Source organism: Vibrio sp. A1-b2, assembly GCF_021726015.1.
GTDB lineage: Bacteria > Pseudomonadota > Gammaproteobacteria > Enterobacterales > Vibrionaceae > Vibrio > Vibrio diazotrophicus.
Map to the genome: position 1 here is coordinate 1 of NZ_JAKKCI010000002.1, position 115,343 is coordinate 115,343.

At 41.9% G+C, this 115,343-nt stretch carries 111 protein-coding genes, 4 tRNA genes and 2 pseudogenes (1 of these 117 running past the window's edge); 42 read left to right on the plus strand and 75 right to left on the minus strand.

The window, feature by feature from the left end; translation table 11 throughout:
- The 3 genes from L3V23_RS04805 to L3V23_RS04815 all read right to left on the minus strand — a co-directional run.
- On the minus strand, window positions 1-280 hold a 280-nt coding region (locus L3V23_RS04805), incomplete at its 3' end, for a DUF1293 family protein (protein WP_237291962.1).
- Entirely contained in the window at window positions 277-1,344 is a 1,068-nt protein-coding gene (locus tag L3V23_RS04810; protein WP_237291963.1) for a replication initiation factor domain-containing protein, read from the minus strand. The genes L3V23_RS04805 and L3V23_RS04810, both read right to left, overlap by 4 nt.
- 58 nt (window positions 1,345-1,402) lie before the next feature.
- Window positions 1,403-1,621 carry a hypothetical protein gene (locus tag L3V23_RS04815; protein ID WP_237291964.1) on the minus strand — a complete coding sequence of 73 codons (219 nt, stop codon included), beginning with the start codon at window positions 1,619-1,621 and terminating at the stop codon, window positions 1,403-1,405.
- 127 nt (window positions 1,622-1,748) lie between these two features.
- Between L3V23_RS04815 and L3V23_RS04820 the strand changes: the two genes are divergently transcribed.
- On the plus strand, window positions 1,749-2,117 hold the full coding sequence (locus tag L3V23_RS04820) for a DUF3693 domain-containing protein (RefSeq protein ID WP_237292144.1): 369 nt from the start codon (window positions 1,749-1,751) through the stop codon (window positions 2,115-2,117).
- A 231-nt stretch (window positions 2,118-2,348) separates the two neighbouring features.
- Here the strand turns inward: L3V23_RS04820 and L3V23_RS04825 are convergent, their stop codons facing one another.
- Window positions 2,349-3,242: a LysR family transcriptional regulator gene (locus tag L3V23_RS04825; RefSeq protein WP_237291965.1), complete on the minus strand. Its 894-nt coding sequence runs from the start codon at window positions 3,240-3,242 to the stop codon at window positions 2,349-2,351.
- 203 nt (window positions 3,243-3,445) lie between these two features.
- Here L3V23_RS04825 and L3V23_RS04830 point away from each other — a divergent pair, with 203 nt between their 5' ends.
- Window positions 3,446-3,979: a DsbA family protein gene (locus tag L3V23_RS04830; protein ID WP_237291966.1), complete on the plus strand. Its 534-nt coding sequence runs from the start codon at window positions 3,446-3,448 to the stop codon at window positions 3,977-3,979.
- A gap of 187 nt (window positions 3,980-4,166) precedes the next feature.
- Here L3V23_RS04830 and yciH read toward each other — a convergent pair whose 3' ends face one another.
- Both yciH and L3V23_RS04840 read right to left on the minus strand, forming a co-directional pair.
- The gene (gene yciH, locus L3V23_RS04835) at window positions 4,167-4,478 is read right to left on the minus strand and encodes a stress response translation initiation inhibitor YciH (RefSeq protein ID WP_042487096.1); all 312 of its coding nucleotides are present in this window, start codon (window positions 4,476-4,478) and stop codon (window positions 4,167-4,169) included.
- 1 nt (window position 4,479) lies between these two features.
- Window positions 4,480-4,854: a DUF3319 domain-containing protein gene (locus L3V23_RS04840; RefSeq protein WP_042487098.1), complete on the minus strand. Its 375-nt coding sequence runs from the start codon at window positions 4,852-4,854 to the stop codon at window positions 4,480-4,482.
- A gap of 101 nt (window positions 4,855-4,955) precedes the next feature.
- On the opposite strand from L3V23_RS04840, the gene L3V23_RS04845 reads away from it, so the two are divergent.
- Entirely contained in the window at window positions 4,956-5,915 is a 960-nt protein-coding gene (locus L3V23_RS04845) for a tyrosine-type recombinase/integrase (protein ID WP_237291967.1), read from the plus strand.
- Here the strand turns inward: L3V23_RS04845 and L3V23_RS04850 are convergent.
- Window positions 5,899-6,903 carry a D-alanine--D-alanine ligase gene (locus L3V23_RS04850; RefSeq protein WP_237291968.1) on the minus strand — a complete coding sequence of 335 codons (1,005 nt, stop codon included), beginning with the start codon at window positions 6,901-6,903 and terminating at the stop codon, window positions 5,899-5,901. The genes L3V23_RS04845 and L3V23_RS04850 overlap by 17 nt on opposite strands.
- A gap of 150 nt (window positions 6,904-7,053) precedes the next feature.
- Window positions 7,054-7,629, minus strand: a complete 576-nt coding sequence (locus L3V23_RS04855) for an SPOR domain-containing protein (protein ID WP_102966830.1) — start codon at window positions 7,627-7,629, stop codon at window positions 7,054-7,056.
- A 216-nt stretch (window positions 7,630-7,845) separates the two neighbouring features.
- Between L3V23_RS04855 and L3V23_RS04860 the strand changes: the two genes are divergently transcribed.
- Complete coding sequence (locus tag L3V23_RS04860; protein WP_237291969.1) at window positions 7,846-10,536, plus strand: bifunctional acetate--CoA ligase family protein/GNAT family N-acetyltransferase; 2,691 nt, start codon at window positions 7,846-7,848, stop codon at window positions 10,534-10,536.
- Window positions 10,537-10,583: 47 nt separating this feature from the next.
- Here the strand turns inward: L3V23_RS04860 and L3V23_RS04865 are convergent, their stop codons facing one another.
- The 5 genes and pseudogenes from L3V23_RS04865 to L3V23_RS04885 all read right to left on the minus strand — a co-directional run bounded on the left by L3V23_RS04865 (window position 10,584) and on the right by L3V23_RS04885 (window position 14,720).
- Window positions 10,584-11,471: a LysR family transcriptional regulator gene (locus L3V23_RS04865; protein WP_042487111.1), complete on the minus strand. Its 888-nt coding sequence runs from the start codon at window positions 11,469-11,471 to the stop codon at window positions 10,584-10,586.
- 515 nt (window positions 11,472-11,986) lie between these two features.
- Window positions 11,987-12,237: pseudogene (locus L3V23_RS04870) on the minus strand (hypothetical protein).
- An 8-nt stretch (window positions 12,238-12,245) separates the two neighbouring features.
- Window positions 12,246-13,952 (minus strand): SgrR family transcriptional regulator, encoded by a 1,707-nt coding sequence (locus L3V23_RS04875; protein WP_042487117.1) that lies wholly within the window; start codon window positions 13,950-13,952, stop codon window positions 12,246-12,248.
- Between the two features lie 81 nt (window positions 13,953-14,033).
- Complete coding sequence (locus L3V23_RS04880; RefSeq protein WP_237291970.1) at window positions 14,034-14,267, minus strand: DUF3389 domain-containing protein; 234 nt, start codon at window positions 14,265-14,267, stop codon at window positions 14,034-14,036.
- Window positions 14,268-14,720: a hotdog fold thioesterase gene (locus L3V23_RS04885; RefSeq protein WP_102966834.1), complete on the minus strand. Its 453-nt coding sequence runs from the start codon at window positions 14,718-14,720 to the stop codon at window positions 14,268-14,270.
- A 94-nt stretch (window positions 14,721-14,814) separates the two neighbouring features.
- On the opposite strand from L3V23_RS04885, the gene L3V23_RS04890 reads away from it, so the two are divergent.
- Window positions 14,815-15,606 carry a M48 family metallopeptidase gene (locus L3V23_RS04890; RefSeq protein WP_102955246.1) on the plus strand — a complete coding sequence of 264 codons (792 nt, stop codon included), beginning with the start codon at window positions 14,815-14,817 and terminating at the stop codon, window positions 15,604-15,606.
- A 56-nt stretch (window positions 15,607-15,662) separates the two neighbouring features.
- Here L3V23_RS04890 and L3V23_RS04895 read toward each other — a convergent pair whose 3' ends face one another.
- Window positions 15,663-16,745: a site-2 protease family protein gene (locus tag L3V23_RS04895; RefSeq protein ID WP_102966835.1), complete on the minus strand. Its 1,083-nt coding sequence runs from the start codon at window positions 16,743-16,745 to the stop codon at window positions 15,663-15,665.
- 170 nt (window positions 16,746-16,915) lie between these two features.
- Here L3V23_RS04895 and L3V23_RS04900 point away from each other — a divergent pair, with 170 nt between their 5' ends.
- The gene (locus L3V23_RS04900) at window positions 16,916-17,482 is read left to right on the plus strand and encodes a PhnA domain-containing protein (protein WP_180980212.1); all 567 of its coding nucleotides are present in this window, start codon (window positions 16,916-16,918) and stop codon (window positions 17,480-17,482) included.
- Between the two features lie 127 nt (window positions 17,483-17,609).
- Here the strand turns inward: L3V23_RS04900 and L3V23_RS04905 are convergent, their stop codons facing one another.
- From L3V23_RS04905 to L3V23_RS04915, 3 genes and pseudogenes are all read right to left on the minus strand, one after another.
- Window positions 17,610-17,801 carry a hypothetical protein gene (locus tag L3V23_RS04905; RefSeq protein ID WP_102966836.1) on the minus strand — a complete coding sequence of 64 codons (192 nt, stop codon included), beginning with the start codon at window positions 17,799-17,801 and terminating at the stop codon, window positions 17,610-17,612.
- Between the two features lie 314 nt (window positions 17,802-18,115).
- Window positions 18,116-18,379: pseudogene (locus L3V23_RS04910) on the minus strand (hypothetical protein); the annotation flags it as partial.
- A 260-nt stretch (window positions 18,380-18,639) separates the two neighbouring features.
- Complete coding sequence (locus L3V23_RS04915) at window positions 18,640-20,385, minus strand: bifunctional UDP-sugar hydrolase/5'-nucleotidase (protein WP_102966837.1); 1,746 nt, start codon at window positions 20,383-20,385, stop codon at window positions 18,640-18,642.
- Between the two features lie 248 nt (window positions 20,386-20,633).
- On the opposite strand from L3V23_RS04915, the gene L3V23_RS04920 reads away from it, so the two are divergent.
- The gene (locus L3V23_RS04920; RefSeq protein WP_102955250.1) at window positions 20,634-22,265 is read left to right on the plus strand and encodes an ATP-dependent endonuclease; all 1,632 of its coding nucleotides are present in this window, start codon (window positions 20,634-20,636) and stop codon (window positions 22,263-22,265) included.
- Window positions 22,266-22,394: 129 nt separating this feature from the next.
- Here the strand turns inward: L3V23_RS04920 and L3V23_RS04925 are convergent, their stop codons facing one another.
- Window positions 22,395-22,889, minus strand: coding sequence for a DUF1097 domain-containing protein (locus L3V23_RS04925; protein WP_102966838.1), 495 nt, complete (start codon window positions 22,887-22,889; stop codon window positions 22,395-22,397).
- Window positions 22,890-23,123: 234 nt separating this feature from the next.
- Window positions 23,124-24,029 (minus strand): LysR substrate-binding domain-containing protein, encoded by a 906-nt coding sequence (locus L3V23_RS04930; RefSeq protein WP_042487146.1) that lies wholly within the window; start codon window positions 24,027-24,029, stop codon window positions 23,124-23,126.
- 219 nt (window positions 24,030-24,248) lie between these two features.
- Between L3V23_RS04930 and focA the strand changes: the two genes are divergently transcribed.
- Window positions 24,249-25,700, plus strand: coding sequence for a formate transporter FocA (gene focA / locus L3V23_RS04935; protein ID WP_102963935.1), 1,452 nt, complete (start codon window positions 24,249-24,251; stop codon window positions 25,698-25,700).
- Window positions 25,701-25,781: 81 nt separating this feature from the next.
- Here focA and L3V23_RS04940 read toward each other — a convergent pair whose 3' ends face one another.
- From L3V23_RS04940 to L3V23_RS04950, 3 genes are all read right to left on the minus strand, one after another.
- A complete protein-coding gene (locus L3V23_RS04940; protein ID WP_042487152.1) occupies window positions 25,782-26,351 on the minus strand; it encodes a YceI family protein in 570 nt (189 codons plus the stop codon).
- Complete coding sequence (locus tag L3V23_RS04945) at window positions 26,351-26,887, minus strand: cytochrome b (RefSeq protein ID WP_102966901.1); 537 nt, start codon at window positions 26,885-26,887, stop codon at window positions 26,351-26,353. Before L3V23_RS04945 ends, L3V23_RS04940 begins: the two co-directional genes overlap by 1 nt.
- A gap of 190 nt (window positions 26,888-27,077) precedes the next feature.
- On the minus strand, window positions 27,078-27,326 hold the full coding sequence (locus tag L3V23_RS04950) for a DUF2164 domain-containing protein (RefSeq protein ID WP_102966839.1): 249 nt from the start codon (window positions 27,324-27,326) through the stop codon (window positions 27,078-27,080).
- 201 nt (window positions 27,327-27,527) lie between these two features.
- Here L3V23_RS04950 and L3V23_RS04955 point away from each other — a divergent pair, with 201 nt between their 5' ends.
- The 3 genes from L3V23_RS04955 (at window position 27,528) to L3V23_RS04965 (ending at window position 30,201) form a co-directional block, all read left to right on the plus strand.
- Window positions 27,528-28,163: a hypothetical protein gene (locus tag L3V23_RS04955; RefSeq protein ID WP_042487157.1), complete on the plus strand. Its 636-nt coding sequence runs from the start codon at window positions 27,528-27,530 to the stop codon at window positions 28,161-28,163.
- 107 nt (window positions 28,164-28,270) lie between these two features.
- Entirely contained in the window at window positions 28,271-29,059 is a 789-nt protein-coding gene (locus tag L3V23_RS04960) for a lipase (protein ID WP_102966840.1), read from the plus strand.
- Window positions 29,060-29,469: 410 nt separating this feature from the next.
- Window positions 29,470-30,201, plus strand: coding sequence for an EAL domain-containing protein (locus tag L3V23_RS04965; RefSeq protein ID WP_237291971.1), 732 nt, complete (start codon window positions 29,470-29,472; stop codon window positions 30,199-30,201).
- Window positions 30,202-30,250: 49 nt separating this feature from the next.
- Here L3V23_RS04965 and L3V23_RS04970 read toward each other — a convergent pair whose 3' ends face one another.
- From L3V23_RS04970 to L3V23_RS04990, 5 genes are all read right to left on the minus strand, one after another.
- A complete protein-coding gene (locus tag L3V23_RS04970) occupies window positions 30,251-30,829 on the minus strand; it encodes a DJ-1/PfpI family protein (protein WP_042487167.1) in 579 nt (192 codons plus the stop codon).
- A 47-nt stretch (window positions 30,830-30,876) separates the two neighbouring features.
- Window positions 30,877-31,344: an OsmC family protein gene (locus L3V23_RS04975; RefSeq protein ID WP_042487169.1), complete on the minus strand. Its 468-nt coding sequence runs from the start codon at window positions 31,342-31,344 to the stop codon at window positions 30,877-30,879.
- Window positions 31,345-31,416: 72 nt separating this feature from the next.
- On the minus strand, window positions 31,417-31,848 hold the full coding sequence (locus L3V23_RS04980; RefSeq protein ID WP_102966841.1) for a MazG nucleotide pyrophosphohydrolase domain-containing protein: 432 nt from the start codon (window positions 31,846-31,848) through the stop codon (window positions 31,417-31,419).
- A gap of 68 nt (window positions 31,849-31,916) precedes the next feature.
- Window positions 31,917-32,297, minus strand: a complete 381-nt coding sequence (locus tag L3V23_RS04985; RefSeq protein ID WP_102966842.1) for an STAS/SEC14 domain-containing protein — start codon at window positions 32,295-32,297, stop codon at window positions 31,917-31,919.
- 235 nt (window positions 32,298-32,532) lie between these two features.
- Window positions 32,533-33,195 (minus strand): SH3 domain-containing protein, encoded by a 663-nt coding sequence (locus L3V23_RS04990; protein ID WP_102963939.1) that lies wholly within the window; start codon window positions 33,193-33,195, stop codon window positions 32,533-32,535.
- Between the two features lie 138 nt (window positions 33,196-33,333).
- On the opposite strand from L3V23_RS04990, the gene L3V23_RS04995 reads away from it, so the two are divergent.
- The 3 genes from L3V23_RS04995 (at window position 33,334) to L3V23_RS05005 (ending at window position 36,132) form a co-directional block, all read left to right on the plus strand.
- Window positions 33,334-33,903, plus strand: coding sequence for a hypothetical protein (locus tag L3V23_RS04995; protein ID WP_102966843.1), 570 nt, complete (start codon window positions 33,334-33,336; stop codon window positions 33,901-33,903).
- A 239-nt stretch (window positions 33,904-34,142) separates the two neighbouring features.
- On the plus strand, window positions 34,143-35,387 hold the full coding sequence (gene glgC / locus L3V23_RS05000; RefSeq protein ID WP_258006768.1) for a glucose-1-phosphate adenylyltransferase: 1,245 nt from the start codon (window positions 34,143-34,145) through the stop codon (window positions 35,385-35,387).
- Between the two features lie 289 nt (window positions 35,388-35,676).
- Window positions 35,677-36,132, plus strand: a complete 456-nt coding sequence (locus L3V23_RS05005) for a methylglyoxal synthase (protein ID WP_102955263.1) — start codon at window positions 35,677-35,679, stop codon at window positions 36,130-36,132.
- A gap of 79 nt (window positions 36,133-36,211) precedes the next feature.
- On the opposite strand, the gene pncA is transcribed toward L3V23_RS05005, so the two are convergent.
- Both pncA and helD read right to left on the minus strand, forming a co-directional pair.
- The gene (gene pncA / locus L3V23_RS05010; protein WP_102966844.1) at window positions 36,212-36,829 is read right to left on the minus strand and encodes a bifunctional nicotinamidase/pyrazinamidase; all 618 of its coding nucleotides are present in this window, start codon (window positions 36,827-36,829) and stop codon (window positions 36,212-36,214) included.
- 11 nt (window positions 36,830-36,840) lie between these two features.
- Window positions 36,841-38,904, minus strand: coding sequence for a DNA helicase IV (gene helD, locus L3V23_RS05015; RefSeq protein WP_102966902.1), 2,064 nt, complete (start codon window positions 38,902-38,904; stop codon window positions 36,841-36,843).
- A gap of 186 nt (window positions 38,905-39,090) precedes the next feature.
- On the opposite strand from helD, the gene yccS reads away from it, so the two are divergent.
- The 3 genes from yccS (at window position 39,091) to L3V23_RS05030 (ending at window position 41,997) form a co-directional block, all read left to right on the plus strand.
- A complete protein-coding gene (yccS, locus tag L3V23_RS05020; RefSeq protein WP_102966845.1) occupies window positions 39,091-41,265 on the plus strand; it encodes a YccS family putative transporter in 2,175 nt (724 codons plus the stop codon).
- A 205-nt stretch (window positions 41,266-41,470) separates the two neighbouring features.
- A complete protein-coding gene (locus L3V23_RS05025) occupies window positions 41,471-41,632 on the plus strand; it encodes a hypothetical protein (protein WP_167828610.1) in 162 nt (53 codons plus the stop codon).
- A 74-nt stretch (window positions 41,633-41,706) separates the two neighbouring features.
- Entirely contained in the window at window positions 41,707-41,997 is a 291-nt protein-coding gene (locus L3V23_RS05030; protein WP_102966846.1) for a hypothetical protein, read from the plus strand.
- A gap of 16 nt (window positions 41,998-42,013) precedes the next feature.
- On the opposite strand, the gene modC is transcribed toward L3V23_RS05030, so the two are convergent.
- Genes modC through L3V23_RS05050 form a run of 4 tightly spaced genes read right to left on the minus strand, consistent with a single transcriptional unit; the run spans window position 42,014 to window position 46,076 of the window.
- Window positions 42,014-43,126: a molybdenum ABC transporter ATP-binding protein ModC gene (gene modC, locus L3V23_RS05035; RefSeq protein ID WP_237291972.1), complete on the minus strand. Its 1,113-nt coding sequence runs from the start codon at window positions 43,124-43,126 to the stop codon at window positions 42,014-42,016.
- Window positions 43,123-43,815 carry a molybdate ABC transporter permease subunit gene (modB, locus tag L3V23_RS05040; RefSeq protein ID WP_102955268.1) on the minus strand — a complete coding sequence of 231 codons (693 nt, stop codon included), beginning with the start codon at window positions 43,813-43,815 and terminating at the stop codon, window positions 43,123-43,125. The genes modC and modB overlap by 4 nt, the downstream gene beginning before the upstream one ends.
- A gap of 4 nt (window positions 43,816-43,819) precedes the next feature.
- Window positions 43,820-44,593, minus strand: coding sequence for a molybdate ABC transporter substrate-binding protein (gene modA / locus L3V23_RS05045; RefSeq protein ID WP_102966848.1), 774 nt, complete (start codon window positions 44,591-44,593; stop codon window positions 43,820-43,822).
- Between the two features lies 1 nt (window position 44,594).
- Window positions 44,595-46,076, minus strand: coding sequence for a cobyric acid synthase (locus tag L3V23_RS05050; protein ID WP_181460973.1), 1,482 nt, complete (start codon window positions 46,074-46,076; stop codon window positions 44,595-44,597).
- Between the two features lie 221 nt (window positions 46,077-46,297).
- Here L3V23_RS05050 and L3V23_RS05055 point away from each other — a divergent pair, with 221 nt between their 5' ends.
- The gene (locus tag L3V23_RS05055; protein ID WP_042487203.1) at window positions 46,298-46,822 is read left to right on the plus strand and encodes a hypothetical protein; all 525 of its coding nucleotides are present in this window, start codon (window positions 46,298-46,300) and stop codon (window positions 46,820-46,822) included.
- 137 nt (window positions 46,823-46,959) lie between these two features.
- On the plus strand, window positions 46,960-47,628 hold the full coding sequence (locus L3V23_RS05060) for a PilZ domain-containing protein (protein ID WP_237291973.1): 669 nt from the start codon (window positions 46,960-46,962) through the stop codon (window positions 47,626-47,628).
- A 33-nt stretch (window positions 47,629-47,661) separates the two neighbouring features.
- On the opposite strand, the gene luxQ is transcribed toward L3V23_RS05060, so the two are convergent.
- The 6 genes from luxQ to L3V23_RS05090 all read right to left on the minus strand — a co-directional run bounded on the left by luxQ (window position 47,662) and on the right by L3V23_RS05090 (window position 54,106).
- On the minus strand, window positions 47,662-50,214 hold the full coding sequence (gene luxQ, locus L3V23_RS05065; protein WP_346656169.1) for a quorum-sensing autoinducer 2 sensor kinase/phosphatase LuxQ: 2,553 nt from the start codon (window positions 50,212-50,214) through the stop codon (window positions 47,662-47,664).
- Window positions 50,215-50,228: 14 nt separating this feature from the next.
- Window positions 50,229-51,317 carry an autoinducer 2-binding periplasmic protein LuxP gene (locus tag L3V23_RS05070; RefSeq protein WP_237292146.1) on the minus strand — a complete coding sequence of 363 codons (1,089 nt, stop codon included), beginning with the start codon at window positions 51,315-51,317 and terminating at the stop codon, window positions 50,229-50,231.
- A 296-nt stretch (window positions 51,318-51,613) separates the two neighbouring features.
- Complete coding sequence (locus L3V23_RS05075) at window positions 51,614-52,765, minus strand: conjugal transfer protein TraF (RefSeq protein WP_102969063.1); 1,152 nt, start codon at window positions 52,763-52,765, stop codon at window positions 51,614-51,616.
- A 147-nt stretch (window positions 52,766-52,912) separates the two neighbouring features.
- Window positions 52,913-53,212, minus strand: a complete 300-nt coding sequence (locus L3V23_RS05080) for a GIY-YIG nuclease family protein (RefSeq protein WP_102969062.1) — start codon at window positions 53,210-53,212, stop codon at window positions 52,913-52,915.
- Window positions 53,212-53,862 (minus strand): YceH family protein, encoded by a 651-nt coding sequence (locus L3V23_RS05085; protein WP_102963950.1) that lies wholly within the window; start codon window positions 53,860-53,862, stop codon window positions 53,212-53,214. The genes L3V23_RS05080 and L3V23_RS05085 overlap by 1 nt, the downstream gene beginning before the upstream one ends.
- Before the next feature lie 46 nt (window positions 53,863-53,908).
- Window positions 53,909-54,106 (minus strand): hypothetical protein, encoded by a 198-nt coding sequence (locus tag L3V23_RS05090; RefSeq protein WP_146029464.1) that lies wholly within the window; start codon window positions 54,104-54,106, stop codon window positions 53,909-53,911.
- A 188-nt stretch (window positions 54,107-54,294) separates the two neighbouring features.
- Between L3V23_RS05090 and L3V23_RS05095 the strand changes: the two genes are divergently transcribed.
- The gene (locus tag L3V23_RS05095) at window positions 54,295-54,612 is read left to right on the plus strand and encodes a DUF496 family protein (protein WP_042487222.1); all 318 of its coding nucleotides are present in this window, start codon (window positions 54,295-54,297) and stop codon (window positions 54,610-54,612) included.
- A gap of 280 nt (window positions 54,613-54,892) precedes the next feature.
- Here L3V23_RS05095 and L3V23_RS05100 read toward each other — a convergent pair whose 3' ends face one another.
- Window positions 54,893-55,423, minus strand: a complete 531-nt coding sequence (locus L3V23_RS05100) for a hypothetical protein (protein ID WP_237291974.1) — start codon at window positions 55,421-55,423, stop codon at window positions 54,893-54,895.
- Window positions 55,424-55,764: 341 nt separating this feature from the next.
- Here L3V23_RS05100 and L3V23_RS05105 point away from each other — a divergent pair, with 341 nt between their 5' ends.
- The 4 genes from L3V23_RS05105 to L3V23_RS05120 all read left to right on the plus strand — a co-directional run bounded on the left by L3V23_RS05105 (window position 55,765) and on the right by L3V23_RS05120 (window position 58,323).
- Window positions 55,765-56,187 (plus strand): hypothetical protein, encoded by a 423-nt coding sequence (locus L3V23_RS05105; RefSeq protein WP_102986083.1) that lies wholly within the window; start codon window positions 55,765-55,767, stop codon window positions 56,185-56,187.
- A gap of 347 nt (window positions 56,188-56,534) precedes the next feature.
- Window positions 56,535-57,323 (plus strand): pentapeptide repeat-containing protein, encoded by a 789-nt coding sequence (locus tag L3V23_RS05110; RefSeq protein WP_237291975.1) that lies wholly within the window; start codon window positions 56,535-56,537, stop codon window positions 57,321-57,323.
- A gap of 8 nt (window positions 57,324-57,331) precedes the next feature.
- The gene (locus L3V23_RS05115) at window positions 57,332-57,748 is read left to right on the plus strand and encodes a VOC family protein (protein WP_102969057.1); all 417 of its coding nucleotides are present in this window, start codon (window positions 57,332-57,334) and stop codon (window positions 57,746-57,748) included.
- Between the two features lie 314 nt (window positions 57,749-58,062).
- Window positions 58,063-58,323, plus strand: coding sequence for a YgjV family protein (locus L3V23_RS05120; RefSeq protein WP_042487232.1), 261 nt, complete (start codon window positions 58,063-58,065; stop codon window positions 58,321-58,323).
- Window positions 58,324-58,431: 108 nt separating this feature from the next.
- Here the strand turns inward: L3V23_RS05120 and L3V23_RS05125 are convergent, their stop codons facing one another.
- The 12 genes from L3V23_RS05125 to L3V23_RS05180 form a co-directional block, all read right to left on the minus strand.
- On the minus strand, window positions 58,432-59,940 hold the full coding sequence (locus tag L3V23_RS05125) for a DUF4832 domain-containing protein (RefSeq protein ID WP_237291976.1): 1,509 nt from the start codon (window positions 59,938-59,940) through the stop codon (window positions 58,432-58,434).
- An 18-nt stretch (window positions 59,941-59,958) separates the two neighbouring features.
- Window positions 59,959-60,363: a hypothetical protein gene (locus L3V23_RS05130; protein ID WP_042487238.1), complete on the minus strand. Its 405-nt coding sequence runs from the start codon at window positions 60,361-60,363 to the stop codon at window positions 59,959-59,961.
- A gap of 17 nt (window positions 60,364-60,380) precedes the next feature.
- Window positions 60,381-61,490, minus strand: a complete 1,110-nt coding sequence (locus L3V23_RS05135; protein WP_237291977.1) for a glycosyltransferase family 4 protein — start codon at window positions 61,488-61,490, stop codon at window positions 60,381-60,383.
- Between the two features lies 1 nt (window position 61,491).
- Window positions 61,492-62,703 (minus strand): glycosyltransferase family 4 protein, encoded by a 1,212-nt coding sequence (locus L3V23_RS05140; protein WP_112403694.1) that lies wholly within the window; start codon window positions 62,701-62,703, stop codon window positions 61,492-61,494.
- Window positions 62,700-63,698: a glycosyltransferase gene (locus L3V23_RS05145; RefSeq protein WP_112403693.1), complete on the minus strand. Its 999-nt coding sequence runs from the start codon at window positions 63,696-63,698 to the stop codon at window positions 62,700-62,702. Before L3V23_RS05145 ends, L3V23_RS05140 begins: the two co-directional genes overlap by 4 nt.
- Window positions 63,691-65,082: a capsular biosynthesis protein gene (locus L3V23_RS05150; RefSeq protein ID WP_237291978.1), complete on the minus strand. Its 1,392-nt coding sequence runs from the start codon at window positions 65,080-65,082 to the stop codon at window positions 63,691-63,693. Before L3V23_RS05150 ends, L3V23_RS05145 begins: the two co-directional genes overlap by 8 nt.
- Entirely contained in the window at window positions 65,079-66,305 is a 1,227-nt protein-coding gene (locus tag L3V23_RS05155) for a capsular biosynthesis protein (RefSeq protein ID WP_237291979.1), read from the minus strand. Before L3V23_RS05155 ends, L3V23_RS05150 begins: the two co-directional genes overlap by 4 nt.
- Window positions 66,306-66,309: 4 nt before the next feature.
- Window positions 66,310-68,481: a polysaccharide biosynthesis tyrosine autokinase gene (locus L3V23_RS05160; protein WP_237291980.1), complete on the minus strand. Its 2,172-nt coding sequence runs from the start codon at window positions 68,479-68,481 to the stop codon at window positions 66,310-66,312.
- A gap of 1 nt (window position 68,482) precedes the next feature.
- Window positions 68,483-69,082, minus strand: coding sequence for a polysaccharide biosynthesis/export family protein (locus L3V23_RS05165; RefSeq protein WP_102955285.1), 600 nt, complete (start codon window positions 69,080-69,082; stop codon window positions 68,483-68,485).
- Window positions 69,083-70,381: an outer membrane beta-barrel protein gene (locus L3V23_RS05170; protein WP_102966865.1), complete on the minus strand. Its 1,299-nt coding sequence runs from the start codon at window positions 70,379-70,381 to the stop codon at window positions 69,083-69,085.
- Window positions 70,365-71,780, minus strand: a complete 1,416-nt coding sequence (locus L3V23_RS05175; protein WP_102955287.1) for an undecaprenyl-phosphate glucose phosphotransferase — start codon at window positions 71,778-71,780, stop codon at window positions 70,365-70,367. Before L3V23_RS05175 ends, L3V23_RS05170 begins: the two co-directional genes overlap by 17 nt.
- Window positions 71,781-72,175: 395 nt before the next feature.
- Complete coding sequence (locus L3V23_RS05180; protein ID WP_102966866.1) at window positions 72,176-73,264, minus strand: ketoacyl-ACP synthase III; 1,089 nt, start codon at window positions 73,262-73,264, stop codon at window positions 72,176-72,178.
- A 212-nt stretch (window positions 73,265-73,476) separates the two neighbouring features.
- Between L3V23_RS05180 and trxC the strand changes: the two genes are divergently transcribed.
- Window positions 73,477-73,911: a thioredoxin TrxC gene (gene trxC, locus L3V23_RS05185; protein ID WP_237291981.1), complete on the plus strand. Its 435-nt coding sequence runs from the start codon at window positions 73,477-73,479 to the stop codon at window positions 73,909-73,911.
- 196 nt (window positions 73,912-74,107) lie between these two features.
- Window positions 74,108-75,268, plus strand: a complete 1,161-nt coding sequence (locus L3V23_RS05190; RefSeq protein ID WP_237291982.1) for an MFS transporter — start codon at window positions 74,108-74,110, stop codon at window positions 75,266-75,268.
- 48 nt (window positions 75,269-75,316) lie between these two features.
- Here L3V23_RS05190 and L3V23_RS05195 read toward each other — a convergent pair whose 3' ends face one another.
- Window positions 75,317-75,709, minus strand: coding sequence for a nitrous oxide-stimulated promoter family protein (locus L3V23_RS05195; RefSeq protein ID WP_237291983.1), 393 nt, complete (start codon window positions 75,707-75,709; stop codon window positions 75,317-75,319).
- Between the two features lie 107 nt (window positions 75,710-75,816).
- Here L3V23_RS05195 and L3V23_RS05200 point away from each other — a divergent pair, with 107 nt between their 5' ends.
- Complete coding sequence (locus L3V23_RS05200; RefSeq protein WP_081878729.1) at window positions 75,817-75,990, plus strand: DUF2986 domain-containing protein; 174 nt, start codon at window positions 75,817-75,819, stop codon at window positions 75,988-75,990.
- Here L3V23_RS05200 and L3V23_RS05205 read toward each other — a convergent pair.
- The 5 genes from L3V23_RS05205 to L3V23_RS05225 all read right to left on the minus strand — a co-directional run bounded on the left by L3V23_RS05205 (window position 75,979) and on the right by L3V23_RS05225 (window position 77,504).
- A complete protein-coding gene (locus L3V23_RS05205; RefSeq protein WP_042487275.1) occupies window positions 75,979-76,455 on the minus strand; it encodes an NYN domain-containing protein in 477 nt (158 codons plus the stop codon). The genes L3V23_RS05200 and L3V23_RS05205 overlap by 12 nt on opposite strands.
- Before the next feature lie 218 nt (window positions 76,456-76,673).
- A tRNA-Cys gene (locus L3V23_RS05210) sits at window positions 76,674-76,747 on the minus strand.
- 9 nt (window positions 76,748-76,756) lie between these two features.
- Window positions 76,757-76,843 (minus strand) — tRNA-Leu (locus L3V23_RS05215).
- Between the two features lie 491 nt (window positions 76,844-77,334).
- Window positions 77,335-77,408: transfer RNA gene (locus L3V23_RS05220), tRNA-Cys, on the minus strand.
- A 9-nt stretch (window positions 77,409-77,417) separates the two neighbouring features.
- Window positions 77,418-77,504, minus strand: a tRNA-Leu gene (locus tag L3V23_RS05225).
- 310 nt (window positions 77,505-77,814) lie between these two features.
- Here L3V23_RS05225 and L3V23_RS05230 point away from each other — a divergent pair.
- The gene (locus tag L3V23_RS05230; protein ID WP_102966869.1) at window positions 77,815-78,801 is read left to right on the plus strand and encodes an LLM class flavin-dependent oxidoreductase; all 987 of its coding nucleotides are present in this window, start codon (window positions 77,815-77,817) and stop codon (window positions 78,799-78,801) included.
- 116 nt (window positions 78,802-78,917) lie between these two features.
- Here L3V23_RS05230 and viaA read toward each other — a convergent pair whose 3' ends face one another.
- Window positions 78,918-80,363: an ATPase RavA stimulator ViaA gene (viaA, locus tag L3V23_RS05235; RefSeq protein WP_237291984.1), complete on the minus strand. Its 1,446-nt coding sequence runs from the start codon at window positions 80,361-80,363 to the stop codon at window positions 78,918-78,920.
- Between the two features lie 8 nt (window positions 80,364-80,371).
- Window positions 80,372-82,030, minus strand: coding sequence for an ATPase RavA domain-containing protein (locus L3V23_RS05240; protein ID WP_102953490.1), 1,659 nt, complete (start codon window positions 82,028-82,030; stop codon window positions 80,372-80,374).
- Between the two features lie 287 nt (window positions 82,031-82,317).
- Here L3V23_RS05240 and L3V23_RS05245 point away from each other — a divergent pair, with 287 nt between their 5' ends.
- From L3V23_RS05245 to L3V23_RS05255, 3 genes are all read left to right on the plus strand, one after another.
- Window positions 82,318-82,833 carry an NUDIX hydrolase gene (locus L3V23_RS05245; protein WP_112403685.1) on the plus strand — a complete coding sequence of 172 codons (516 nt, stop codon included), beginning with the start codon at window positions 82,318-82,320 and terminating at the stop codon, window positions 82,831-82,833.
- Window positions 82,834-82,861: 28 nt separating this feature from the next.
- Window positions 82,862-83,866, plus strand: coding sequence for a low-specificity L-threonine aldolase (gene ltaE, locus L3V23_RS05250; RefSeq protein WP_102953492.1), 1,005 nt, complete (start codon window positions 82,862-82,864; stop codon window positions 83,864-83,866).
- Window positions 83,867-84,188: 322 nt separating this feature from the next.
- Window positions 84,189-84,932, plus strand: a complete 744-nt coding sequence (locus L3V23_RS05255; RefSeq protein ID WP_237291985.1) for a TetR/AcrR family transcriptional regulator — start codon at window positions 84,189-84,191, stop codon at window positions 84,930-84,932.
- A 63-nt stretch (window positions 84,933-84,995) separates the two neighbouring features.
- Here L3V23_RS05255 and L3V23_RS05260 read toward each other — a convergent pair whose 3' ends face one another.
- Both L3V23_RS05260 and L3V23_RS05265 read right to left on the minus strand, forming a co-directional pair.
- Window positions 84,996-86,264 (minus strand): DEAD/DEAH box helicase, encoded by a 1,269-nt coding sequence (locus L3V23_RS05260; RefSeq protein ID WP_237291986.1) that lies wholly within the window; start codon window positions 86,262-86,264, stop codon window positions 84,996-84,998.
- Window positions 86,265-86,371: 107 nt separating this feature from the next.
- Window positions 86,372-86,953, minus strand: a complete 582-nt coding sequence (locus L3V23_RS05265) for an ACP phosphodiesterase (RefSeq protein ID WP_237291987.1) — start codon at window positions 86,951-86,953, stop codon at window positions 86,372-86,374.
- Window positions 86,954-87,234: 281 nt separating this feature from the next.
- Here L3V23_RS05265 and L3V23_RS05270 point away from each other — a divergent pair, with 281 nt between their 5' ends.
- Both L3V23_RS05270 and L3V23_RS05275 read left to right on the plus strand, forming a co-directional pair.
- Window positions 87,235-88,437, plus strand: a complete 1,203-nt coding sequence (locus tag L3V23_RS05270) for an aromatic amino acid transport family protein (protein ID WP_237291988.1) — start codon at window positions 87,235-87,237, stop codon at window positions 88,435-88,437.
- Window positions 88,438-88,630: 193 nt separating this feature from the next.
- On the plus strand, window positions 88,631-90,055 hold the full coding sequence (locus L3V23_RS05275; protein ID WP_237291989.1) for a methyl-accepting chemotaxis protein: 1,425 nt from the start codon (window positions 88,631-88,633) through the stop codon (window positions 90,053-90,055).
- Between the two features lie 100 nt (window positions 90,056-90,155).
- Here L3V23_RS05275 and galE read toward each other — a convergent pair whose 3' ends face one another.
- From galE to L3V23_RS05295, 4 genes are all read right to left on the minus strand, one after another.
- The gene (gene galE, locus L3V23_RS05280) at window positions 90,156-91,172 is read right to left on the minus strand and encodes a UDP-glucose 4-epimerase GalE (protein ID WP_237291990.1); all 1,017 of its coding nucleotides are present in this window, start codon (window positions 91,170-91,172) and stop codon (window positions 90,156-90,158) included.
- Between the two features lie 71 nt (window positions 91,173-91,243).
- On the minus strand, window positions 91,244-93,220 hold the full coding sequence (locus L3V23_RS05285) for a diguanylate cyclase (protein ID WP_102966878.1): 1,977 nt from the start codon (window positions 93,218-93,220) through the stop codon (window positions 91,244-91,246).
- Complete coding sequence (locus L3V23_RS05290) at window positions 93,217-93,714, minus strand: YfiR family protein (RefSeq protein ID WP_102953500.1); 498 nt, start codon at window positions 93,712-93,714, stop codon at window positions 93,217-93,219. The genes L3V23_RS05285 and L3V23_RS05290 overlap by 4 nt, the downstream gene beginning before the upstream one ends.
- Window positions 93,704-95,722 (minus strand): TonB-dependent receptor, encoded by a 2,019-nt coding sequence (locus tag L3V23_RS05295; protein ID WP_102966879.1) that lies wholly within the window; start codon window positions 95,720-95,722, stop codon window positions 93,704-93,706. The genes L3V23_RS05290 and L3V23_RS05295 overlap by 11 nt, the downstream gene beginning before the upstream one ends.
- A gap of 181 nt (window positions 95,723-95,903) precedes the next feature.
- On the opposite strand from L3V23_RS05295, the gene L3V23_RS05300 reads away from it, so the two are divergent.
- Complete coding sequence (locus tag L3V23_RS05300) at window positions 95,904-96,644, plus strand: 5-oxoprolinase subunit PxpA (protein ID WP_102953700.1); 741 nt, start codon at window positions 95,904-95,906, stop codon at window positions 96,642-96,644.
- 61 nt (window positions 96,645-96,705) lie between these two features.
- Here L3V23_RS05300 and L3V23_RS05305 read toward each other — a convergent pair whose 3' ends face one another.
- The 3 genes from L3V23_RS05305 to L3V23_RS05315 form a co-directional block, all read right to left on the minus strand.
- The gene (locus L3V23_RS05305; RefSeq protein WP_237291991.1) at window positions 96,706-98,169 is read right to left on the minus strand and encodes an FAD-dependent oxidoreductase; all 1,464 of its coding nucleotides are present in this window, start codon (window positions 98,167-98,169) and stop codon (window positions 96,706-96,708) included.
- 280 nt (window positions 98,170-98,449) lie between these two features.
- Entirely contained in the window at window positions 98,450-100,885 is a 2,436-nt protein-coding gene (locus L3V23_RS05310) for an ABC transporter permease (RefSeq protein ID WP_042487327.1), read from the minus strand.
- Window positions 100,882-101,559, minus strand: coding sequence for an ABC transporter ATP-binding protein (locus L3V23_RS05315; protein WP_112403674.1), 678 nt, complete (start codon window positions 101,557-101,559; stop codon window positions 100,882-100,884). Before L3V23_RS05315 ends, L3V23_RS05310 begins: the two co-directional genes overlap by 4 nt.
- Here L3V23_RS05315 and tesA point away from each other — a divergent pair.
- From tesA to L3V23_RS05330, 3 genes are all read left to right on the plus strand, one after another.
- Window positions 101,558-102,157 carry a multifunctional acyl-CoA thioesterase I/protease I/lysophospholipase L1 gene (tesA, locus tag L3V23_RS05320; RefSeq protein ID WP_112403673.1) on the plus strand — a complete coding sequence of 200 codons (600 nt, stop codon included), beginning with the start codon at window positions 101,558-101,560 and terminating at the stop codon, window positions 102,155-102,157. The two genes, L3V23_RS05315 and tesA, sit on opposite strands and share 2 nt — an antisense overlap.
- 112 nt (window positions 102,158-102,269) lie before the next feature.
- On the plus strand, window positions 102,270-103,475 hold the full coding sequence (gene fabV / locus L3V23_RS05325) for an enoyl-ACP reductase FabV (protein WP_237291992.1): 1,206 nt from the start codon (window positions 102,270-102,272) through the stop codon (window positions 103,473-103,475).
- A gap of 202 nt (window positions 103,476-103,677) precedes the next feature.
- Entirely contained in the window at window positions 103,678-105,327 is a 1,650-nt protein-coding gene (locus tag L3V23_RS05330) for an ABC-ATPase domain-containing protein (RefSeq protein ID WP_102966885.1), read from the plus strand.
- A gap of 63 nt (window positions 105,328-105,390) precedes the next feature.
- On the opposite strand, the gene L3V23_RS05335 is transcribed toward L3V23_RS05330, so the two are convergent.
- Window positions 105,391-106,011, minus strand: a complete 621-nt coding sequence (locus L3V23_RS05335; RefSeq protein WP_042487342.1) for a DNA-J related domain-containing protein — start codon at window positions 106,009-106,011, stop codon at window positions 105,391-105,393.
- 236 nt (window positions 106,012-106,247) lie between these two features.
- Between L3V23_RS05335 and L3V23_RS05340 the strand changes: the two genes are divergently transcribed.
- Window positions 106,248-106,853 (plus strand): DUF2238 domain-containing protein, encoded by a 606-nt coding sequence (locus L3V23_RS05340; RefSeq protein ID WP_102966886.1) that lies wholly within the window; start codon window positions 106,248-106,250, stop codon window positions 106,851-106,853.
- Here L3V23_RS05340 and cutA read toward each other — a convergent pair.
- Window positions 106,850-107,167: a divalent-cation tolerance protein CutA gene (cutA, locus tag L3V23_RS05345; protein ID WP_042487347.1), complete on the minus strand. Its 318-nt coding sequence runs from the start codon at window positions 107,165-107,167 to the stop codon at window positions 106,850-106,852. The two genes, L3V23_RS05340 and cutA, sit on opposite strands and share 4 nt — an antisense overlap.
- 239 nt (window positions 107,168-107,406) lie before the next feature.
- Here cutA and L3V23_RS21410 point away from each other — a divergent pair, with 239 nt between their 5' ends.
- Window positions 107,407-107,595, plus strand: coding sequence for a transcription initiation factor TFIIIB (locus L3V23_RS21410; RefSeq protein ID WP_102966887.1), 189 nt, complete (start codon window positions 107,407-107,409; stop codon window positions 107,593-107,595).
- A 20-nt stretch (window positions 107,596-107,615) separates the two neighbouring features.
- On the opposite strand, the gene L3V23_RS05350 is transcribed toward L3V23_RS21410, so the two are convergent.
- Both L3V23_RS05350 and L3V23_RS05355 read right to left on the minus strand, forming a co-directional pair.
- The gene (locus L3V23_RS05350) at window positions 107,616-108,272 is read right to left on the minus strand and encodes an HAD family hydrolase (protein ID WP_237291993.1); all 657 of its coding nucleotides are present in this window, start codon (window positions 108,270-108,272) and stop codon (window positions 107,616-107,618) included.
- 157 nt (window positions 108,273-108,429) lie between these two features.
- Entirely contained in the window at window positions 108,430-108,936 is a 507-nt protein-coding gene (locus L3V23_RS05355; protein ID WP_042487352.1) for a hypothetical protein, read from the minus strand.
- 208 nt (window positions 108,937-109,144) lie between these two features.
- Here L3V23_RS05355 and L3V23_RS05360 point away from each other — a divergent pair, with 208 nt between their 5' ends.
- The 3 genes from L3V23_RS05360 to L3V23_RS05370 all read left to right on the plus strand — a co-directional run bounded on the left by L3V23_RS05360 (window position 109,145) and on the right by L3V23_RS05370 (window position 113,085).
- The gene (locus L3V23_RS05360) at window positions 109,145-109,627 is read left to right on the plus strand and encodes a CreA family protein (protein WP_237291994.1); all 483 of its coding nucleotides are present in this window, start codon (window positions 109,145-109,147) and stop codon (window positions 109,625-109,627) included.
- 114 nt (window positions 109,628-109,741) lie between these two features.
- On the plus strand, window positions 109,742-111,046 hold the full coding sequence (locus L3V23_RS05365) for an inosine/guanosine kinase (protein WP_042487356.1): 1,305 nt from the start codon (window positions 109,742-109,744) through the stop codon (window positions 111,044-111,046).
- 299 nt (window positions 111,047-111,345) lie between these two features.
- Window positions 111,346-113,085, plus strand: coding sequence for an EAL domain-containing protein (locus tag L3V23_RS05370; RefSeq protein WP_102963987.1), 1,740 nt, complete (start codon window positions 111,346-111,348; stop codon window positions 113,083-113,085).
- A gap of 11 nt (window positions 113,086-113,096) precedes the next feature.
- Here the strand turns inward: L3V23_RS05370 and L3V23_RS05375 are convergent, their stop codons facing one another.
- Together L3V23_RS05375 and L3V23_RS05380 are read right to left on the minus strand one after the other, a co-directional pair.
- A complete protein-coding gene (locus L3V23_RS05375; RefSeq protein ID WP_237291995.1) occupies window positions 113,097-115,061 on the minus strand; it encodes an LTA synthase family protein in 1,965 nt (654 codons plus the stop codon).
- Between the two features lie 232 nt (window positions 115,062-115,293).
- A protein-coding gene (locus L3V23_RS05380) for a serine protease (RefSeq protein ID WP_102966891.1) crosses the window boundary here: on the minus strand, window positions 115,294-115,343 show its 3' portion. The gene runs 961 nt beyond the window's last position; 50 of the gene's 1,011 nt are visible here — the last part of the coding sequence; the start codon falls outside the window, past its right edge; its stop codon occupies window positions 115,294-115,296.

The window sequence follows — 115,343 nt, forward strand, 5'->3', positions numbered from 1 at the left end:
CGCCCGACAACGGATCGTTCGGGTTGATTTCCATTTTCAATTCGTACTCACGGCGAGGCACTAACGCGCCGGTTTTCTCCAGCTTGAGCGCGTACTGGTAATCAAGCTGAATAGGGTGGTCAAACTGAGGATTCACATCGCCCGATTCGCCCAATGTGCGGCGTTTGAACTTCTCCACGTTGATTTCACGCAGTGGACGCGAGATATTGAGCTGTGCACCATCACCACGGAAACTGTTCCAAATGATGTCCACGCCTAACACAAATACACCTTTACTCATGATTTACACTCCAATGGGTCGACTGACCGGTTTGTAATGGACTGGATTAATGCCGTATAGGTATCGGGGAAGCTGAACTTGCGCCCGTCCCGTTGCAGTAATCCAATGACCTTGGGAATATCGCCGTCGAACTCTTCAATCAGCGAATTAAGAATTTTTCCGTACTGGCGGCGCATCCAATACGCCGCCGTTAACACATCACACGCCACACGCTTTTCAGGACGAGGCTTGGTATTAAAGGCAGGTGCGCTACTTATAGACGCACTAAAGGCATTCAGCGCCGCGAACGCGCCATCAGGATTTAATAGGGCATCGATGTCCCATTTTTTCAGTTCACACTCAGTGCGATACCAGACCATGCCGTTTTGCGCCAGATTCTGCTCAAGCGCCTTGTTGTAGATACGCCAGTAAATGCGCGAGGTTCGAGAGCCAACGGTGACCATTTCTTGGCTGTAATGCTTCGCACCATGCTCACCAAAGCGGTATTTATGGTTCTCGTTAACGGTCGGTGAAATGCCACGTGAAGCGGTTCTAAACGCATCCTCATAAGCGGCTTTTAAGGCATAGTCACAATCAAACAAGCCGTGATAATCGTCATACGCTAAGTCGAGACGCGCCAATTGTTGAACACCTAACACATTGGACAACCAGCCGTGCAGTTCCCACGCTTGCAACTTGGCAAACACGTGCTTGCAACCCGTACCATTGATTTGAAAATGCACCGTGTCTTGGTTGCCGCCAATCCCGACAAAGCCGCAAAAATCTTCACCGTCTGCGGTCGTGAGTTTCATCGACTCGGTGTAGAACTGAAAACCAAATCCACGTGGCGAGTTCATGGTTAAACCAAGAACATGCGTAACAAACAAACTCAGACAGCGGTCTAAATACTCTTGATACTGAATGCGGAAAAAATTGCGGTAAGCCTCGATGTCTTCGGCACTGCGCGCACGGAAATCGGTATTGAAGACAGGCTCTTGTGGGAAAAAGCGCGCTATGGGATTTATCATCAAAGTGTTACGGCGTGACTTTTTCTTCACGTCTGGGTCATGCTGATGTGTGTCCATGTAAGTGGCACGCGCACAGTGGCGCAAATCTTTGACCTTCATGGTGAAACAGAGGTAATCAATACTGACAGCCATCGAAAACCCCTAAGTTCATGCGCTGCTGCGCGGTGGTGTTGGTGATGTCGACCAACTCGTAATGCGGGATTTCGGCGTCAGCCCAAGCGCACAGATGATTCATACTGCGAAAAACGTCCCATTCGGTCGAACCGTACACAAGTACGGATACCGAATAATCGGGCATTAAATCGTAGTAGATCTTAGTCGTATGCTTGAGCATTTATCGAATCGCTGCCTATAATCAGAGTGGTCAAGAATTGGCTAGAGATTAGTAACCAAAATTGGTGAATGCAAGACTCACAAAACGCTGATTTTTAGGCTGAAATGACGAAAATGGAGAATGTGTGATGTACCAAAACTTACTAATTGAAGCCTATAAAAAGGCCCAAAACTACGAACAAGACCAACAGATTGCAGTTGATTTGGACATTCCTAAGCAGCGAATCAGTGATTTTCGCAAAGGAAAGCGCTATATGTCTGATGAACAAGCAATTTTTCTGGCTGAAAAAACAAAAATAGCACCAGAACTGGCACTCATTGGTTGTCACGTTGACCGCAGCAAAAGTGTGATCTCAAAAGAGGTCTGGGAGCGTATGGCAAAAAAGTTCAGTAAGTACGGATTACAAATGTTTTCAATGGGTTACGGAGCAATTGTTATGGGATATGGTATGATTCAACAATCTATTAATAACTACGCATTATGTATGTTATGTTAAATACAATCTTGTAGGTTCGAATAAAACACCTGTATTGCACGGATAACAGCTCTATTCCTTGTGCGTTTTAACATAATTGGTATTTACCATAAAATACCTAATAACTACATTTATCATCTGTGATTAAAAATGTAGTTATTAGGCTGTAAACCTTTCTATAACTGATGAGATTTCATTGATACGCATCGGTTTAAGCATAGCCAGCTTTTAGTATCGCCTCCATTGTTTGCGCTACCATCGATGCTTTGAAAAGTACTCAGAGATAAAATCGATATAAGCCCTGACAGCTTGAGATAAATATTTTCTCGATGAATACAAAGCGTAAATCTTGAGCTTGCTTGGTTGCCAATCAGGTAAAACATGAACCAGTGAACCCGATTCGATCTCTGAAGAAACTAGATACGTAGGTTGAAGTGTCACTCCCATCCCACACTTTGCAGCATGTAATAGTACTGTAGCCTCATTTGCAGATAAGCAAGGTTCAATTTCAATAGACTCATGCTGTTCACCATAGCTTAAATGCCATACATATTGTTCGAAATGTTTATAACCAAGACATTTGTGATTCAACAAATCTCTTGGGTTAATAATTGTCGTATGCTCAGCGATATACTCTGGTGAAGCGACTAAAACCGATTGGCAATCAGCAATTGGTTTACCAATCAAGGAAGGATCAGGATTTGAAGAGATTCTTATCGCTAAGTCTATCTGCTGCTCAACCAGATCAGTGACAGTATCTTCGACATTAATATCTACAATTATATCTGGATAATTGTCCATAAAGAGCTTTGTGGCTGGTACTAACTGGGAAAATCCAAAAGACATACTGGTTGAAACTTTTATTCTGCCTTTCAGTGAATCCTTTGACCCAGAATGACTGAGATCGGCAAGAGCTTCACCGGCAAGCAGCCAGCTTTCCACCTGCATTAAACAGTTTTTGCCTGCTGATGTTAAAGCCACCTTTCTCGTTGTGCGATGTAGCAACCGAACGTTTAGCCACTCTTCCATCGACTCTATATAACGGGTAACCATGGGTCGTGACATACTCAGTCTGTCCGCTGTCATAGTAAAGCTACCTGATTGTGCGACATCAATGAACACTCTTGCGGCTTTTAATCTATCCATGTGATTAGTACGTTTTATGAAACACTGATGTCTATAATTAGATATTTTTCTGAACTTATCAATTTAATATATTAGTAAGCATATTAATGAAAACATCATTTGGAAGCGACAATATGACTAATATTCACTATTTCTATGACCCTATGTGCGGTTGGTGTTATGGAGCTACAGCTTTAATTCAAGCAATAGAAGAAAATCCATCGATGAAATTAATTTTTCATCCAGGTGGAATGATTGAAAAAAGAAGTATTTCTGAACAATTTAAGCAACACATCATGAATGCAGACCCTAGAATTGCGGCTTTGACTGGTGTTGAGTTTGGTGAAAGCTACATTTCGCGCCTAAGGGACAGTGAACATTTTATTGTTGACTCATACTTACCTATCAAGGCTATTCTGATTGCGGAATCTCTTGGTGTAAGCAGCTTTAGAGCACTAAAAGCGATTCAACACGCTCATTATGTTCAAGGAGTGGAAGTCTATAAGCTAGAAGAACTACAAAATATAATGAGTCAGTTCGATATTGATATTACCGTATGGCTTGAATTAATGGTCGCGGATTCTAGCCATACATTACTTGAAGATAACATCAGTCATTGTCACTCATTGATGCAAACATTGTCGGTGTCTGGATATCCAACACTGATTGCAGAACACGAAGGTTCTCTTGTTAAATTGCCACATGAGCAGTATTACGGACGCCTAAACGAATGGAAAAGCTTATTGACGACAATTTAAGCAGTAAGAATATGGTCTATTCCGCTATTTTCTTAGAAATGGAAAGTTAGTGAATATTGCTAATTTAGCAACTGAATAACTTTTGATGCCCCCAGATTATTAGGCTAAAACGACTTACATATTAACGGAAATCTAGTAAAGAATTCTAATCCTGAAGTTTTCTTTACTAGATTTAAATGGGTATGAATTAACTACCAGCAAGTTTTACTTTCATACCTTTTTTCTCAAGGTGTGCTTTAATTTTATCGCGCATATCACCCTGAATTTCAATTTCACCATCTTTGACTGAACCGCCACATCCACATATTTTTTTAAGCTCTGCTGCCAACAATTTTAGTGGCGCATCATCTAGATCTAGCCCTTTAACAATGCTTACGCCTTTTCCTTTCCGGCCTTTTGTTTCACGGTGAATTCGAACAATGCCATCTCCTTTAGGTCGTTCAACTTTTTCAGGTTCCTGCTTAATACGACCAGTCTCGGTCGAATATACTAGAGTCATACTACTTTCTCTGCTGAGCTGCTGCTCTTTGTTTTGCCAATAAGTGTGCTTCAATATGTTTTTGTAACGCCAATTTAGAGCCTTTAATTAAACGCCCATTAAAAAAGCAGTACCAACCGTTAGCTTGCCCAGTATCGTTCTTCAAGGTGAACCCATTAAAGTTCTCTTCTTTTGAGCCCTGGACTTCTCTTGCTTTACCTACAGACTCAAATTCACTAGGGTCAATTAATGATGCAGTATCACACCACCAGTCGATGCTTTTTTTTACAGCGGCTAAATTACCAGACAGGACATGGTTCTTGATTCGAACCTGCCATATATCTGCGGACTGTTTAGCTGTTTGAAGAGTGAAACCTCTATAACTCGCATTAGCCATACTTTAATCTGCTCATATTGATGTATTAACTAAATAATAATTGCATATGCCTGGTTATCAAGTATATTATTTAACAAATGCTTAAGTTATAGTGCCTTAAGATGAAAAAAAAGCTAACTTGCGTCACAGATCAAAACATTCTAAAACATAAGCTTACCGAGTTTAATAAGACGGTAAGTCTAGAACAAATGAACGACCTAACACAACATTCTTATGCACATAACTCTCTGTTAGCCCTTAAAAATGACTGGAATCTGTTTGTTAGCTTCTGCCAAAGTAAGTCTGTTATGGCACTCCCCGCTTCAGTCACAGCTACTCGCTTATTTCTCGAATCTGAAGCTAAAGTGCGTAAATATAGCTCGATAAGACGCTACAGTGTCACTATTGGCCTAATTCATCGCTTGTTAGCGCTAAAAGACCCTACAAATAATCCACAGGTAAGACAATCACTTATGGCTCTTCGGCTTAAGAAAAAGGGAGACGAAGAGCAAGCAACGAGTTTTACCAGCGTTCACTTAGAAGCGTTATATTCAAGCTATTCAACTTCTAAGTCGGTAAAAGAGATCAGAGATTTAGCGATTTACCATGTGATGTTTGAATGCGCCTTGAAGCGCTCCGAACTGAAACGCCTAACGTTCAGCCAGATCGAAACTAATAATGAATATTTGGTTTTATCATTTGGACAATCTCAGTACCAACTCTCCCGAAACGCAACAAATTGTTTGAACAAATGGCTAAAAATAGTCACTCGTGATAGCAATTATGTTTTTCGGTCGATAGATAAACACGGTAACGTTGCAAACAATATTCTCAATGATTCTTCGATATTTCGAATTCTAAGAAATGCTGGTACTTTACTCGGTAAACCAGAACTTAAATTCTCTGGCCAATCAGCGAGAGTTGGTGCTGTTCAGGAATTGTCTGAACAAGGCTATAAAATCAAAGAAATTCAAGAATTTGGAAGATGGCTTAGTCCAGCTATGCCATACCAATATGTCGGTAATAAAGGCACAGCTGAACAAGAGAAGCTTAAATTTTTCTCATTTAAGCCTTGGGAATAAGAGAACTCTTTACACACTGAGCCAAAAAGTCGGAAAACTTATGACCGTTGTGCTCTAGCATTTTAGGAAACATTGAAATTGGCGTCATTCCTGGGAATGTATTGACTTCATTTAAATACACATCCCCTTCTGAAGTAAGGAAAAAATCGATGCGTGAAAGGTGTCTTAACTTCATATGTTTAAACACTTTTACAGCACTTTGATGGATAACTTGGCGCTGTTCATCTGTAAGATTTTTCGCTTCTACTTCTGTAGTTGAGTGGCTGTCCGCACTGTATTTTTCTTCATAGGTATAGAAAGCATCCTCTGGCGCAATGATTTCACCTGGTTGAGAAATGTGCAATTCACCATTAATCTCGTACGCCGCCACTTCAAGCTCACGAGGTTTCACTGCTTTTTCGACTAGAACCTGCTCAGAATAACCAAATGCAGCATCTATGGCGCCTGCTATATCTTCAATCTTTGTGACCTTGTAACAGCCGACTGATGATCCCTGCCGGGCTGCTTTGATAAACACTTTACCCCATTTGTTAAAAGCTTGATTTGCAAGCTCATAGGATTCTTCAGTGTTTTCAGTTAAGAACAGATAAGGCGTATTGGGAATACCTAAAGCGTCATACCACAGCTTAGAAGTAATTTTGTTAAAACTATTGCTGCTGGATTCAGGAGCACAACCCAGATAAGGGATTCCTGCCAATTCTAGCATTGACTGAATATCACCAGTCTCGCCCGGATATCCATGAATACATGGGACGACAAAATCTACCTTCTTCACAAAGCTGTCGCTATTTAGTGTCGCGGTATTGGTATCTAAATAAACGAGTTCGTTGTTTTCAGTGAACCAACCATCTTGATTCATTTCGACACGAATGACTTCGAATTCTGGAGTTAATGCTAATTGCTGCTGCAGATAATTAGCAGAAACAAGAGATACAGCATGCTCTGAAGATCCGCCGCCGCATAAAAGAAGGATTGTTGTCTTTGTCATTGATATATCCGTGACATCTTTGAGTAAATTGCTCGTCTATCATAGTAAATTCAAGTGAAACTTACACCGTTATTAGCAACTGTTTGAATTAACTGCTTAGATAACAGTCAAAAGGGGCAAAAATGCCCCTTCACATTTAATAAGCAACGCTTAATTCAACTTGTTAAGCGTTGGAAATTCTGAGTTCTTGATAGAGTCGATACTTTTTGCAAACGGCTTTAATGACTGAAAATCTGCAGGTAGTTCAGAGATAGCCTTTACTGCTTCTTGACGCGTTGCATAATCACCAAAAAGAATCGTGTACCACTTAGTACCATTGACTACTTTGTAGTTTTCCCAAATTGGCTGACCATCTTTTGGCAACTTGCTGGCAAACTGGTCAACTTTGTTTTGGCTACCAACAGCAACAACTTGAATCGTATATCCATAGCGAGGATTCATCGCAACTTGTTTTGCCGTAGGTGGAGTGATAGAAACCGTAGCGGTTTTAGGACTCATCTTAACCACTTTCTTTTCCACCGGTTGTGGAGCTGTTTGAATGGCCTGAGGTGCTACGTTTGATTCTGTAATACCTGTCGCCATGCCTGAATCAGAGACAACAGGCTGTTGAACTGTAGCGACATTGTAATCTTCGCGGTGACTTTCTGAAGTGACATCAGTGGTATATGAACCTGATGAACATGCAGCTAAAATTGCTGACAAGCCTACTATTGAAATTTTTTTCATGGAATTATTAACGCTCTGATTGTAATTAATTAAATCATGCCGATTGAGGCGCCTAGAATCAAGCTTAGGCCACTAATATATAACGGTAACGTGTGATTTAGAACACAAAGTAGCCTTTGAACTGTGCTGTTATGATCACAGTGATACTAAATACGCAAACAGATATATCATTAATTGGTTAGGATATAAGCACAGTCAATTTATGGCGAGATTATCATGAACAATTTAAGTCAGTTGCTTAAACCTCAATCAGTCGCTGTAATTGGTGCATCTATTCGCCCTTTTCGCTCTGGCAACATCGTTATGAAGAACCTTCTTCAGGGCGGATTTGACGGAGCCATTATGCCAGTTACTCCCTACTATCCTTCGGTGTGTGGTGTTCTGGCCTACAAAACTATTGCTTCACTTCCCTTGGTGCCAGACATCGCCATTCTATGCACTCATGCCAGCCGTAATGTGTCCATAATAAGGCAATTAGCTGACCTCGGAGTCGCAAATGTCATTGTATTATCGTCTGATATGTACACTTTGGACGCACAAGGTTTTGAGATACAAGCTCAATGTAATGAAATAGCAAAACAGTCGGGTATGCGTATATTAGGCCCTAATAGCCTAGGCTTAATTTTACCTTGGGCAAATTTCAACGGATCTTTTTCACCTGTCACAGCAACTAAGGGCAATATCGCCTTTATTTCTCAATCCGCAGCTGTCTGTACAACGATCCTTGACTGGGCTAACGACAAACAAATTGGCTTCTCTGCATTTGTATCTTTGGGGAATGCAACAGACATAGATTTCGCAGATTTACTCGATTGCCTCAGTACTGACAAACATACCGACGCGATTTTGTTGTACGTCGATACGATAAGAGACGCCAGACGGTTTATGTCTGCTGCTAGAGCAGCATCGCGTAATAGAAGAATACTTGTTTTAAAAGGCGGGCGAACGAAAGCTGGCAAGAAAGCGGCGCAAATGCACACAGGTGGAGATGATACGCTGGATATCATCTATGACTCAGCAATTCGCCGTACAGGTATGCTGAGAGTAAACAATACTCATGAACTATTTGCCGCAGTAGAGACCTTAACCCACTCAGTACCATTACGCGGCGAAAGACTTGCTATTATCACCAACGGTGGTGGTCCAGCAATCATGGCAACCGATACATTGTTAGATCACGGTGGACGTTTAGCAGAACTAGAAGATTCAGTTTTTGAAGCATTGAACCAGTGCCTGCCGCAAAGCTGGTCACACGGAAACCCCATCGATATCGTAGGCGACGCGGATCATAACCGCTATATCAATGCGTTAAAAGCAGTGTTGGATAGTGATAACGCTGATGCCATTTTGATCATGCACAGCCCTTCAGCCATTGCACAATCAGAACAAACCGCTCAAGCGATCATAGACATAGTTAAATCTCATCCAAGAGCAAGACGGTTTAACATTCTGACGAACTGGTCCGGTGAACTCACTGCGAGACCAGCAAGGCAATTATTTAACCAAGCTGGTATTCCAACATACAGAACTCCTGAAAGTGCTGTAGTGGCTTTCATGCATTTGGTCGAATACCGAAGAAACCAAAAACAGCTGATGGAGACACCAACAACCTCTGAGGCTGTGCACGTGTCCGAGGTCAATGCGGCCAAATTGTGGATTGATGAACATTTAGACAATAACGATAAGCTACATCTAGATACCCATCAAATCGGTAACTTTCTGAAATGTTTCAACTTCAACCTACTACCAACATGGATCGCAAGTGATGCGAGTGAAGCTGTCCATATTGCAGAAACGATCGGCTATCCCGTAGCCGTAAAATTGCGATCTCCGGATATCGCACATAAATCAGATGTTCAAGGCGTGATGCTGAACCTAAGAACATCACACGAAGTATCCAGTGCAGCTGAAGCTATATTTGACCGAGCGCAGCTTCACTACCCCTCAGCCAATATCCATGGCCTACTTGTTCAAGGCATGGCGAAACTTGCTGGCGGTGAAGAGTTAAGAATCAAAGTTAAGCACGATAGTACTTTTGGCCCTGTCATTTTGCTTGGCCAGGGTGGTTCAGAATGGAATGAAGCTACGGATGCTGCGGCAGCGCTTCCTCCACTAAACATGACTCTTGCGCGTTACCTTATCGTGCGTGCTATTCGCAGTGGGAAGATTCGTCTACAAAAGCTTCCTGTTCCAATCGATATTAACGGGCTTTCTGAGTTTCTTGTGCGTATCTCACAGATGGTGGTTGAATGCCCTCAAGTCTTTGAATTGGATATTCATCCTGTACTGGTAAACGGTAACCAATTCACCATACTTGATGCCGACTTAACCTTGAAGAAATTTAAAGGTGATGCACAAAGCCGACTAGCTATACGCCCTTACCCCACAGAATTAGTTGAAGAATGCAGGGCTAAAGATGGAGAGCTCATCACTGTAAGGCCAATTCTTCCGGAAGATGAACCGCATCACGCGGAATTCATCAAAAAAGTCAGCAAAGAAGATTTGTATAAACGTTTCTTCTCAGATGTTGGCGAGTTTAACCATGAAGCTTTAGCGAATTTAACCCAGATTGATTACGACAGAGAGATGGCTTTTGTCGCCGTAATCAAAGACGGAACCAAGGAAGAAATCATTGGCGTATCTAGAGCGTTGATCAACCCAGAAAACACCGATGCGGAATTTGCAATACTCATTCGTACCGATGTAAAAGGAAAAGGCCTTGGGAAAATATTGATGAGTAGAATCATTGATTACTGTAAGGCTAAAGGTACGAAGCAAATGTCTGGCATGACAATGCCAACCAATCGAGGAATGTTAACGCTGGCTCAAAGATTAGGCTTTGAGGTTGATGTGCACTTTGAAGATGGTACGGCTGATATGGTGTTGCATCTCAACCCTGAATCATAATAAAACGGGCAATAGGATCCTTAAGATCCTATTGCCTAGTGTCGATCTTAAACGAGCTTCCAATTTTTCTTGAGGTATTTAATACACCAAGATTTCGCTTCGCCAATCTTATTTCTTCGCCACGCCATGATCAGTTCCATATCCCATGCCTGAGTACCGCTGATGATTTTTAGCTTACCTTCTTTAATCAAAGGCTCAGCGACATGTTTTGGCAAAGACCCAATGCCTAGACCTTCCACCAGCGCCTGACATTTAGCATTAAAATTCGTTACCGTTAAACGAGGCTGCTTCTGAAGAATGTTCACACTCATCGCAGGCTGATCTCTTGCCGTGTCGGCAATAGCAATGACGCGATACTTTTGCCTTGCTTCTTCATTAAATTCACCACTTCTTTTATGAACATAGTGGTGAGTTGCAGCGACCCATACCATTGACATAGTGCCCAACGTTTCAGATTTAACATCTTGAGGTAGCGTATCCACTTTTGGACAAACAAGTATATCCGAGCGATCTGTTGCTAGAGATTCCCAGCAACCAGCTAGAATTTCTTCTTGTAGCCTGATGCGCGTCTTACTCACATTGCCTAATTCTTCAACCATAGGGAAAAAGCAAGCGACAGGAATAATGCCATCGAAAGCAACGGTAATATCGAGCTCCCATCCGTTGGCCAACAAAGTCGCATCATTAACTAGTTTTTCGGTCGCAGAAAGAATTGCCCTACCTCGCTCTAAAAGCAGCTTGCCTGCTTCAGTGAAGTTGGCTTTATGTCCAGAACGGTCAAAGATCATGATATCTAGGTCTTGCTCTAACTTTTGAATCTGATAACTCAAAGAGCTAGGCGCTCTATTCAGTTCATTAGCAGCAGATGCGAAACTGCCTCTTCTATCAATTGCATCGAGAATATGCAGGGCTTCAAGAGTAATAGGGCTGTGCAAAACGATATCCTTATTCTAAAAGTAAAACTCTAAGTCAATCCGCAGATGAGTTTGCAAATCTCTTATAGATTACATAAATGAATGACGGATCGATATTAGCGATATTTGCTAAGAAATTATACTTAAGAAGTTGTTTTACTGAGGCTAGAACGAATGAAGCCAGCTAAAGCTGGCTTCATGATAGTGATTTATTGCATTCAAAAAGGTATAGAAAAGTGATGTAAATGCGATAAATTATTTGTTTTCTGCCATCTCTTTTTTCACCATGACTAAAGCCGCGACGATAAAAGTGATGATTAGCGCTAATTCCATGACAACTCCAAGAAATTGAAAATGATTTGGCCTAATAAATTTAACGGCGCAATTCTAACACTTATATGAACTTAATCTACTCATAAGAACAAAAATTAACGATTTTATCGACCTTGATCAATTTCCGTACATTTCTGTTAAAAAATTTAAATTTTCATTCGCTTTCTTAACCTTTTTAGCGAAATAAAAATCATGCGAAAGGATTACTTTGTTGTGACTTTCCCTCCGATAATTTTATAGGCTGGAGCGCCCCTTATCATACATTCCCGAGCAAATTCACTGGCACAATTTGGACATTTACACGCTTCCGTTACGTAGGTTTGTACAATCCGCTCTTTAAAACATTTTACCAGCGTCCCTTTCCCACCTTTCTTGTACCTAAATAGTTGGGTGCGGCATTTGCTGCAATAGATATCGACACTTTTTCTGGTTGTTTTTTGTTAGGTTTTGCCATTTCGAACTCTACTCAGCAAAGCCAGACTCAAATTCCGGCTTAACCCATACCTGACTAAAATCAAACCAGCCTAAAGCGTTACATTTGGCGTTTTGTAATGAACCACACTGGTCTTTGCTGACACCCAACCAACAGTGAAACATCGGAATAACCTGTCGTGATTCTACAAGAGACTTACCAATCTCTTTGCCCGGAAAGTTTGCTTGCGATTCAGCACGCCATTGGTCAATTAAACCCGACCACCTACGGAAATCGTCTGGTCGGCTCAAATGTTCAATATCAGAATCATTAAGAAGCCATCCGGCTAAGGCATCATCTCTATGACTAGCAATCCCCATCGGCTTAATCCAAATATCCACTTCTCTGGCATTTTCAACCGTGAGTTCATATTTAATAAAATCAACGCCGATACCATCTTCCTTAAGAAGTTGTTCAATGGCTTTAGCAATCATAGGAAACGTTGGGTGCTGAGCATGATAAGCAACGGTAAGTCGCTTAGGTTCAGTAGGTGTGACACTGTGACTTACAGGGACTTGATGATACCAGCCGGGTTTCAGACCGTGAGCAGGCAATACTCCTAGCTCCACAATGTTTTGTTCAGGCATCAACTTAAACAAGTTCATTGCGCTTAATTTGTGACACAAGTATTCAGCCCATGTTTCATCTGCGGCAATACCATCGCGACGGTTGAGCAGTAAATAAGTGCAGCCTGGGTCTAAATCTACATCTTCAGTCGATGAGCCCCTTTTATTTTTAACGGGATTAGAAAGGCTGGGAAAGACCATCGACGAATGTGTTTCATCAATGACCCATACCTCAACGCGGTCAAGCAAGGGGCGAAATCCGAAATAGTTGTCAAAAGCTTGCAGGACAAGTCGTTTTTCGTCGTTCAACACAACCTTATACGGTCCAGTACCAATAGGCAGCAAATCAAAGTTTTCTCCACGCTCCGATTCAGGTATAAGCACCTTTGCACAACATTCTGCTAACAGTAACGGTAAGCGAGTATCAGGTTTCTGTAACCAGATATCGACAATGCAGTCCGCCGGCGATTCAACTTTATCGATGTGTGAAAATAGATTAACGAAGCGAAGATTCCATAAGCTTTCAACAACCATTTCTGTTGTCAAAAGGTTCCCATTGTGGAAACGGACTCCCGGACGCAAGTAAAACCGCCAATGCTGAGGTGTAATAGGTTGCCAGGCATGGGCCAAATCGGGTTTTAGCTGTTCTGCTTCGTCAAAGCGGGTTAAGCCACTATAAATTTGACGAGCAATATGTTGCTCCGAGCGACGCATCGGTTTTAATGGATTAAGCACCGAAAGCGGACGATAGTAAGGAAGTCGAACAACTTGAAGCCCTTCTTGGTGCTGAACGCCAAGATAGCTTTGAATCACTTGAGTTAACTTGCTGGCATCATGGTCAAGTACAGAAAAAGCCTGAGCAATTTTACCTTCATCAAGATATCGCCGAGCAAGATTTTCACTGACGTCAGCCCTACTTCGCTTAAATATGAGTTTGGATAGTTTTCCTCGTCCTGCCGCTGGGTGCCATTCTATCCAACCTTCTTCTTCCATTTTATTAAGTACTATTCGCGCATTTCGGCGTGTACAAAACAGAATATCAACGACATCTTCAAGCTGAGCATTGGCATCTTGACCATTGAAGTGCTCAAACAATGTTTCGAACTGAACTCTTAAGCGGGGGCTACTCATAAAGAGGAAATCTCACATAACTCAAACTTTCAGTGAGTTTCCCTATTTTCAATTATTGATGCAAGTGAGTTGATAATAATTTTAGTGAATAGAACAACCTAAACATTCAGCCAGTTGCTCCAACTGTGTTTGATTATCCAGTTTCATTGACCATTTAGCTTCACTGCAATTAACCACAATGACATTTGCGCCATTGCCCATCAGTTGAACCGCATCCGCGTTCGCTTGTAGAGTGACACGATGTTCACCGTCGAGACGAATCACAATTTCGTGCTGAGTGGCGATAATTTTACCGAATTTGAATTCAATAACCATTTATTCCTCAGTACGCAATTGCTGGCGTTCATTGCGCTTTTTCTTTACCGCAATAGTCAGACGGCTTGTACAAACTAAACGTTCGCGATCATCTGTAATATTGATTTGCCAGACTTGGGTTGAAACACCAATATGTACTGGATGAGCAGTACCGATAACATGCCCTGAACGCATCGAACGAATGTGGTTTGCGTTAATGTCTAAACCGACACAATAACTCTCATTATCCACAGCGAAGTTTGCCGCTACTGAACCCAAAGTCTCTGCTAAGACGACTGAGGCGCCACCGTGCAACATGCCTAAAGGCTGATGAGTAAAATGACAAACGGGCATGGTTGCTGTAACGGTATTCTCAGTAAAAGCGGTATACACAATATTGAGATGTTCCATTAGTGTATTTTTGTTGCTTGCATTGAGAATGTCTAAGCTTATCGGTTTCTTCCATATTTCCATCGTAACGCCCTGAATCGATTTAAAGATTTAGTATTGTAGTGGTAAAGATTTGGATTGATACTATAACCCTATTATTTATGACTGGGAACGAACGATGAATAAGATAATAAAAGCTTCCTTGCTCTTTACTTCACTCGGTTTAGCCGCCTGTAGCTCGTCTCCTACTGGGCGAAATCAATTGATCCTTTTTTCTGATCAAGATATGAGCAGTTTAGGAGCAAAGTCATTTGAACAGATGAAAATCGATACACCTATTAGTAAAGATGCTAAAACCAATGCTTATGTGCAGTGCGTAGCAAATACCATTACCGCTTATGTACCGAAACAACCAAACTTTTCTCAATGGGAAGTGGTGGTTTTTGACAGTGACCAAGTCAATGCTTTTGCGCTGCCTGGGGGTAAAATAGGTGTCTACACAGGGTTATTGAAGGTAGCGGTTAATCAGGATCAGTTGGCTACCGTTATAGGCCATGAAGTTGCCCACGTCCTAGCGGATCATAGTAATGAGCGTCTGTCACAATCACAGCTCGCCAATGCGGGACTACAGATAACAGATATTGCACTTGGTGCTTCTGAGTATTCTCAATACCGTGGATTAACCATGGCTGCGCTTGGTGTCGGTGTTCAATATGGTGTTCTGCTTCCTTATGGAAGAACGCAAGAATCCGAAGCTGACATTGTTGGTTTAGAACTGATGTCTAAAGCTGGTTTTGACCCAAAACAGAGTATTGATTTGTGGAAAAACATGGCAAAAGCTTCGGGTGGAAGTGCACCACCAGAACTACTGTCTACTCACCCATCGCACAGCACTCGAATTCAAGAGTTGGCGAATAAAATACAAACATTACCCGCAAGCAGCGCTAAGCGTCCAAATTGCCAAATATAGAAAAGGGAGCAGATGCTCCCTTTCTGATATAAGTTCTAGGTTCTCTTCCTCAAGCTTTATGTTCCAAGTATTAATAGCGGTAAGCTGAGCAAGGTGTCACCGGTAGTCGCAAAGCCCACAATAATACTGATTAAGCCTATCAATAATCCTATATACCAGACAGAGGAAACAATCTGCCCATATCTATCTAAAGGTAATAGATGGCTGTGATGCCTGTGTTTCCATTCGAATGCCAAATCCAGGGACCCCATGATAAGCAGGAATCCCAGCAAGGTTAGTCCCAATGCATAGCTAAGCGCAATACCGCCAATAATAGCCACAATACAGATCAGCATCCCCACTCGGCTGTTCATCGAAAAGCTAATGCTCTTTAATACGTGCCCGCCATCTAAAGGCAATATAGGCAACAGATTAAACAGGTTTAAGAACGCGTTGAACACAGCCAGAGCAGCCCATAACTGACTTCCTGTTATCCAATAGACGACTAACAAAATCAGCGACAGTATGAAACCAAAGCAAGGCCCCATAATCGAGATAACCACATCTTGCCAACGCGTGTTTATCTTTTCGTCACTCAGTGCAAGCCCGCCCAAAAACGGAACTAAGTAAATACCTTTGGTACGCATACCAAAATACTTCATTGCCTTTACATGACCGTATTCATGAAACACTAAGCATAGTATTAAAGCCAACGCAAACTGATAAGAGAACAACCAAGAATATGCAGCGAGGCTTGCTGAAGCGAGCACCACTTTAATCAACTTGGCACTTTTCAGGGCTTTCATACCAAGCGATACGATACCAATCAGACTAAAGCGTTTTTCAGCAGGTGGCGGCGTAAACGGAACCTGTCGCTCGATGTCCTTTTCCGTTCTGACGCTCTCTTCAACAAGCTGATCATCAACCAATACGCGATAGTTGAGACTAAAAGGTTGCCATGTTAAATCCACCTCGATCCGACATTCAATGACCTGTTCTCCGCTTTGTAGCTTGAAGTGATGATTGATTATGCTCGAATCATCAACTTGGGCTTCCCGTTGTGAGACCAAGGTATTGTTCCAAAACAATTGCTGCCATCCAGCCATGGAGCCTTCAAGACGAAGCGGGTGACCGAGTAATTCCGTGTTTAATAGTTCCACAAATCTGTTCTACTCTTAGTTTAACTTGGAGCGCGATTATGCCATTTGTAAGATAAACGTAAAACTATAGGTTATATGTATATGATATTTGTAGATTGTATCAATAACCCTTTAAATCCTGTGCATAAAGTGGATAATACGCCCTCACGAAATTTACAAAGGTGGGTAATATGTCTACTGAAGCAACTTTGCTTGAACGCTGCGAATCTAAATGTGAGCTATGCTCTGCTGAAACTTCTTTAACTCCGTTTGTGGTTGCGCCACATACACAAGTTACCGTAGATCACTCTGCGATGCTTTGCGAGACTTGTAAGAGTCAAATCGAAGAACCAGAGACGGCAGATGCGAATCACTGGCGTTGTCTGAATGACAGTATGTGGAGCCAAGTACCACCTGTACAAGTGCTTGCATGGCGTCAGCTTAAACGTCTGACGGCGACTGAAGGCTGGGCACAAGATCTTCTAGACATGATGTACATGGAAGAAGAAATCGCAAACTGGGCTGCAATCGGCATGGACGATGACGCAGAGAAACCACGCGATGTTAACGGTGTAGAACTTAAGAAAGGTGACGACGTCACAATCATTAAAGACCTACCTATTAAAGGTTCCTCTCAAGTGATTAAGCAAGGTACAGTGGTACGTGGTATTAGCTTAGCTGATGATCCTAAACTTATTTCTGGTAAAGCTAACGGTCAGTCAATGTACATTATTGCTGAGTATTGCCGTAAAAAATAATGCCTGATGTTGCTTGTGAAATCGCTGATATTGACGCAGCCATTTCACAAGCCACGCACTGCATTGCAGAGATCAAAAAAGCCGAAGACTCTTAGAGTTTTCGGCTTTTTAATTCGTACGCATTTGATTAACGCTGCAGACCAATATCACGTTGGATATGGCTAGACAAATCAGCACTGTAGTAATGAGTCGCTTGTTTGTTATCTACAAACAAAATATCAATCAAATGAGCTATCAATCCTTTGAAGTTAACCGCATAGGTTTTTTTATCCATAGAGGTGGTCGTTGCTACACTACCCATATACATTGCTTGTGCCATGATAGCCTCTCTTAATAAATCCGGTAACTTTCTGTATTTGCAGCAATGATAGGTAATAATTTGCCCGTTAAAAAATGACAAAATTTGGGCATTCGAATTAGATATTCTAATGAAACAAGCTGTTTACATACTACAAAATATAAAATCAAATTACATGACTAAAAAACCAGCAAACCGACTTAGAACTGACTAATTATTCCACAAACAATCATGGACCAATAAATTTATACAGCTTGTTAACAAATGAAAATTTAACTATTTTGCCAACACTATCCCATTACTTCTCTGCGACTGACACACTGTAAGATAAAGCCCTATTCCTCTGATTTTACGTGAATTAATTCATTTCTCTCTAACGACTTCTGTTTTATGACTAAACACAGCACTGCCACAGTCATTGTGAATAGAAGAACAAGCAAAGATATTTAGGTCGGAATTTCCCATGAGGAGCCCACCAACAACATTTTCAAACCAATAAACAGCATAATGAGGGTCAGTGCTGGCTTAAGATAGATAAAATTATGCATCATTCCCTGTAAAACAAAGAAAAATGATCGCAATCCAGGTAATGCGAAAACTTAACTCCTCACTGCTTTTAGCGTCTAGTATGAGGATCAAAAAAGGAGCCTTTGATAGCTCCTTCCTTCTTATGCCTTAAACAGCTTGGCAAATTTTAAAAACCAGCAATGGGTAATAAGTACACTAACGCGGACCACGCACCTATCCACCCTACGACAACTGCTGTATCAAACCAGTCTTGAAACCACATGTTTCCCCCTTTCCTTCTCGTATTTTGAGAAATAAAGACTGAAACTTAACCAGCAAACATTATGCCATGTTATTCGTTGTGGCTATGTAATTGCTCTATTGGTCTGTTATTTAACAGCTCTGGCTGAGCTGACAGTAAGCCAATAAAGGCATCTGCCATGGAAACGTTACTTACGTAACCCTCACCTTTCATTGCAGTTATTGCATCATAGCCTTCTTTACCTTTCATCGTATAGGCAGATGATGTACCACAATAAACTGTATCAGTTTCAACAAGTTGCCATTCATCATCAATACAGATCTTTAAGTCTTTGATGCGCTGACCAACAGGTTTATCTGCGTGATATCGGTAGCTTAAGTTGTGAGTATAGGGATAGCTTCCCGAACCTGTACCATCAACACCATTGTTTATTGCGTTATTAATAGCACCTTCAAGTGTGAGTGCGATTGTTTTCCCTTTCACAGAATAAACGCCTATTGGCACGGCAAACGGCAATAACTTTCCAGCTATATCGGCAACCGAGAGTTTTCCCGGTTGGATGGAGGTTCGTACACCGCCAGCATTGTGAATGGCAAACTGTACCTTATGTCCACGCTCACGCATAGCATGTACAAATGATTGAGCGACTAAGGGCGCTAGTTCACTTGGGCCATTTTCATCGGGCACACGCACATGTCTTAAAGAGTTATGCGCTTCTGCGATCATTTGCGTCTGAAGCTCTCTGACTCTAGGAATATATTTGTTGATCAAAATACCCTGCACATCAGGATCTTTTTTACAGACCACCACATTTGGATGATTGTTTACATATTCGCAAGCTTCTAGGTGCGTACCATCACTGCCCGCTTCACTCATACTTGCATCGATAAACAGACGACGCCCTAACAACAATTCATTTCTGCCTTCGAAGCTAATGACATTACCTTGATCATCAAAATCAATTTGGCAATGTCCCAGAGCTAACGCATACAAACCAGACTGGACAACATATGTATTGTTAATTCGCTGGCCGTACTCTTCTTGAGTTTCTAAACCCAAAGCGCTGAAATCGCCCTGCAGCACATGGCTATGGCCACCAACGATGACGCTAATACCATTCACTTGTCGCGCAAGTTCTTTGTCTGCGTCATAACCCAAGTGGCTCAATAGGATAATTTTGTTGATACCAGCCTTGTGTATTTGTTCAACTGTAGCCTTCGCTGTTTCTAGTGCATTCATAAACGGCGTATCACTATCAGGGTTTGCGATATCGACCATTTTGTCTAATGAAAGACCGAAGATAGCGATGTTGCTACCATCTACATTTTTGGTAATCCAATTGGCACAACCCAATGTTGGGTTAAACGATTTAACCGATTCGTTATCTGATAAGCGATGTTGTTTATTTGAACGCTCATTAGAAAGATCCCAGTTTCCGCACAGAAGAGGAAAGTTGGTACGCTTGGCAAAGATCGCGACCGGTTCATTCCCCATATCAAGTTCATGGTTACCCAATGCCATCGCGTCTAAGCCAATTGCGTTTAGCATGTCTGCGTTTGCCTTTCCTTTAAATAAGGAGAAATACAATGTGCCTTGAAAGCAGTCTCCTGCATGCAAAAAGATAAACCCTTTTTCCATACGGCGTGCATCTTCGCGCAATTGCTGCACTCGTGTTGCAATACGAGCAAATCCACCAGCACTAACGAAAGGCGTGAGTGTCTTACCATTGATATCTAAGGTTAACTGTAATGACGTAGGTTCAAAATAAGAATGGGTATCGTTGATATGTGCCAGAGTGATTGACGTTACTTTTTTCGTGTATTTTCTATTTTTCATATTGTGTGTTCTCTTTTCTTTCACTCTAATCCTAGCGCACAGATCATGACAGATTCGTGATAGTAATGAAACGATAATGCAAAGAAACTTGGGAAGTTTGACATAAACGCATCGCTTGATTTATCAACACTTAAACCACTTATAAGGTTTATGTGAGGTAACCGTCTGCTTATATTGCAGTTTTACATTATGCTTAAATAAAAATCATAACTAGCCTCCTTGGTATCCGAGGCATGAGGAGTTGGCCGATGCTATTAGAACGTATCGAAATTTCTGGTTTTCGAGGTATTCGTCGCTTATCTCTTTCATTTGATGAATTAACAACCTTGATTGGTGAAAACACATGGGGCAAATCATCTTTGCTCGATGCTCTTTCGGTTATGTTACCCACTTCTTCTGAGCTTTATCAGTTTGAATTACAAGACTTTCATGTAGATTACGCCGTATCCCATCCACAGACTCAAAATTTGCAAATCGTGCTGAGCTTTGTCACTACAGACAAAAACGAATACCGGGCGGGTCGATACAGAAAGTTAAAGCCTATATGGTGTGAAGACGAAGAAGGTATGCATCGCATTATTTATCGCGTTAGCGCTTCTCGAGTTAAATACGATATAGCCACTACCTATACTTTTCTCGATTTAAAAGGCAACCCAATTGCTGTCCATCATAGTGAGAAACTGGCTCGCGAGTTGATGAGCTTGCATCCTGTCATTCGTCTGCGCGACTCACGCCGTTTCATTCGACCATTTGGTAAAACCAACAGTGAAAATGAACGGGTTGAAAAACGCATTGATAATACCTGCCGTCGCCTAATGGCCATTCCCGGTCACGTTAACAAGGGCGAAATGAGAAGCAGCCTAAATGCGATGAATGCTTTGGTTGACCACTATTTTTCGTTTAAAAGTCAGAGCCGAAAAAATCCTCGCCTAGAGCGAGACAGTTTGGTTTATTCAACACCGACCAACGGAAAAAGTTTGAAGCAGATTGTCGGTGAGACGAAAGACAGACAAACACGGCTTTTATTCTTAGGACTTCTCAATGCTTACTTGCAAGCAAAAGGACCACAAGATATTCGCCGCTGCGCTAGACCTATATTGATCGTCGAAGATCCAGAAGGCCGTTTGCACCCTACTCATCTGGCTAGAGCATGGAGCTTGCTCGAACTGTTACCAATGCAAAAAATATTAACCACCAATAGTGGTGAGTTATTAGGTTCTGTTCCCATTCATTCAATTCGCCGATTAGTGCGTAAATCTGACAAAACCATTGCCACTTCAATGCCAATAAAAGGATTCGGGCAAGACGAACTTAGACGAATTGGTTTCCACATCCGCTTCCATCGTACAGGCGCTCTTTTTGCTCGTTGCTGGTTATTAGTCGAAGGTGAAACAGAAGTTTGGTTGTTCAGCGAACTGGCAAGACAATGCGGTTATAACCTAGCTGCTGAAGGTGTGCAGATCATCGAATTCGCGCAATCTGGACTCAAGTCTTTGATTAAGGTGGCCAAATCATTTGGTATCGATTGGCATGTGGTCACTGATGGCGACTCAGCTGGGAAAAAGTACTCAGCAACGGTTATCAATATGCTTGAGCATGATCAACAAAGACATCGTTTAACTGAATTACCAGACAAAGACATCGAACACTTCCTTTACTCACACGGCTTTGAATTTTTCTTTAAAGACATGGTGAAGATCCCGCATGACCAACCTATTCCTGCAAAAAAAGTGGTCACAAGAGTGCTCAAAAAACACGCTAAACCGGATCTAGCATTAGCCATTGTTTCTCATTGTGAAGCTGGTGGCGTGGAATGCATCCCTGTGCTTCTTCGCTGGACGCTAAAACGCGTAATCACTATGGCCAATGGTAATACATAACGCTCTATTTATTTGCTCAAGTGAGCATTAGCAAAAAAGGCATACTGTGTGGTATGCCTTTTTGCTATTAATAACTTATTCAAATAACAATTGAAGAGAAATATAAGAAATATTGATACTAGCTATTACTCACTGAGCTTGTTCATTTATCACTGAATGGTGAGGTGATTCTTCTGTTGATGCACGTTTATGCAGCCATAACCCGCTCGCTTTCATTGAAAAACCAAACGCACCACCTAGCAATAATGATGGAATCACAATTTGCCATTCGCCACTTGCAGCAAACGTGGCACAGCAGCCAATAAATGTTCCTGGGATATAACTAAGCCATTGCTTTTTCGCTTGAATACACATCAAGAATGATACGATGCCGGTCAATACGTAGCCAAGAATGTCGATAGACATATGCTGAGCACCACTGATAATGACCATCGCCCAGAAAACACCCGTCAGGTTAGTCGCATAACTTTCCAGTAAGCCGCGAACACCGTCTTTGGGTGCAGCGAAGTAGCTAGTGCAGCCCAGAAATCCTGCCCAAGAGAGTAAACCAAATGAAACGGCTACCCATCCCCATATGCCAGAAAGGATACCAGTCGTGATTGCGATTGCTAAAAGTGTGCTCATCATACCCTCTAGGAAGCGGCTTTTGCTTGTTAACCGCATCAGTGAATTGAGCATAGATACTAAAGGTAGTGATGTCACTATAAAGTGACATAAATCACATATAAAATGTACACTACAATCTTGTTACACATTTTTAGTGACGCAACCGATAAATCAACACAAACCGTAATGAACCATCTAGTGGCTGACTGCATCAACTTACAAAGATAAAAGTAGCACGTATGAGCAGATATTTTATAGGAAAAGCGATCGCCCTTTCATCATCCTAAAGCCTTCACGCATAATGCATTCTGCTAAAGGGTTTTCGGCCATATCGGCTCGCCAAATAAATGAAAGTGTTCTCTCCATATTTAGCTCGGGCACATTTAACGCAACAAGTTTTCCCATTTCAATATAACGTTCTACGTCCAAATACGGCAGGCAGGTAAGATAAGGACCATTAGCAACTAGGCTACGAAGAACAGGTACGTGTTCGTATTCTCGCCACACATCCAGATCTTCCACTAAATGGTGAATAGAACTATCAAAAGTTTTTCTAGTACCCGAACCTCTTTCTCGTAGAACCCATTTGGCTTGTTCTAACTGAGCGAGACTGACCGTGGCACGTTTTGCAAAAGGATGATGTGAAGAAGCAATGACAGTCAAATGATCTCTACACCACTCTTCCTGATGGATACGGTTGTCATCGCTGCGACCTTCGATGATGCCTAAATCAAATTTATAGTCCAGTACACCTTCAATAACCGCTTGGGTACTTTTTACGCTCAGATCAATTCGGATCTCAGGGAAGTCGTTATCAATAATACTTATGAGGTCTGGCACCAAGTGTTCTGCGGGAGTTTGACTGGCTCCGATTGAAATCTCACCACTGACTAATTGCTGATCGTAAAAGCCCATTTCAATCTGCTGAGCGTCTTGTAATAAACGCTTAGCCTTTGGACGAAGCCACATGCCCCAATGCGTTAACGCCATTTGTTTACCTTGGCGTTCAAAGAGCGGGCGGCCAAGCATTTTTTCCAATTGTGCTAGTGACATACTTGTTGCCGATTGAGTTAAAGCCAATTTCTCTGCAGCAACACTGACACTGCCGGTGTCGGCAACAGCATCAAATACAGCCAACTGCTTCAGTGAATATCTCATCGCACTTTTTCTCCTTTTACCAAATCCTCTTGCTCTTCTATGAGCATTCGGTTGCATTCTACCGACTAAACACAGCATATCAACATAATTGATAAGGGCTTTTAATATTATCAATTTTACTTAGTGAAACTCCGACCGTTAACCTAGTAACGAATCAGCACATAAGGTGTTGTTTTCTCATAAGGAGTATCACTATGGTTATCTATTGGGAGACCAGACATGGCGTCAACTGAGTCTTACAATCAACATTATTTTTCGCCGAAAGAGATGATGGCGGAAGCTGAGAAATTCGCATTAAGCAAAGCTCAAAAATCAAGCGGAATGACCATAAGTCTTGCCATCATGGCGGGTGCTTTTATAGGCCTAGCATTCTTGTTTTACATTACTGTAACTACCGGTAATGCAAACGCGGAATGGGGTCTGAACCGTTTTGTCGGCGGCTTAGCATTCAGTATGGGCTTAATACTTATTGTTATCTGCGGTGGTGAACTGTTTACCAGCTCTGTGTTATCCAGCATATCTTGGGCAAACAAACAGATTAGTTTGAGCAAAATGCTTGCTGTATGGGGAAAGGTTTACATAGGGAACTTTATAGGTGCGATGTTTTTGCTTCTACTGGTCTCTTCAGCGGGCCTTTATCAATTAGATCATGGTCAATGGGGTCTAAATGCCCTAAATATTGCTCAACACAAACTTCACCACACCACACTACAAGCTTTTTCTCTTGGTGTTTTGTGTAACTTATTGGTCTGCCTAGCTATATGGTTAACCTTTAGCTCTGCAAATGCCATGACCAAGGCCGCGATGACAATTATGCCGGTAGCAATGTTTGTATCAAGTGGCTTTGAACACTGTGTCGCAAACATGTTTATGGTTCCTCTAGGCATAGTGATACATAACTTTGCTCCAGATTCATTTTGGCAACAAATAGGTGTCAGTTCTTCAGCATATTCCGATCTCAACATTCTGCATTTTATAACTTCCAACTTAATCCCTGTCACTCTCGGGAACATTGTTGGCGGCGCAGTTTTAGTGGGACTTGCAAACTGGTCTATTTATAGCCGCCCAAAACTTATCTCAGCCCAAATTTCATCAATAACACAAACAACACCAATTTCGTCAGGTAAGGAAACAACTATGAAAAGTACCATTACTATGAAAGACATTATGGATCCAAATCCGTTGACTATCAGTGCAGATATGCCAGTTCAAGCTGCTATCGATAAAATGCTAGATCATCAAGTAAACGTTGCAGCAGTGGTGAATATGGATAATCGTCTAGTGGGTATTTTTTCTGCTCATGATGTGATGGTTGAGCTTTGGTGTCAGAATTACATTCCAGCTAAGGATCAAAAGGTGGTTGATTTAATGTCACGTGATGTCATCGCCATTGATGTCAATGACAAGTTGGTTGATGTTGCCGAGTTTCTTTGCATCGACAGAGAACAGCTTTACCCAACGACAAGCATGGGAATTGCAACACGTCTAAGTACTTTATCAGTTGAAGAACGAGCTAAGAGCATGAAAGTTCAAAAACCACACCAACTTCCTGTATTAGACAACGGACAATTTGTTGGAATGATTGAGCGTCATCATGTGCTACAAGCCCTTCGTCCAATTTATGGAGAACGTCTAACCGTTGTAGAAGAACAGCAGCTAGAACGTGCATAACAGACAATAACAAAACAAAAACATCAGTTGGCAAAAAAAAACAAAGCCCCTGCATGCAAGGGCTTTCTTAAATCTTACAAATTACTTTTTAACACCTTCAATATGGAGTTCCATATCTACATAGCTCGCTGGACCCATCACTGCAATATCGAAGTCTTTGAGTTCTAAACGTGTCGAACCTTCGAAGCCAGCTCTTTCACCACCCCATGGGTCTTGACCAGCGCCGATGAACTCAGCATCAATCGTAATGCTCTTAGTGTGACCGTGTAACGTCAAATCACCCATAACATCCAGTTTGCCGTCACCTTTGTCGACAACTTTAGTGCTCTTAAATGTTGCAGTACTGAATTTAGCCGCATCAATGAAATCTGCACTACGGATATGTTTGTCACGTTCTGCGTGGTTTGAATCCAGACTTGTGGTATCTACATTCACCTCAACAGAAGATGCGTTGATGTTATTTGGGTCATAAGAGAATTCGCCATCAAACTTATTAAAGCGTCCTTTAATAAAGCTATAACCCAAATGGCTAACTTTGAAACTGATGGAAGCATGAGCTCCCTTTGAATCAATCACATAATCCGCTGCGCTTGCACCAAAAGATGCAATCATGCTTGCAGCTAATCCAACTGCCAATAACGTTTTCTTCATTACGATACTCCTATCATTTTGCGTAGCGTATTATCTTTACTAATAAAATGGTGTTTAAATGCTGCAAGTGCATGTAACACAGCAACGACGATTAAAGCCCAGGCTGCATAGAGGTGTACAAAACCGGCTAAGTCAGCCTGCCCCTCAAATAGAGCTCCCGCTCCCGGAACGGTAAACCAATTAAACACATCGATCCCACGACCATCTTCGGTTGAAATTAAGTATCCAGAAACAAACAGCACCATCAAATCAAAATAGATAAATAAATGGGCAGTTTTAGCCATTAATCTCTCTAGTGGTGAACCATCCATTTTGGGCGACACCGTCACACATTTCCAGACAATGCGAAATAGTGTTACTACCGCAAGTAGTAATCCGACAGATTTGTGCCAGTGAGGTGCCGTTTTGTACCAAGTGCTGTAGTAAGAAAGATCCGTCATCCAAAGACCGACGGCAAACATTCCAATAATCACCACCGCAGAAACCCAGTGGATAATTCGCGTCACCGCGTTGTAGTGTGTAACTTCGGAACTCATACCTATTTCTCTCATTACCATTATTGATACCATCACTATTGTTGATACCAACATCCAATTAAAACGGTATCACTGGATACATAGTGTTAACAGAGTATTTACCAATATTTACCTTGCCGCTAGCCATACAGATTGAAGAACTTATTCAGAAAAATCGAATGACTTTAAAACACGAAAACGAGATGAAAGATTAAAATTCGCTTTCTTTTTCAATTTGATAGAGCTCATCTGCGATATCAAGCATTTTTCTTTCGATGACAGATTGAGCGTCAGACAGACCTTTATTGTAATGAACTGGGCCGATCTTATTTGTAACAAACTCTAACAGAAACCATGCATCAAACTGTTCAAGCTCTATGCCTAACTCATCAGCACAGTATTTTTGTAGAGCTTCGGTAAGGCCCTCTTTCTGTTGTTGAGTAAACTCAATATCACTCATCGTCATCTCCCGAAATGAAATTAGGTGCTTATTATACCCAACAAGACTGATGATTTTCACTGAAACACTGCGGCAGTTCAAAATTAGGCAATTAGAGAAACATTAAAATCGAATTTTGGTTAAGTAAAACCATCATTTATCACTAGAGACAAGATGTAACTGTGATAATCTAGCTGAGCTTAAATTATGGAGAATAAGTAATTGTTATTGGACCTGGTCACACAAAGCGTCAATGAATTTCAAACCGACTGCTTGAGATTGTGTGAAAAGCACTATCCTACTATTCACAACAAAGGAATGAGTGAGCACCATTTAGGGCTGGCTTTTGCTCGTCGCTTGTCACGCACCTTAACGGAATTTGGTCACACCTGCGATTATGATTCGATAGAATCAACTCATCATACCGATATGCCTCACCATTTCCGTGTATCTTGTGAAATGGGAACAGTTTGGATACTCACTCATCATTTAGTCAGTGCAGGTAAAACGTGCCGAGACAAGTTAATGAGAGATATTTTTCAGTGGAAGCAAGAATATGCCTATGCTATCCAACCAAACGATCTTCTTATTCTTTTAACGGATCACTGGATAAGCAAAAGTCAAAAAAGCCGTGAATTACTTCACTGGTGGACAGGGCAATTACCCGACGAAATTGATGAGTACAGTGCACAAGGCATAACACTTTACGAGAGCGATTCACTTTTAACTCAAGCTTTAGAAGCTCGATATCAAATCAGTCCTTGCTACATTAAGTTTGGACATCCATTAAAACACTCCAAAAATCAGCAGTTAGTGAGAAAATATATCCAACTTTATGCGGTATTACAGTGGGGATAACTCTTCCCCATATCCCCTAAACCTATCTTCTCAAAATTTCTCCTACTGTCACTTTTTCTACATATTTCTGACTCATAGTAAATCAAAACCTAACCGTTAAGTTTATTGTGAAAAGCCTAAAGCGCTATCAGTACGAAAGATATGCAGTGCTATGTAATCTCGCTTATCCAAGAATATTCAAACAGACCAATTACGGATTCGATCCAAACGGTCAGCGCATTGTTTATAACCGATTTGGTAAAGTCATGATGCGGGTACTTTGGAGCAAGAAAAGCGAGGAAGTTATTGTTGTGATCAAAGGATCTCATTCACTTTGGGATTGGCTATTAAATCTGGGGATGTGGCAAATTACATCAAAGACACTTTGTACCCATTATCCCATTCATGCTGGCTATTCATACTTGATATTGCAAGAGAGCCGACCGGGCTACAACACCGATAAGCTTGGAGTCTCCGTTTACGAACGATTGTTAAGCTATATTGTTCCTCTGATTGAACTAGGGAAAAAAGTTACCTTTACTGGCCATTCATCAGGCGGAGCAATAGGGACTGTTCTGGCAGACTTAGTTGAGAAGAAATATCCGAAATCAATAAAACGAGTGGTAACGTTTGGTCAGCCAGCTATTGGTGGTTATCAATTTAAAAGACAATATACGCTCTCACATAAAACATATCGTGTGTGTTGCGACTTAGATATCGTCACATTTTTACCCCCCTTGCCATTTTACTATTGGCACGTGGGTAAATTATTGTGGTTACACAACGAAAGAGTTTATGAAAATACACCAACTTTACTCAGGTTAGGTAAAAGTATTGTTTCATGGGCTATAAGACCATTTTCATATCATTTAATGAGTCGTTATATACGAAATAAAGATTTTTTTGACGATCGTTAATAAACATCAAACAAGTAAAGCATCTAAATAGGATCATGTATGGCTAAAAATAAAATTTAAGATCATCATGAAAGCATCAAAATATAACACTTAAATACAACGTAACTACACAATTTTTAGCATCACACACTATATAATATGGCACTTTAATGATATTCAACTTGTACGAGTTAGGTTTTCTATTTTTACGATCATTAAAACGATCCACGTCGCGATCTTTTGCTATTTTTGATCTCGATATTAATGATTGACAGAATATTAATATCGTCAATACTATGACGTGAATCAAAACAATTTGACGCATGGATGCGTAAATTAAATATTATTTTTGGGATATAGCTGATTCTATGATTCTTATTAATAAACACCAATACGATAAGTACATTCGTTTCGATAACACGGGACAATATGTGGCTCATTATAAAAACATGACGCTACGGAGTGTATTTCAACCCATATTTTCTAGAGAAAAGAGAATTGTTGGTGTGGAAGCCTTGGTCAGAATATATACAAATGGACATAGACAAATTCGTCCTGATTTATTTTTTTATTCGGATCAATATAATCAAGTTGATCAAATTAATGTCGAATTATTAAGCAGAGCGATTCATATAAGAAATTTCGCCAACTCCCCTTTCAAAAACATCAGGCTATTTCTAAATCTGTTACCTTCTGTTGGCCAACTTCTTGTCCAAAACGAAAATTTGTCCTGCCGATTATCAAATCGTATAAATGATCTCAACCTTAGACGTCCACAGATAGTCATGGAAATTGTTGAGCAACACTCAGACGATAATGAATTGCTAAAAGAAGCGACTCAAACCCTTTCAAATTACGGTTTTCACATTGCTGTCGATGACTATGGTTCACAAGCTTCAAACTCTGACCGAGTTGACCTCATCTCTCCAGATATCATCAAATTTGATCGTACCCTTCTGATGAAATATATGAACGGCGATACGTCACCACTGCTTGATGCAATTGAAGTAGCGCAGAATGCTAACGCTAAAACAGTAGTGGAAGGAATTGAAACAGAACAGCAGTTTGAAGCGATGAAAGCACTGAATCTTAATATGTATCAAGGCTATTTTCTTGGCACCCCTGAGCGTGTGATGCCAAGAGTGCAGCTAGCATGTGGCTAAGCTGTATTAATCAGTATTAGCCACAGCTCTCTAACCCAAGCAGTTTAACCTAAACAGTTTTCTGCCAATCATATTCCATTTGTTTTGCAGTATTCACAGCCAAATCCATAGACGCAATTTCAGACACCAAAAACAAACTCATATCGATACCTGCCGAAATGCCAGCTGAAGCAACCAAGTTACCTTGCTTAACCCAGCGTACATTCTCCTGCACATCCAACTTAGGAAAGTCACGCCTTAAATCTGCAATATCCTCCCAATGTGTTGTAACGGAATGATTATCTGTCACACCCGCTTTTGCTAACAAAAATGCACCGGTACACACTGAGGCAACAATCTTTGACTTTGCTGCATGTTGCTTAATCCAGTCGATGACTGTAGGTTTTTTGAGTTCTTCAGTGTGAACGCCACCAACGACGATCAGAAGATCTATGTTGGGGACCGTCTCAAACGAAAAATGAGGCTTCACCTCAAAGCCTCCGCGAGCTTTCACCAAATTCGACTTTTCAGCAAACAAAAACACGTTCCAATCATTATTCGCTAACCGCTTAGCCGTACTAAATACTTCAAACGGTCCGGAAAAATCCAAGACTTCAGCTTCATCATAAATGTATATCCCTATGTTCATTCGCATTCCTTAGTAAACAATCTATTTCTTAGTAAACAATTTGTTCCTTAGTAAACAATCTGCGTGATGACTTGAGTTTTCACTGAGTTAGCAATAAAGCAGTTGTCGTGTGCCTGATGATGCATTTTTTCTAACACTTCGTGGCTGGGGATGTTGTCACCAACAAAAGTGACCTTTGGACGCAGAATCACTTTTGTCATAGATTCTTTGTTCTGTTCATTCAGCTCGAGCACACCTTCTGCATCATCAATATACTCATCGATGACGTAACGTTTTTTAGCCGCGATAGAAAGGAAAACAAGCATATGACAACTTGATAATGCAGCGATAAAGGCTTCTTCTGGGTCAACATTCTCTTCCACCGAGTACGGCAAAGGAACAACACTTGGTGAAGGAGACGCGGGAACGGTGATGCCACCATCAAACTCCCATACATGAGCTCGACTATATTTATTATCGCTAAACACTTCGCCATCCTTGCGAAACCACGAAATTTTAGCTGTATGCTTAGACATAGATACTCCCTTTTATCGATAAATAGTGAAACTAGAGGTCAAAAACACCCCCAAATATAATTTTATTTTCAATTATTTACTTAAATTACTGGAAGGTAGGACGCAGCTTTGCAATTCCCATTTTTGCTGTTGTTCAGCCAAAGAAATCTTTTGCCTGGCTTTAATATCGCTCCATAAGAAGCCATTTTCTAGCCCGCTGACTCTCTGTTCAAACTTGATACACGCTCTTTCAAGAACACTTTCTAACTGGATTTCACTCTCAGATTCTAATGCGAGGAGAAGATTCAGGTAGTCCCAAAGCAAATCCCCCAGTTCTTGCTCTAGATAACAGCGACGATTAAGGGGGATTTCTTCTAATACTTCATCAAGCTCTGTACGCATCTCGTTGAGATATGTCTGAGATCCGTTGAACCAATCGCTCGTGGTATCAATGACACTTTTACGCCTTGCAATACTGAGCAACTGCTCAAAGTACATAGACGTCATCGGCGTTAATTTATCCATTATTTCCCTATTGATAGTAACTGAGGATCCTTCCTCAACATGTTTCTGACTAAACTAATTCTTCATCATTAGTTTTTCAGCCACGTTACCGCATCGCTATAACTTTCGAAATATTTAATTTCACCAGAGACAAACCAATTACCGATTTTTGCCGAGACTTCCTGCCATTCTCGATTACCATACAAGGCGATCTTGTCAAAATCTGAGCCATGCTTTAACCCAAGTTTGAAATCATCCCAAGCGGCTCTTAGCTCCCATCCTTTAAGTTCAGTGGCATCGAAAAGTACTTTTACTTTGGGTTGATTTACTTTAATCAAAGCTGCATCGATCATCGGTGAGATAACTTGATAGTCGTCATGGGTAAGACGACCAACGGCTTTGATTGAAACAAAAAACTCATTCTCAATTCTATCTAAACCTATCGATAAACCATGTCTTTCAATACTCATAAGTCCTCCTAAACATTCAATCTAGGAATAAGCGTTAAATATCACCAAGCGATATTCAACACATCATCATTTAAGAGATTAGTTAACAATCGAAGGAATGAGTTGAGCGTAAATCACTTTTTGAACAAACCGTTGTTTTACATCAATCGAGATTAACGCTCAGACAAAACGCAACAAATGGTACGCTGATTGCCAAGATCAAGATGGGAAAGGTTGATAACGCCTACTTAAGTTCTCAATAAAACACTTCGCCTGTACGAACATCCAAATAAATCTTGTCTGCTAGTTTAAGCCCACCACAGTATATAAAATACACATCGCGATCAGCATATTTGGTTGACTTCACCCAGCCACCAAGTTCTTCAAAGTCAACCGGTGAGCAGCTTCCATCGTTAAGTAGTTTGTCCGTCGTTTTTAAAAACATCTCTTCGAATTGCACGAGATCATCTGAAGCGGCAATGTAGCCCTGAATTGTTTTCTTCCGTTCTTCTGCTGTAATCACAGGAGCTTGCTCAACGAGTCCATCCAAAGGAATCCACTCAGCAATTTCAGGCCCACCCTGTTCATAAACAAAGTATGCAGAGACGCGCCCCCAGCCATTTTTCTTTTCTAGTAGACGAACTTTTTCGCCTTTATAAAGATAGCGCTGAACAAAGGCATCTAAATTTGCTGCTTCTCGTATCCCAAGCTTTTCTGCATCAACATAGAATTCCATATTCTCTGGCTTTAAATCCGCAATGTTTTGAGGTTTTACTTCCTCTGTTTTATCTGCTTGATCGTCGACAGCAGCAGCTTGGTTGGCCAATTCTTGTTGAGGTTTGTAGTAAAACAGGTAGTAACCTGCACCGGCGCCAGCAACTCCAAGAAGCAAAAATACAACCATCAGCAATTTTTTCATTTGTATACGCCATACCTTATGGTTTGAGCCCAGAGGATTCTCAATACTTTCTTTTCTTTAACTACAATAATACTAGCTGTGGTGATTATTTGACCACCGCTAGGATTACCACTCTTGTGAGTACATTAGCATTCGACAATGAAACTATCTAAAACGCACTTGATCTCTATAACGACCATTATCTTGATAACTTTATCTTGGCTTACCCATGCGAGCCAGTGTAATGAGCAAGATTGGAACAAAGCGCTTGTTTCTCAACAAGCGTTAGATCGCAAGTACAATTCGTTAGCGCAGAAATACAACAAGTGGTTACCAAGTTTCCAACAGTCCATTTTTCTCCATCTTGAGTTTTCGAACCAAGAACTCACCTATCTATGGGCTAAGAACTCAAATCACTTTCGAAGCAAGATCGATAGACAAATAGAAGCTGCGTTGGAATCACGGCAAAAGATCAGCTCATTAGTCTCATACTTAGATGAGATCTCTCAGGAAGTGACTACGCAAATATCCGAATGGAATAAAATAGGACAAGACTGCGAAGTTGATAGGCTGATAACAAATGAAGTGGCAGCGCAACACTATGTGCAATCTAACAGGCAACTGATACAAGAATTAACTAACTTTAAACAGCAACTCTTTACAATGAGGAGCTACTACGATCGCGAAATCTTAACCTTGCAAAATATCACTTCACCTATACCACCATAAGCCCTGCCATACATGAGATTTACATTGTAAACTCGACAAAAGATTAAGGGTTTAACTCTATTAGTTAACAGCCACAATAGAGAACTTTTTATAGACAATTATTTGCACTATTTAAAAGCCAAATAGTCGAGCTTTTTGCATTATTTTGGTGCATTAGCGTTTTCTCATATAAATAACCCAAGAAAAGACTGGGTATTCAACTTTGGCTCGAAACTTGTACTACTCTCTAAAAAGTGAAAATGAATTGCACATATTTAGGGAGAAATAAGATGCAAGACACCTTAGCGGTAATACTAGCCGGCGGTATGGGTTCACGATTATCCCCCCTCACTGACGATCGTGCCAAACCCGCAGTACCTTTTGGCGGTAAGTATCGAATTATTGATTTTACCTTAACCAACTGCCTACATTCCGGATTACGTCGAATCCTCGTATTGACGCAGTACAAGTCCCATTCCTTACAAAAGCATCTACGAGATGGCTGGTCTATTTTCAATCCTGAATTGGGTGAATTTATCACTGTTGTCCCCCCACAAATGCGAAAGGGTGGAAAATGGTATGAAGGTACAGCAGATGCTCTATTTCACAACATGTGGCTACTCTCTCGTAGCGACGCTAAACACGTCGTCGTGCTTTCTGGCGATCATATCTATCGTATGGACTATGCCGCCATGCTGGAGGAACATAAGGCTAAGGGCGCGAAACTGACGATTGCTTGCATGGAAGTTCCAAGAGAACAAGCGTCAGCCTTTGGTGTTATGGGGATTGATGAAGAGAACCGAATCACTTCGTTTGTTGAAAAACCCAATGACCCACCGTCAATGCCAAATAGCCCCAATTCTAGCCTTGTTTCTATGGGGATATACATTTTCTCTATGGATGTACTTAAACAAGCACTGCATGAAGACTCTGAAGTAGAAGCTTCTACGCACGATTTTGGTAAAGACATCATTCCAAAACTCATTGAAGGCCGAAGCGTCTATGCGTATGAATTCTGTAATGAGAAAGGACGTGTTGATCGTGATTGCTATTGGCGCGACGTCGGTACCATAGATTCCTTTTATGAAGCCAATATGGATCTATTGGAGCCAGTTCCGCCGATGAACCTTTATCAAAAGAACTGGGCGATTAGAACTTATGAACCGCAGCTTCCACCAGCCAGAACTGTCTCTTCAGCAACTGGCAATGAGGGGATTTTCATCAACTCCATCATTTCTAACGGAGTTATCAACTCTGGCGGTTCAGTTCATCACTCGATCATTTCTGGAAGTGTAGTGATCAATGACAGTGCTACTGTTGTCGATAGTATCTTATTTGATGATGTTGAAGTTGGTGAAGGATGCCAGCTTGTAAATTGCATTATTGATAAGCACGTGAAAATACCACCCAATACACAGATAGGATTAGACTCTAAGGAAGATGCTAAACATTTCACAATTTCTGAAAAAGGTATCGTCGTCGTTCCTGAAAGTTATAAGTTTTAGCAACAAATAACATATTGGACTTCCTACAAAACTGGCTGGCTGTTCGACACTGTATCCAGCTAGTTTTGCATACCATTCCCATCTCTTCCCCGTTCTAAGTTCTGGTGTCTCAAAATATTTGATGATGAAACACATGCAACCAGAGATTGTCACAATTTAACCAATTGAAACCTGTATCATGGTTTTAAGGAACGAATAGGCGAAATAACAACATTTTCAATAAAAGAGATTGAATAACCACAGGTATTTCGTTATTTAAGTAACAAATCCAATTGTTGGGAACAAATAGATGAAAATAACAACCCGCACAATGGCTGCGTCAAAGCACGTAGCTCTTGTCGCACATGACAACTGTAAACCTGAACTTCTACGCTGGGTAAAAGAGAACAAAGAAAAACTACAGGGTCACTTTCTATACGCTACTGGTACCACTGGTAACATGTTGAACAAAGAAACTGGCCTACCTATCAAAAGCCTTATCAGTGGCCCAATGGGTGGCGACCAACAACTAGGCGCATTGATTTCTGAAGGTAAAATTGATGTATTAATTTTCTTCTGGGATCCGCTTAATGCAGTTCCACATGACCCTGATGTTAAAGCATTACTGCGTATTGCTGGAGTTTGGAATATTCCTGTTGCAACAAACCGAGCAACAGCCAAATTCCTGTTTAGCTCAGAATTCATGGATAAAGAAGTGAGTATCGAGATCCCTGATTACCAAGCTTACTTAGCAGAGCGTCTATAACCAAATATGCAAAATCCCCTTCTCAGGGGATTTTTTCTTGATAAAAACAACGTTCTAGATAACAAACAAGGCAAGGTAACTAACCCGCAATGTCATCCGACTGGATGAGTTTGCAACCAGCCTGCTTCATTTGCTTCCAAGCACTTTCTACATCGCCTTGCGCCATTTCTACGCCTCGGCAAGCATCTTGAACAACCGAAGTTTTGAATCCAAGAGAAACCGCATCTAAGGCCGTGAACTTGACACAGTAATCTGTTGCGAGACCAACAATTACTAACTCTTTAATTCCTCGTGAATTTAAATAGTCTGCCAATCCCGTCGCTTGAAGTCTTTGGTTGTCGAAAAAGCCGCTGTAGCTGTCAATCTTAGGGTTGGTTCCTTTGTAAATGACCTTTGTAATCGCCTCAACATTAAGACCAGAAATGAACTCCGAGCCTTCGCTGTCCTGAACACAGTGATCTGGCCACATGATTTGCGGTATACCATCTAAAACGATCACTTCCCCAACCTTCTGATCATTAGAAGAAGCGAAGCTTGAATGCCCGGCTGGATGCCAGTCTTTAGTTGCAACAATGTGTTTGAAATGAGGAATTAGCCGATTAATTATGGGGACAATTTGGTCACCATCCGCAACAGGTAAAGCACCCGATGGTGAAAAATCATTTTGAACATCCACTAATAATAATGCTTGGGTCATATGGAATCCTTTTAACTTTTCTTAGTCACTGGATAATCGCCATTCAACAACTCCTGCACAAACACTGAACCATTTCCGGTATAAGTAATCCATACTTTCTCACGTGCACGAGTCATTGCTACATAAAATAATCGTCTTTCTTCTGCAAATGCAAAATTGTCATTAGAGGCTGTCAATGCGCCATCAAGGTGTAACGCTTTAACTCTCGCAGGGAACTGCCCTTCATCAACAGCAAGGATAATCACATAATCTGCTTCTTTACCTTTGCTGGCATGACAGGTCATAAATTCTAACTTAAGTGATAAGAAACGGTTTTGCCAATCTCGCAACAGTTCAGGTTTGTGGTAATGATTACGGCCAAGTAAAAGTACCGTTTTTATGCCTGATGCTTTGCGATTTAAACCATCTAAAATTTTCTCAACGCTGCTACTCGGCGATAGCACTACCGCTTTGCTACTTTGTGTCTTCACGCTGTTGAGTGTCTTTTCACGTTGCTGTGGGTTTTGCTGAACAAAACGATTCGCCACTTCACCCAACTTATCGTTGAAACGATAGGTTGTATCTAGATGATGCACTGTCGAATATGGCATACGTGATTCGAAATCGGTGGTGAGATCGACATCGGATCCCGCGAATTGGTATATCGATTGCCAATCATCACCAACCGCGAACAAATTGCACTGGTTTGTATTCTGTTCACACAAAGCTTGAATCAGATCCAAACGCTGCGGTGATATATCCTGATATTCATCAATCATGATGAACTTCCAAGGAGCAGCGAACTTTCTTTTCGTCACATAATTCGTAGCACGACTGATCATGATGTTGAAGTCGATGTGGTTGCTTTCTTTGAGCATCTCTTGCCAAGCTTGATAGCAAGGCCAACATAGAGCGAGTTCACTGTTAAGACGAGGATAATCAGGATGCTCAACCAAACGCTCTTGGACCGACTTTTTCGATATGCCAAGTAAGGCCAATTGGTCTAACTGTTTCTCAAGCCAAGCAATCAATTTTGGGTTCTCGACATGGCTGCCGAGTTCATCATCTCCCGCCAGATATGCAATTGGCCATTGTGATAAATGCTTTTGCCAACGCTTAAAGTTTGTCGGTGTCATCCAGTGGCGTTTAAGCCAGTCGATACACCATGCCTTCTTAAGCTTTTCATCTAAAGCAATTGGCGAGATAACGGCATTACCACCATCAACCTTGTTTAGAATACTCAAGCCAAGTTGATGGAATGTGTTTACTTGGATCTTCTCTGCCGCTAAGCCTATTTTGTTCTTTAATCTCTGCTCCATTTCACCCGCAGCGTCATGGCCGAAAGCGACCAACAAGATTTCTTCGGCTTGGGCTAAATGGCTCTGTAAAAGATAAGCGACTCTCGCGGTGAGCACGCTTGTTTTACCTGAACCTGCACCCGCTAAGACTAGGTTGTGATCATCATTGAGTAATACGGCATGCTGTTGAGAAATATTCAATGGTGAAGACTCAACCTGATTAAACAAAACTTCCCAGTTCAATCTTTCATTTTCAATCCAACGACTGTTTCTTTCTAAGAGTTGGTCAGAAGTATTGAGTATCCAAGGTGACAAACTAGCAATGTGTTCGGGCAAACGCTTATGCGCTTCTTCTAACGACATCCCCATCGTTGTCAAGTCGTCGTATACACGATTAACCCAGCTGTCGACGAGCGAATGCGGTAAGAATGACGGTAATCGAATTAAGCGTGTCAGCTCTTGCTGCCATTGTGGTAGATACTGGCTCAACTGAGCACATTGTTGATTGTGCCAATTTTGATAGATAGCAACAGCTTTGTGGGCAAATTGGCGGCAATCAGGCCAAGGTAACCCCTGAACTAACCAAGTTCGCTGTTTACCATTTTCTTCATGTGCGAAGAATTGAAGTGCTCCCCAAATGGCACCACGTTGAATTTTTACTTTTCCATTCCACACGTTAAAAGGAATATGCTCTTCAGTCATTAACGATGAGAGAATGACACATTCATTACCAAGCTCAACTTGATTATATTCACTAGAAATAAAAAACTGTGCAGTCTTATTTGCTCTCAGCTGCATTGATATTTGCTCTTTGAATTCGTTGCCAACCATCATACCCTAACCACTTAGCGTGAAGCCAAAATAATGTCAATAATGTTTGATGTTTACTTTGTGCTCGCATGAGATTATTTATGTAATTTGATCAAAAAGTTATCAACACAGTCTGATACACTCAATTTTTATTTTTAACAGTGATGGGCCATCGTGTATTTGTTAAAACGACTTCGTGTTCTCTGGGCTAATAAAACCATCAACTACAGTGTGCTGATTTGCATTGCACTACTCGGTGTTGTCGTTCCAACTTGGTATTACAGTCTAAACACTTGGGTGACTCCTCTGATATTGGGTGTTATCGCTGCGGCACTTGCCGAGCGAGACGACAGCTTTACAGGTCGACTAAAAGCCATCACTCTGACATTTTTCTGTTTTGCTCTTGCTGCCTTCTCAATTGAGATCTTGTTTAAAACGCCGATTCTTTTCGCCATCGGATTGTTTACCTCAACTTTTGGCTTCATCATGCTCGGCGCTATTGGTAGCCGTTATGCAAGTATCGCCTTCGGCTCCTTGCTTATTGCTATCTACACCATGTTAGGCGCTCATCACAGTACAAATATTTGGTTCCAGCCTTTACTATTACTGACTGGTTGTGCTTGGTATTACTTCCTTTCAATGATCTGGCATGTTCTCTGGCCACTTCAACCGGTGCAACAAAGCCTTGCCAATGTCTTTGTTCAACTTGGTCAATACCTCGATGCTAAAGCGGAACTGTTCCACCCTGTATCCGGTTTATCGCCTCAACCACATCGTATTACAGAAGCCAACTTAAACTCAGCCACAGTTTCTGCACTCAATCAGTGTAAAGCGGTATTTCTTACTCGCTCAAAGAGAGGCCACGTAGACAGTGCTAGCGACCGTTTTCTTAATATCTATTTTCTGGCACAGGATATTCATGAGAGGGTAAGTTCAACCCATTATCGTTATCAGGAGCTTTCAGGACAGTTCGAGCGTTCAGACGTGCTGTTTCGGCTTAAACACTTGTTACAGAAACAAGCTCAAGCTTGCCATCAAGTCGCGCACTCTATTCAGTTAGGTTTGCCTTATACCCATGATAGTGATTCGATCATCGCGCTTGATGAACTTCAGCTATCGCTTAATCATCTTCAACAACAAGAGAATAAAGAGTGGAAAGTCTCACTTGCTCAGCTTGGGTATCTGTTCAATAACCTCGCGACGGTAGAAAAACAGTTATGTAACGTGAGCAATCCTGATACGACAAAACTTGAAGATGGCATCTTACAAGATACTGAAGCACATACGTTCAAAACGGCTTGGTTAAGGATTAAATCTAATCTGACGACTGATTCATTACTGTTTCGACATGCCGTTCGAATGTCTCTCGCGTTAACCGCTGGGTATGGGATCATTCAAGGGTTAGGGATTGAGCGTGGTTACTGGATTCTGCTAACGACTTTATTTGTCTGCCAACCCAACTTTGCCTCAACACGTCAAAAACTGAAAGCGAGGATCATTGGCACTATTGCAGGCCTATTGATAGGCGTGCCGCTGTTAACCTTATTTCCCTCGCTTGAAAGCCAGCTAGTATTTATCGTCTTCTCCGGCGTGATGTTTTTCGCCTTCCGTATTAACAATTATGGCTATGCCACCGGATTTATTACCGTACTCGTACTGTTTTGCTTCAACCAGCTTGGTGAAGGTTATGCCGTGGTATTCCCTCGCCTTGCGGATACGCTAACAGGTTGTGCGTTAGCGGTGTTTGCCGTTTACTTTATTCTTCCAGACTGGCAGTCAAAGCGTTTACACAAGGTGATGGCCGATGCTGTAGATGCAAACAAGCAGTATTTAGATCAGATCATCGGTCAATATCGAATTGGTAAGAAAGATAACCTGAGTTACCGAATTGCAAGGCGTCAGGCGCATAACCAAGACGCAGCTTTAGCCGTAGCAGTAAGTAATATGCTTGCAGAACCGGGTAAATATAGAGCCGCAACAGATGAGAGTTTTCGTTTCCTCACTCTTAATCATGCTTTACTGAGCTACACCTCAGCATTAGGCGCTCACCGAACTCGAATTGATGATGAAACAGTGCACCAATTGGTCTTGGAGTCTCATCGCGTGATTCACCAGCACTTAGATGCGCTCTATCAGCAACTGTATAATCACTGCACTGAATCTGACGCGATCAATATTGATGATTCAGGGTTAAAAGAACGTCTAAGTGAATGGCGTGAAGAAGATAGCAGTTCTGCTCGCTTGGTGCTTCAACAACTCCATTTGATCTACCGAATGCTACCCGAGTTGCATTCACTGGCGGCCAAGTTCGCTGTGCGTGTCCCACCTAGCAAGCAGCCGTCCTTGTAGAACCAATATTGGTGCCATTGAGAATAACTGGCACCAATATGCGTTTTTTTACATTAACAGGCGTATAACCTGACACTTTTCGGACATAAGCATCAGCACGAATACTAACATGAATGTCAGTCTTATCTTACACAGTAAGGTTTAGGTGCTCATGAACCACAAGACCATGGCGAGACGTGAAAACAGGTTATTACGGGACATTAGGATGAACAGCGTTCAGTTTGATAATTTCAAATCACAGTTACAGCAGTTAACACCTCAGCAACTGCGTGCGCTGCAAGGTGAGATTTCTCATTCTCTAGAAGGGGAAAGATCTGAGCTGGTGACTTCTGAAGAGTTAGAATTAATCTCTAAGTTGTTTTCGTAACTGCGTTTGTGCACCGTTAACTTGCATAATAAATGAACAAGGCATAAGCTTTTATCACTAAGAGGGATTAGCGTATGTCAATTTCATCTCTACAGTCTGGTTACCCTATTGTTCAGCAGTCATATAAAATGGCTGACGAAGCAGCAAGAGAGATTCAAGAGTCCAATTCATTCAAGAATGACTTTTCGGACAATGACGCGCTCAAATTCAATGCTATTGAACACAAAAAAGCCCACCACCCTTCAAAAAACGATATTGAACCAATGCTAAAGCTAAACCAAGCGGCTCAATATAATCGCGTTGGAACCAATGTGATTCAACGCGAGCAAGATATGATTGGCAGTCTGCTTGATATCCATATCTAACCCCCACACTTCTCTTTTAAAGATTCGCTATCGCAATATCTCTTTGTGAAACACTAACGCCTTTGATCTGTGCGAAAACCTGCATGCCTTCCTCTAACTTTAGATCGTCCAACGCCCACTTAGTGATAGTTGCCCATAGATAGCAACCCTGGTTCAAGTCCAGTTTTACCGAGACACTCTTCTTGTTATCACCGTAATGCTGATATTCAATTCCAGCGATACGAGCAGGTAAGATGTTTCGAATCGACGATTTTTCATTTTTATCCAGAGCGATCGAAACGTCATTTGCTCTAATTTGCAGACGAACGGTTGATCCAACTTCGGCATCAACTTGTTGAACCCAAAAAGTTAAACCTTCGACAAATTGCAATTGAGTCAAACCATATTCCAGATTGTGTTTGCTAACCGTGGCAGAAAATAAAGTGCTTTGCTCACTAAAAGATTGCCAAGGGCGCATCACTTTTGATGACCAAACATCTTCTATTTTTCCATCTGAGACAACCTTGCCCTGATCTATCACAATAAGATGATCCGCTAATCTTAGAATTTCGCTTAAGCTGTGCGACACATAGAGAATCGGAATTTTCACCTTCTTAGATAGCATCTCTAAGAAAGGCATAACTTCACGTTTACGAGGCAAATCTAAAGAAGCTAACGGCTCATCCATTAGCAATAAATCAGGTTTCGACAGCAACGCTCTGCCTATCGCAACACGTTGCTTCTCACCACCTGAGAGCCCTTTTGGATAACGAGACAATAAAGGTTCTAGAGACAATAACTCAACGATGGAGTTGAAATACTCATCGTCTTTTTCTCTGACGCCATAATTTAGATTTCCCTGAACCGTGTAATGAGGAAAAAGCCTTGGTTCTTGGAACACATAGCCGAGGTTACGTTTTTCAACCGCAATATTTGTGCCCTGCGTACTATCAAATACGGTTCGGCCATTCACCACGATCTTACCTGTATCGGGGCTTAATAAACCACTTACAGCATTCACTATCGAGGTTTTTCCGGCACCAGAACGTCCGAAAATTGCGGTAATACCGTGGCTTGGCGCAATGAAATCCACGTTCATTTCCACGTTTTCCAGATGCTTCTGGAAAGTCACCTTAACGCCTTGATTCATTGGCTCACTCCTAAACGGCGTCTTACTCGTCGACTTACCCATTCAGAAGTCAGAAGTGATAACAGTGCAATAACGATTGAAATAATACACAAGCGTGCAGCCGCCATTTCTTCTCCCGGTGTTTCAAGGAAGGTAAACATAGCTAACGGAATGGTTTGAGTCTCAGCGGGGATATTTGAAACAAAACTGATTGTGGCGCCAAACTCTCCTAAACTTCTCGCAAAGGCAAGCATGACTCCGGTTATTACACCAGGCAGTGTTAAAGGTAGAGTAATAGTAAAGAATACTTTTATCGGTGAAGCGCCAAGCGTCTTTGCCGCTTGTTCTAGTTTAATATCAATACTTTCTACGCTTAAACGAATCGCTCGCACCATCAAAGGAAGTGACACAACCACACAAGCTAAAACAGCACCACGCCAACTAAAACTAAAAGAAACGCCAAACCAGTCATAGAGCCAACTGCCAATTACGCCTCTCCTGCCCATCGAGATCAACAACAAATAACCGATCACCACAGGCGGAAGCACTAAAGGCAAATGAATTAGGCTATCCAACACGCTTTTACCAACAAACTCTTTACGAGCAAGTACCCAGCCAAGTATTACCCCAACAGGTAGCAGCCACACAACAGCGTATGCGGCCACTTTCAAACTTAATAGCAGTGCGGTTAACTCATAATCACTGAGCATATAGTCACTGAGCAAATTTCTCGTTTCCCATGTCTGTACGGAATCCGTATTTATTTAGTATGCTTCTGGCTTCGTCAGACTGAATAAAGTCCACCAGTTGTTTGCTGCTTAACTTGTCGTTAAGTTGTACCAATGGATAGTGTATTGCTCCATGCAGCGATGGTTCAAATGACTGCAACATTTCTACTTTGTCAGTAAGTAAAGCATCTGTTTTGTAGACGATGCCTAATGCTGATTCTCCACGCTCAACCAATGCTAACGCACTGCGAACGTTATTTGTCTGAGCCAATTTAGATTTGACCTCACTCCAAACACCTAAGTTAGTGAGCGCCTCTTTGGCGTAAATACCGACTGGTACGGAATCTGTATTCCCTACCGCTATTCGAGAATCATCAAGCACTTTATTCCACTCTTGCTTTTGATCCAATTTGAATGACTGTGTCGGTGAACTCGCAGGTTTTATTAACACCAATTGGTTACCGGCAATCAATGAGACCTTATCTATATCGGCCAGTTTCTTTTCGACAAGATAGCTTACCCACTTCTCATTCGCCGAAAGGAAAACATCCGCAGGAGCACCGCTTTCAATCTGACGAGCTAATGAGGATGAACCTCCGAACACGGTTACGATATGACTGTCATGTTGTTGATTGTAAGCTTCAACTAAATCACCTACCGCATTGGTCATTGATGATGCGGCATAGATTGTAACGGTATCTTTGGCCAAAACTGAATGACTAGAAAGGAGTAATCCTAGGCATAATATGATCTGCTTCATTTTATTTAACCTTGAATGCACCGTCCCATAAGGAACTCCAATTCATATGCTCTTCTATTGCGTCTGCAATTCTATTGATTGCCAACTCTTTAGTCGCCACATGATCATATTCTTGCAATTCTTCTGCTCCCGCCCAACGGCAAATTAGACTCGCTGTTTCAAACTCATCAAAGACACCATGCAGATAAGTACCAAGGATCTGACCACAAGAGCTGACTAGTCCATCACTATTACCATTATCAAGAGTAATAATAGGCTTTGAATGCGAATCCACCGCGAGTTCAGATACCCCAACGTGAATTTCATAGCCAGAAACACGGGCACTTTGGCCGTTAAGGTGTAGCGTACCTTTGACATTCGTCAGTTGTTTTTGCGACGTTAACGTGGTGTCCATATCCAACAAACCAAGCCCTTTTGAGCTACCCGCTTTGCCTTCTACACCATCTGGATCGTGTATCCAGTGACCAAGCATCTGATAGCCACCACATATTCCCATGACCTTGCCACCAAGACGAATATGACGCTGAATATCTTTATCCCAACCTTGTGAACGCAAATATTCCATATCAGCACGAGTTGATTTGCTGCCGGGCAAAACTATCAGATCAGCATGTTGAAGTTTCTCTCCTTTACCGACATAACGCAGGTCAATATCAGGGTTTAGTCGCAAGGCATCAAAATCGGTATGGTTGCTAATACGGGTAAAAACCGGAACGACGACTTTAAGCTTGGTTTGTTCAGCTTTAACTTGATTAGCAGTAATTGCGTCTTCTGCTTCTAAATCAAAACCGTGCAAATACGGGAGTACACCAAGTACAGGCTTGCCTGTCTTTTCTTCCAGCCAATCTAGCCCTGACTGTAAAAGAGCAATATCACCTCTGAAACGGTTAATAACAAAACCTTTAACTCTAGCTTGCTCAGACTCAGATAATAGAGCTAACGTCCCGTAAAGATGGGCAAAAACACCGCCTCTATCAATATCGGCAATGATAATCACGGGAACATCTGCAGCCTCTGCAAACCCCATATTGGCAATATCGTTCTCTCTTAGGTTCACTTCTGCTGGGCTGCCTGCACCCTCTATCACAATATACTCATACTGCTGTTGAAGCTTGCCAAATGAATCTAGAACCGTCTCCATCGCAACCTTTTTATAGTCGTGATAACTCTGCGCTTCCATATTAGAGAGTGCCCTACCTTGCAAAATAACTTGCGCACCCGTATCCGAATTAGGTTTGAGTAAAACAGGATTCATGTGTACTGAAGCTTCAATGCCACAAGCGAGAGCCTGAACAGCCTGTGCTCGGCCAATTTCGCCGCCATCAGCAGTAACCGCACTATTCAAGGCCATATTCTGTGGTTTAAATGGCGCGACTTTGCAGCCTCGTCTTGCCAACACTCGGCATATACCTGCCACTAATACACTTTTACCCGCATCAGAAGTGGTACCTTGTACCATTAGAGCTTGAGTCTTCATTTTCATCGTATTTCTTGTACTAATTTTTTAAACATACTATACCCAAATTTGAACTAATGTCCTGAATATCAACACGAATGATGTAAAAATAGAGCAGATAAAAAGCAAACAAACATTACATCCATCAAATTTTTTAATCACCTTATATTAGTTAAGATACAATGGCCTGTAATTTGCTAATAAATAATGTATCTTTACATTTTAATTCACTCAGGACGAATACACTTATGTTAAAAAAGGCAGGTCTATTAAGCTTAATTGGTTTTGCTTTCGCAGTACCAAACACCGCAATGGCGAACAACTTTAGCTACAATTTTCTTGAAGTAAGAACTGCTATTAGCCCTGAGTCGTTTGGCGGTGAATTTAGTACCCATTTTACAGATAACTCTCACTTTATCTTACGTGCGGATACTCGCTTTGATGAGGATTGGGATATGGCTGGTGGTATTGGCTTCAATGGCCCTATTAACCAATTCATGGACATATACGGACAAATGTTGCTGCATCATGTCAACTACACCAAAGAAGAAGGTGATGATTCCGAATTTATCTATGAGTTGAATGTTGGTGGCCGCGTATGGTTGACTAACCAACTCGAAGTTCACGCTAAGATTGGTCGCGCTGATGAAAGCGGCGTGTTTATTGGTGGTGTCCGTTTCCATTCAACAGACCAGTTGTCTTTGAGTGCTGAAGCGAGAAACGCGGGTATCTGGGGACCTCAAATCGCGATGGGCGTGCGCTTCAATTACTAATTGAACGTTAGATCTCATTCCCAAAATGATGTCGTCATATTTAATTTAGATTCGACTAAAATTCGAAGAGTTTTGTAATATACTCAACCTTATACCGTACTCAATAATAAAAACGACACGGCAGGGTTAAAATAGATATGTCGACATCAAGTTCCAATAACATCTCTGAACTCGAAAAATACCTCCAGAATGGCATGAAGTTGTCGGTCAGTTTCCAATTCGGCCCAAACGACAATTACGATTTCACAACCACCCTAGTCGGACATAAGACCCAACAGTATTTGATCCTCGATCTTCCAATCAAAGCATTGGAATTACTCGTCATGCGTAAGCTTTCTAATGTACAAACCGTGGTGAGGGGCATTTGCAACAAAGATTACGGGCATATTGTTGCGTTTAAAACTTCAACTTATCAGTCGATTAGAAGACCTTTTAACCTTCTGTTTTTACGCCCTCCCAAACATTTTGCGACAAAAACTATTCGCGAGCATGAACGTTATTCAATTTCACTACCTGCTAGTATCAGCACAATAAACAGTGAAGTATCAGGAATCATGGCGGATTTGTCCGTTTCTGGCTGTGGAATTTTCGTAGCTGGAGAAAACGAACTACAGACTGGCAGTAAAGTGGATATCCGCTGTGAAATGATAACTTCGCTACCTGAGAATCTTGGCTGTCACATTGTAAAAATCAGTAGAGAACCCAAAGGGCATTTGATAGGTATTAAGTTCGATGAAACCATCAATATGTCAGACGAAATGAGAAAAGAAGTGCTGGAACATGCCTTCAGTGCTGGTTCGATATAGAGCAAACCCTAGTTAAAGGCCTGCTCTATATCGCTAACAATAGGTTTGTTTGTAATGAACCAAAGCTTGATACAAGCTCTCTTCTCGGATTGGTTTAACAATGACATATTCGGCACCCGCAGCTAAAAATGCTTGTTGGGTAGACTCCATTCCATCGGCAGTACAGGCGAAAACAGGTGTGTTCAGTTGCATCTCTTTCTTGAGGACTTTCGTTGCATCAACACCATCAAGGAAAGGCAATTGATTATCCATAAAAATGATGTCGTATTGCTGCGTTTTCGCTTTCTCTATCGCTTGCAAGCCATCTTTGACCCAATCCACATCCATCCCATACTTTTCACAGAATGCTCGAGCAATAAACGCGTTGGTATGATTGTCCTCAACCAGTAATACTTTCAATGATTTATCAAATAAAGCAAAGCGTTTAGTTTCTTCTTGTTGCTCGTCCGAAATACTTTTCCGAGAAACAACTTCCATCGGCAATATAACCGTAAACTCGGTTCCTTTACCAAATTCAGATTTTACTTGAATAGACCCACCAAGCATTTCAACAAGGCTGTGAACAATAGCCAGACCTAATCCACTACCGCCATACTCCCGAGTTGTTGTCGGTTCAGCTTGCATAAACGGTTCAAAAATAATCTTTAAGTCAGATTCTTTAATACCAATACCAGTATCCCTCACGGTGACGTATAACTGGTCGGTGTCGCCATATTGCATAGAAATACGAACATAAATTGAACCTTCATTCGTAAACTTAAGGGCGTTATTAATAATGTTGTACAAGATCTGATTTAAACGTACCTGATTGCTGTTAACGATTACGCCTTCGTTAATGTCAGTTTCAATTTCAAACGCCAAGTTCTTCTCTTGGCACATTGGTTTGTAAATTTGTTCAATGGCAGAAACCACATTAATTAGCGGAAAGTCTGAAGATGAAATACGGAACTGCCCCTGCTCAATCTTAGAGAAATCGAGAATATCGTTAAGTACCGCGAGTAAATGTTCTCCGCTGCTGCACAGTACATTGAGCTGATCGATTTGCTCTGGGCTTGATACTGAACGTTTCAATAATTGCGAAACACCTAAAATCCCGTTTAATGGCGTACGCAATTCATGACTCATCTTGGCTAAAAAGTCCGCTCGAACTCTTGCTGATTCTTCCGCTTCTTTGCGCGCTAATCGACTTTGTTTCTCTGCTTCCGCGAAACTTGTTACGTCTTGCCCTTGAGTGATAATCGACTCAATCTTATTTTCGATCACTATCGGTGAAATACTCCAACGGAACACTTTTTTATCAATTTCCGTCATCACTTCTTTCGATAGTTCGCCGGTTGCTGCAGATTGGATGTCTGGCAAAAGTTGTTTTTCTAAAGCCCTGAACGACCTCTTGCTTTCACCTTTCGCACCAATAAACTCCTTCTGCGCGGCTGGGTTCATACGAATAATGTACCCTTCCGTAGACCATAGAATGATTGGTGAGAGTGAGAAATTAAAAAGATCTTCGAACTGCTTTTCTTGCTCAGCTAAACGCTGGAAGGTGTTTTCAAGCGTGCGTCCAAAATGGTCAAACTCATAAATCGCAGATCCCGGAAAGAAATACTCTTTGCCCTGCACCGCCACTTTGTGGGTGTAAGACATCAGCTGATCAATTTCGTGTTTAATACGTTTATGTAACCACCAGCGAGTAACAATGGTTACACCCAACAAAGCGATTAACGCAAACACAATCCAAAAATAATAGCTGTCTCTTAATTTCAATGCATTCTGGTTACTCTGTACTGAAAATACCGCCAGATAGGTAGGCACACCTTCAAGTTCCAGCATGGTTTTGCTGACGATATTTTTTTCATCCAGAGCTTCACCCGTCACGCTTCGGATAATATCTTGTTCATTGTAAAGATCGTTGCCATTCAGAGTCGAAGACAAAATATTCTCATCCACTGCAAGCACCAGATTTTGGGCATTGCTGTTATCTTTAATCGTTTCAATCAATGCGTAGTTATCATTGAGAACAATAGATACATAGAGAAAGCCAAGTACTTCACCCGTTGCAGGATCGACGATTGAAGACCTTCTTACCAAAAGGTAAGTAGGACCAAGTAGCGAAGGGCTCTTAATCAGATGCCAGTTACTGCTTATTGACACTCTACGGACTATTTTCCCAAGCTCTTTGGTTTCAATACCATAGAACTGAGAGTTGCCATCGTCCCAAAGCATTTCTTTCTGGCTGGTAATAAAACGAATGTCTGGTGTATTAGAAAGCTCAAGCTGGTCAACAGTAAGAAAGTATTGATCCAGCTCTTCTTCTTTACCGCTGTGAATAGCCTGAACCAGTGTTGCGTTCTTTGCACTACTGTCTTGGTGTATCTGCAGTGTAGCAAGACGAAAATCAAATAAACTTTGAATTAAGCTTGAAGTCTGCTTAGAGGTTCTCATCACTTCTTGTGCAATCAGACGACTACTGATTTGGTAGCTCTGGAACAACACCATGATGATTAAAGTACCAAGCGCAACAACAATTGCATGGCTTATAAAAGATGCAATATTTTTCTTCTGCTTAATCGGGTTGATACTTTTTACCACTGCTTATCTGCCTACTAATTATCTGAATATCGGAAAGCGCGTTGTTTGAGTTTCTCTATCGTTTCTTTAGAGTCATTTTTAGTCACAACGGCTAGATCGCCTGAATAGACAAGCGGTACGGGTTTATTTTCGATGTCCCATTTAATGGCTTCCGCCATTGCAATACCGGTATCATCGTTCATTCGCATCACAGTAACATCCAAATCACCTTGCACGATAGCGTCTAGCTCAGCAGAACCGCCTCCCCATCCATTGATTTCAATGTCCTGACGATTCAATTCCTTTAGCGCTTTTGCTGCACCTAATGCAACGTCGGTTGAACAGGCATAGATGAATTTAATATCAGGATCTTTTTCAATGATCTTTAACGTCGACTCATAACCACTCTGTTCGGTAGTTTTGGTATAAAAAGACGAAGAAAGTTTGTAGCTATTACTCTCTTCCATCATTTGAATGAAGCTACTACCACGAGCATCACTGATATAACCTTCAGAAAAATACAGCACCGAATACTTACTGCCATCTGGAATAGCTTGCTTGTAATAATCAGCAATTTGATTTGCACCGAGCTCATGATCGAAACCCACATACATCATGGGTTGTCTCTCTTCCCAACCTTGCACTGGTGTCGTGATATTTTGCAGAATGAGTTTGGTGTCTGATGAATTCAACACGTGCTCGATAAATTTCCTATGACGTGTTGTGTCTAGAGTAAAAATTAAATAGCCAGTGTTGTTTTTTATCGCTTCCATCAGAGACAAACTTTGTTGTCTCATATCCACGTTTGGTCTAGTAAATACTTGGTTTAACTGATATTTGATACCCAACTCTTCCATTCGTTTCTCGAATGCCTTGATATTGCGAACCCAATAATCAGAAATTTGTTGGCCGGGATAAACAACAGAGATAGTGACAGGTTTGTCTTGAGTGACAGAGATTGGGACAGGTTTGTTACGCACGGTTTCCGAAAGCAAAAGCGTCCGCTCTTTCTCCGTTGGGTTGATACTTAAAAACTCTTTGTAGTGCCAATAACCATCTAGAAATTGAGCCGACAATGCAGGTGTGGCACTAAAAAAAAGTGAAAACAATAAGGCTCTTTTCATTCTATCCGTATTCATTTTGTACGCTGTTGATTGATTAATCACTCAGTAAGCCCTTAAGTTTGACCTTAGTATCAGTGCATCATTTAGACATGAAATACCTGCACAGATTACTAAGAAGTTGAAAGGATGCAACTTGGAACATCAGCTATTCAAATGAATATTTTCAATAACATAGCGGTTCTAAGCTTAACGAGTATATAAGGATTATTATGCATATATTGCCGAATTGATAGTACAGGCACCTAAAATTTCTTATAGGCGCCTGCGTTCGATGAAGTATTGTTCAGCTTTAAGGGCTAGAAAGTGAAAGCTAGGTTGGTTGAAACCCCAAACTGCCCGTCTCCCGCATAATTACCAGCCAAGTCAAAACTGACGAGATCTCCTGGGCTAATCCCGATACCAAGGGTAACTGCATCATCTAATGTATCTTCAATATCAATCTCATATCCCGCTCTCAACTGAGCCCATCCCCATGCATTACCTTCAACACCAAACCGAACATATTGAGTATTATCTTTGTACCCTGAGAATCTTTCCTGCTTGGTTAAATCGATATCCACAGAGGCAGTAAACAGCTCAGTCACGTATCCACCGGAAACCGTGACCTGAGTATCTAATTGATAGGTGTTAAGTCCATCATAGGTTTTAAGCTCTTGTGAAAAGAGATCTTTAACTGCAATACCTGCCCGATAATTATCGAGCATCCATACCGCCCCCAAATCCAAGTTGAACGCATTGTCTTTCACTTCGCTTTTGTCATAATCGTCCAAATCAAAGTTTTCTACCGTGACAACTTGTTTATATGTACGCAGTTGTTGGAACTTAGGTGTAACACCAAACGCAAAGTCTTGTCCTTTGATCGCTACAGTTTTCGCAAATGACAGGCCGTACTCTGTATAGCCGAAAGCCAATAAATCCACACTTGAATTTTCGTAACGGTTTCTGGCATCAGCCTCTGTGTTCCCCGTAGAAGCCTTAATGTCTGTTCTTACCAAAACTTCAGCGTACCCTCGAGCGATAAAGTTCACTGAAACAGCTTCTAGAGGTACAGCAACAGCCATACCTGCGCCAGCAGAAACACCCAAAGGTTTGTCGTCAGAGAGTTGATCAAGATAACTGTTTATTTGATTGACGTTTTCTTGAGTCGGCGTACCTGCAGCTTCAAAGGCTTTAATGCTGTCTTGTAGATCATCAATTGTTGTTAATGACTCGTCTGGGTCACGAGCCGTTGCTCCGATTGCGGGCAGTAAGATACCGAAGGTATCACTGTCTCGATATATTGCTCCTAATGCTGGGTTGTAAAAAGGAGCGAGAAGATAGTCGGCAGTTGTCACACCAGTATTGCCCATACCGTTACCACGTGCATCAGCGACTGTATTCGCCGCATTTACTGAGGTTGCAACCAATCCACACACTGCTATAGAAAGTACTTTTTTAGAATTATTCATTTCCACATCAACCTTTTGTATTGTCCCTTTTCAAGATTAATACACAAAATCAATATTTACAGAAAACCGTGCGATCGTTATCTCAGAAAACAGATATTGTTGATAAAAATAAGGTAGGAAAAGCTCAACGCTTCGCAGGGAAAGCACTTAGTTAGGAACGTATACGCTTAGTAATGAAGGTTGTTGAATGAGTTTTTCTTTTTGAATCTTAGACAGACGTTTGATTCGATATTCAAGTCGAAGAGCATCACCTTTCTTGTCACCAACCTGATGTGACCAAACCAGCTCTAAAGGCATCTTTCCTCTCAAAGCTTTTGCACCTGTGCCTGAGCAGTGCTGGCCAAAACGACGTTCGACATCTGTGGTAATACCGCAGTAGAGGGAATTTTGTGGTGTGCGTACAAAGTACACCCACCACGATTTTTCTTTGTTACTTAACGTTGTCATTAAAGAAGCTTTTCTAGCATGGCTCTTAGTTCAGCAACTTCTTCTCGTAGCTCTGCGACTTCAGCCTCAAGCATTTCCATTTTGTTGCTTGAGAAACTGCTTGCCGAAGATGACTCAACCGCTAGGGCTTCCAAGTCTACTTCTCCGGAAAAGAGATGCTGATAACGCGACTCGCGTTTGCCTGGTTCACGAGGCAGTTTTACCACCAATGCGCCTGATTCTCTTGCAGCTAAACGTTCTAGTACTGCTTCTGTTTCTTTAACATCGTTAAATGAGCATAAACGATTAGTTCTGGTTCTTAGTTCACCGGGTGTTTGAGGGCCTCGTAGCAACAGACAACAGACAATGCCTAGTTCTTGCTCATTCAGCTTTAAGTCACCGAACTCGGTATTACAAAATCTATGCTGAAACTTGCTTGCGCGGCTGTTAAAACCACTCTCATCACTCACTAAACGGCGAGAGATAAGTTCAGACACTACATCTTGAACTTCTGCATCACTCAGCGACAAAACTGGCTCACGATTACTTTTTTGGTTAACAGCGGCAGTCAAACTATTTAAGGTTAGCGGGTAATAATCTGGTGTTGTGACTTCCTTTTCAATCAAACAGCCAATGACTCGCGCTTCTAAAGGACTCAATTCTATATTCATTTTTTTATTTCCTTCTATGGAGAAATGACCGCAACTAAAGAACAGTTTAGTGTTCGAGAGTCATTGCAAACTTCAATATATTGCCGTTCTCGTCCATGATAACGATTTTTGCTCGGTTCAACTCAATATCAATATGTTCCATGACTTTACGCTCGCGAAGGTAGGCATGACGGAGTTTAACGTTGTGTTGATCTTCAACTGGTGCGATATCGGCTTTAGAGACAACAATTTCAGAGGACAGCATGATCATTTCGGTACTTAAAGTTTAACTGCGCACATGATATAGCGCTTATTGAGTGAAGTACAATCAAGCCAAGCGCTAACTGGCGAATAAATGGACAAGTTGTTGTAAGGTTTGATCTTAAGTCTGTTATGAGTTGCAACGATGTGCTTTAATCACTGTTAGTTGCATTGAGATAGGAAAAGGGACCTATGAACAGCGTATTTGAAATCGTGAGCTTAGCTCGTCGCAAAAACAAACTGAAACGTGAACTTCTTGATAATGAAAAGAAAGTTCGTGATAACCGCAAACGTGTAGACTTGCTTGAAAACTTGGTTGATTACATCAAACCAGAAATGACTCAAGAAGAGATCATGACTATCGTTAAGAACATGAAAGCAGACTACGAAGATCGTGTTGATGACCACATCATCAAAAGCGCAGAAATTTCAAAAGAGCGCCGCGACATCAGCCGTCGTATCCGTGAGCTAACAGAACAAGACAAGCAAGCGCACCAACCTAAAAAATAAGGTTGAACCCAATTAATGAAACCCGTCATTTGACGGGTTTTTTATTACCAATAACGATAGCTTTTCGTCGCCAAAACGCCAAAACCAATACCTGCGATTGATAAGCCAGTAACAGTGGATAGCACGAAAAGTAAGAAACGAGCAAACTTGAATCTAGATGTTGGAGATTTCGGGTTCAGATACAAAATAAAGAGAAAGAGCAGGCTTAATAACCTGCTCTTTGTTTTTCAAAACTGTATTTCAGAGCTGAATGAAACCTGCATATGCCGCTCTATAGGATTTAGTTGAGTTCTTCGATGTCATTAACAACAGTATTAGCAATCGCCTCAACGAAATCATTTTCAACAGATTTGTCTCTTAAAGCTCCCGCTATCACCTGAAGATTCTGTGCGAAACTACCTTTGTAAACTAGGTTATTGCGATTGATGAGTGGTTTAGTTGGCTCATCACCTGCACGTTGCACGTTAAAGTTAAATTCAGGATATCCAAGTGAGTCAGATGGAATTGGTGTTGCGTCACCTACAAATCGTCTGGTGTAGTCGATGTTTATCGTAATCGTATCCATTCCCGGAGCATCTGAAAGCATACCTTTATCAGCTAGTTTGGTAAGTACTAGACTCTCCACCATTGTAGATAGCTCTTCTTTACTGTGATACTCAATGGCAGGTTCATGAAACTGAGTAACCTGAACGTTAATTTTATCGATGTGGAACTGGGCTGTTACTTCTTTACCTTTTGAAGTGCTGCCACAACCACTTAAAAGTAAGGTTGCCATAAGTACAGGAATAGACATTAACCACTTGCGTTTCATAGGGATTTTCCTTTGTTATATTGATTATGCAATTAGAAACTATTCACGAAATCTGTAAAGTGAATAGTATTATATAATTGAGCTAAATCAATAATATACATTCATTTGCACGATAGTGTATTGCTAATTTAATGTAACTTTATTGATGACGTTCTAGGTCTATCAGAATTCGAATTACCGAAAATTGAATTTATATGTCTTATGAAATATTCAGTATTTCCATCCATTACGCATCCAGTTAAAAGACACAGTTATGTTTCAGATGTGATGTAGGCAATTGATTTCTTATTGTTCAATCATTAGCATTAAATACTTATTCATACATAAGTAAAGGATTGACTATGAGATTAGTAGCAAAATGCAGTTCGATATTAAGTTTGGTTTTATTGGCCGGTTGTGTTGCAACCGTTGCGCCAGAGGATGTCAAATATCAACATTACTTAGCCAAACATGTCGATCTAAGTAAAAAAGCTGAGTCACTAGTCTCGGGCATAGGGAATGAATTTGGTATCGAAGATAGAATTTATGTTTTATCAATTGCTAATTGGGATCCTGAGCTAAAAGGCGAAAAGGTTGAAGCTCGTTGGGATTGGTACACCGGAGATGAGCTGCGTTACACACATGGTCGCGATATTTTAATGAAGGAACCACCTCATCGCTTTTGGGGAAGAAAATCTGGAGTTGAACTAGGTAAAGGAGAGCATAGAGTAGTTATATACCTAGATGACAAGAAAGAAGAAGAACTGCACTTTTCCGTAAAATAAACAAAGCAAATTTTCAAGATATTTTCCTAATTAATCAGATACAATTTAGCGTTATATAGATAAATTGTATCTGACCCCAAAAAGTTTAATGCTCAACCGCGTATTGTTTAACTCCTTGCAGTTGGTACAGGAAATATCGGCATATCACCAACCTTTTAGCCACTTGATAAACGACCTCTTTTATCATTAGCTACGTATAGTTATGAGAGACAATATCAAGTTCAATAGCGATAGAGTCCAAATTTTTTCCACCATTTAAACCGTTTTCGATAACATAAATATTATTCAATATATTGTATATTTGTGCATACTAATAAAACTTTTATGGATAGCATTAGAGGCTGACTTTGATACTCTTAAATTGGACTAAGCATTTTTACAAATCAGTTAAAAAAGAGACAGGCTATTTAGTTATTGGCTCATTGATAGGCTTGTATCTCACGGCATATTACCTAGTCGAAGCGAAATACAACAGAGATTCTTCTTTAGCTTCTACGACATTATCAAACTTCTATAGCTTAGCTAACTCTGGGCATTCTATGGGATTCAAAACTGCAATGGCTCAGTTTAGAACTACATATCAAATAGAATCCATAAAAGAGCCAAAGATTGTAAATCCATTCTCTTGGTTCTCTGTATACAAACCAAATTATACCCCTCTAAGAGATTGGACCCTGTTCGCTTTTGAATCTTGTACAAAAGAGATATGTGGCAGTGAATTATATAGAATAGATTTATCTAAAGTTCCTTTAAATGATGCCATATTTACTAATGTAAATTTTGATAAAACTAACTTTTCAAGTTCATATTTAGACAATATTAAAATTTTCGCTTCAACAGCCAAAAACTCAAATTTCAGTAATATACAAGGTCAGTTTGCAAACTTTTCCAAAACGAATTTGGAAAGCTCTAAGTTTGACAATGCCATGCTTGCTGGCGCAAATTTTACAGGAGCTAATCTACAAAATTCAACTATGGATAACATACTTGCATACGGAGTTATTTTTGATGATGCAAACCTTAAAGGCGTATCTTTTCTCGGAGCGGATCTAGAAGCGTCGTCTTTTAAAAATGCTATTTATGATGAGTCTACTATATTTCCAAATGGATTCGCTCCTTCCCTAAAGAGCAAATAAGTATTCCTATGAAACAAAACATTGTACATATTGCATTAGTCGTCAGAGATTATGACGAAGCGATTGATTTCTATGTGAACAAGCTTAAGTTTGAGCTTATTGATGATACCTACCAGCCTGAGCAGGATAAGCGTTGGGTGGTGGTTGCCCCACCAAATTCACATGGTGTTAGCTTGTTGTTGGCGAAAGCTTCAAAGCCTGAACAACATGACTTTATCGGCAATCAAGCTGGAGGCCGAGTGTTTCTCTTTTTAAATACTGATGATTTCTGGAGAGATTACGAATATATGAAGTCAATTGGTATTAAATTCATCCGAGATCCTCAACAACAAGACTATGGTACTGTTGCTGTGTTTGAAGATCTTTATGGTAATTTGTGGGACCTATTGCAGCTCAATTCAGACCATCCTATTGCCAAGCGATAAGCACTATTTGCACGTTAGAAGGGTTTTGATTCGACAAGTCAGCAGACATTATTCTACTTTGTTGCTTAGTTGAAATGAGGAATTATTCGCTCGCTCACAGAATTAATTTCATTTGATTGCTACGTAAAACGTTTGCGTAATCGCTAACCTTCTATTTCCTAAATATTGAGGCTTTCATCACACTTTGACTATTGGTATATTAGCGCCAGTTAATCAACTTAGACCATTCGAGGCATGGAGCTCCCTCATTTATCTCAAGACGAGAAGATTGGTACCGGTGATACCAAGTCCGGCAAATAAAGAGGGTCTATATTATGGATATGCAAACAATTGAAATCATGGGTTACGCAGCATCAATCATGGTTGCTATTTCTCTAACTATGAAAGACATCGTAAAGCTTCGTATTCTGAACTTTATCGGTTGTACGCTATTCTCAGCTTACGGTCTTATGATCGATGCGCTGCCAGTTGTAGCAACAAACACTTTCATCGCTGTTGTAAACGTATACTTCCTAGTGAAGATGTACCAAGAGAAGAAAGCCGCTGAAGCAGAAGGTGTTCAAAACCCAGCTTAAGTCATGATTGCTTAAACTGATTAAAGAGGGAAAACCCAAGTGTGTATCACTTGGGTTTTTTCATATCGTTAAAGTAATAGCGCACGGAATAACGCTACGTTGTCACTCTTACAAAATCGTTAAATCTGAAAAACGATACCAACCAGAATCTTGCTTTCCAACGTTAGCAAAATTTAAGCGCGCATCACCATGACTATCCACCAGAGCGAGCTCAAGATAATAATGCCCTGCTTCAAGTGTACTTGGTAAGGTGAGGCTACTGTGTGTTTCGTATTCACCCGGTAACCATGAACGAACATCGTAACTAGAAGTACCAAAGAAAGCGGTATTACCATTTACATCAATTAACCTGTAAGCCAAGTAACGATGTTGATAAGGTGGAGCAACACCTTCGTTGACAAACAATGTGTTCACGTTCAACACACCACCAGCTTTGAGTTCAACTTGGTGATTGAGTTTCTCTAAACGAATTCGATAGCCAATCTTAAGCAGAGCGTCATCGAGTAATCCTCGATATTGAGTCGGGATCGGCTTTGATTTCAAATTCAACGTTGATGCATGGTGCTCAATTGCCCAATCCAAACTGGCTTTCACTTCTTCATAGCTATAGCCTTGCGTCGACTCCCAGCCTTGCATTGTTCCACAGGTTTCAAGACTGATAGGTCCACGTTGCCAACTGGTATCAAAGTTCGGGTCGTCATATTGAGCTTGCTGAATACGATATGGGTAATCATCTCTCATGTGGCTCCAAGTGGTTGAGAAATGGTGCCAGTCTCCCCAACAATCCGCTCGCCATCCCGCTCCCTTTTCAGTCGCGTAAGCTAAACTGTTACCGCCGCTGATTAACATCACTTTCGGTGTTTTAGGAAACGCTTCAAAATGCAGATCAACCCACTTGTTCAGGTCGGCATCGCTGTATTTCTGATGTAACGGCTCTAAACCGGAGAAGTTACTGTTATGCCACTCACCCCAAGAACCGACCATGCCAATATCAATATGGCTTAAGTTTGAGTTGCCATCGTAACGCTTACCGAACGCTTTCAGCAGTTTTTCACCGTAGTAAAGGTACAAGCTGTCATCTAGGTTTGGGACGAAGGTTTTATGATCTTCAGTCCAATAACCGCTAATGCCTTTGTTAATTAGCCATTGTGGTACTTTGCTGCCGCTTTCCGGTTCTTCCGCTGTCATAAAGCGAATCGCTACCATTTTAGGTGGCGTTTCATGTCGGTTTTCACTGAGAATTTTATCCAGCTTATCAAAGGTATACTTACCTTCTTCCGGCTCTAATTCATTCCAATAGAATCGGTAGTAATCAATGCCAGCATCCGGATATTCGCTAGAGCTTAATGTCGAGCCCCAATTATCGTGAAAGGTTTCAACGCCCATCCCCGGGTTAGTAACAGGGCCAGTAAGCGCTGTAGGATAGACGGTAATAAATCTTTGATTGTTCAGATCCTCCAGCTCGCTTTCGCCACCGCCAGTATTACTCTCGGTTTCAGAACCTTGATCGTGCTTATTATTTGACGGATGGTTATCCGGCTTTTTTGCTAGTCCAGAACTAAGAGGCAACATTGTCAGCATTGCCAATACAACAGCTTTGTAAGGCCGTATTTTCATAAAAACCTCGGGGTTAATTTACAATAATAATCCTTTAAACCAATCCCAAATTCCGAATGAAAATCCCTTAAAAATATCAATACCAAGTGCTGACTTTATTAAGTACAGAGCCAGCATTGCCAAAAGGCTGATTGATACCACTCCTATTAGGATTAATAACGTAAGAACAAAGTGAACCAACTTTGAACGCTCACGCACATCTTTTCGATGATCTCTGCCACACAGAAATACAATATAGAAACGTTTACCGAACCAAGGAACGGTTTCTCTAATATCAATGGAATGTCTTGCGACCAACCCCATCGATTTGACTGCATGTTCTATGGCTTGCTTTTGCTCGTCATTTAACGTCTCAGCAATACCACTATCTAAAGTGTGATAGAACTGCTTAATAACTTTGTCTGAGCGGTTGTTAGACGACACTTGTTAATACCCGTTAGTTACTTTGAACTCTGCGCTTTTTTATAAACTTCAACAGTTTGAGCGGCTATCTTCTCCCAGTCATACTTTTCCAAATAAGTGGCATAATCCACCTCAGAGTGTTCTGGAAGATTCGCTAGTTTACTTGCCAATGAATTCACATCACCAACCGGAAAATAACTTTGCTCATTTAACCCAACTTCGGTATTTGCAGGTATATCGCTGACAATCGCTGGAAGTGAGAATGACATCGCTTCTAAAAGTGCAATGGGTAGACCTTCATGATAAGAAGGCATAACAAACACTTTTGCTTGAGAGAACAGTACTTTCAGTTCATCCCCTGTGACAAAACCTGTTAACTTCACACCCTTCGTATTGCGCGCTTTGGCTTTTAATTCTGAGCTATAAACAGTTTCGTGGTCGGTATCTCCCACCAATACTAATGGCAGGGTTAGTCCCGATTTTGCATAAGCATCAATAAGATCATGAAAGCCCTTTTCTTCAACAAATCGACCAACCGCCACAATATAACCTTTAGCCGACAACTCATGATTGGCTAAATACTTATCAATAATGGCTTTATCCAACGGCTGAGCTTTAAGCACGCCGTTATAGATTAAATTGGCATCAAAACGCTGGTACTTGTCTTTGATAATAGTATTGATCACATCGGATATCACAATCACTTCGCTTGCCCACTTTGCAGCGAGTCTTTCACCTAATTGCAGAATTTTCTTAGCAAAACCTCCCCATTTCTGACGATCGTAGTCAGGGCCATGGTGAGTAAACACGACTTTCTTACCCAGCAGACGCAGCAACGGCACCACCAAACCTGGACCAATGGCATGTACGTGCACCACATCCGAACCATCGGTTAAGGTCGAAAATGCGGCTAGAGTTGAGTGGACAATTGCTTCGAGTGATTTCTTCTTTGGCGCCCAAATAGCTTTGGTTTTCACACCTTGGTATTCAGAATACTGATAAGGAACGTAAGGAGAACGTGCAATCACACACACCTCCGCACCTGTTTGTCGCACTATTTCCGGATACAAGTGCTGGCAATGGGTTTCAACGCCACCAAGCACATCTGGAATTCCTCGCGTACCTAGTACAGTGATCTTCATAGTCATATTATTTCTCACTCAGTAATTCTTGGTACAAATGCATAAGCGTATTTTCGTGACGAGCCAGAGAGTACTTGTTCTCTAAGCGATGACGAGCGCGATTCCCGAACTCAACAACCAGCTCTGGGTGCTGAGCAAAATCATCCATCACTTGTGCTAAAGAATCTGGATTCCCAGATTCAAACAAACGCCCTTCTACACCTTCTCTTACTTGTTCTGGAATGCCACCGATATTGGCGCCGATGATCGGCTTGCCATAAGCCATGGCTTCGATAACCGACATAGAACAGTTTTCATAACATTCAGAAGGAACAATGACTGCACTGCACTCTTTGATCAACGAGTGTAGAGTATCGCCGCTTTGGAAACCGAGAAAATCGATATTGTCGTAATTAGCGACCAACTCATTGTACAAAGGCCCGTCGCCAACCACTTTTAATGGCATCTCCTGCTTAGAACGTTGATAAGCTTCAGCCAAAGTTGCTACGCCTTTTTCAACACTTAAGCGTCCCAAATAGAGGAAGTATCGACCGTCTTTTACACCATTTCGCTCAACATGCTCATCTATGCCATTCACAACCACTTCAATACGATTATGGGGTAATTTTTGGCGAATAATGTTGGCGAGAAACTCACTAGGCGAAACGATCACATCCACAGCTTGGTAGTTCTTAGCCAATGATTGATAAGTAGCCTCAAGCGATAATAACGCACTCTTAAACAGCGAACCTTCCTGACAACGATACTTAAACGCGTTCCATACCGAACCTTTCAAACAAGCTTCGCAGGTATGTCCATCTCGGTACATGGTGTAACTTGGACATGCGATTTTTGTGTCGTGGGCTGTCAGCACCGTTTTGCAGCCTAATGACTTGGCGACTTTAATGATCGATGGCGTCAGCTGATGATAGATATTGTGAAAGTGAACAATTTCAGGGCGCTCTTTGGTAATTAAGGCTGTTAACTTCTCACAAGCTTCACTGTTATGAATAAAATTAATCGCCGTTTTCACGCTGCCTAACAAACTCTTCTTGCCGTCATGGTAATCAACGTTAGAAACAAAATAGTCACTAAAAGCCGACTCAATGTTTTTCTCATGCTGCATTGAGAAATCTATAATCGTTGCTCCTGAGCGCGCTAACATCTCGCGTTCCTGAAAAAACACAGTTTCAGCTCCGCCTTTCATAAAGAAGAACTTGTTTACTAGAAGTATTTTCATTGTTGTTCTCCCTTAATCAGTCGGTTATCAGGCGCTTGATTGGGATCTTTTAAACGACAGCTCAACCCTCGAATAAGCCCTGCAGAAAACACACTCAGATTCACCACACTTTGTAGAGCATCTCTTAATGATCGGTTCTTAATTGCTTTCAGCGCAAAGAAAGCCACCAACGGCAGTAGCGCAATCGAGATAATTTTTGCATGGAAAGTCAGAATGGATATCGCCAGTAAAAACAAATAAAGGGTAAAGATCGCCTCGTTCTTAACTACGAGCAGCGCATCTTTAAAATGCGGCTTTCCCCAAGCACTTTTTAATAGTTCGCCAGAAGCAAACAAATAGCCACTTCTCCAGCGATATTTCATTAGTTCGATGGAAGACATGTCATAAGAAGTGTGAGAGAAGTATGGAACAGCCAGTCGGTGCAGCTTGTAACCCGCATGCTTTAATCGCATACCCAGTTCTGCTTCTTCATATGCATGTAGATTGCGATTGGTTAAATAACCGATTTTTTCAATGGCAGAACGTCGATATAAGCCGCCTCCACCAAGATGGGAAGTATCGCCTACAGGATAGATCTTGTGAATACGCTGCTTACGGGACTTGAACTCGTAGCTTTGTGCATCATCCATTTCAACCATACCAGCTACGCCAGCGTAATCGCGGTGAGTATCTAAATAAGCAATCCCCTGCTCGATAAAGCCGGGCGCCAGTTCCATATCTCCATCCATGAGAAGAAGAAACTCGCCTTGTGCATGAAGATAGCCTAGCTGATGCCCTACACCACAACAACGTTCATCACCATTAACCAATGTGGCGACCTTGGCTCCATGTTCCAGAGCTATCGCTTGAGTATCGTCTGACGACAGGCTGTCGGCGACAATAATCTCATGAGAGTAATTGGATAAATTTTCGCGAATACTGGTAATAGTTTTCGCGATCCCAGCCTGTTCATTATACGTTTTGATAATGACACTGATTTTAATATCTTCACCCATAAGAAGGCTCACTTATTGTTAATACTGACTTCCGGATAACTAAGGCAGCACCTAATGAAAAATAGAACAGAAACTGCGGCATCGGCACTATCATCAGAGTTTGACTGTAAGGAAGACTCAAAAGCCCAGCAATACCAAAGGCAATAAACGCTGGCTGGAAGGAAAGTAAACGCACGTCTTCCTGCGTAACTCTGTCTCTGGGAATAAGTGGTTTTGGCATCACTATCCGTAAGGTATAGCCGACGACGCCAAAGAACAGCAAAGTTCCAATCAAACCCATTTCCCATAGCAACATGCTCAATGATGTTGAATCCAAAAATACGTTAAAGATGATATTTAAAAACCCTGGCGCAACGGTACTGCCTCGGTTGGTAGCATTGAGACCATATCCAAACAACTGGCTTGGTAGTCCCCACAAGTCACTGTGTTCTCCCCAAAAGAAGATGGTGGTCATCCTCCCCAGTTCTCCGGTTTCTGCCATGATGTAATTTGGGTCGAACACATATGACAAAGAGTCGATAAAGATGTCCAAAGCGCCTTTATCTGAACTACCCGCAAATGCGGATGAATAAGACGCAGCCAATATCATGATCGCAAGAGAAATAAGGCAGAATAAACCGCCGATGATCATCAAAGCAGTTTTAAGATCGAGCCGTTTCATTCCAGCCAGATAGCTTGGCGAAAACCAGACGAACGCCAGCAAGAACGGTGAAATCAGAATAACGAATTTCACCTCGCCTAAAATACACAAGATAAATGCCGCAATGATGTGAAGACCGGTGTTTAATTTCGTTGTCAGACCATGTTTATATTCAGAAAGCTTAAGCAGCATGATCAGTAAACAGAACAAGCCCATGGCGGCAGTGTTCCCGCCTTTCATCGGGTCACCACCAAACGTGCCCACAACCGCATCCCACTTTTCATACTCACCACGAAAGGCGACGCGTTTGGGAACAACAATCAGGATCTGGTACAAGATGACGGGGAACTGAATATAGAACACCCAATAGAGCGCTTTGGTAATCCTATAAATCTGTGACTCGCGCACAAAGCCCAGTAACAGACAAAACATAATCAGCGATATTGCTAACTCGTTTTTCATACCGACAATCGTTACTTTGATGCCGCTTTGCAATACTGTTGATACGGTTGCCAACGCAAACAAACTCACGAACAACACCAATAAAACGCGTTCTTTGTTGTCCAGATAAAAGGTACTGTAACGAGTTTGCATTGGTAGCAGCAGTACCATTAAACAGGTCATCAAAAACGGCAGCCAAAGAACCGCGCCAATCCCCGTGAAATACTGCACGACTCCACAAAATATCAGTGTGGTTAATGTAACAACTTGGAGGTAAAGCCCGCTGTTTAAACTAAGGTTCACTTGGCGTCCATTCCTTCTCGCATAGAACGAGCCCGTTGATTCACTTTCAAATAAATGAATCCATAACGTACAGCCGAAAGCACCGCATAAGTCATCACTGAATACGCGTAGTCGTTGTAGAAATAAGGCAAGATGACAAAAGCCACGATAACAACGGCCAATTGCTCAAGTTGAATACGCAGGAAATACTTGGGAGATCCAAACACCAGTTCAATAACAGTGAGTGGGCAAATAGCCAATGCAGGGAACAGATAAGGCAGCATATAACGTGAAGTTGGAATCGATTCTACCCATTCGTGAGTGATCCAGTTTTTAACCGCTGCGAATTCCATCACGATCGGATAGAAGATAAAGACGCCAGCAGTAGCAATGAGACCAAGGACGAAAAGAAGTTTGCGTACCTTTATAAATTCCGGGTAATTGAAACGCTGATGGCGAAAATCTAACGACCATTTAGAGAAGATAGAATTGCGTACCGCATTCCCTACAATCACAACTGGCGATAAACAAAATCGGCTAACAATCGCAAAATAGCCTGCCGTTACCGCAGAAAACCAATAGTTGATGAGAACTGTCGGCAAATTACTGTTTGCCATAGCCAACACTTCAGCGCTACCGATACTGACAATGTGTTGTTTATTACGCTTAAAGAAATCTCTGTTGGATGACCAGCCCCATTGATTCCATGCCATCCGTCGAAATGGCATCGAGTAAAGTAACCATAGAAAAACGATAACAATCAGCGCAATCGCCCAGCTCCAGTAAAGCATTTCAGCTGTTGGAGTCATCAACACACACACTAAAACTAAGCCAGAAGCAAGCAGACGCTGAAATGCTAGCAGCTTCATTTTTTCATCACGCAATAGCAGGTTTTCAGAGATCAAAATCCAAGCATGAGCAAGAGTCAGCAGATAGTAGAGTGCAAATGGTTTATTGAATAGCCAAACAATAACTGCGGTAAACGGAATGGCTAATACCACGGTCTGAAGAAGGCAAAACACGATGTTTTGCGCGAGATGTTCATCTTGCTGTTTTGGAATCAAAAGCTGCGAAGCAAAAGTACATATCTGTGCACCAATCAATACAATGCTGTACACCATGGCGTAAATACCGACTTCGTTCATACCATAGCGATTTGACACAAACCAGATGGAAGATGCCCCTATCACTTGGGTGAGCATCGAAGAGCTGGCAATCGTTGAGATACTTTTGATCAGCCCCATGCGATTAATCCTCAGCTAACAGCGCTGAAAAACTGCCTTGAGAAATAAACTGCTTACTTTCTTCACTTTGTAAGTTATCCGCTTGAACTCGGTTTAACACCGCGCCAATGGTATTGATATCAGGCTGATTTAACTTCTCGATATCTTGGCGAATAACTGGAACCGAGCGAGAAGCGGCTTGCATCACCACAACGACTCCATCTAATGTTTTAGCGGCTAACTGGGTATCTTTGTTGTCCGTAAGGCTTGGCAAGTTCACTACGATTCGTTCATAAAGCTCTGGCAGTTCTTGCATCATGTGCAGAAACTGCTCACTAGAGAAATAAACCAACGGTGACTGTTCAAGAACCCCACGCGGCAAGAAATCGAGCTTATCATTGAGAGAGATAAACAGTGGCTTGTGATTGTCACTAGCCCCTTCAGCCCATTGAGCTGCACCTTTAGCTTCTGTTGCACCATTCATCGCCTCGTCCGCTTGTGGAAGAAACTCAGGCAACATTGACAAGCCTGTTTCACTGCGAAAATCGAGATCCAACAAAAGCGTCTTATGGTTACGGCTTAAACTGTCGGCCAGTAACTGTGAAACTAGCGTCGCCCCTTCCTTTTCAGTGCTGGAGACAACACCTAAACAATAAGCTGACGGTGATGCTAGTTGAATCGCAGTTTTTATGCCGTGAAATGATTCCATCGCATAAGGATTACTTCGAATTAGGTTAACGAGTTCGTTTCTGTCCTCTGTTTGCCCCATTTCCGGTAAGTCAGCTAATGGTTTCAAACCTAATTTTTTCAAGACCTGTGTCAGGTTGTAGACCTTCTGATCCATTGCAGCGCGAATAATCACGAACAAAGTGGATAGCGTGAATGACATAATGAACACCATTGCCAGTAGTAACAATTTGTTCGGTTTTGCTGGCGTTTTGGCAACTGCGGCCGGGTCATATAAGACAGCATCTGGTTCACGATAAGTAGAAGAAAGCTCTTGTTCTTTGCTGCGTAAAAACATGTCTTTGTATAGGTCTTCCGTTTTTTGCAAATCAGTCTGCATACTTTCGTAAGTATCACGTTTCGCCACTAATGCTTTGAAGCCGTTCTTCTGTTCATTCAACAGCGCTTTATAGCGATTCTCTTTCGCCAACTGAGCTTGATATTCTTTGTACAGTCCTAATTTCAGTTCTACCAGCAGACGACGGAATTGAACTTCAATCGCCCTAATCTGCGCTTCAGCTTCAAGGATTTTGTTGTGTTTCGGCCCATAGCGATTTTGTAAATCAAACAACGTTCGCTTCGCCTGAATCATTGCGATACGCAAATCCTGTAACTGTGGATGACTGGAGATTTCAGGAATAGAAGCGAGATCTTCCAGCGGTGCATCTAAATTCTGTACCACCAGCTCATAATGAGATTGAGCAAGCATTCGGCGTTCAGTGGCATTGGCTAAACGCTCCGTCATAATGCTGAGTTGTTGCGTTTCAAAACCATCAATGCCTTTAAAAGTAATCAAGCCTTCTTTGTTAAGAAACTGCTCCATTTCCTTTTTCTTACTTGCCACTTGCTTGCGCAGTTCTTCCATCTGCTGCTCATTCCACTGTTGAGCGGCTAGGGTTTTCTCTACTTTTTTATCAACGGTATACTCAATAAACGCTTGAGCAATACCGTCGGCGATTCGTGCGGCTTCTTCAGCATCTTCCGATTCAAAAGAAACATGCACCAGCTGCGTTAAACGTACTTCTGAAAAAGAGAGGTGTTTACGAATGTTTTTAACCGTAGCATTCATTAAATCAGCTTCGGTCATTGGCAATTCTCTAATGCTGTCATCTACCGTTACGCCACCGTTGTATCGAGGATCTTCATTGAGATTGAGATCTTTGATGGCCTTTTCCAGAACAACACGAGATTGCATCAGATTAAATTGCGTAACGTAGTAAGGAGAGCGAGTTGAATCGTATCCGTCCACATTATCAATTGGCGTGGCGTTGTCTTCTTGCGCTTTGATCAATACCGTTGCAGTAGACACATATTTGGAATTCATACCAGAAATCAGCGGAAAGCAAGCTCCCGTTACCACGACAGTAAAGAGCAATATCTTCCACCAGTGTTTCTTTAATGCTTTTATAAATGGTGCAAAATCGATGCTGCTTTCCATCTTTTGACCATTTTCAATCATGCCTACTGCCATATTAGAAAAAACTCTGCTCTACGATTACGGTATCGCCAGGCTGCACAGGATGAGTGAGCTCAACGTCTTCAATTACTTCATTTGTCGTACCCGAACGAATACTGATGTCATCTCGGTCAGCACGGTCAGTAAAACCGCCAGCAATCGCAATCGCCTGCTCTACCGTTAATCTCGGTTGAAACTCATAACCGTTAGGGGAAGTCACCTCGCCAAAAATATAAAACAAACGGAACGATTCCATGTTAATGGTGACCATAGGGTTCAATAGGTAATCACCTCGCAAACGTTCTTCTATCTCAGCTTCAATGGCACTTGGCGTACGACCAGAGATAACAACGTCACCAATATAAGGAAAGTTAACCACGCCCGACTTACTCACTTTAAACTTCATAGACATATCAGGTTCACCGTAAACGATGATTTCAATTCTGTCGCCGGTGCCCAATAAGTAATCATCCAAGTTATCATCTACTTGAGGATTCGCTTGTTGTGCAGATGCCTGCTGTTCATTTATTGCCACTGAACCTTGCTGTGCGGCTTCCTCAGCCATTAGAGGCAAAGCCATAATCAAAGTAAGAAGGAATACCAACCATTTACGCATCTATATTTGCACCTTTAACTGCAACTCGACATACGATTGGTCGTAACCTAATCGTCTGATAATCGAGTACTGATCAAATTCACCGATGTTGAGTACATCTATGTCTTCATTTGAGCTGAACTTTTTCCACTGGTAATTCATTTCGAAGCGAATCGACGGTCTGAAATCATAACCAATCGCAAACTTCGCGGTTTTGGTTTTGTCGTATCGATTGTTGTCTTCAATACGATAGTCTTCCGTCTCATATTCATAGCTAATGGTGGTAGAAAAGCGATCTACCCACCAAAAATGCTGCCAAGAAATGCCGTAAATCCCATCAAGAATATAACCACCTTCTTGCCTCGGGTCTTTGACACGTTGAGAGGTATGCAGAGACCAAATATCGTGCTTTAACGGTTTCCACTCCAGCGCGACATTCCAGTTGGCTCCCAGAAAACTTTCTGAGCGGTCATTTTCGGGAAACGCTTTGTACAAAGCGGCAATATCCGCATCAATGGTTGTTTTACCGCTTCTGACGCTTTTAATGCCAAACAACAGATAATATTCGTTACTGTCTTTGCGTTTGTTCGCCTGATAGTGACGACGGTTAGTAATCAAACTGTAGCGAAATCGACTGTCGTCGCTGTATTGGTCAAACAGCTCGATCAGACCTGTGGTTTCTTGCCACTCTTGTTCCAAAACGTATTGATAGAAATCATTATCCGCGATTTGAATATGGTCTTTGTCATCATAACCAAAAGACTTAGTCTGTAGCATGACATCCAGTTTCCCACGCCCCTTTGGCGCACCGTAGCTATAGCGAAGGCTGGTATTAAATTGTGAATAATCCAGACCAGAGTCACCAAAGCCATAGTGTTCCATCTGAGACTCATCAAATCCTTCTGTTAAACCAAGCCCTCTTTTCTCTTTTCCATAACCCTGTTGGACATTCCACTTGAGTCCGTGTCTTAGCCCGTAGCGCCAGTAACCATCGAACATCATGAAGTGACTGTCAGAGTCATCTTCATGAGAATCTTGGTAGCGGTTGTAGTCGCCCTTATACATTAGGAGGTACTGGTCTTCTCCTCTTTCTCCGATGGCTTTTAACTCAGGCGAAACGGTCAAATAGTTCGACTCTATTTTATCTTCATCATCAATCTGAAACGTGACGTTGTCATCAATACCATAAGCAGTACCGACTTGACTCTGGAAGTCGATACCTGCGATTCCAATATGCGATTTTGGTTTCAAATCAGCGTGGGCAGATACGTTAACCAACAAGCTGCCCACACACAGTAAAAAGCTAGTATGCCGTTTCACTGACAAAGCCTTTAAAAATGGTCAAAAAGATAATTTTAATATCAAGCCACAACGTCCAGTTTTGCATGTATTGGATGTCGTATTGAATGCGTTTTTCCATCTTGTCGACGGTTTCTGTTTCACCACGATAGCCGTTTATCTGCGCCCAACCGGTAATGCCAGGTTTAATTTTGTGTCGAATCATATAGTTATCAACTATTTTTCTGTATTCTTCGTTGTGAGCAACAGCATGAGGTCGGGGGCCAACAATCGACATGGAACCTTGAAGCACATTAATGAACTGAGGCAACTCGTCTAGTGACGTTCTGCGAATAAAGGCGCCGAACTTGGTTACCCTAGGGTCGTTTTTGGTCGCCTGTGTAACAACATCGCTGTTTTCCATCACTTTCATGGAACGGAACTTCCACACTTTGATTTTCTTGCCTCCCAAACCATAACGATCTTGTTTGAAGAGCACAGGGCCTGGCGAACTCATTTTTACACCTATCGCCACGGCTATTAGAACGGGAGAGATCATCAGTGTAATCATTGAACCGATGATAATATCTTCGATTCGCTTGATAGCAGCACCCACCCCATCAAAAGGTGAACCAAAAACACTAAAGGTTTGCACACCATTGACAGACTTCACTTTCGAAATACTGATGTTGTAGGTGTACAGGTCTGGAACGAGATAGGTATCCACCGTACTGTCAGACAGTTGTTCTAAATAGTGACGAATGCGGTCTTTCGCCACCATAGGCAAAGCGACATACACTTCATCAATTTCGCCATTGCGAGCTTTTTCCAGCAGTACATCAACTTTTCCTTTGTAGGGAATTTTGGTCAGATAACCGAATCGTTGCTCACCTCGGTCGTCATAATACGCGAGCTCAATATCGTTCAGATGGTAGTCACTGAGCAGTGAACGGGAAATAGCAATACCAGCCGGTGTCATACCTATGATGGCTATACGCTGTTTCTGGTTCATTTTCTGACGGAAGGTTCGTACAGTGGCAATTGGCAAAACCCTAGCCGCTGCCAGCACAACAAATGCTAATACATACCAAAAAGCAAAGACCGTTGGGTTTAGGTTTGTGATGGTCACGCCATCCACATTCTTGAAGAAGTACTTCACCACTTCCATGGCTAAAACTGAGATGGTTAACGTTGCAAGCAATCGAAAAAACGAAGCCCTAATGCGACGTAGAGTTCGATAGCTGTAGAGTTTGCAGTACTCTCCGACTAAAAGAAAAATAACCGAGAAAATAAATGCTGCTAGAATATCTATTGCCGTTTCATGATCACCAAGCGATTTAATAATACTCGTTAGCATGAGATTAATAAGAAGGAAATCAACCATCTTTAACAGCGTTGCGTAGCCGTCATCCGCAAGCTTTAATACTTTTCTCGGTGTCATACCTAGTCTGCCTCAAACGTCTGAAAAATGAATTACTGATTGCTTGATTATCTAATTATTCTGTTTCACTAAGAGTCTATTTAACTTTTAGCTGTGAATTCCATTTAGTTTCAGTCTAGAACAATTCCACTAAACCTATGAATAAAAAGCAGTAAAAGTATATTTCTTAGTTGCATAGAATGTTTGCAAAAATACTACCTTATTTCGTGATGTGCATTCCACATATGTGCTGTAGGACTATTCTTATATTTGAGATTTATTTTAATTACTTTCTGTTTCACACGTTCTGAATATTGACCTAAGAATACAGTTGTAGGATTTCAGACTGAAAATGTAAAAAAGGAACTCATTGAGTTCCTTTTTGATTTCATTGAAGTGACTGTTTAAGAGTCTGTTTACTCGGCAGATTTTCGTTTGCAGTGTTCAATCGCATCATGCAGTAGCTCTAGTGCTGACTTATCGCATTCCGGTAACACAGCATCACTTGTGTTGACAGGAGTAACACGCTGACCCCATCGGATATGGCCGGCTCCCCACGTCAGTCCTGCGCCGAAAGCTGCCACAAGAATATTGTCGTTTGGATTAACCTTACCCTGTTCTAGCGCTTCACAAAGAGCAATTGGAACCGTCGCTGCAGAAGTATTGCCATACTTGTGAATATTGACGAAGGCTTTGTCTTGGCTGATACCAGACACATCACATAAGGTTTGGATGATTCTAATATTTGCCTGATGAGGGATCACCACATCGACATCATCATTAGTTAAACCACTTCTTTGCAGTACTTGTTGAGACGCGGCACCCATACCACGCACCGCGCGTTTAAAGATGTCTTTACCAATGAAGTTAAAATCCCAATGACCATTATCAGCCGCGAAACGATCCATTGCCGTCCCAAACTTAGGCACTGCCAAAATATCACGACCTTCAGCATCACAACCGATTTGCGCATCTTGCAAACCAAGCGTCTCTTCCGTACGGCTTAATATTGCTGCACCAGCACCATCACCAAACAAAACTGCGGTGTCTCGCTTAGTCCAATCTAGATAGAAAGAAAGACGTTCAGCACCAATCACTAATGCATGCTTGTAGTTACCCGCCTGAATCAAACGAGTCGCGGTTTCTAAGCCGTAAAGGAAACCAGTACAAGCAGCATTCATATCAAACGCAGCCGCTCCTTTGTTACCCAAATTCAGTTGAACTTTCGACGCAATATTCGGAATCAAGGTATCTGGAGAACAGGTGGCAACAATAATCAAATCAAGATCGCCAGCTTCTAATCCAGCACACGCCAAAGCTTGCTTAGCAGCAACGGTTGCCAAGTCAGACGTGTTAACGTGGCTAATACGACGATTTTCGATGCCAGTACGAGTGCGAATCCACTCATCATTGGTGTCTAAAAAAGTACTCAGATCTTCGTTTGTAAGAGTTGCTGGAGGCAAACATTTACCCCAACCTGTAATTTCAGCGTAAAACTTGGTCATACTCGTTCCAAATCTATAATTGTTATGCCAATACCAGCGTTGAATTAACCCGAGGCTATGATTAATTACGTACCGATATTGTCTATTGTATTTATATCAATTGCCCCAACATTAGGCATAAGGGCGGATTATACGCTCATTTACCATATAGCGCTATTTGCCATAAAGAGCTGTAAAGACCATAAATACAAATCACGATTTGAGAGGAAACTATGTCTACCTTCAATACACGCTGCCCTTCTTGCCATGGATTAAACCGTGTTCCCAATGAGCGAGTATCAGAGAGTCCGAATTGCGGCAAATGCCAAACACCTTTGCTGGACGGCTCACCAATAGAAGGTACAGATGCTAATTTTGAGGCTATTTTGCAAAGTTCTCAGCCTGTCGTTGTCGATTTTTGGGCTCCTTGGTGTAACCCATGTGTGGGTTTCGCGCCTGTTTTTTCAGATGTAGCAAATGAAAGAAATGGTTCAGTACGTTTTGTAAAAATCGACACTGAAAGTCAGCAAATTCTTGCTGCTAAGTTCCAAATTCGCAGCATTCCAACCATTATGGTGTTCAAGAACGGACAAAGAGTTGATGTCATAAATGGTGCGCTTCCTAAATCCCAGTTTAATCAATGGCTGAACCAAGCTTTAGCAAAATAATTCTTGTGAAATTTTTCTAGTTAAGTTGGCTATTTTTAGGATAATATGCCGACTTAACTTAGTATTTTATAGATTAGATATTTAATAAAATTTATTAATCGTAAAGATCACAAATTTTAGTTTTACCTTTCCTCTCATAAGTCCCATATTCGCCGCAAATTCTATCTTTCCCCCTATAAACTTTGAGGCGACGTCGTTGGACAACTTGTTGGTATCAACTTCTTCTCAACGCATTTCTGTTCCAGTAATTGCGTTAACTTTCTATGCAGTGGCATCGGGCTATTTAATGAGTCTGATCCCCCTTATGTTGCCTCATTATCAGTTAGAAACCAGTTTAGCGAGTTGGCTTGCGAGTGTGTTTTACGCAGGGCTGTTAATCGGTGCGATGATCGTAGATCCTGCTGTAAACCGTCTTGGTCACAGAAATGCTTTCATTGCATTCTTGATGATTCTGCTGGTCTCTATTGTCACCTTACCTTTAGTCGCGAATTCAACTGTATGGTTGGTTTCACGTTTTATCGCTGGCATTACAGTCGCAGGTATATTCGTCGTCGTTGAATCTTGGTTACTGCATGGGGATGAATCAGGTAGAGCTAAGCGACTTGGCATCTATATGGCTGCTTTATATGGTGGTTCCGCAATTGGTCAGCTAGGCATTAGCTACATAGGTATTAACGGTACGCTTCCATTTTTTGCCATCTCAGCGCTGTTACTCATTGCATCTGTTGTGTTGATTTTTGGTAAATCAACACAACCAGCTTCACAACAAGCGGCAAGCCTGTCTTGGCGTCAAATGACCAAGTTGAACCATGCCGCTATTATGGGATGCATCGTATCAGGGCTAACCCTAGGTGCTATTTACGGTTTGATGCCTGTAGAACTGGAAAAGAGAGGTTTAGACCATTCCAATATGGGTGCGCTGCTTGCTCTAGTTATTCTGGGTGGAATGGCGATTCAACCTAGCGTTCCTTGGCTTTCGAAATATTTAGGTCGTACTTTATTGATGGCATTGTTCTGTTTAATCGGCTCTGGTGCCGTTATGCTGCCATTCCTCGAATCTGGCTTAACAGTGCTTGCGATCAGCTTGTTTGTATTGGGTATGGCGACATTTGCACTTTACCCAATCGCTATCAATTTGGGATGCGATAAGCTCGATGCCAGTTACATTGTTTCTGCAACTCAAGTGATGCTGTTCAGCTATAGCGTAGGGTCTGTGGTTGGTCCTGTCATTGCTGACTGGTTCTTACAAAATGGTCAAGGTTTGTTGGGGTATCTATTCGTAATTCAAATGGCGACCTGTCTATACATGCTACTTGCAAGTATGAAAACTAAACGCCAATGGGTTGCAGGTGAATAAACCGTTCACACTCATTCCACCTGCAGCAATCTGAATTATTGATTATTACTACTTATTAGACGCTTTAAGTCGTTGATGACGATTTGAAGCGTCTTTTTCTATTGTGACGGGTGGTTCTTTTCGCTCATGTAGCAAATGACGAATCGCAAGAATAGGATGTGGCAGTAACATTCTTGGACCAGAGTATCGCATCACCAATCTCATGCTTTCTTTCGGTTCTGGCTTATAACAATGGATTGGGCATCGATTACAAGTCGGCTTATTTTGACCGTAAGGGCATCTGTCTAAACGTATTTCAGCGTAATCGAGCAGTGCTTGGCATGCTTCACACAATCCATTTTTACTATTATGGTGTTTTTGACAGTAGATGCCCATCATCGCAGCTACGGTCTTATATTCTGTTTGTAATGACCCGATTAAAATAGAACTGGGTTTTGTCATTATTACACCCTATTGAATAACAGCCTGGTTAATTTCTTACTGGCTATTGAGCTTAGTGTTCAAAACCATTAAGCTCCCCTCCCTCATGTTCCTCAGATGTGAAAATCATGAACCGTAAAAAGAAGATCAACCAAATTTTAAAAAAGAAGATTAAGCAACAAAATGCGAAGCTTAATAAAAGTAATAAGCCTCGCTATGTCTCTAAAGCAGAGCGCGCTAAAATGGAAGCAGAAGAAGCTTCACAAGCTATTGAACAAAGTGAGACTCAATCACCAGAGTAGTAACTCGTCATCAATAGCAATGTATCTGTCAGCGGCTTCTACTAGGCTGTTCGCTGTTAAACCGGGTACACCATAAACTTCTACTTGCTTGCCAAATCTTTGTTGGATGCGTTTGGCGAGCAAGTCAAAATCGCCATCACCAGAAACCAACACAACCACATCAACTTCTTCTGCTAGCTCAATTGCATCAAGCGTAATACCCACATCCCAATCGCCTTTAGCACTGCCATCCCTACGTTGAATAAACGGCTTTAACATCACTTCGAAACCGATACCACGCAATATATGGTGAAACTGACGTTGACCCGCATCTTTGCTGGCAATAGCGTACGCATTGGCTTTCACTACGGTGCGCCCATGAGTCACTTTTTGCCAAAACTGGTTGTAATTGAAGTTAAGTTGATAACGTTCTTTACAGGTGTAGTAGACATTCTGCACATCTACGAGAATGGCGATTTTTTCCATATTGATGTTGGTACCCTTATAGAGTGTACTTTCTAAACGCAAAACATTGAGCCAAATAACAGCCTCGAAACAAACGAAACCATACCACAGCCTAAAGCTGAAAGTTACACGATTATTGCTTATTGAGAATGTGTGACATCATCGCGAAGACGTTTATCTAAGTGACTACGATAAGAGAAAGAGTCTTTTGAGATATTTGAGAGAGTACTAAGAGAAAGTGGAGGCGCGTACCGGAATCGAACCGATGTACACGGATTTGCAATCCGGTGCATAACCACTCTGCTAACGCGCCTTATTTGGATGGTGCCCCGGGCCGGACTTGAACCGGCACGACTCGAAAGTCGAGGGATTTTAAATCCCTTGTGTCTACCAATTTCACCACCAGGGCAACGCATACTGCGATGGTGACACCATCTGTTCACGACATTGCTGTGTGAACGAGGCGTACTTTAGCGAAATCAGCCCCAAGGTCAATAAAAAACTATCAACTTATTTACCGACTGCTGAATAAAACAACTCTAACGTATAGATGAGCAACAATTTGTACATTTATCCCACACCACAAAGACTTCTGGGCTGTGTGTTTATCTTTGACCTTTTCCAAAATGCAGCTAAAACATTTTGTATGGCATGTTCTGCGTTTTCTATAGTATCGACCTTAAAATCTAACACATGGCATCTTCTAGCCACTTCAGACCCACTAACGTCATCGCATATTTCACAGATTGATGTACTTCTCGATGTGAGAGTTATATGTATTGCATTTCAAATGTCGCTAAGTACTGAATGAATACCAAGAAATAGTTGTGAGAAGGTTTAAAAGCCAGTGAGTATTGAACTTTTTTAATTTAAAGAGTTTGGAGATAGAAAAGAGAGAAATGGAGGCGCGTACCGGAATCGAACCGATGTACACGGATTTGCAATCCGGTGCATAACCACTCTGCTAACGCGCCTTATTTGGATGGTGCCCCGGGCCGGACTTGAACCGGCACGACTCGAAAGTCGAGGGATTTTAAATCCCTTGTGTCTACCAATTTCACCACCAGGGCAACGCATACTGCGATGGTGACACCATCTGTTCACCACATTGCTGTGTGAACGAGGCGTACTTTAACGGATTCATTTTGTTGGTCAATAACAAATTCTATATTTTTCAACTGAATGGCTAATAAACATGCCACCACGCATAAAAGACACACAAAAAGAACAAATGCTCAGCGAATCTTCGCTTGATAATTAACGTTTATTGGCGACACAAGATCCAAGAGTTTACTTACTATTCCTTCAAAAACTCATGGTTTTATTTATTTTTGGAAAGAGGCATAGTGATAACCTGATTTACTTGCAGATAAGTTTGTTATGTCTCTACCAAAACTCTCGATTTTAGATTTAGCGCCTGTCTCTGAAGGCGCAAATTTCCACACAACGTTTCAACATACGGTTTCACTTGCACAACACGCCGAGAAATTGGGCTACGAGAGATTCTGGATGGCGGAACACCATAACATGCCGGATATTGCGAGCGCAGCGACTTCTGTTTTGCTCAGTCATGTCGGTGCACATACTCAATCGATTCGTCTAGGTTCAGGCGGAATTATGCTGCCTAACCATGCCCCATTGGTCATTGCAGAACAATTTGGCACTTTGGAAGCACTCTACCCGAATCGTATTGATTTAGGTTTAGGTCGCGCTCCGGGAACTGACCATTCAACCATGCATGCTTTACGAAGAGAACCGGATCGAATGGACCCTGATTTCGATGAACTACTGGAAGAGTTACAGTTTTTCATGGGACCCATTTCGACTAACCAGCCAGTAAAAGCTTATCCGGGCAACAACTCTAAAGTACCAATCTGGTTGTTGGGCTCTAGCACCTACAGTGCTCGTTTAGCGGGAATAAAAGGACTGCCATTTGCGTTCGCCGCGCATTTCGCCCCTGACGCTATGTTGAGAGCGATCGAGATTTATCGTGATAACTTCCGACCTTCAGACCAACTTGATAAACCTTATGTCATGATCGGGGTAAACATCATAGTGGCTGAAACAGATGCTGAAGCCCAATATTTGGGTACCACTGAAAAGCAGAAGTTTCTTTCCATGATCAGAGGCGGGCGAACCAAACTTGCACCTCCGGTGAAAAGTATGGAACCGCTTTGGCTACCCCATGAAAAGCATCACATTCAGACTCAGCTGCGCGAATCGATTCACGGAAGTGTCGATACAGTGAAAAGTCGAATAATGGATTTAGTCTCCAGAACTCAAGCCGATGAGATTATGGTCAATGCCATGATTTTTGAACATGAAGCTAAGCTACGTTCTTACGAGTTACTGGCGAACATCGATTAAAAGCACTGAATAAATCGCCTTAGATACCACAAAGGGAGGTTATAACCTCCCTTTTCTTTTGCGGATTTTAACCAGCACTAGTTGTGACGGTTAACTGACATTCTTGCTGAATACAGTTACCACTGCTTTGCTATACGTCCAAAGATATTAGGATGATAACGCCAGCAATGATCAAACATACTCATTAATTCTGGGTTGCCATAGCGCGACAAACTGATGGCATGAAAGCGATTTTTTGCGGCCTTCAATCCATTAACCCGAGCCAAAATTTCTTCGTTCTGTTTAGGCGCGATGAAGTCAGAAATCACCACCAAATCGGCATTCTTATATGTGCCGTCAGCCATTAATTCCACTGACTTTTTCAGAACAGGCTCTAAGTCTGTACCACCGTGGAATGAGTAGCTCAAAAAGTCACTCACTTCGCGTAAACCATCTTGCTTGGTCAATTCATAAGTGATGTGTTCTGTAGAAAACAACATGACATAACAATCACGATCTTCGGCTAAAGCAATTTGCATCAGTGCATACGCCATTGCTTTGGCACACTGTTCAGGGAAACCATGCATTGAACCTGAAGCATCAACACAGACAATGAAAGGCCCTTTTTCGATATCCGCTTTTTTGTTGTCTGGCTTATGCGCACGAACTTTTCGAAGTGTGCGTGACTTTCCTTGCATCCGATAGTTCATCAAACGCTTATCAACTAAGTGTTTATAGAAAACCACTTCAAGCTCTGGGTAAGCGAGAAAGAGGGTTTCATTTGGCAGCATCTTATTAAGATCATCACTCTCATGAATACCGACAATGTCATCTGTCGCTTCATCGGACTTCTCTTCCACCATTTGTGGCTCTTCGGTAGGCGAGCGATTTAAATCTGGGTCATCAACGTCACTTGCCATTCGGCCTAAGCTTTCCGCTATCTCTTGCAACGCTTGATTTTTTTTCAAAAACTCAGCATGGCGCTTCATAACCGTCAAGTCACTGCGGCTTAATTTAGCAGAAGCCATATCCCATAACCTGCCGACACTGCTTTCATCACCCGCTTCGGTGACCTTATCCATATTGCGCATGGTTTCCATACGCTGATAAAGATCCGTCAGGAGTTTTTCTTTGTTCGTTTCCAGTTCCATCACTTGAGCTTGCTTAATTGCATCGCTTAATGACTTGTACCATTGGTCACAAAAGAAATGAGGGAACATAGGGTTATAAATACCCTTGTTCTTTTCCATCAAACGTCGTGCTTGTAAATAGAAGGCGGAGTGCCATTCAAGCTTTTTGATCACATCATCAATGCGGTCGAAAAAGGTCTCTTCGTCCCAGTGAATCACTTCTTGATAGTAGCTAAGCTCTTGCTGAAAGCGCTCAGTCTCACATACTCGTGTGATACGTTTTTTAACGCTACCACGCCATTTCAATAAGTGATTTTTTACCGTAGACCGAACACCACGATCTTCCGCCATCAACATCACTTGTGAGCGAGCTAGGAGATCATTAACTGCGGTATCAATAATGCCGCTGTCTGCAATCATAAGAGCGAGGTTTAATCCATCAGCGCCAAGCATGATGCCTCCTATTCAAAAAACTGAGCGAGATTTCGATAACGCTGCGCGCTTTTCTCGCATTCAGTTTGTGTCGCTTCCAACAGCTGCTGAAGCATATGCAATGTTGCTTCCATCGCTGTTGGTAAAGTTGGGTCAATAAAATTGTGAGGCAACGCTCCATGGAATACAGAACGTACTTTGCGTAAATGATGTTCTGCGTGTTTTAGCTGCGCCATCGCTTGCTCAGTTTTTGCCAACCAGTCTTGATACAACCCTTGGTCCAATCCCTCTTTTGTCACTAATGACACCATGACAGAGCGGTTGGCGATGTCTTTAATCACCAAATTGTTTGTCGCATCAACATCGAATTTGAGTCGGCACATATTGGTGTTTTGGTTGACGTAACCGTAGACATCACCTTCACCATCTTTTATGACTCTTTCTAATTCACTCTTTGGAACATAGACCCATCGGCTGTCCCCTTTCTCAGACTCAGACACCGACATATTACTTTGCAATAAAACCAGCTTAACGAGATCATAAGCCGCACCGACTTTATAGCTCTTAGCGCCTTTGATATCGTACTGATTGATGACTTTTTTCTTTATCAAGCCTGTAGCCGTCTCAAGCGACAACATCATGCCAAACTCTGATTCCAGCTCATCCTGAATCGAGGCTAACTCTTCGCGGCAAAGTGAAATTTGATGTTCAACTTCCATTTGATCGAAGGCGTAACGTAGTGCGAACTCTTTTACGACACTATGAACCACTTCACGTGACTCAGGGCTGTTCCATAAACAGTCTTGCAGCAATAGAATATCCAAAGGATTAATCGCATCACGACCATTAAAGAAAGCGCTCGCCTTTAACAACTTCACTGCTTTCTTCCAACGTCGGTCAGACACATACATGTCATGAGTCGACAAATTGCTGTCTTCCACAGCTGATTCCAACATACTCTTAAGCTGATAGAGTTTCTCAAAAACGTCGTCGCTCAGTGTCAGGCTGTCTAACTGTTGTTGCCATTGATGATATTCTTGGTCAGTGATCGCCAAACCTTCTGGAATACGTGCTTCTTGCGGCGTTCCAACTGTTAGCATGGATTTGAAATTCTGTTTGTTCTGAATTCGGTTGACGAACACTCGCACCAGCATCCGGTCATACAAGGCTTCAAGACCGCTGTCTTCATCAGGCAGTTCGTTGGATGCAGAGATCAATAAGCGCATCGGTACACGCTCAATATCACTGCCGTTTTTAAATGTTTTTTCGTTAACGACCGTAAGAAGCGTATTCAAAATCGCAGGGCCCGCTTTCCAAATTTCGTCCAGAAAAACGACCTGCGCGGTAGGAAGATAACCATTTGTTAAACGAACATATCGTCCGTTATCTTTCAGTTCTTGGATGCTGAGTGGGCCAAACACTTCTTCAGGCGTGGAGAAACGGGTCATCAAATACTCAAAATAACTGCTGTTATCAAAAGCTTGAATGAGTCGTTTCGCGATAAGACTTTTTGCAATGCCGGGAGGGCCTAAAAGGAAAACACTTTCACCAGCTAGTGCGGCTAGCAAGCAAAGTTTAATGGTACTTTCTCTTTCGTAAACACCATCAGAGAGAGCTTTGGAGAGCTTATTAATACGTTCTGACAATAACGCTTTTTGTCCATGAGAGGCTTGAGTTGGACTGATCATGCTTGCACTCCTAAGCAATACCTAAATTCGTTCTTATATGAAATTTTACACATTTGTTATCATTTGGTTACAACTATAATCCGAATTTGGACGGACTGTTATATCAGATCTACCTAATGTGCAAAATGATGTAATCATAGTTTGCACTTATGCGACATAGCGCTCATAACAACCGTATGAATTTTCAACGTTGAATTTATTTCCGATTGAGATTCTGCAACCAAATACGATATGGTAGACGTACTACGCCAAAATGGCTCTCCTCCACCGATAAGAACTATTTTTGTATGAGCAATACCATACACACGTGGAAACGCATTTCTCTTGTTGAAGAGAATGTCGTACTTCCCAACGGTAATAACGTCAAACACACAACTATTGTGCATCCTGGTGCCGCAGTCATTCTTCCGGTCACTGAAGACAACCAAATTGTCATGATCAATCAGTTCCGACCTTCGCTAAAAAAGTGGCTACTAGAACTTCCGGCGGGAACGATTGAAAACCAAGAATCGCCACTTGTTTGCGCTCAACGAGAACTCGAAGAAGAAACAGGCTACAGCAGTGATTCCTTTATTAGTTTAGGTCTGTTCACTCCTTTAGCGGGTTTCTGTGACGAAATTCAGCATCTGTTTATCGCGAAAAACCTTGTGAAAACATCTAGGTATAGCTGCGACGATGATGAAGTTATTGATGTCATCACTTTTTCAGTGGCAGAAATTGAGCAAAAGATCATAAGTGGCGAGATTACAGACTCAAAGACTATCGCTTGCCTGAGCAAAGCGAAGCTATGTGGATATTTATAATAAGTTAAGTTGGTTATAAGGAAATAAGATGGATTTTCGTTCTGATACTGTTACTAAACCTACTCAAGCCATGCGCGAAGCAATGGCTCGTGCCGAAGTCGGCGATGATGTTTATGGTGATGACCCTACTGTTAATGAACTTGAAACATGGGCAGCAGAAAGACACGGCTTTGAAGCTGCGCTGTTCACCACGTCAGGAACACAAGCGAACTTGCTGGGTTTAATGTCTCATTGCGATCGTGGCGATGAGTATCTATGCGGTCAACAAGCGCATAACTATAAATTTGAAGCCGGTGGCGCGGCGGTATTAGGCTCAATCCAACCTCAGCCAATCGAAAACAATCCTGATGGCACAATTGATTTTGCAAAGTTAAAAGCAGCAATCAAGCCCGACGATTTTCATTTCGCACGGACTCGCCTCTTGAGCTTGGAAAACACTATTAACGGTAAAGTTCTGCCAATGGAGTATTTAAAGCAAGCGAGAGAGTTCGTCGATCAGCATAATCTCAAACTGCATTTGGACGGTGCTCGCGTTTATAACGCAGCCGTTGCATTGGATACTGACGTAAAGAACATTGCTCAGTATTTTGATTCTATGACCATTTGCCTTTCTAAAGGTTTGTGTGCTCCTATTGGCTCTTTGCTATTAGGAAGCAAAGAATACATTGCCAAAGCAAGGCGTATTCGAAAAATGCTCGGCGGCGGTATGCGTCAAGCAGGTATTTTGGCGGCGGCAGGTAAACTTGCTCTCACAGAACAAGTGGCTCAGCTTAAAGTCGATCACGACAATGCAAAACACTTGGCCTATGGTCTTGCTCAACTGCCGGGATTCTCATTAAACCCAGAGTGGGTTCAGACGAATATTGTGTTTGCAAAAGTTGATGAAAATATTGATATCAATGCGATTGCTGATCAACTAAAACGAGACAATATTATTGTATCTCCGGGCAATCCTATTCGATTTGTTACACACCAAGATGTTACCCGCGAAGACATTGATCTGTTACTCAACAAACTGAGTTCTCTACTTTAGGTTTTTCTTATCAATAATCCTCTTATGCTGCGTATCAGCGCACAATTGGATTATTGATAACTCTCTTTTCCGTGAAAATTTCCGTAAATTCTGGTAAAAGGTCGCTCATACACAGCAATGAATGAATTGAGTCTGTTGACCTTTTGCAATGTTTATTACCGCAACTTATGAGTTATTCATACATGGCCACGACGATGGCGTGAAACACTCTTAGCATCTAAGCGATAACGCAGAACAAACAACTCAGTACTGCTACCCGAAGGTTCGGTTAAATTCGTTTAATCGAACAACGTTTAACCTTAAAAGGTCTACAGACCACAATATGACTGATAAAAAACAAGGGCGTCGTAGCGCAGATGATGCCCATAAAACTCGACTGCATATTCTCCGGGAAGCCACCAATTTATTTTGCGAGCTAGGCTACGCTCGTGTTTCGTTACGTAATATCAGTGAGAAAGCTGGTATATCACACAGCCTGATACGTCACCACTTTGGCAGCAAAGAAAAAATATGGCGTTACATCAGTGATGGCATGCACAGTTATATGGAGTTTTATTTACGCAAAGTATTATCTGAAATACCTGACGATACCGCGGTAAACGTAAAACTCTATCGGTTTACCATGTATCTGCTGGCGCACAGCCTCATCATTAAACAACCGATTCAGTTTATTGCTGACGCAGTCCGTCAAGAAGGAGCCTTGTTTGATTACTTTATTGATACTGCAGGTGAGCTAGAAGAGATTATTGAAGGCTTAGCCGACTTGTACAACAAAGAGTACCCAAACGCGCCGATTAAGGTATGGGAAATAAAGTGGCAAATGATCATGTTTAGCCATGGTGCAGCAAGCTTAACTCCATTTATGAAAGAAACATGGGCGGATGAAACTCGTGATTTAGATATTTGCCTATTGAAACACTGGTCACTGTTCAATGACATCATGATTCACAAGTTCAGCATTCCTGAGCAAGATGTCATGCGTCCAAACAGCGTAAAAGAGCTGGTGTACGAAGTTCGTTATGACTGGGAAGAAGAGTGCGAGAAGCGCATTAGCGCCAATCAATAGCATAAGGGCTGCGTTACGCAGCCCTTATCGTTTTACTCGGAGTTTGTTTAGCGTCCTAACCGCCTACTTTTTCTTTCCTCGGCTGGCATGGATTTTCAACTTCGCTTTCATTTTACGTTTCTCCGCTGAGCGACTGTTGCGCTTTGCAGGTTGGCTATCATCAAAGACTGGTTCAATACTCGGCTCGAATCCCTGCAACCACTCTTGCGGCAGCCTTTCATCTAATAAACGTTCAATTGCATGTAATAACGGCTCTTCGTCTTGACTCATCAACGATACAGCTAAGCCCTCTTTACCTGCTCGACCAGTACGACCAATTCGGTGTACGTAATCTTCAGCTTTAAAAGGCATGTCGTAGTTCACCACTTGCTCTAGCTGTTCAATATCTAAGCCTCGGGCAGCAACGTCAGTCGCAATCAATGCACGTATTTTGCCGGCTTTAAAGTCATCAAGCGCTTTCTGTCTTGCTCCTTGGCTCTTATCACCATTGATAGACGCTGCTTTTATGCCGTCAAGTTTTAACTCTGCAGCAAGCGCATCACTGCCCTGCCTTGTTTTTGTGAACACTAGGACTTGCTGCCAGTTTCTTGAACCAATCAGATAAGCTAGCAACTCTCTCTTGCGCTTTTTGTTCACTGGGTAAACCATCTGCTTAACCGTTGCCGCCGTTGAGTTACTTGGCGATACCTGTACTTCAACAGGTTCCATCATCATTCGGTATGCGAGTTCTTTGATCTTTTTATCAAATGTTGCGGAAAAAAACAGCGTTTGGCGAGCGCGATTCAGCTTACGAAGCACTCTTTGAATATCTGGCATGAAACCCATGTCCAGCATGCGATCGGCTTCATCCAGAACCAAAACTTCAACCGTACCCAAATACAACGTTTTAACATGGGCATGATCCAACAGACGCCCCGGTGTAGCGATAAGAATGTCTGCACCGCCACGGAGATTATTCACCTGTACTTTCATGCTTGTACCACCATAAGCGGTCACAATCTTGATGTTTTGACCTTTGGCATACGCAGTCAAATTATCAAAGACTTGTTGCGCCAACTCTCGTGTTGGTACCAACACCAATGAGCGAATGTCTTTACCTTTTCTTTCAGGATCAGAAGGGTTATTAATAAAACGCTGTATGAGAGGCAAACCAAACGCGGCCGTTTTACCCGTTCCCGTTTGAGCACCAGCCAATACATCACGCCCCTCTAATACTTGAGGAATTGCCTGCGTTTGGATAGCTGTTGGAATTTCTATACCAACACTGGCTAGCGTTGCCACTAAAGCAGGTTGAATACCTAATTCTTGAAAGGTAGGAGTTTGTTCAGACATCGGATACCAATTAATTCAGCTATATAAATTTCATTACCTAAAGCTCGCCAAGATTGTATTGGTAAACACATAAAAACATTGGCTGCTAGGATGGGCGGCGGATTGTATCAAAAGCGAATGCTTTTGGCTTTCTCTAATACTTGTGGATAGAGTGAAAAGAAAAGCGACTCTAGCTCCTGATAGGAATCTTCAAGGCTGACATAACATTCAGCTAAAGGTTTCATTCTCTCTCTTCGCAAAGACATGCGTTGCAATGCGAAATGGATATTCTCAAAATCTGCGTATGACTCTAACCAGCGCCCTTGCCACATTTTGTCGCTCACCATCATATAACGCTCGGGTAAAGACGAAGAGTGGTCAATCTTAATTTTCCTTTCCGCATCTAATACAAACTGCCGTAAAGACTGTAAATGAAAACGCTGCCAATGCTTGGCTAAACAGTGGTCCCAAAACATATCTAATGCAATAGGTGAGAAACGACGAGTTGTTGATGGGAACAAGGCTTTAGCGAGAATCATGACCTCATGGCTATCTGTATAAGCATCTACCCATCTGTGAAGCCGGATACCTTGCACAATATCTTCTGAAAACTGCTCACTCGGATTACCTTTGACAAAATCCCCCAACAGATTGCCGAGTAAATTACTGTCTGATGCTTCTGCTATATGTAAATGAGCAAGATAATTCATAGTAAAAACTTAAACTCTTTCTTTGATTGTTCGCTTGATTATAAGTGTATTCATATTTAGCGGTTGAATTAAAAACCGAAACACCTAGTCCATAGCGTTCTACCATTAGAATTAATGTAAACATAAATTTACATATACAGGATTTAATCTGTACAAATTGATTGACGTTTACAAATAAGTTCTACAAAATGTCGCAAAACCAGCGAATAAAACCAGTTTAACTGGTCACAATTCGAACATAATCTTAAGCAACACAACTACAGTAAAGATAAGTTTACAAAATGATGAAATCAAAGCTTTTGGGCAGTACTTTGATTATTGCGGGCACCACCATTGGTGCAGGTATGCTTGCTCTGCCACTTGCATCCGCAGGAATTGGGTTTTCAACCTCTCTGATTATCATGCTTGGTCTTTGGGCATTGATGTCATTTACAGCATTACTTATGGTGGAGATCCATCAGTACGCAGATAAGGATGCGACATTACATACCCTAGCGAAACAAATTTTAGGCGATAAAGGGAAATGGGTGGCGACTTTTGCCATGCTATTCTTGTTTTACGCCTTATGTGCTGCGTATATCGCAGGTGGCGGCGCTCAGTTTACTAACCGCATTGCAAGTTTTACGGGCGCTGAGATCAATGGTCAAATCGGCACTCTAGTTTTCACTTTAATCGTTGCTGCTGTTGTGACTATCGGTACAGCGACGGTTGATAAAGTTAACCGCCTTTTGTTTGCAGGTAAAATCATTGCAATGGTTGTGGTGCTGACGTTTCTTGCACCTAACGTGACACAATCATACTTACTCAGTATGCCTGTCGGCCAAGGATTGATTGTTGCTTCTATCCCTGTAATTTTTACATCATTTGGTTTTCACGGCAGCATACCTGCAATCGTGAATTACTTGGATGGTCACACGCCTTCTTTACGTAAAGCGATCATTGTTGGTTCTGCTATTCCTTTGATCATTTACATCTTCTGGCAAGTAGTAACACTTGGTGTGGTTAGTCAACCAGACCTTATTGGCAATGCTGGTTTGAGTGCTTTAATCTCAACGCTTTCTCAAACAGTTCATCAATCAAATCTTGGTAACATCATTGGTATCTTTGCCGATCTCGCACTGCTTACTTCGTTTTTGGGTGTAAGTTTAGGTCTGTTTGAATTCATGGGTGACACGATTCGTAAGAAAAACGGCGGCATGAACAGAATTGCAGCTTCGCTTGTAACTTTCACACCTCCGCTGATCTTTGCTTTGTACTACCCTCAAGGTTTTATCATGGCTCTAGGATACGCAGCGATTGCTCTTGCGGTTTTAGCTATCTTCCTGCCACTAGTCATGGTTGTGCGAGTTCGCCAAACAGCAACAGCAAACCATTACCAAGTTGGTGGCGGCAACGTCGCTCTAGTAGCAACGGGTGTGGTCGGAATAGTGATCATCGGTTCACAACTACTGATTACAGCTGGTGTTCTCCCATCACTGGGTTAAATAATTAATAAAATCTTTTAGGGTCAAATACAGATGTATTTGACCCTTTTTTATTTCCGGAACACTAGTTGATCTAAATCTCATTTATAAAATTTATCTTACATTTATTGCAAATTTAAATACGACGTATAGCACATAAATAGTAGGATACTAGCTACACAAGAATCTCTTAAATTTGCCTCTCGGAGTAACAATGAAAGAAGTTGAGTTCCGAACGATAGACCGCGTGTTTATCAAGATGTCTATCAACGATAAAATGTGGGTTGTCTTCACACTGTTTCTATTAGCGATCGCAAGCATCTCGGGCGCTCGCTATTTCGATACTTTGGACAATATTGAACAGCAATCAAAACTCGCTGTTGAATACAAACTGCAAGGTATTGTCTCCCAATCAAATATCAGCAAAGTTTCGGGTTTAGAAGTTCGCTCATCGTTAAGCGAGACTCGATATAACAACGGTGTGGTAACAGCGACTGCGAAAGCATCCGATGGCAAAATTTATGCGCTTACCGATGATTTTGCTAAACGTGAGCAAAATGCCCGTTCGGAAGCCTTCACTACTTTCCTACTTTCATTTCTGTGGGTAATCCCGTTCGCTATTTTTATCTACTGGGTCGCGACATTTATCGGTGGCGCTCTTTGGGTTCTTTACACTACGACGCAAAAAATTGCTCAAGGTGACTTAACTTCACGTTTAGGATTCCATGCTGGCCGTGATGAGTTTGGTACTATCGGTTGTGCATTAGATAACGCGATGGATACCTTGACTGATCTTGTAGTCGCAGTAAAAGATAACTCAACAACATTAAGCGAAACGTCAGCTTCTTTTGCTGAAGAGATGCGCGAAAGCGAAACACAAATCCAGAGACAATACTCTTCATTAGATTCTGTAGCGACGGCAATGGAAGAGATGACGGCTTCAGCGCACGAAGTTTCAAACATTGCTCTAAAAGCGACTCAGCAAACTGAAAATGATTCTGAACAAGTCAGCAGTAGCCACAAGAGAGTTCAGCAAGCGATCAGTGAAATTGAACAATTAACGGGCTACATTGCTCAAACCTCTTCGTCAGTGACAACACTGAATGAAAATGCCATCAAGATTAATGATGTGATTACCACTATCAACGCGATTTCTGAACAAACCAACCTTCTTGCCCTTAATGCAGCAATCGAAGCTGCACGCGCTGGTGAGCAAGGCCGAGGTTTTGCTGTCGTTGCGGATGAGGTTCGTACATTGGCAAGCCGCACACAAGCAGCAACGGTTGAGATTCAGACCATGATAGGTAAGCTGCAAAGCGAGACGCAGAACATTGCAAAAATTACTGATCAAACAGTCAGCCAAGCGCAAACCAGCAGCCAGTTAGTCACAGAGATTGGTAACGATGTAAATCTCATCGCTGAATCGGCAAACCTGATTAACGACCTGAGTATTCAGATTTCAACATCAGCAGATGAGCAAAGCTCAGTTGCAAATGACATCGCTTCTGAACTGAGTGATATCCGCAATCAATCAAATACCATTCGTGGTGTAGCGGAGCAGTCTTCTATAGGTATTCGTAATATTGCTCAAGCCACTCGTAACTTAGTAGAAACCTTGAGCCGCTACCGCACCAATTGATACAAACAGATGTTGTTTTAGAAATGCCCCCAGCCTAGCTGGAGGTTTCTCTATACAAATAAAAAGCGGCCAGAAGGCCGCTTTTTATTTGTATAGAGCATTAGGCTGAAGGATAACCTCGCGGATTATTCGACTGCCAGCGCCACGTATCTTGAGTCATCTCTTCAAGTGTACGTGAAGCCTTCCAACCTAACTCTTGCTCTGCTTTCGCAGGATCAGCCCAGCACTCTGCAATGTCACCTGGTCGTCTATCCACCAGCTTGTAAGGCACTTGTTTGTTAGAAGCCAGCTCAAACGCCTTCACCATATCTAGCACGCTATAGCCTACGCCTGTTCCTAAGTTGTAGATATGTAAGCCCGCTTTATCACCCACTTTCTGCAGTGCTGCAATATGACCATCGGCCAAATCCATCACGTGAATGTAATCACGGACACCCGTACCATCTTTAGTTGGGTAGTCGCTACCAAACACAGAAAGAAACTCTCTACGCCCTACTGCAACCTGAGAGACAAATGGCATTAGGTTATTAGGGATACCTTGTGGATCTTCACCCAGTTCGCCCGACGGATGCGAACCCACAGGATTGAAATAACGCAGTAGAGTAATGCTCCAATCAGGGTTTGCTTTTTGAAAATCAGTCAGACACTCTTCCACCATCAGTTTACTGCGACCATACGGATTCGTCGCACTGGTTGGGAAATCTTCTGTAATAGGTACAGATGCAGGATCACCATAAACTGTAGCGGAAGAACTAAAAACTAACGATTTCACGCCAGCTTCTCGCATCGCTGAAACTAAAACTAGAGTCCCATTAACGTTGTTATCGTAGTATTCCAGCGGTTTCTGGACCGATTCTCCCACTGCTTTTAAACCTGCAAAATGAATGACGGCGTCAATGTTGTTCTCAGTCAGTAATTCCACCATCAAGGCTTTGTTACGGATATCACCTTCAACAAACTTAGGTTTTACCCCAGCCACTTTCTCGATACGATCAAGCACTGTTGATTTACTGTTGTATAGGTTGTCCAAGATCACTGGCGTCATACCTGCGTGAATCATCTGGATGCATGTATGACTACCGATATACCCCATGCCACCAGTCACTAATACGTTCATTATTCTCTCCATCAGAGCAGCCTCACGCTGCTTACCTAACCATTTATCAAATTTGTTGTCATCTGTGCCGTTTACATCAATTCTTGTGTTGATTTATCAATAAGCACAAATTGACCTTTACCTAAATTTTTTGCCTTATACATAGCGTTATCCGCCATTTTGATCATCGCGTCTAAGCTATCTTCATTGCTGTCAATGAAGTATACGCCTATGCTCGCCCCGACATTAACACTGTGTTGTTTGTATTGAATATCTTGCTCAATCAGCTTAATCAACCTTTGTGACATCAGCTCGACACTTTCTCGTTCACTCGGATTGATCACAATAACAAATTCATCACCAGACAAACGGGCAACAAGATCCTGACTGCGAACCTGAGAAAGTAATCGCTCAGACACCTGCTTGAGAACTTCATCTCCAGCTGAGTGACCATAAGTATCATTAATCTGCTTAAAACCATCTAAATCAAGGTAAAGCAAAGAGAAAGGACGAAATGACACTTGATTCTCGGCAATGATGTCGTTGAGTACTCGATACAACTTAGAGCGATTAGCCAAACCTGTTAGTGAGTCATGATGCGCAAGATATTCTAATCGTTCCATCTCTTTTACATTGGAAAGATCTGAAATGATGATAACCATATCCTGTCCTTTAGACAGGTCAGATTTAGCAATACGATTAACTTTGGCAAATAGGGGAACTAGGTGTCCATCCGTATGCCTCTCCCACACCTCTCCTTGCCACTGCCCAAACTCTTCCAACGACTGTTCGATACTTGGCAGCAAAGAGCTGAATTGATTCCAAGCCAAGACTTCATCAATCGGTTTGTTCATTACATCTTCGTTGCTATAACCAAGCAATTGGGTCACCTTAGGGTTAATCACGGTGATCACACCTTGGTGATTAAGTAGAATTATCCCGTCTTGGCTATTTTCAAACACGCCTGCCGCTAACCTTTGACGTCTAAGTGCAACTTCAATTTCAGTCACATCTTCAATCGCGAACAAAGTTTGGTCAGGTCTGGATAGCGGGCGACTACTGACTCGCAGTAACTGTTGAGTATTATTGCCGTTTTGCCTGACTATGAGTTCTTCATCTAGCTGCTTATGTTCATTTAACGCTGAATCGATGATGGAATCGTTCTCTACTTGTAAAATATCAATAATATTTTGCCCTAACAGCCCCAGTGATGAATGATGGAAAACCCGACTAGCTTCGCCATTTGACATGATAATTTCGCCATTACTATTCACCACAATTAAACCATGTTGGACAGTATCGACCACTTCATTGGCAAACGACTTCTCTTGCTCCAACTTTGCGAGCGTGTTTCTGTCTTGTTCTTCGTGTGCTTCAATCGTGTCAAGCATAGTGTTAAATGCGCTCACCAAATCACCGATTTCATCTGTGGACTTGCAATCGATATCTACATTTCGCTCTCGGTTTTCAATGTATGCTTTCATTGCATGATTTAGCGAATACACCGGTTTTACGATCAGATTTTGTACTAGCTGATAGAGCGCAATACCAGAAAGCGTCAACACAGTAAAAAAGAACAATGCATCATTAAGCGCTGTCTCATATATTTCACGTAATGACTTTGCCGAAACCGTTACACTTAATGAAGCAACTGTCAGCCCTTCAATTTCTATCGGAACGGTAAGGTAGATATATTGGTCTGAGATAGCATACTCATTCTGCAATGCTTTTTTACGTAGAATCTCGTTGGGAATCGGTGCATCACTGCCCACTTTCTCATACAAGGCAAACAACTGGTTTTCTTGATCAAACAGTTTAACCCGCACAACATCATCGTCGACCGCAAAAGCGGACAGAATTTCCTGAGCGATGAGTTGATCATCAAACAAAATGGCCGCTTGCAAGTTATAGGATACGCCTTTCGATAACACATGAACGCGTTCGATTAGACTTTCCTCTTTCTGCTCAATATCTTTCTGAAAACTAAACCACTGTGCAATACAGAAAATGGACGACATCAGAAAGAAAATCGGAAGGATGAGTTTAAATCTTAAAGATAGCGAGTTCATATTTTCTCCCCATCTTCAATGATAGCTATGCGTAACAAACTGGAAGAAATTGAATAGGCACCTATATTGGCCATGTAGATCTTCGGTTTTACTTTACCTTCTAATGTCGCTAATTCTATGGTTCCACCTTGGGAACCTATGGATTGATTGTCACTAATGACAACCGTGTGTGGCAAAACATCAGCAAGATTTAATTCACTCTTAGCATCCACAAAGAGAATGTCACATTGCTCCCTATAAAAAGGGGTAACAGAAAGAGGCAACTGGCGAACGGTTTTATCTTGGGTAATTTTTTCCAAAGTTGACGCGATTTTATCGTTGCCGACAATGCAGAATTCTATATTGGTCATCTCACTTTCGCTGTTCCAGTGGATGAAATTTGAAATACGGAAAATATAAACCGCTTTAATATCCGTTGGATCATAGGCTGCATAAGACACGCTTGAAAAAAGCATTAACATCAATACCCAAGCGCGATGTAAATTAAAACTCATAAGAAGCCTTTAGCACTCCAGTTTCTTCATTAATTGTGCTAATCCAATCGGTTCTATATCCATCTTTCTCCCCAATATTTTGCAAAATAAGTTCTAATCTAGGTGCCTTCGAATTTGCCTGCCACGCTAACCGAGCATCAAAAGCAATATAATTTGGGATTTGCGGGTAATAGTCATCGTATTTAATCGAGTGACCACGAACGATAAAATCTAGCTTCCACTGGGTAGAAATATCCCAAAGCGTCTGTAAGCTTGTATTGTGCTGAGCATCTATGTCATACCAGCTTTCAAAGCTGCCGTTAGAGTAACGCCCACCATTCCATTCGCCTTTAGCATGCAAATAACTGTAACTTAGATAGAAACGCAAATTTTCTAAAGCGATATACCCAGCACTTAACTCCACACCATGAGTATCAAGCGAATAGTCATCGGTAACGGCTAAACCAACCACCTGATCTGGTACACCGGATATAACCACACTATCTCGTCCTCGCACATATTTATGTTGGCTTAGAAAGAATATTGCATCAAATTCAAAGCCTGTCGCTGAATCATAACGATAACCAACTTCATATGTACTGACGCTTTCGGGTTTCATATTGCTTTCACCAAGCATCACTTCCGTAAGGTACCTATCTTGATTGGCATCATAGTAATTTGTGATGAGGTAAGTATTAGATGTCAAATATGAAGGAGCCACAGAAGCTCGCCCATACCCCACCCAAGCTGTTTGATTGGCATCTATCGTCAACAGCGCTCGCAACTGAGGCGAGATTTCAAACTGATTTGAAAGCTCAAAGTACTCCAGTTTCACGCCAGCGACTGTCTTCCATTTACTATTCCATGTTCTCTCAGATTGTAGGTATAAGTTTGCGATACTATCCACATCTCTCTGATGAAAGGCGTAACGTTGATAATTAGGCAAGTTATTGAAATCGACACCCTCAAATGGATGAAAGAACTCGACTTCGACGAGACGATAACCACCACCATAAGTGAGTAGATGTTCATCATTTATCTGATAGTTGTAGTTAAAATCCAAATCAAAGGTATTGGACAGTCCAGCTCCATCTGCCATTTCATTCGAGTTACGTTCAAGCCAAACTTGATAGTTTCCGACCAGTTTGTCCGAATGCTGTTTATCGTAACTAAGTTGTGTATAAAAAGAATAACTATCAACGTGTTGCTCAACGAGATCAACGGAATCTAAATAGCCGTTTGAATAATGTAGCTGATACCAATCCTGGCTATAGGTCAGACGCTCACCTCCGAGACGAAAAGCCCAAGCATCGCTATCGTCATCTGATTGAGTGACAATACCTGCCGTCTCTAAAGTCCAGTCAGGGTAAGAATTTTTCCGATCATTGCGTAGCTGACGTCTTTTGTAAAACGCTCTTGCGCTAACATCCTCGCTCCATTGCAGCCCATGTCTGACACTTGCATCGTAATCACCACCTTCTGCCCATCCAGCCGCTACATAGGTTCCCTGAGTTTCTTTTGCCGACTTTGTGATGATATTAACAACGCCATTCACCGCATTACCGCCCCACAACGCTGCACTTGGTCCCCGAAGCACTTCTATTCTGTCTATATCTTCCAGAACATAATCGATGTCTGCCCAATAAACTCCGCCATAGAGAGGACTGTAGACACTGCGTCCATCAATCATGACAAGCTGCTTATTAAAAAGCCCATCGTGAAAGCCTCGTGCGGAGACTATCCACTCGGTATCTGAGAACTTGGAAACATGCAGCCCCGGAACCAGTGCTAGCGCATCGGGGATAGTACGCGCACCACTTCGAATGATGCGTTCATTACTCAACACATAAACTGAAGACGGGATATCCGCTAATCGCCGCGACGATTTAGTGGCTGTTTCCATTTGAACATTCAACATTGAGAGCTCTTCAATCGAAAGGCTCATAAGATGCTCAAGGACATTGTCGTCAGCGTATCCTGCTGCTGAAATAAAAACTAACGTTGTATAAATACACGTCGCTTTTTTCATTTACGATCTCTTCCATGTGTATGGGCGTTCAGTAGGGACTAATGTATTGGCTAAACCAGTTATCAGCTAAGCAAGCCTTCAATCATGTAATGCATGCAATAAACGATGAGCTTTATCGCTGTTTATTTATAATTAATTCTGTATTTTATAGTAGCTTAAATACTAAGGAACGATGATTCACGTGAAAAAACGGACTATCACTCTTAACTGCGACATGGGCGAAAGTTTCGGTCATTGGCGCATGGGCAACGACGAATTGGTAATGCCATGGGTCGATATGGCCAATATTGCGTGCGGCTTTCACGCTTCCGACCCGCATGTCATGAGCCGAACCATTGATTACGCGATTCAACATGATGTTCAGATTGGTGCGCACCCTGGCTATCCAGATTTGCAAGGATTTGGGCGACGTTCAATGTCGTTTTCAGAAGAAGAAATTTGCGAGATTCTGATCTATCAAATTGGCGCACTAAAAGCGCTATGTGAAAGCAAGAATACTGAAGTCACATACGTTAAACCTCATGGCGCCTTATACAATGACATGATGAAAAATGAAGATGTGTTTCGGGCAGTCACTGATGCTGTTTCATGTTTCAATATCCCTTTAATGATATTGGCTTCAGGAAACAATCAACGTTATTTAGATATTGCAGACAGTTACGATGTGCCACTGCTGTTTGAAGCTTTTGCCGATAGAACCTATTTATCGAACGGGCTATTAACACCTCGCTCTTCGCCAAATGCGGTATTAACCAGCGAAGACGCTATCTTGAGTCAAATTAAACAGATCGCAGAATATGGCAAAGTCAGTACATCTGACGGGGCGATTATCCCAATTGAAGCCGACACGATTTGTGTTCACGGTGATAATGAAGCCGCCATCGAGCTTATCGCTAAAATAAGAGCCCAACTGGATGCTTAGGCTAGATATCTAGAAATTAGCCCCATTGTAGGTACACACGCTGGGGCTGGCAGATATCAGGTTATTTCATACCGACAAACTTGGCTAAAGCTTGAGGGTATCCTCGCTCTTGCGCTAGTCGCTTCGCTCTCGATTCAATATCGTTGGGCGTCAACGACATGCTGATCGGGTGCTGTTCTTCAATTGACTTATCCGATAGTGCTTTCACAAGCTGCCAATTGGAAACTATCTTTCTCACCGCCTCTAACGCAGACGACCCTTTCACAACTTCCATTCGAGCATAGTTGTTGTCTTCAAATGTCACATCTGCAGCCCGCAGAGTCGCATCATATCCCGGAATTTGCTGAGCACCGTACAACGGTTTACCACCGACCTGCGCACTCTCAAATTCGGGCATAAACTGACTGATATGTCGAATGGCTTTGTGAGTTCTTTCATTAAGAGCATCACTCTGCCAGCCTTCAAGTATTTTGCGCTGCAGATATTTAGGCAGAACTGGCTGAGAAGAATTGTCCTCAGAGGTTACCAAACCATCTTTAAACAAAGTGATATCTTCCGTCATACCATGTAACTGAAACACACCATCGGCATAAGGTGTTAGCTGCGCCATGCCTCGTGGCGTACCACGTTCTCCGTGAAATACCACTTCAGGCCACTCATGTTGGCACTGCGTCCAGTGAGTGACATAAGCCGCTTTAAATTCAACCATGCGCTTACGCTGATAACACGTCATGTCATCGACTTTACCCGTCTCATAACCACAAGCATTGATCAGATAGTCGGCTTCAACTTGATGATGCTGTCCATCATTACCCACATACGTAAGCTGCCAACATTGCCCGTTGTATTCCGCACTAACTAAAGTGGCGTGAGTCTTTACCTGACAGTTAGCCATAGCACTTAGCGCTAGCTCTGCACTCGCTGCAAGTCGAAATACACTCCAGCCATACTCATGAACAACCACTACAGGGTACTTAATCGAATTCAAGTCTGCGTATTTGGCAAACGGAATCAACCACTCTTCGCTGCTTAGCGGTTCTTTCGGTTGAACTTGGTTAGCTAAGATCTCTAACTGCTCACGTTGGTAAATCGAATAATACTGCTGAGGATCACCCATAATCTGGTTACGAGGGTCCTCATCGACCAACTGTTGATAACATGCCTGAATGGTATCCAAACGAGGAATGATATCTTGTGGCTCTCCTGAATCGGTATCCGGAACAGCAATCACCGTTGGGCGCTTATTCAAGGTATGCGGATACAGACGGATCGTTTCAACCGACTGACGCAACAATTCAATACATTGTTGCTCTGAAATTTCTCTGTATAAGTTACCCCCGGCATGGAGGTGACAAATTGGCGGTCCGTTCACTAAACTCGGACCTTTTTCCAGTAACAGTACATTGACGCCCAGTTCACCTAAATGAACCGCAGCTGTTGCACCGGCAACGCCGCCGCCAATGATTGCGACGCGAGGTGACTGAAAGTTTGTTGTATTCTGTGACATGTCGCTACCGATAGTCATTCAAACTAAACCCATTCTAAAGCTTATAAAGTGTTATTAAAATCACATTTTTTACGTGGCTATAGCTCGACAGAATAAAAGTTGCAATACAAAAAAATGAAATAAATATCTTGACTCAATATTCTGTGATCGGTGCTTTTTTAACCTTGTGCATAAAGCTCTGTCTGCAGCCAAAGGTTCTACGGGGCTAAGGCAGAGATACACTGCATCAGAGCTCTTAGTTATCCCAGCATTTATCCACCGTTTTTGTGGATAACTCTCGCACTTACTCAAGGAATCACTAATTAAATGCTTTATTTATAGGAACTAACAAACGCTTAATTAAACTATTCACAACCGCAGCTAATGTGCAAAAAGTGACGATTGGCAGCACCAGCCACATGTTCAGATGTAACGAAGGTGATAAGTCAAAACCGAACTTCATAACACTCGCTACGACCACATCTGCGCTTAAAGCAGCAACGATACCGGCAACCAAAGCCATAAGCCCAAACTCTGACCAAATAGTCTGAGTAACTCGGCGACGGCTCGCGCCTAAAGTTCTATACAGCCTTATCTCTTGCTGACGCTGACTCAGACTTAAGCGTAATAACGTAAAAATCAGGAGTATACCAGCGACTACGCCCATCAAAGCAAGTACTGTTATCGACCAAACAATTTGTGTCAGCAGATCTTGGATTTTCGCTCCCATTGCTCGGATATCCATCAAGCTCACTGTAGGGTGATTACGTGACAGTTCTGTAAGTAGCCCATCATGCTGCTGTTCTATTCGAAAGCTAACCAGCCAAGAGCTAGGAATGTCCTGTAATAAATCTGGTGTAAAAATGAAGTAGAAGTTAGGCTTCATAGCACGCCATTCAACATGACGAATAGTATTTACCGTCGCTGCGACAGGTTGGCTGTTGATAGAGAATGTCAGTTTATCCCCAATTTTCAGGCCAAGGTCTTCAGCGACATCTTGCTCAACTGACACCCCTTTGCTTTGCGTCCACTCTCCAGCAATCAGGTCGTTATAGGTTGGTAGGCTATCACCCCAAGTGAAGTTAAGTTCACGCCTTAACGCGTCGCTGCTCCCTTCCCCTTGTGCATAAGTTTTCGCTTCAACACCGTTAATTTCAGTTAATCGTCCACGAATGATCGGATAAGCATCCGAACGTTCAATTCCAGCTTTGTCTATAGTTTCCAAATACGCATCTTTTTCATAAGTGGCAATATTGAAAGCAAACGCATTCGCCGCATTAGCTGGCAATGTTTTTTGCCAGTCAGACAACAAATCTGTTCGAACCAGCCACATTACAGCCAATAGCATCAACGAAAGTGATAAGGCGCCAAATTGAATACCCGTAGCCAAAGAGGAACGATTGATCCGGCTAAGAGCCAGCTTCATTGCAGTATTAAGCGGTAACTTTGCCAAAGAGCGTGTCACCACAACGCTGATTAAAGCAAGAATCAAAAACAGCACCGTTATTCCTGCAAGTACGATCCAAACCAACTTGTTTTGCCAGTAGAAAGCAAGCATGGGCAGTAAAGGCACAAGCGCAAGAGCGATATTCCATCGCATTCGGTTCTGCTTTTGTGTGTTCTGCATAACACTGGCTGCATTTACATTAAGTAGATGCCCTAGCGGGATACCTAAAGCAGGTACGGCAATTAACACACTTGAGGTCAGCGCCACCAGCGCTGGCTTATAACCATAACTTGGAAGCGGCGTAGGCAGCAGGTCGACCAACGGCACTCGCAACAGATATTCCAACCCCATACCTATGACAATGCCACTCACTGCGGCAAAACCAAGTAGTAACGCCACCTGAATGGCCAACCAACGCCCTACCCATTGCTTACTGGCACCCAAACTTTTAAGCATTGCGATCGTGCGTTGACGAGTAGAAACATAATGCTGACAGGTCAAAACCAAAGTGGTAGCTGCCATGATGATCACGATAGCCACAGTCAAAGACAGATATTGCTGGGTTCTTTCAAACACTTCATTGGTTCTGCTGCCGCTGTCTTGATCTCTCCATCGCTCACTCGGGGACAAAGTTACTGCTTTTTTCAGTTGTTCAATGACTGGCTCTTCAGCATTGATGAAAAGCTGGTATTGAACCCTACTGCCGATTTGGATAGCACCGGTGCGCTCAACATCTGATAAGTGAATAAAAACGGACGGCATTTGCTGAAATGGGTTGAAGCTTAAACCGGGTTCTTGAACGACTCTGCCTGATACGACAAAATCAGCGTCGCCAATCGTGACACTGTCACCCAAATTAACGTTCAGTTCGTTAAAAATTCGTTCGTCCAACCATAACTCATTTGGCTGGATCTGATGCTTGATGGTGCTTCCATCCGACAATTCCATCTCTCCACGCAATGGATATTGGCTGTCTACAGCTTTAACCGTGACTAACTTCATACCATTGTCACTGAACGCCATGGTGGAAAAACGAGTCATGGTGGAAGTTGTTAGGTTATTTTCATTGGTCAATTGCAACAATGTTGAAGGCAAAGGATTTGCCGAAACAAACACACTGTCTGCCGTCAATGCATCTTTTCCCTGCTTAACAACCACCTGCTCCATACGGTCAGCCAATGCTGTTAAAGCAAACACACAAGCAATGATGAGAGTTAGAGCTACGGAAATCGGCCACAATTGGCCGTGGCGAATCTCGCTAAAGCTCCATCGAAACAGACGTTTGTTTAAAGATGGGGCAACATTCATACTCGCTCCTCCAACATACCTGCCGTCATGTGAAAGCGTCTTTGGCATCTTGCAGCAAGAACAGGGTCATGAGTGACAAGAACCAATGTTGTTCCATGTTGCGAGTTCAACTCAAAAAGTAAATCGATAACCTTCGCTGCGGTTTCCTGATCTAGGTTGCCTGTCGGTTCATCAGCAAATAACACTTGTGGGCTGATCATAAACGCTCGCGCCAGAGCAACCCGTTGCTGCTCACCACCCGAAAGCTGACTCGGCGAGTGATGAATACGATGCTCTAACCCCACAGATTTTAATAACGCTTCTGCCCGCTGTTTATCTTCGGCTTCGCCCTTTAACAAACACGGCAGAGTGACATTTTCTAATGCGGATAAACTTGGAATGAGCAAAAAGCTTTGGAACACAAACCCTACCGACTGACTACGAATCGCGGCCCTCGCTTCATCATCAAGCTCTGTCAGTGATTTCCCCAATAGATGAACTTCTCCGCTGGTCGGCATGTCCAATCCTGCAAGCAGTGTCATCAAGGTGGATTTACCTGCACCAGAAGTACCAACGATGGCCACACTTTCGCCTTGGCGAATATCAAGATTCACCTCTTTGAGGATTGTTAATTGCTCCTGATTGGTGGAGACTACTTTAGATAAAGACTGAGCTGAAATAACGGATGATTGCATGACTAGACTACTTTCCTTGCTTCTTGTTGTATTTTTCTCGACCAACGCTAGTAGTAACACACTCTTAGTGTTGGGTGATAGTTTGAGCGCCGGCTATAACATGTCTATAGAACAAGCTTGGCCTAATTTGCTTGGTGATGCTTTAAAAAACAAAGGGAAATCTGTAACAGTAATTAACGGAAGTATATCAGGCGATACAACCGGAAACGGATTATCGCGTTTACCTTCATTACTCCAACAGCACAAACCTGACTCCGTTTTGATTGAACTCGGCGCCAACGATGGCCTGCGTGGTTTCCCCCCTAAGCTTGTTGAAAACAATCTGAAAACCATGATCGACACTATTCACGCACAAAACAGCCAAGTGATCTTGATGCAAATCCGCATCCCGCCTAATTACGGCAAGCGCTACAGCGATGCGTTCTCACAACTTTATCCCAACATCGCCAACGAAAAATCCGTGCCGCTGGTGCCATTTTTTCTAGAGCAAGTCATCATCAAACCTGAATGGATGATGCAAGACGGATTGCACCCAAAACCGGACGCCCAACCATGGATAGCCGATTTCATGGCGGAACAACTAGAGCCTCTGCTTTAAGGTGTTTTCCTACATTATGACCAACTAACTGTAGGTCTGTTGCCTCAGCTCAATAAACTTTACCTAACTTTACGCTATTGTTACTGCCCCACAGAACCAGAAGGTACCAATAATGCTCATAGAACCCGTAATTCAGGGTGTGGTTGCTCGTACCGCACATCCTTTCGGTTGCGAACAAGCCATTCTAAAGCAAATTCAATACGTTAAATCAGCAAACCCAATTAAACATGGTCCAAAACGTGTCTTAATTTTGGGTTCATCATCCGGATTTGGGCTTGCCGCTCGTATCGCGTTAACATTCGGTGGTGCGAATGCTGACACTATTGGCGTTTCTATGGAGCGCGGGCCATCTGAAAAAGGTGTGGGTAGTGCTGGATTCTACAACAACCATTTCTTTAAAAAGCACGCAGAACAAAATGGCAATGTAGCCGTCAATATTGATGGTGATGTGTTCTCAAAAGAAATTAGAGAACAAGTGATCGAAGCAATCGAAACGTACTTCGAAGGTGAAGTCGACCTAGTTATCTACAGTATCGCCAGTGGTATGCGCCGAAAAGGCGACAGTGACGAGTTCTGGCGTTCCGCCATCAAACCGATTGGTGATGCAGTATCAGGCTCCACCATCATTCTGGAAAACGACAGTTGGGTAAATAGCACACTAGAACCTGCGACAGATGAAGAGATTGCCAGCACCATTAAGGTCATGGGCGGTGAAGACTGGGAGAACTGGATTGATACTTTGATCAACTCGGACTCTATCGCTGACGGCTGTAAAACCGTTGCTTTCTCATACATTGGTCCGGAAATCACTCACCCTATCTATCTTGATGGTACCTTGGGTTATGCAAAGGTTGATTTGCACCAAACCAGCCACTCTCTTAATTTGAAGTTAGCGAATTACAATGGTGGCGCTTACGCTTCGGTTTGTAAGGCGTTAGTCACAAAAGCGAGTGTGTTTATTCCAGGCTTAAGCCCATACATTTTAGCGCTCTATCGAGTGATGAAAGAAAAAGGCACCCATGAAGGCTGTATTGAACAGATGCAACGTTTATTCAGTGAAAAACTGTATCTGGGAGAGAGTGTCACCACGCCAGTTGACAACGAACGTTTGATCCGCATGGATGATCTGGAACTTAACCAAGACACTCAGGAAAAAGTATTGGCGATTCTCGGCGAAATGAATGCTGATAACTTTAAACAACTGGGCGATTACCAAGGATTCAAGCAAGAGTTTCTTAATCTCAATGGGTTTGGTTTTGAAAATGTCGACTACTCAAAGGATGGCGACTTAAAGCCATTCTTAGCGCAAGACTATTAATCAATTCAACCGCTGATGGGAATCAGATCATCTTGTCTGAACCCGCCTCTTTGTTGACAAATACCCCTCTGCCACTAAAACTGTACTCCTAAATAGAGTACAGTTTTTGTTTATCCCACAAGGATTAAGCAACACATGGCTTTACTCCCTTGATAGGGCTACCTATAATCGCCCCCTTTTCATTATTCCAAGAGCAGTCGTGATGGATGTATTAACAGCAAAACTGAAAAAACTCGAAAAACAGAATTATCGCGCATATCAGCAAATCAAAGGCGAATATGATTTTGGCGACTACAATCTGTACATCGATTATGTTCAGTCAGATCCGTTCGCGTCAGCTTCGCGCTTGCGTGCGACAAGAGCATGGTCACTCACTGGCTTAGCATGGTTGAAAGATAAGTCTCCGGCTTATCAAATGGCTGCCCGAGACTTTATCGCTCGCTCATTCGCAGAATTTGCCAAGCAAGAAAACTCCGTAACTATCCATATCACCGGCCAAACCGTAATGGATAGCACCGCCGTATTATTTACTGAACACGGCATTGAGTTGCGTTTCCGTATGTCTCTGCCTGCTGAAGGGCGTGACATTCTCGCGAAGAAGGCACTCAACACGCTTACATTTCATATGCCTAAATTCATTCGCAAAGCAACCAATGCTCGTGAATTGGATATTGAAGCGCTGACTCATCACTGTGAAACCATTGAGGACCAAGAAGCATTGCGTTCTCAACTTGATGAGAAAAACTTGGTAGCCTTTGTTGCAAACGGAAGTGTGTTGCCACGTATTGCTGGTAACTGCGACCTTCCAATGAAAGATGCTGTTGCATTCCAGTCTCCAAAAGAATTGGAAACCATTTTGCTGGCACCAAATAAAGGTGAAGTACGCGGAATGGGCATTCCAAAAGGTATCACTTTGATTGTCGGCGGCGGTTTTCACGGTAAATCGACCCTGCTTACAGCAATAGAGCGTTCAATCTACAACCATATTCCGGGTGATGGACGTGAAGGTATTGTCGCTGATGTCAATGCCATGAAAATTCGCGCTGAAGACGGTCGCTGCGTGCACAACCTTAATCTTTCGAACTACATCAACCATTTGCCTCTAGGCCGAGATACTCGTGACTTTAGTACCCAAGATGCCTCTGGCTCTACATCACAAGCGGCTTGGCTTCAGGAATCAATAGAAGCTGGCGCCAGCACTTTGCTGATTGATGAAGACACCTCGGCAACCAACTTCATGATACGTGACGAGCGCATGCAAGCATTGGTAAGTAAAGGTGATGAACCGATCACTCCTTTAGTCGATCGCATTGGTCAACTGCGTGATGAAATGGGAATTTCCAGCTTAGTTGTTATGGGTGGTTCTGGGGATTACCTTGATGTGGCTGACACGGTAATTCAAATGCATGATTTCCAGCCGATTGACGTGACTGAAAAAGCACAGCAAGTGATTGCGCTTCACCCTACTGAACGTAAAAACGAATGTGAAACACCTTTGGAAAACATTGCACCTCGTTCTCTTAACTGCATGGCATTACAAACCATATTGGCGGAAGGCAAATTCCGAGTATCTGCAAAAGGCACAGATTCACTTCGCTTTGGCAAAGAGTTTACTGACTTAAGCGCTCTTGAGCAGATAGAGTCACCTTCTGAAGTTAATGCTATCGGTTGGCTTTGGTTCCAGCTTGCACAGATGCCAGGTTGGTCGAAAAACCCAGCTAAAGATTTCGAAGCCTTTCTTAACGACAACTGGCACGAGAACATGCCAAACCATGGCGATTTGGCGAAACCTCGCATACTGGATGCAATGGCAGCACTGAATCGTATGCGCAAAGCTAAGTTCAAGAATTAAGAATTAAGAATTATCGAAACAAAAACAGCGCAAATTTGCGCTGTTTTTTCTGGTCAAAGATTTTTATGCCTCTTGGCGCAGAATGTTCCAAGCCTCACATAAGATCCTAAATTTTTCCGCATTGCCGTTATCTCTATCCGGATGCCATCTTAACGCGAGTTTTCGCCAAGTTTTGCGGATTTCAAAGTGTGTAGCATCATCGTGGAGTTCGAATAAGCGTAAGGCTTGTTGTCGATTTAAGTCTTTGCTACTGCCACCAACAAACTTACGATAGCGAGTCCAAAACTCATTGAGAAGGCGTTTAACTTCCCCTTCGCTTGCTTCATAGTGCTCCCACTGTGAATAGTATTCGCGCAAAGGATCTTCAACATCAATTACGTGGGAGGCATTGCGAAACATCGGCATCAGAATAATATCCATAGCCTCAACTTGAAGCCATTGCTTTGGATAGAGAGTCTCTTGCAGTTGGTAAAGCGCATTCATGATAAGAAAATTACGTTTGAACAAATCTTTTTCTGGAGCTTCATCGAGTGTCGGCATCAGTTCAAGTTCACCCAAATGCGCCGCAAGCGTATGAACTTTCCAACCAGATGGTTGCCGTTTCAACACTTCCAAAATTGGCCACAATAAAGGATTCTCAACATAGTTGCGAAACGATGCAGACAATTGCTGTGCTTCAGTCATATAGTTTCTCTCAATTTTCCCTTCTTTTATTCAAAGCCATGAGAGGCTTTTTGTCGAGTAAGAATAGGACGAAACTATTAAGGCTTTGACCTTTATTCAACTTTTCATCTCTAGAATACGAGTAATTCCTAATTACCTCTAAGATTAATCTACTCGATTTTTACTACAACTTAATTGAACACTGTTTCAAATGATGTAAACATGTTTTATGAAATTGAGTAAAGGATATTTGAACTATGACAGTACCGAGAAGCCTGACACTACTTACTCTGGCATATACAGCCGTGTTTATCTTTTCCGCCATATCACCGGCATCACGAGCAGTATGGGTTGCAGAAATTATACCCGCGCTATTGATTCTTGTGATTGTGTGGCTGGTTTCAATGAAACAGAGATTGAGTACAACGTCTTATACCCTGTTTTTTGTCTGGCTGACTCTTCACACGATTGGCGCTAAATATACCTTCTCAGAAGTTCCTTTTGATTGGTTCAATACCCTCATTGGTTCAGAGCGCAATAACTTTGATCGTGTCGCGCACTTTTCCATAGGCTTGTACGCATACCCAATTGCCGAACTGCTTATACGAAACAAACTGGCTAAACCTTTTTTTGCCAGTAGCTATGCTCTGTTTTGTATTATGAGTATTGCCGCTGGCTACGAAATTGTTGAATGGTGGTATGCAGATTTGGCTGGCGGGGACGAAGGTATCGCCTTCTTAGGTTCTCAAGGTGATATCTGGGATGCCCAAAAAGATATGCTGTGCGATACCTTAGGTGCATTAGCCTCATTGTCATTACTCGCAGTACAGATTCGAATTAACCCCAATCGATTAACTGCCTAATTCGTATTGGCTTCGATCCATTGCAAGTAAGGGTTGAAGCCATCAGTAATAGGCACTTGAACAATTTGTGGAACTTCATAGTTATGAAACTGCTCAATCGATTCCGTTATTTGCTCGAATAATTTGGATTGGGTTTTTATCACTAGAAGGATCTCTTCATCATTACATACCTCACCTTCCCAAATGTAATGACTGTTGATAGGCATTGTTTGAATGCATGCAGCCAATTGGTTTGATAAAAGATATCGAATCAGTTGCTGGGTTACATCTTGACTGTTTGTTGTGGTTAAAACCATACAGAATTTATCATCCATTTCTTCGACCCCACTAAAGTTTTTCTTTTTGTGTATTTGAAGTTTCTATCAAAATCACTGAGTTCGTTAATTAAGGTTTAGAAATCAACAAACTCAATTCATAGATTTATGAATTGAATCTCAAAAAATGAAAGAATAATGTAATTATAACAATCACCGACCGACATTCCGTTTATTCTGAGCATAAAAGAAGCAATAGCTAAAACTAAATAATAAAAACTATTTGAAGAGAATGTGTGATGAAAATGATCGAGTGCTGTCCACTGTGTCAAAGTGATGAATATATGCTGTCTGAAAGCGGTGAAAAATTTCTCTGTGGCAAATGTGGTTTCCACACGGAAGAATTGAGTAACATTGAGCCTACAATATTAGCCACTAACCTGGTGCTAACCCCGTACATCCACGTGCCGGAGAACACGCTTCATTAATTGAATTTTTAATATCAATCTTAAGCTAAATACAAGGTTAGTTGTTCTAAGCTCTCTAGCACTGTAACTTTGGGGTGAGACACTCTATTTTGCCAAGTTAAAGGCGTGATTTGAAAGGTGGTTACACCGGCATTAAGCCCCGCCTTCACACCCTTGTGCGTATCATCAACGTAAACACATTCATCTAACATAAAGCCCATATTCATAGCGCAATAGCGGATCAAATCCGGTTCTGGTTTCCAACTATTTGCTTCGAAGGCTGAAAAGATTTTTCCTTGGAAATAGCTGTATAAACCTGCCGATTTTAGAATCGATTCAATACGGTCTTTGGGCGCGTTCGATGTAACGCAAAATTCTGTCTCTGTTTCTCTAAGCCAATCTAACAATGCAACTGCACCGCGCATTGGTGTGAGCCTCTGTAAGAAGAGAGGTTCCAACACTTCACGATATCGCTGTTCCAACACATCAATATCCGCAGTTTTTTCTGCTAGTTGCAAAGTGGAATGCATAATGTCGGCAATTTTGCCACCTTCAAAGTTATCAATAATATCTTCGATAGATAGCTCTGCCCCAATTTCATTAAAGACTTGCACAAGGGCTTCACAACATAAGCGTTCACTGTCGACCAATGTACCTTCACAATCGAAAATAACGCAATTCGTCTTTTTGCCAACCATAATATTTCTCCTTTCTATGCAGTTTAAATACAAAAACAATAGGAAAAATGATTCAGTTAACAATTTGAAATCTGCTTACGCAGCAATGTTGATATTTTGTAGCACCGTCACTGTTTAAAACAAACCGGAAATTTCTGACTCAATTGACTGTTTTATATTAGTGTTCGATATAGAATGAGCCTGAAAATTCGTTACTTTTTAGCCACTTTTGTGTTACTGCTTGAGAGAATTGCTCAACAGAACTATAGGTAAGATCTTTAACAACAATATCTGATATCAAGAGTTCATTTTCAGCTTGTGTAATTAAAGCAGCAGCCACGGGTTCAGCTTGCTTAAATCCGACATAAAGATAACAAGGCTCAGAGAAGATAATTTGGGTGAAAAACTCCAACAGATAATTTTGCTCTTGTTCATCACGTCCTCGCGACGCTTGAAGTAATGAGAACATCACAGTCAAACGATGAAAATCAACCAGATATATTTCATCTAAATTGATGTCTGTTTCTTGCGTACTTTGAATCAACGGAGTCACAGTATTCTCTTCACAAAGAGACTGATAAATGGCTCTGCCTTTTAAACTTTCAGGCGTCGGAAACTCAACCTCAACTTGATCAAACAGCCACTGATTTTTCACTTTAACGACGTTTGGATAGGAATCTGTCATGAAATATTCTTCTATTGAAGTACTTACGCTAAAACCACATTTAGCAGTAATGAATAAGCGAAGGATACTTAGGTACACTCAATCTCACAAGTCTTGATATCTCATCTACACATCTTTCTTTATTTACAGTCAGATATTTGCTTCGGCATCTGTTTGCAACTTGAGTTATGATAAGTTCAACTTTGTATGCGGCACCATAGGATAAGCAATGAAAAAGTTACTTTTGATGGTAGGACTGTCTACTCTACTAGTTGGATGTTCAGATAATGAAGTTGGTGATGTATCTCTAGGCGTATTTACCATGAAGGACATTAAAATCGCATCGCTTCATGATGACAAAATACAGGGTGTGACTTGCCATATAGCGTCCATCGAAGCAAATTTAAGTCTTTCAGACCCGAGTGACAGCTCAATCTCGTGTCGACAAACGGGCGATATCACTCCGGACATGATCGCATCAATCGATAAGAGTAAATCTGGTGAGGTAGTGTTCAAGCAGTCGAAGAGTATTTTCTTTAAGACTATGAAAGTCAGACGTATTTTTGACGCAGAAAATCAAACACTTCTTTATTTGTCCTATACGACTAAAGAAACGGATGGTAGTTTTAAACACAGCCTGTCAACTGTTCCACTTTGGGGCACAAAAGCCTATAACGCTTTTCCAGATAGTCAAAATACCACTCAACAATGAGTCAGATGCACGGAAAGTGGTACCCACAAAACCATTTTCCGTGTAATAAAATGAAAATATAAAAATATATTTGTGATATTATGCACGAAATATTTCTTTCCCCTTACAGTCAAGATGAAGTTTCCCGGACAGCGTAAATCTAAGCACTACTTTCCGACACATGCTCGAGATCCACTACTCAACCACATTCAGCAGGCGCCAAAGCTACATCGTCCAACTATCGTTGGTGTTGGCCAAACAATTGTTGATATAGAAGCTCGAGTCGATAACGATTTCTTAGCCAAATACAATTTGAGCAAAGGTCATTCTCTTGTCCTAGAAGAGGCTAAAGCAGATGCCTTATATAGGGAGCTGGTTGAGCTGAATCTCATCACCCATCAACATCCGGGTGACACCATTGGCAATACGCTACACAACTATTCCGTGCTGGCAGATAGCAAATCTGTGCTTCTTGGTGTTATGTCTAAAAACATCGAAGTAGGTTCATTTGCCTATCGTTACTTATGTCGAACTTCTTCACGCATGAACCTCAATCATCTTCAAACGGTTGATGGACCTATAGGTCGTTGCTATACGTTAATCACCGAAGATGGCGAACGTACCTTTGCGATAAATGAAGGCCACATGAATAAGTTGCGTCCGGATAGTATTCCTGAGCAAGTATTCGAAAAAGCGTCGGCTTTGGTTGTCTCTTCTTATCTTATGCGTGGAAAGCCTGAAGATCCTATGCCTCAAGCGGTTCAACGAGCGATTGAATTAGCCAAGGCAAACAACATTCCTGTAGTGTTAACTCTGGGCACCAAGTACGTCATTGAGGGCAATGAGAAATGGTGGCAAGAGTTTCTAAAGGAAAACGTCACTGTCGTGGCTATGAATGAAGAAGAAGGTGAAGCGTTAACGGGGCATAAAGATCCGCTTCTTGCATCAGACGCCGCTCTTCAATGGGTCGATTTAGTTCTCTGTACCGCAGGACCAATCGGCTTGTTTATGGCTGGTTATACTGACGAATCCAGTAAGCGTGAAACAGAACTACCACTACTTCCGGGCAACATTCCAGAGTTTAATAAGTACGAATTCAGCCGTGCCATGCGCAAAAATGACTGTACAAACCCAGTCAAAATCTATTCACACATTGGCCCTTATCTTGGTGGTCCACTAGAAATAAAGAATACCAACGGAGCGGGTGACGGTGCTTTATCTGCGCTGTTGCATGATATGGCGGCCAACGCCTTCCATCTGATTAATGTGCCAAATTCCGTTAAGCACGATCAGCCATATCTGACTTACTCTTCTCTCTCTCAGGTATGTAAATACGCAAACCGTGTCAGCTATGAAGTGTTAACACAGCACTCACCTCGCTTATCTCGATCGTTGCCTGAACGCGAAGACAGTTTGGAAGAGGCGTATTGGGAACGCTAAACACATTTCTGACGAAAACAAAAATGCGGCGCTTAGCCGCATTTTTATAGGTCTATTGTTTTAAACATCAAAGAGATGCGCTATTACAAGTGTACTTTTTGTTATTAAAGCTTGCGCTATAGCACGATTAGCAACAATTATTATTATCAATAATTGAATCACTATTCATTTAGATTTAAATTGAAACATCGTTTAGGATTAATGCTCTAAAGCTCTAGCCTTACAGATGTTTTAGGTTCATATTTCTTTCATCCATTTTTCGCATTATGGTTAGCAGTTGTTAGAGTTGGTATGCGGTTATGTCGTTAAAACAAGATAAATTATCTGTTATAGAGAATGCTCTAGATGACACGTATTTAAAGCGTTTAGTGCATATATTCGACGTGTTTAAACACGGTGTTTTCTATATGGATGAACAGGGTTTAATGACTTTTTATAATCCTGAGTTTTATCATCAATTCGGATTCGAATCGAAGACTATTGAACTCTCAGATTGGTTCAGCATAGTACACCCTTTAGATGCAGCGTTGCTTGATAGCCGAATCGGCCAACATATTGATGAAGGTGGGAATGTCGTTACTCAGTACCGTTTAAGAAAGACTAATGGACAGTACATATGGGTTGAAGGTGTCGCAACGACAAAAAACATATGCGGGCATGCCTTTATGATTGGAAGTCATCGAGATATCTCCGACCAAAAACTGATGGAATCCTATCTCCACCAAGCAGCCTTTTTTGACAACGCCACTGGTCTTTCAAATAGAACCAAACTGATACACGACATAGAAGCCCTCGCCAAAAAACCACAACTAAACGCCGCCCTTATCTATATCCAGATCGACGATATTAAGTCATATCTTAACCAATATGGCACAGATGTTTTTCAGCAGATTATTGAACACTTAACGGGTGCGTTACGTGTACTTCCTGATGATGATTGCGAGCACTATCGCGTACGTTCCGATGATTTTGCTGTGTTGCTTTACGGCGACTACACCACTGGAGAACTTCAACGACTTTGCCAAAATATCCTTAAGCACTATGCAGAATCTACACTCGAATATGGCAAGTTGTATGGGGACAAAATTAGTATTGGTGTTTATCCTTACATAGACACCAATTTAACGCCTTCTGAGTGCTTAAGTATAGCTTCGAGAACTTGCCAATTTGCAGGTGAAAACAATTGCTCTCGTATTGAGATCTATACTGGCAGAACTCAGAACAGTGTTGACCGTTTCTTTTTTATTGAGAAAGAACTTAAAGAAGCAATACACTCTCGCTCTCTGAGTGTAAAGTTCCAACCCATAATCAACGCAGCCAATGGCAAAGTTGCCAGTTTCGAGGCTTTAGTCCGGTGGAGGTCTAAAGGTTATGGCGAAATATACCCCGATGAATTTATTCCTATTGCTGAAAAAAAAGGACTGATTAATGAGCTGGGGTATTTAGTTTTTGCTAAAGCGTGTGAATTCATTAGTCGCTACAACCAATTAAACAAAGCCAACATACGCGTAAACGTAAACGTTTCGGTATTGCAACTCTTAGACACTAACTTCCCAACCAATCTTTTTACTCTCGCTGTAAATTCTAATGTCGAACCAAAATCCATTGTTCTGGAACTAACAGAGACCGTCATGCTCGACGGGAACAAGAATGCACTAAACCAGATTTATATTCTCAGCAGTATGGGATTTTCGTTGTCACTTGATGATTTTGGGTCCGGTTTCAGTTCGATTCACAGCTTCTTAGGCTTACCGCTAAAACAAATTAAGATAGATAGAGTGATGACAACGAAGTCGATGACCAATGATGCTTATGAGCAGTATCTACAGTTTATTACTCAATTATGCCGCTCAAAAGGGATTGATATTGTGTTTGAAGGTATTGAAGATCAAGCCATGTTCCAAAAATACAAAGACATGGGCGCATCTTATTTTCAAGGTTATTGGTTCTCTAAACCCCTGTCTGTTGCCAGCGCTAGCCGCTATACACTGCTTAGAAGTGACGTTATTCCTCAAGCAGTGCCAAAAACAACTGCTTGAGGAGATTCTTGTTATTGATTCACAGCGTAGCTCTTTTGAGCCGTATAGTAATTGTTGTCAAATGCTAAATTCCCCCACATAGCGTTGGCGTGAGCTTTAATCACCGTCGCTTCACTGAGAGGTGCTGCGGTCAACGAATCTTCATTTGGATTATAAGTGTAAGTAGAAATGCCCTTCTCTGGCTGAATAATCACCACCTCGTTATCTGCTGTCATCCAAGCAAAGTTCTTATCGCGCTGCATCATTGCTCGTTGTTTTTCAACAGGGACTTCATGTGTTAAATCATGTCCTATCATAGGGTTCTGGCTACTGATGCCAGCCAACGATAGTAGTGTCGGTACCAAATCTATTTGACTCACCAAGCGATCATCCATTTGAGGCTCAATACCACCACCGAAGATCACCGCAGGAATTTTAAAGTGTCCTATTGGCACTGGGAGCGTCCCCGTCGCACGAGCATCATGATCCGCAATCACTGCAAAAACAGTGTTGTTCCAATATTTAGATTTCTTCGCCTTTTCGACAAACTCTCCTAACGCATAATCAGCATACTTAACCGCATTTTCTACGGTTTGTTTAGGTTGGTTGTGTGGCTCAATAACACTATCTGGATATTCAAACGGGCTATGGTTAGAAGAGGTAAACACCAAACTAAAAAACGGCTGTTCTGTTTTTGATAGCTGTGCAAATTGTTCATCGGCTTTCGTAAAGAGGTCTTGATCCGAAGCTCCCCAAGAGCCAACATATTTTGGAGAAGAAAATGTTGGAAAATCTTGCATATCGACAAAGCCATTACCTAAGAAAAAGCTCTTCATATTATCGAAATGACTTTCCCCACCATAGATAAATTGAGTGTGGTATTGGTTTGCTTTCAACAGATTAGCGATGGTAAAGAAGTTCGTCTGGCTCTTACCCAGTTTAACTACAGCTCTAGCTGGTGTCGGAGAAAAGCCTGTTGTTACCGCTTCGATACCGCGAACTGAGCGAGTACCTGTAGCGTACATTCTTGTAAATGCCCAGCCTTCTTGAATCAGTTTGTCCAGATTTGGAGAAGCATCAATACCACCCAAACTCTTTACGTAACGTGCCCCATGGCTCTCCAACAACAGAATCACAACATTCTTTCTTGGACCGGTATAAGACGCAACATGATTAGCCAGTGTTGGTTTTTGATTATCAGCGAATGCTTTTGAATTAATATTCATAGAATCTTTGATCTGTTCAACAATCAGTTGCTTATCCATTTTTGGATAAAACTCAAATGCGCTCGCTTCTGAGCCCATTTGTTTGGCTGCGAATATTACGGAATAAGAGGAGTTTAACGTCAAGTCATTCACTAAAGGGTCAGCAGCAAATGCCACCATCGCAGGGTTTAATGGACGGTGTCCAAGAGATGAACGAGCCCCCATCAAGCATAAAGCAACCACAGCAACAGCAATCAAAGGCCGCCAGTACCAACGTGGGTATGTTAATGATTTAACGACAGACGCAGACCATTTCCAACCAACAATAAGCGTTATGGCACTTACAGCGAGCCCCAAAAATAGCTCAAGCTTGTAGCCTGACCAAAGCATGCCAAATACTTCTTTAGGATAAATAAGATATTCAACAAACAATCGATTAGGTCGCAAATCGTATTCAATGATAAAAGGCGGTGTCGCGGCTTCCATATAAACCACTAACCACAAACCAGCCGTTATCCAAATCCTAAGAATCCAGTTCCACACACGACCAATGACGTGATCACCTGAAAGAAGTGAAGCTAATAGGGCTGGAAGAATAAAAAGATAAGATACAGACGCGAAATCAACACGCAACCCACTCAGTAGGATCTCAACCCATCCGTGAGCGTCTGATACACGGTCGAAATGCCATAAGGACAATCCTATGCGTGAAAGAGTAAACAAAACAATCATCGCAACGGAAGCTGCGGCTAAAGGGTAAATTGGCCCCAATAAAAATTTAAATCTATTCAAGATATTCTCTTTTATAATTAATTATTTATAAAAATATTACTATCAATATATGATGACCATTGTGCATGTAATGATTATGTAAACAAGCTGGAAAACATAAACTATAGAACTAGATCTCACTAACTAGAAAGCAGGTGAATTATGCCGGGAGCGATGTGAAAAAAATGTCGTCGAGCACGTGTATCTCTATGACAACGACTTTAAGAAATGGTTGAAAGGAAATTTAGATATTTTATTGAATACTGCGCCTTACTAGCGCAAAAAGACTCATAAATAATAGCG

Bases quoted from the DNA above. Each gene is read 5' to 3' on its own strand.
- L3V23_RS04810 (WP_237291963.1), bottom strand. From the start codon at position 1,344: ATGGACACACATCAGCATGACCCAGACGTGAAGAAAAAGTCACGCCGT.
- L3V23_RS04815 (WP_237291964.1), bottom strand. From the start codon at position 1,621: ATGCTCAAGCATACGACTAAGATCTACTACGATTTAATGCCCGATTAT.
- L3V23_RS04820 (WP_237292144.1), top strand. From the start codon at position 1,749: ATGTACCAAAACTTACTAATTGAAGCCTATAAAAAGGCCCAAAACTAC.
- L3V23_RS04825 (WP_237291965.1), bottom strand. From the start codon at position 3,242: ATGGATAGATTAAAAGCCGCAAGAGTGTTCATTGATGTCGCACAATCA.
- L3V23_RS04830 (WP_237291966.1), top strand. From the start codon at position 3,446: ATGAAATTAATTTTTCATCCAGGTGGAATGATTGAAAAAAGAAGTATT.
- yciH (WP_042487096.1), bottom strand. From the start codon at position 4,478: ATGACTCTAGTATATTCGACCGAGACTGGTCGTATTAAGCAGGAACCT.
- L3V23_RS04840 (WP_042487098.1), bottom strand. From the start codon at position 4,854: ATGGCTAATGCGAGTTATAGAGGTTTCACTCTTCAAACAGCTAAACAG.
- L3V23_RS04845 (WP_237291967.1), top strand. From the start codon at position 4,956: ATGAAAAAAAAGCTAACTTGCGTCACAGATCAAAACATTCTAAAACAT.
- L3V23_RS04850 (WP_237291968.1), bottom strand. From the start codon at position 6,903: ATGACAAAGACAACAATCCTTCTTTTATGCGGCGGCGGATCTTCAGAG.
- L3V23_RS04855 (WP_102966830.1), bottom strand. From the start codon at position 7,629: ATGAAAAAAATTTCAATAGTAGGCTTGTCAGCAATTTTAGCTGCATGT.
- L3V23_RS04860 (WP_237291969.1), top strand. From the start codon at position 7,846: ATGAACAATTTAAGTCAGTTGCTTAAACCTCAATCAGTCGCTGTAATT.
- L3V23_RS04875 (WP_042487117.1), bottom strand. From the start codon at position 13,952: ATGAGTAGCCCCCGCTTAAGAGTTCAGTTCGAAACATTGTTTGAGCAC.
- L3V23_RS04880 (WP_237291970.1), bottom strand. From the start codon at position 14,267: ATGGTTATTGAATTCAAATTCGGTAAAATTATCGCCACTCAGCACGAA.
- L3V23_RS04885 (WP_102966834.1), bottom strand. From the start codon at position 14,720: ATGGAAATATGGAAGAAACCGATAAGCTTAGACATTCTCAATGCAAGC.
- L3V23_RS04890 (WP_102955246.1), top strand. From the start codon at position 14,815: ATGAATAAGATAATAAAAGCTTCCTTGCTCTTTACTTCACTCGGTTTA.
- L3V23_RS04900 (WP_180980212.1), top strand. From the start codon at position 16,916: ATGTCTACTGAAGCAACTTTGCTTGAACGCTGCGAATCTAAATGTGAG.
- L3V23_RS04905 (WP_102966836.1), bottom strand. From the start codon at position 17,801: ATGGCACAAGCAATGTATATGGGTAGTGTAGCAACGACCACCTCTATG.
- L3V23_RS04915 (WP_102966837.1), bottom strand. From the start codon at position 20,385: ATGAAAAATAGAAAATACACGAAAAAAGTAACGTCAATCACTCTGGCA.
- L3V23_RS04920 (WP_102955250.1), top strand. From the start codon at position 20,634: ATGCTATTAGAACGTATCGAAATTTCTGGTTTTCGAGGTATTCGTCGC.
- L3V23_RS04925 (WP_102966838.1), bottom strand. From the start codon at position 22,889: ATGAGCACACTTTTAGCAATCGCAATCACGACTGGTATCCTTTCTGGC.
- L3V23_RS04930 (WP_042487146.1), bottom strand. From the start codon at position 24,029: ATGAGATATTCACTGAAGCAGTTGGCTGTATTTGATGCTGTTGCCGAC.
- focA (WP_102963935.1), top strand. From the start codon at position 24,249: ATGGCGTCAACTGAGTCTTACAATCAACATTATTTTTCGCCGAAAGAG.
- L3V23_RS04940 (WP_042487152.1), bottom strand. From the start codon at position 26,351: ATGAAGAAAACGTTATTGGCAGTTGGATTAGCTGCAAGCATGATTGCA.
- L3V23_RS04945 (WP_102966901.1), bottom strand. From the start codon at position 26,887: ATGAGTTCCGAAGTTACACACTACAACGCGGTGACGCGAATTATCCAC.
- L3V23_RS04950 (WP_102966839.1), bottom strand. From the start codon at position 27,326: ATGAGTGATATTGAGTTTACTCAACAACAGAAAGAGGGCCTTACCGAA.
- L3V23_RS04970 (WP_042487167.1), bottom strand. From the start codon at position 30,829: ATGAACATAGGGATATACATTTATGATGAAGCTGAAGTCTTGGATTTT.
- L3V23_RS04975 (WP_042487169.1), bottom strand. From the start codon at position 31,344: ATGTCTAAGCATACAGCTAAAATTTCGTGGTTTCGCAAGGATGGCGAA.
- L3V23_RS04980 (WP_102966841.1), bottom strand. From the start codon at position 31,848: ATGGATAAATTAACGCCGATGACGTCTATGTACTTTGAGCAGTTGCTC.
- L3V23_RS04985 (WP_102966842.1), bottom strand. From the start codon at position 32,297: ATGAGTATTGAAAGACATGGTTTATCGATAGGTTTAGATAGAATTGAG.
- L3V23_RS04990 (WP_102963939.1), bottom strand. From the start codon at position 33,195: ATGAAAAAATTGCTGATGGTTGTATTTTTGCTTCTTGGAGTTGCTGGC.
- L3V23_RS04995 (WP_102966843.1), top strand. From the start codon at position 33,334: ATGAAACTATCTAAAACGCACTTGATCTCTATAACGACCATTATCTTG.
- glgC (WP_258006768.1), top strand. From the start codon at position 34,143: ATGAATTGCACATATTTAGGGAGAAATAAGATGCAAGACACCTTAGCG.
- L3V23_RS05005 (WP_102955263.1), top strand. From the start codon at position 35,677: ATGAAAATAACAACCCGCACAATGGCTGCGTCAAAGCACGTAGCTCTT.
- pncA (WP_102966844.1), bottom strand. From the start codon at position 36,829: ATGACCCAAGCATTATTATTAGTGGATGTTCAAAATGATTTTTCACCA.
- helD (WP_102966902.1), bottom strand. From the start codon at position 38,904: ATGCAGCTGAGAGCAAATAAGACTGCACAGTTTTTTATTTCTAGTGAA.
- L3V23_RS05025 (WP_167828610.1), top strand. From the start codon at position 41,471: ATGAACAGCGTTCAGTTTGATAATTTCAAATCACAGTTACAGCAGTTA.
- L3V23_RS05030 (WP_102966846.1), top strand. From the start codon at position 41,707: ATGTCAATTTCATCTCTACAGTCTGGTTACCCTATTGTTCAGCAGTCA.
- modC (WP_237291972.1), bottom strand. From the start codon at position 43,126: ATGAATCAAGGCGTTAAGGTGACTTTCCAGAAGCATCTGGAAAACGTG.
- modB (WP_102955268.1), bottom strand. From the start codon at position 43,815: ATGCTCAGTGATTATGAGTTAACCGCACTGCTATTAAGTTTGAAAGTG.
- modA (WP_102966848.1), bottom strand. From the start codon at position 44,593: ATGAAGCAGATCATATTATGCCTAGGATTACTCCTTTCTAGTCATTCA.
- L3V23_RS05050 (WP_181460973.1), bottom strand. From the start codon at position 46,076: ATGAAAATGAAGACTCAAGCTCTAATGGTACAAGGTACCACTTCTGAT.
- L3V23_RS05055 (WP_042487203.1), top strand. From the start codon at position 46,298: ATGTTAAAAAAGGCAGGTCTATTAAGCTTAATTGGTTTTGCTTTCGCA.
- L3V23_RS05060 (WP_237291973.1), top strand. From the start codon at position 46,960: ATGTCGACATCAAGTTCCAATAACATCTCTGAACTCGAAAAATACCTC.
- L3V23_RS05070 (WP_237292146.1), bottom strand. From the start codon at position 51,317: ATGAAAAGAGCCTTATTGTTTTCACTTTTTTTTAGTGCCACACCTGCA.
- L3V23_RS05075 (WP_102969063.1), bottom strand. From the start codon at position 52,765: ATGAATAATTCTAAAAAAGTACTTTCTATAGCAGTGTGTGGATTGGTT.
- L3V23_RS05080 (WP_102969062.1), bottom strand. From the start codon at position 53,212: ATGACAACGTTAAGTAACAAAGAAAAATCGTGGTGGGTGTACTTTGTA.
- L3V23_RS05085 (WP_102963950.1), bottom strand. From the start codon at position 53,862: ATGAATATAGAATTGAGTCCTTTAGAAGCGCGAGTCATTGGCTGTTTG.
- L3V23_RS05090 (WP_146029464.1), bottom strand. From the start codon at position 54,106: ATGCTGTCCTCTGAAATTGTTGTCTCTAAAGCCGATATCGCACCAGTT.
- L3V23_RS05095 (WP_042487222.1), top strand. From the start codon at position 54,295: ATGAACAGCGTATTTGAAATCGTGAGCTTAGCTCGTCGCAAAAACAAA.
- L3V23_RS05100 (WP_237291974.1), bottom strand. From the start codon at position 55,423: ATGAAACGCAAGTGGTTAATGTCTATTCCTGTACTTATGGCAACCTTA.
- L3V23_RS05105 (WP_102986083.1), top strand. From the start codon at position 55,765: ATGAGATTAGTAGCAAAATGCAGTTCGATATTAAGTTTGGTTTTATTG.
- L3V23_RS05115 (WP_102969057.1), top strand. From the start codon at position 57,332: ATGAAACAAAACATTGTACATATTGCATTAGTCGTCAGAGATTATGAC.
- L3V23_RS05120 (WP_042487232.1), top strand. From the start codon at position 58,063: ATGGATATGCAAACAATTGAAATCATGGGTTACGCAGCATCAATCATG.
- L3V23_RS05125 (WP_237291976.1), bottom strand. From the start codon at position 59,940: ATGAAAATACGGCCTTACAAAGCTGTTGTATTGGCAATGCTGACAATG.
- L3V23_RS05135 (WP_237291977.1), bottom strand. From the start codon at position 61,490: ATGACTATGAAGATCACTGTACTAGGTACGCGAGGAATTCCAGATGTG.
- L3V23_RS05140 (WP_112403694.1), bottom strand. From the start codon at position 62,703: ATGAAAATACTTCTAGTAAACAAGTTCTTCTTTATGAAAGGCGGAGCT.
- L3V23_RS05145 (WP_112403693.1), bottom strand. From the start codon at position 63,698: ATGGGTGAAGATATTAAAATCAGTGTCATTATCAAAACGTATAATGAA.
- L3V23_RS05155 (WP_237291979.1), bottom strand. From the start codon at position 66,305: ATGGGGCTGATCAAAAGTATCTCAACGATTGCCAGCTCTTCGATGCTC.
- L3V23_RS05160 (WP_237291980.1), bottom strand. From the start codon at position 68,481: ATGGCAGTAGGCATGATTGAAAATGGTCAAAAGATGGAAAGCAGCATC.
- L3V23_RS05165 (WP_102955285.1), bottom strand. From the start codon at position 69,082: ATGCGTAAATGGTTGGTATTCCTTCTTACTTTGATTATGGCTTTGCCT.
- L3V23_RS05175 (WP_102955287.1), bottom strand. From the start codon at position 71,780: ATGACACCGAGAAAAGTATTAAAGCTTGCGGATGACGGCTACGCAACG.
- L3V23_RS05180 (WP_102966866.1), bottom strand. From the start codon at position 73,264: ATGACCAAGTTTTACGCTGAAATTACAGGTTGGGGTAAATGTTTGCCT.
- trxC (WP_237291981.1), top strand. From the start codon at position 73,477: ATGTCTACCTTCAATACACGCTGCCCTTCTTGCCATGGATTAAACCGT.
- L3V23_RS05195 (WP_237291983.1), bottom strand. From the start codon at position 75,709: ATGACAAAACCCAGTTCTATTTTAATCGGGTCATTACAAACAGAATAT.
- L3V23_RS05200 (WP_081878729.1), top strand. From the start codon at position 75,817: ATGAACCGTAAAAAGAAGATCAACCAAATTTTAAAAAAGAAGATTAAG.
- L3V23_RS05205 (WP_042487275.1), bottom strand. From the start codon at position 76,455: ATGGAAAAAATCGCCATTCTCGTAGATGTGCAGAATGTCTACTACACC.
- L3V23_RS05230 (WP_102966869.1), top strand. From the start codon at position 77,815: ATGTCTCTACCAAAACTCTCGATTTTAGATTTAGCGCCTGTCTCTGAA.
- viaA (WP_237291984.1), bottom strand. From the start codon at position 80,363: ATGCTTGGCGCTGATGGATTAAACCTCGCTCTTATGATTGCAGACAGC.
- L3V23_RS05240 (WP_102953490.1), bottom strand. From the start codon at position 82,030: ATGATCAGTCCAACTCAAGCCTCTCATGGACAAAAAGCGTTATTGTCA.
- L3V23_RS05245 (WP_112403685.1), top strand. From the start codon at position 82,318: ATGAGCAATACCATACACACGTGGAAACGCATTTCTCTTGTTGAAGAG.
- ltaE (WP_102953492.1), top strand. From the start codon at position 82,862: ATGGATTTTCGTTCTGATACTGTTACTAAACCTACTCAAGCCATGCGC.
- L3V23_RS05255 (WP_237291985.1), top strand. From the start codon at position 84,189: ATGACTGATAAAAAACAAGGGCGTCGTAGCGCAGATGATGCCCATAAA.
- L3V23_RS05260 (WP_237291986.1), bottom strand. From the start codon at position 86,264: ATGTCTGAACAAACTCCTACCTTTCAAGAATTAGGTATTCAACCTGCT.
- L3V23_RS05265 (WP_237291987.1), bottom strand. From the start codon at position 86,953: ATGAATTATCTTGCTCATTTACATATAGCAGAAGCATCAGACAGTAAT.
- L3V23_RS05270 (WP_237291988.1), top strand. From the start codon at position 87,235: ATGATGAAATCAAAGCTTTTGGGCAGTACTTTGATTATTGCGGGCACC.
- L3V23_RS05275 (WP_237291989.1), top strand. From the start codon at position 88,631: ATGAAAGAAGTTGAGTTCCGAACGATAGACCGCGTGTTTATCAAGATG.
- galE (WP_237291990.1), bottom strand. From the start codon at position 91,172: ATGAACGTATTAGTGACTGGTGGCATGGGGTATATCGGTAGTCATACA.
- L3V23_RS05285 (WP_102966878.1), bottom strand. From the start codon at position 93,220: ATGAACTCGCTATCTTTAAGATTTAAACTCATCCTTCCGATTTTCTTT.
- L3V23_RS05290 (WP_102953500.1), bottom strand. From the start codon at position 93,714: ATGAGTTTTAATTTACATCGCGCTTGGGTATTGATGTTAATGCTTTTT.
- L3V23_RS05295 (WP_102966879.1), bottom strand. From the start codon at position 95,722: ATGAAAAAAGCGACGTGTATTTATACAACGTTAGTTTTTATTTCAGCA.
- L3V23_RS05305 (WP_237291991.1), bottom strand. From the start codon at position 98,169: ATGACTATCGGTAGCGACATGTCACAGAATACAACAAACTTTCAGTCA.
- L3V23_RS05310 (WP_042487327.1), bottom strand. From the start codon at position 100,885: ATGAATGTTGCCCCATCTTTAAACAAACGTCTGTTTCGATGGAGCTTT.
- tesA (WP_112403673.1), top strand. From the start codon at position 101,558: ATGACTAGACTACTTTCCTTGCTTCTTGTTGTATTTTTCTCGACCAAC.
- L3V23_RS05315 (WP_112403674.1), bottom strand. From the start codon at position 101,559: ATGCAATCATCCGTTATTTCAGCTCAGTCTTTATCTAAAGTAGTCTCC.
- fabV (WP_237291992.1), top strand. From the start codon at position 102,270: ATGCTCATAGAACCCGTAATTCAGGGTGTGGTTGCTCGTACCGCACAT.
- L3V23_RS05330 (WP_102966885.1), top strand. From the start codon at position 103,678: ATGGATGTATTAACAGCAAAACTGAAAAAACTCGAAAAACAGAATTAT.
- L3V23_RS05335 (WP_042487342.1), bottom strand. From the start codon at position 106,011: ATGACTGAAGCACAGCAATTGTCTGCATCGTTTCGCAACTATGTTGAG.
- L3V23_RS05340 (WP_102966886.1), top strand. From the start codon at position 106,248: ATGACAGTACCGAGAAGCCTGACACTACTTACTCTGGCATATACAGCC.
- cutA (WP_042487347.1), bottom strand. From the start codon at position 107,167: ATGGATGATAAATTCTGTATGGTTTTAACCACAACAAACAGTCAAGAT.
- L3V23_RS21410 (WP_102966887.1), top strand. From the start codon at position 107,407: ATGAAAATGATCGAGTGCTGTCCACTGTGTCAAAGTGATGAATATATG.
- L3V23_RS05350 (WP_237291993.1), bottom strand. From the start codon at position 108,272: ATGGTTGGCAAAAAGACGAATTGCGTTATTTTCGATTGTGAAGGTACA.
- L3V23_RS05355 (WP_042487352.1), bottom strand. From the start codon at position 108,936: ATGACAGATTCCTATCCAAACGTCGTTAAAGTGAAAAATCAGTGGCTG.
- L3V23_RS05360 (WP_237291994.1), top strand. From the start codon at position 109,145: ATGAAAAAGTTACTTTTGATGGTAGGACTGTCTACTCTACTAGTTGGA.
- L3V23_RS05365 (WP_042487356.1), top strand. From the start codon at position 109,742: ATGAAGTTTCCCGGACAGCGTAAATCTAAGCACTACTTTCCGACACAT.
- L3V23_RS05370 (WP_102963987.1), top strand. From the start codon at position 111,346: ATGTCGTTAAAACAAGATAAATTATCTGTTATAGAGAATGCTCTAGAT.